The sequence below is a fragment of the Luteibacter sp. UNCMF366Tsu5.1 genome (genome assembly GCF_900119235.1).
Taxonomy (GTDB): Bacteria; Pseudomonadota; Gammaproteobacteria; order Xanthomonadales; family Rhodanobacteraceae; genus Luteibacter; species Luteibacter flocculans.
The window spans coordinates 113,490-226,381 of record NZ_FPIS01000004.1; the positions used below are offsets into that span (position 1 = coordinate 113,490).

Genomic DNA, 112,892 nt, shown 5'->3' on the forward strand with positions numbered 1-112,892 from the left:
CGACGAGGTCGGACGGCGTCAACGGCCGGATCGCGCAATAGCCGCGAATCAGCGCGAGTGCCAGATCGTGTCGCGCGATGTGGCCTTTGTCGATGTCCAGCCAGGCGATCGCATTGCGTTCGATGGCGGTGGCGAGATCGAACAGCGCGAACGTACGGGCGGAAAGACCGAAGTCCAGCACATCGGTGATGGTGGCATCGTCCTCGTCGCCGCTCCAATACAGGTTGGAGACGTGCCAGTCGCCATGTGTCCAGAGTGGCGCTTGCGCCCGCGATGCCTGCGCCGCACGCGCCTGCCACGGCGCAATGGCCGCGTCGATCTCGTGCCGCCAGTCACGATCGGCAAGGTATTGCGCAAGCGCAGGCCGCATCGACCACTGCGCGGCGATCGCGTCGAGTGGATCATCCGACGAAAGCAGTTCCGCACGCGCGACGAGAATATCGGTGCTCCGCTGCGGCGCATCGAACGCGATCGCTGCGTCGTGCAGCCGCGCGAGCATGGCACCGGCTTCGAGCGCATGGCGCTCGCCACCGATCGGCGACCACGAGTACGCCTCGCGATAGACGTCCGTACCACGCGCGGGCTCTTGAGCTTCGTAGACCCACTGGTCGGTACCGATCACCGACTCGCCGTCCGCTCCGCGCAGGATGCGCGGCACAGGTACCCCGCGGGCGCGCACGGCATCGGAGAAACGATGTTCCTCGACCAACGTGCGTTCGTCGCGCACGCTGCGATGGTGTCGCTTGATGAACGCGCGGCCCTCCGTGGCGGTCACCAGCGCGGCAGCCGAAAGAGGCCTCGGGCTGCGCCAGTCGATGGAGCGCAGCGTGCCCAGCGATGGATGGCGCGCCAGCACCGTGACGACCTCGTCCACCGTCAACGGCGGCCAGTCGGGTTCCAGTTGGTCGCCGGCAAGGCCGTGCGCGAGGTGGGCGTCATCGATCATCGCGACAGTGTAGCGATGCGCGAGCGCGCCGACCGCATGTCGACCGTCCTGCGGTCAGTGGCGCAGGCTGCGCACCATGCCTTCGGCCGTCCACGCGCCCAGGCACCCGCCGGCGATACGCGCTACCTGGTCCTCGGGATGGAACTGCATGAGGAAGGTGCAGATCTCGCCGAAACTGGCGCCGGCCAGCGCAAGGTCGAGACATGTCGCCTCGTCCGAGGTCATGCTCGCGAACTGCGGCGACAAGCCATGCCGCCACACGCGCGCACCTACCCCACCTTCGACGATGGCTACCGGAGGCGGCGGCAACGCGTCGGCCAGGGCTCGCCAGATCGCCACGGCATTGCTTTGCGTGGTACGGAAACGCAGGGTCGGTACGAATTCGATCTCGACGCAATCCCAATCGTCGGCCGCGAGGTCGCGGACCGGCATGGCCTCCGCATCCGGACCGGAGAAGGCTTGGCGCAGGTGCCAGTCGAGCCAGGCCAGCTCGCCCACTTCGATGTCGGCCGGATAGGCATCCTCCAGCCAGGCAACGAACGCTTCGCCATAGGCGTCCAGCGTCCACGACGAGGGCGGATGTCGTTCGACATAGCGCGCGGCGTGAGCGTCGAAAGCATCGTCGCCAAGCCACAGCACCGTCTTCGCATAGGTATCGCGCAGGCACGCCACCAGTTGCGACCGGTAGTTGTTTACGTGGACAGCCATCCCACGTACGTCGACCGCGGCCGGCGCGTCTCCCTTTGCCAGGGCTGCGGCGAACGCCTTCTGCCAGTCGCCGAGATTCATGCGGCGCGACGAACGTCAGTGGTGATCGCTCGCGCATGCGCAAGCTCATCCAGCAGCTCATGCAGCGGCGGGATGTGATCGTCGCGCTCGATCATCACGGCCACGTCGCCAAGACGCTCGACGAAGCGCGCATACAACGCCCATACCGGATCGGGCACGGGCGCATCATGGGTATCGACAAGCATGTCGCGTCCCTGACTGTGGCCCGCGAGGTGGATCTGGCGTACGCGATCCAACGGCAGCCAACGAAGCCAGTCGTCCGGATCGAGGCCGTGATTGGTCGCGCTCACATAAATGTTGTTCACATCGAGCAGGAGATAGCAGCCGGTACGCGTACACAGCTCGCCGATGAAGGCGGCCTCCCCCATGCCATCCGCAAAATGCAGATAGGTCGAGGGATTTTCCAGCAGCAACGGACGACCCAGTGCATCCTGTGCGGCATGCACGTTGCTCGCCACGATATCCAGCGCCTGGCGCGTATACGGTAGCGGCAGCAGATCGTGCGAATTGAAACCATCGATGCCGGTCCAGCTCAGGTGATCCGACACCCAGATCGGCTCGATGCGATCGGCGAGGCGACGCAAGCGACGCAGGTAATCGGCATTCACGCGATCGGCGGAACCGATATTCATCGACACGCCATGCAGCGCGACGGGATAGCGCTCGCGAACACGGGTCAGCACGTCCAGCGGGCGGCCACCCTCGACCATGAAGTTTTCCGAGATCGCCTCGACGAAATCCACCGGCTGCTGCGTTTCGATGAACTCGGCGTAGTGCGGCACGCGCAAGCCCAGCCCGAATCCAGACAAAGGTGTTGGCGAGGGATGGGACATGCGGCGCTCCAGAGGAGAGACCCGACCGCCACCGGCGACCGGGCCGCGGTACTTACTTGGCCGGCGGGGTCGTGCTGCCGCCCTGAGCGGTGCATTCCTGCATGGACACGGCCTTGAAGCCCTGGCCCTTGCAATCATTCATGCCCTTGCACTGGTGGTTGCCGGATTTACAGTCGGACGTGCCCTTGCAGCTGTTGATGCCGTAACAATGCACCGTCTTGCCGGCGCCCTGCTCGGCGGCTTGTGCCGGGGCGGAAATCGCAGCGACCGAAACGGCGAAAACGGCGGCGGCAGCGGCGATGCTATGGGTAGCGGTTTGCATGGTCGTTCTCCAGGACGGGATGGATGCCGGGATGGCATGGACGAATTCGCTGCCGTAGTCGCGGAGGTTACAGCGGCATACGTTTTTTTTCAGCGGAGGTCCAGGACGCGGTCCAACGAGACACGCCCGGCGCCGCGCCCCATGAGGTACAGCAGGATCGCCGCCCAGGACAGATGCGTCGGCCAGGCGTCCGGATACACGAAAATCTCGATGATCGTCGTCATGCCCAACAGGACAAGGGCAGACAACCGCGTGGCGAGCCCAAGCACGAGCAGTATCGGCACGAAGGTTTCCACACCCGCCGACAGATGCGCGGCGATCTCCGGCGGCACCAGCGGCAGTCGGTACTCCGTGCGGAACAGCTCATACGTGCCTTCGGTGATCGTAAGAAACCCTTCGACCTTCGTGCGACCGGACTGGAAGAAGATGGCCGCGATGGAAAGGCGTGCGGTCAGGGCGAGCAGGTCGTGTCCGATCAGCCACTCGATTCGTTCGGCAAGCGCGTTCCAGCGACCGCGAAGGATGGGTGCCGTAGCGGCAGGGGTGACGGTCAGCATGGTTGGCTCCCTTGGGAATGAGCAAAGGCACCGGACCGCAGGAGTCCGGGGAGAATGAGATCAAGGCGAGCGCCCGGATGAGCCGAGTTGGCCGCCATCGTCGCTTCGCCCAGCGTCGCGCCGCTGGCGACGGCATCGAGGATGGCGAGGGAGGCGCTGTCGCCCGGCACGACATGCACATGGCCGGCCACACGCACCACGATGGCTTGCTCCGGCTGCCAGTGAAGGTCGGATCCGACCGGCACACCACGCCGACTGGCTTCCCAGATCGTGCGCACAGGCACCGCGGAATCGATCCACCGTGTGGCGGGATGGAGATTCAGGCGCTGGCTCACCAACACGTCCGGCGACAGCTCGGCCAGGCGATCGAGATTCAGCAGGGCTGCATCGGCCGCATCCCTGCTTTCCGAGCAGAGCCGATCCAGCCGGGCGATATCCACGAGATACGGGAGAACGGCAGCCGGCTCGAAGTGTGCGAGAAAGTTGGGAAAGCCCTCGCCGTAAAGTGCGAGCCGTGCATCGCATGGCGGCGCTTTGTCGACGTGAAGCGCCGCCGCTGCACGAAACCAGTCGTGCCCGACCAGGCACACCACGGCGGGGAAGTTGGCCTCCAGCGCATCGAGGCAGGCACGCATCACCGTGTTGCGGTAGATCGCGAAGGCCGGATGCATGGCGGGTGCGAAGTCGGTCAGCTCGGCGTGAAGCGCCTCGACGAAGGCACGCTGAAAATGCGCGAGGGTGGTCATGCCGCCTTCTCCTGCGCTGACAGCATGTCGTTCGCGCGCAGACATTCGCTCATCAGTTCGTCGAATGCCGGTACGTTGCCGTCGCGTTCGATCAGCGTGGGCACAGGCCCCATGCGTTGTAGAACATACCGATATAGCTCCCACACGGGCTCGGCGACCGCTGCGTCGTGCGAATCGACCAGCAGACCGCCGTCGAGCGACGCATCGACGCCATGTCCCGCCAGATGCACTTCCGTGACGGCTTGCAAGGGAAAGGCATCGAGATAGGCACGCGCACTCGTGCCGAGGTTATGCGCGCTGACATGGACGTTGTTGACGTCGAGAAGCAAACCGCATCCCGTGCGCCGAACCAGTTCGGCAAGAAAATCCGTTTCGCTCCACGCATGCCCGTCGATCGCAAGGTAATGCGACGGGTTCTCGATCGATATCCGCCGACCGAGCGCGTCCTGGCTGCGTGCCAGGTTATCTACGACGTGAGCGAGCGCGTCATGGGTGCGCGGAAAAGGAAGCAGGTCGGGGAGGTACGTGCCGCCCCATGCCGACCAGGCCAGGTGTTCCGACACCAGGGCCGGTTGGACACGATCGATCAGCTGGCGTAGCCGCCGCAGGTGTTCAGCATCCGGCGGCGACGCCCCCGCCAGCGAGAGCGACACTCCGTGCAGGGACACGGGGTGTCGCTCCGACAACGCATCCAGCATGGCGGGGGCCGGTCCGCCGTCCGCAAGGTAATTCTCAGGATGCACCTCGAACCACAGGCCCGGCAGGCTGGCATCCAGCGCGTCGCGAACATGCTGCGGTTTGAAGCCGAGACCGGCGGACAGCGGCGACATGAGGGCTCAGCCGACCTTGGTAAGCGAGCCGTGACCGTTCGGCGTGACGATTGATGTGCAGGTGCCGGCCGGGACGTTCTTCCACGCGTTCTTCTGGTAGTCGGCCTTGGCGGTGCCCGCGCAGGTCGTGCCGGGGCCCGCGGCGCAATCGTTCTGTCCGGCCTTGGCGACGCCCCAGCACTTTTCGACGGCGGGCTTCTTCGCGTCCTGATTGTCGGCATGGGCGACGCCGGCCACGAGGGCGGCGAGGGTGAGGGCAAGCGAGGCGGCGTGACGGTTCATACGGTGGCTCCTTCGGGTAACGGACAGTGTCCGGTTAGCCATCAGTTCGCCGCAGCGATGCCACGGGTTACACCTCAAACTTTTTTTCGCGCGCGCTGTAACCTGAGACCCGCCGCGCGCGAATGACGAAGCATGAATTCACGCGTGTCGACATGGCCCCCCGCCGTACCGGTCTGTCCGCCGCGCCGTGCTCCTATCCATCGAGGTGATTGCGATGTCACTCCCCGCACGGCCCGACACGTGTCGACAGACACCCGGCAGATGACCGCGGATACCGCGGACGAGCGCAGGGAGCGGGCCATGTCGGCGACGGAGACCGATCTGCGCGCCTGCTTCGTCGACGGGCTGAATGGCGATGCGGCTCGCTATCGCCGTTTTCTCGACGGCCTCTCGGGCCACTTGCGCGCTTACCTTCGTCGACGCCTGCCCCGCGCGCAGGCCGATGTGGAAGACATCCTGCAGGAGACCTTGCTGGCCGTGCACAATGCCCGCCACACGTATCGACCGGAACAGCCCTTGACTGCGTGGGTACACGCGATCGCACGCTACAAGCTGATGGATTTCTTCCGCGCCCATTCGCGCCGTGAAGCGCTGCACGAACCGTTCGAGGATGACGGCGGCCTGTTCGTGGCCTCCGACGTCGAGCCCGCGGATGCGCGGCGAGACGTCGGCGTGCTGCTCGACGCCCTTCCCGACCGCCATCGCCTGCCCATCCAACTCGTGAAGCTCGAGGGCCTCTCGGTCGCCGAGGCCGCCCTGCGCAGCGGCATGTCCGAATCCGCCGTGAAGGTCGGCGTGCATCGTGGCCTCAAGGCGCTGGCAGCGCGCATCCGGGGGCGCTCATGAAGACCGACGACCTCGTTGCTCTTCTTGCCACCCAGGCCCCGCCCGTGGATCGGCACGCCCCGGCACGCCGCTTCGCGCTGGCCTGGATCGCAGGTTTTGGCGCCGCGCTGCTATTGATGGTGCTGCTGCTGGGCGTGCGCCCGGATATCGCCGACGCCGTGCGCGTGCCCACGTTCTGGTTCCGCCTGGGATACGCCGCCACGATCGCCGCCGCCGCGCTCTGGGTCACCGCGCGGCTGGCCCGGCCCGGCGTGCGCGTGGGCGGCGCCTGGGCGGTACTCGCCGCGCCAGTAGCTGTCGGCTGGCTGGCCATGGGCTGGGTGCTGGCGCATGCCGCGCCGGAGGCGCAGTTGCCCTTGATCCTGGGTCATACGTGGCGTGTCTGTCCCATCCTTATCGCCACGCTCGCCATGCCGGCCTTGATCGCCATGCTATGGGCCGTACGCGGCATGGCCCCAGTACGCCCGCGTCTCGCCGGTGCCGCCGTGGGCTTGCTGGCCGGCGCGACGGGCACCGTGGCCTATTGCCTGCACTGCCCTGAAATGGCGCCGCCGTTCTGGTCGACCTGGTACCTGCTGGGCATGCTGATTCCCGCCGCCATCGGCGCCGCCGTGGGCCCCCGCGCACTGCGTTGGTAGGCGCCCTTAAAAACCGGGCCCTTATTCGGCAAATCGATCAAAACGCTCTCCATTCGATAGCAGAAGGGCCGCTATACCTTCAAACTACCTGCGCGGTCATGAGTCCGGCGACGTATTCCGGGTTGCAGGACCATGGTCGGTCGGCGGATGAAGTGCCTCGTCATCGTCGGCCTAATGTGTCAGGACGCATGAGACGTGGGGGCGCGAACGTGGGGAGACTAAACAGGGATCCGTTAGCTTGGGGGCGCTACGTTGCCGTCGCGGGCGCCTACGCCGCCTGCTACGAGCTGACGCGGTATTTCTCCTTCTCCCACTGGACGCTCACGGCAGGCCTGCGCCTCGCCTGCCTCTTTCTGGTGCCCAAGCGTTTCTGGCCCGCGTTGGCCGTGGGTGAAGCGCTGCCGATCGCCGAGATGGCCGCCCTGCATGCGCGCCAATTCGGCATCACGTGGGCCGTGCTCGCATCGATTCCTCCCATGATCTTTTGCATGCCCATCGTAGGATTGCTGCGTGCACGGTCGTCACTGCGTCGGCCAGACGGGCAGATCAACATGGCGATGCTGATGTTCGCCACGCTTGCATGCGCACTCGTCACCACGCTCGACAACTCCCTGGTGCTGTCCACGGTAGTCATGGCTGACGGTTCGGCAGCGCCCTCCGCCACCGCGCCGATCTTCCTGGCCTGGCTGCTGGGTGCTTACCTGGGTGCGCTCACCATCACCCCGACGATCATGGCGCTGCGCGAACGCGCACTCGCGATGGGGCGCAAGAGGGTCACGTGGCAGGCATGGTGGCGCAGTCCGCTGACCCGCGACACGCTTTTCATCGCCGTGCCGATCCTCGCCTTGCTGCTGGGCGTGGCTTCGCAGGTCGACGGCGGCGCATTGCAGGCTACACGTATCGCCATGGCTGCACCCGTATTGGCGCTGACCTGGCGACACGGTTGGCATGGCAGTGCGCTCGGCGGCATGCTCGCCAGCATCGGCATGGCCTCCACATCGTTCCGACTGCAGGATCCCGCCATGATCCAGGCGCAGACGGTGCTGGCATTTGTGCTGTCCACTTCGCTGCTGTTCGGCGTTCGCGTCGCGCGTCGGATGTCGAAGCGCGCGTTGGCGGAAGCACCTGCGGGCGCCCAGCACCGCTGAGGGAAAACCCCTGCCTGTCTCCCTCCAGCGGCTTTCCGCCCGCGGGGGCCTACTGGGCGCGCGTCGTGCATTCCACCGGGTTCGTGCAATCGCCGCCCACGGCTCTCAGTTGCATCGTGCCATCCGGCTGAGGCGAGACGAACACTTTGACCGAGTTGTCCTGGTAGACCGTTTCACCCGACGTGCTGGCCGATGCCGGCATCGGTTCATCCGGGGTAGCCAATCGTGACGCATCCACACCGACGGGCAGGCCGACCAGCGAATAGGTCGTGCGCGCGAACGCGCCACGCACGTTGCCATTGGCATCGTTGACCTGGATATATCGGGTGCCGCCGCGCTGGAAGACGTAGACGTGATAGTTCGGGCTGCTGCTGACGTCGGTGGCATTGGGCCAGGCCTGGCCGAGGCCGGACAACGCACTTTGTGCCTGCGCCGCGCCGACGCACAGCGAGAGCGTGACGAACGAGGCGAGTAATGGACGGACGTAGGTACGCATGATGGTGAGTCCTCAAGGTGAATAAGGCAGTCTGAACGCACGTTGCGCCAGTTCTGCACCGGTCTTTGGCCGGTGCGGCCACTTTCACGCATCTGCCCCGAAGGAATTGTCGGCCATGCCGAATACGCACATATGTATGCCGCACGGCCGATGGCAGTACCGGCTGCGCCTCGTCAGGCAGCGGGATCGGGCGCCGCGGGGCGCTGGCGAAAGCTCTTCACGGCCCAGCGCAGCAGCAGCACGGCCGACCCAAGATTGAGCATCGCCTCAGGCGGCCAGGTCACCGGATGGGACGGGTGAAAGCTGGTGAATGCCGACCACAAGGCAACGACATTCACCATCGCGCCGCACAGGATGAGCGCGAGGCATATGCGTGGCCAACGCCCCCGCGCCCTATCCGTTACCAACCACACGGCGCTGGCGGCCATGACACAACACGCGATCAGGTTCACGAATAGCAATCCGACGATCATTTGCGCACTCCCTTGAAAATGGTCCCCAACAATCGGTTCGCCGCGGCTTCGGCATAACCGTCGAGGATCCTCTGCACAAGGATGGTCACCTTCAGACCAAAGGCCCCGACGAGAAACGACACCGCGGCCTGCAGGTCCAGATCGGCCTCCGGCATGTAATGCTTTTTGATCGCGGGGGCGAGGAATACCGCAAGCAAGGTGCTGCATACCACGCGAACGATGGCCCGCTTCTGCGAACTGCCCGTGTAGATCGCCACGGGGATGATCGCCCCGCCGATGGCTGCCATGAGCAGCCACAGGTTTTCAATGCCTTCCATGCTCATGGCCGTACCCCTCACGGCTCGATCGCTCGATGTAGAAGAGCCGACCAAGGCACCGCCGACCGGGTGAACGACATCCGCACCATATCGGAAGAGTCGGGCGTGATCATGACTTCACCAGGATAGAGTCGGGCGCAGAAAGCGCCCCCGTTCTGGGGCACCTTGAATCGATAGACGGTCGTCGACTGCTCGACGTCGAGCAGCAATCCGTCAATGCTGCAGTTGGCGGGTTCGCCAAAGTGAAGCGAGATGGCTTGCGCACCAATCTTCGTCTGCACACGTGTGCGCTTGCCGTCTTCGGTGCGCATGACGCCCGACCATTGCCCATCGATGGTCAACGACGACGCCGCAGCCACGCAACTGGTCGCAACGAGGAACGTTGCCATGAGAAGGGAGGAGATTTTCGAGATTGCCGACATGGTGTCACTCCTTGATGGGGAAAGTTGAAAGTGCATCCGTTTCGGTGGGGGAATGGGCGCCAGCCCAAGCGTCGGTGATGCGCGGTCGTGCATGGGAACCGTCAATGTGCAGGATGGGCTGCCAGTCATCGTCATGACGGCAGACGATACGAACACGATGCAATGGTCGCCGGAACCAGAAGATGCCGCGGCGTCCCAGTCGCAGGCGCGCATCCTCACATTGGCGTTTCGGGTTCCAGCGATAGTCGATACAACAGGTGAATTCGACGGACAGCTCGGCCACCCGCGGCATGGATGCCGTTGTCACGCCGTAAGCCATGTGCCCGGCACGCAGTCCACGCTCGGCATCGCAAAGCGAGCGAACCAGCGAACGCATGACGTCGCTCAGCCAGTAGCTGGCCATCAGGCGTCGCCGAGCCAGGCGGGTTTGCGCGGAAACCCGACGTGGTAGCAGATCCACTGCAACACTACCTGGTGCTCGCCGATACGCACGATCGTGAAGCTCTTCTCCAGGCCGACGATGGTTCCCTTGGGTGAACCGGTAAGGCAGCGATTCAATAGCTCTTTCGCTTCCTCTACCTGCTCCTCGGTGCTCATCTGACTCGGATTGTTGCTGCCGACGACGATGCGTTTGACGTATTTGACATCGGAGAGATCGAACATCGTTATTCCATGCTCTGGTCATGGCGCCACGAGGGCGCCATGACCGCCGTGTCGCACACGGCTTGGGGAGGGGGACAAACGAGGTCGCTGAATGCGACCGTGGAGCGTCAGGAACGGTCGATTACGGCGCCGGTGCCGGCGTCGGCGCGGGCAACGGCTTGACGCGGGGCTCGCACGCGGTCTGCATGATGTCCATCACGCGTGCCAGACCTTCAGGCATACCCTTGTCCTCGGCCCTGACATTGATGTTGTACTTGGCCGAGTTATCCGAGCTTCGCGTGTTTTCCATGTGCGACGCCACGGAACCCGCGACGCGGGCATTCATGGAGAACGGACCGACCTTCAGGCCCGTCGTCACGTCGAAATCCAGCTTGGAATCCTTGGATTCGTTCTGGGCGAATGACGACTTCACTTCCATGTCGAAGGTGATGTCCACCGTGGTCACACCAAGGTTCGGCACCTTGACGATCGCCAACAACGGCACCTCCATCGAGACTTCTTCTTCACCGGTGGTACCGTCCGCGTTGATGACCGGACGATTGAACTTGAACGCAGCGGTGCGCGTTTCCTGCGTGCCGTCATCCTTGGGGATGAAGCCCACGGTCTTGATGAAATCAGCCGTCGCCTGGGCCAGCTTCACCTGTGCGTCGCATGCGGCTCCCAGCGGGGCGCCAATCAGATCGCCCATCGGCAGACCCTGGAACTGCTGGGCCATATTGACCAGTTCGGTCATGGTGTCACTCCTTTGCATTGACTAACGACGTGCCGCGCACCATGCACGGCACGGTTCGGCACGCGTTACTCCTCGTACCTGAACGTGCGGAACACACCTTGCGTCTGCGTCAGGTGGTTCATGAGCCGGGCGGCACCCTCGGTCGGTTCGGAACCTTCCACGCGGAGCACGACGTGCACCGATCCGGCCTTGCTGCGACCCGCCTTGATCGTGGTATCGACTTGAACCTGGGGTGTCTTCGTGGGCTCGCCGCCACGTCGCCAACCCCGCTTTCCCTTGTTGGGTGCATCCTCGGATGCCGTTTCCTCTGCACCGTGCACAAGGCTGCCAAGGTCGGCGTCGAAACTGATTTCCACATCCTTGATGCGCAGAAAGTTGCTCGATACAAGGGGAAGCAGTGGCGCGCGGTAGAGATCCTCGTCGCTCTCCGTGGCTCCCGGCTGCATCGATGGCATGCGCATGACGATGCTCTTGGGGCGATTGTCGTCGTCGAAGTAATCGCCAAGGTTCGCGAGCTGGCGTTTCTCGATGCGATCCTGTGCATCGATCACTGCACCCGCCATGGCTTCGATGAGACCCGGCAGCGGAGTCTGCGTCGGCATCGGTCAGCCTTCCCTTGACGGCGTCGGCGCGGGATCGAACGATTCCACGCGACGTAGCCAGCCTTTGAGGAATCGCCCCAGCGACGGGCGAAGCTGTACCAGGTTGCGGTAGTAGTCGCGCCGCCCCTGCTGGAAGTTCAGCTGGACCTGCAAGAGGTCGGCCTTGCGCAATGCTGCGATGGTAAGTTTGCCGATGACACCATCGACCCGCAGGCGCGGCTGTGTGCCCATTTGGTTCAGAACGCGCTGAAGAAGACGCGATGACGCGGCACCGGCGTTCACCTGAAAGTCGCAGACCATGTTCGCAATGGCCTGTGAGGGCATCTCATCGCCACGCACGGCATCCCAGTACAACGCCTTGTAGATCGTCGCCGCCTGCATTTCAGTCAGCCCGCGCAGCGCCTGAAGCGTCGGCGTGATACCGAGCAATTCACGTGCGCAGCTGGCGAATGTGGCGAGCGTAATGCCTCGGTGGGTCGCGCCGCCCGGATCGAGCGGATCGTCCACGTAACCACCTTCGTGCTTGAAGAGGATGGGTGCGAATCGGTGGAAGTCGGCCATGGTTATTCTCTGTCTTGTGGGTTGCGTTGCCGTGGCATCACTATCCGGAAAGCACGCTTTCGCGGATATCGGACCGCGGCTGATTTGCCTTGGTAGGGACAGCCGAGTGGCGTTCGGTCAGTCATCCACCGAGATGAGGCCTTCGCGGATCGCATAGCGCGTGAGCTGTGCGATGCCTCTTAGGCCAAGCTTCTCCATCGCATGTTCGCGATGCGTGCCGACCGTCTTCATGCTCACGTGGAGCGTGTCTGCGATCTCGCGGGTTATCAGACCTTCGGCGTACAGTCGGACCACTTCGCGTTCGCGTGCGGTGAGCGTCTGCCCATCGGATGGCGGCAGACCGTGGCGTGTGCGGAAGCCCTGCACCAGCACGTGGGCCATCTCGTGAGGAACGTAGCAACCGCACCGAAAGACGCGATCGATGGCCTGGACGAGATGAGCGAACGATCCGCGCTTGGTCAGGTAGCCATGGACACCGGCGTCGAACGCCGCCTGTACCGACGGCGCGTCATCTCGAGAGGAAAGGCACAGCAGACGCGTGCGCGGTCGCCGGGCTGCAACGCGTCGAACGACCTCGATACCGTTCAGCCCGCACATGACGTTGTCGAACACGACGAGGTCCGGGTCCTCGCGCAGGATCGCCCGAACGCCTTCCTCGACGTTCGCTGTGCTGGCTACGATCGCGGCATGCGGACGCAGCAGGGCTGCAACGCCCTCGCGGACGATGGCGTGGTCGTCGGCCAGGACGACCCGCAACCGCCCTCCCGGACCGGAGCCCGCGGGAAGAGCGCCGGTGGCCGGCTCGCCTGGAGGGTGTGACAGAATGCGACCGGACAAGCCGGCCTTCGATGATGGGTCTGGCATGTGGAAAGTCCCGTTGGAAGAGACGTGAAGCCTCGTCGGGCAGACGCGCAAACGTCCTTCCGGAAACCTTACGGTTTGAAGTTTTCCAGGTAAGTCAGGAACTTGGAGCCGATCGATAGCGATCGTGCTCGCGAGATGAAAACGCGTACGAAGCACGTTCCCTTTTTTACGCTCGGCGACTGGACGGTCCGGCCGGCCCTCGGATTCATCGAACGGCAGGGCGAACGAACGCCGCTGGAACCCAAGTTGCTGGACGTCCTCGAGTGTCTGGCGGAGCATCCCGGCGACGTCGTCAGCGTCGAAGCCTTACTCGATCGGTGTTGGGCCGGTGCGTTCTACGGGGATAACCCCGTGCACAAAGCGATCGCCCTGCTGCGCAAGGCACTGGGTGACGATGCACGGTCGCCCCGCTACCTCGCCACAGTACGCAAGCGCGGCTATCGTCTCGTCGCGCCGGTCACGCTGGGTGGGTCCGCGGTTCCGCAGGCACCGGGTATACGGCCCTGGCGTGGCGGTTCACCCTACCCCGGCCTGCGTGCCTTCGGACGGGAAGACGCCAGCGTGTTTGTTGGGCGTTCCGGCGCAACGGAGCGAGCGCTTCGCGTGCTCGCGCAAACCCGCACCAAAGGCCCATCGTTTCTGCTGGTGGACGGACCCAGCGGTAGCGGGAAGTCATCACTCGTGCATGCCGGCGTGTTGCCGGTGCTGTTACGCGAGGGCGGTCGACGCGGCCTGCAAGCGCTGGATTGGGCGACGCTCGATGCCCGAGGTCCTGCATCGACGCTGCGCCATCGATTGGCCGACGCGATATCGCGCTGGCAATCCGGTGGCGACCCCCTGTTCCCACCGACGGAACGCCGCGAACTGCGACGGGCGTTGGTCCGCGACACCGCGCAGATCGCGCGTCGCATTGCCTGGCGCGCGGGCGACATCCAAGACGACGTCTTTGTCCTGGTCATCGACAACCTCGAAGAACTCGTAACGCCGGGGGCTCGCCGCGATGTGGCAAGAACTCTGTTCGAAGCCATCGCTCGACTCACGGAAAATGGGCGCATTGTCGTGATCGGGATCAGCCGCAGCGAGGGTCGCCGCCGCGTGCTCGAACGGGCGAGGTGGGCCGGTCTGCCCGATGCCGCGATGACCGTGCATCCGCCGCGCGAGTGGGAATTGGCTCAAATGATTCGCGTGCCGGCCGAGGTTGCCGGACTTCCTTTCGAACAAGAGCCGGCAACGGGATGGCGACTGGACGATGAGTTGATCGGCGCACTGCGGAGGCATCCGTGGCCCCTGCCGGTGCTTCAGCTCACGCTGGCGACGTTGGCCGACCATCCCGACACGACGAGTGCGCTGGACTTTCCCAGCTATCGAACCCTCGGTGGCGTCGATGGCATCGTCACCCGACACGCCGAACAGGTGGTCTCAGGTCTGAACGAGTCAGAACAAGCGACCTTCTTACGGTTACTCAAACAGCTCGCCACGGTGACGGTCGATGGCGACGATGCGCAACTGGCGCACGCACGCTGGGCATCGCTCGATAGCGACGAGCGGCGGCTGGCCCTTCGCCTGGTGGAAGAACGCCTGCTGGTACGTTTCGACACTGACGAAGGCCACTGCGTCGGCTTGGTCCATCCACCGCTGCTGTCGCATTGGCCGCGCTGTGCCCAGTGGATGGACGCGCACCACGACTTCCTGCGCACCCGCGCGCGGATCGCGGTCTTCGCCGACCGGTGGTATCGCGGCGGTCGGCGCGATGAAGACCTTCTGCCGCACGGCCCCCTGCTCGCGGACGCGGTTGCGCTGTGTACAAGCGAATCATCGTTGACACGAAAGCAGCGCTACTTCGTGCGCCGGTCACGCCTGCGCGCACGAGCCCGAGGCAACGTCCTGGCGTGCATGAGCGCAACGATCCTGGCCCTCACGACGTGCGTCATGGCAGCGATGGGCGATGTCGGTCTTGCGCAGGGGCAAGGGGTGGAGCGGCAGGCAAGCAGTCAACAGAACAGCAGCGCCTCGCTCGGACGCGTTCATACTGGGCCTCCGTTGCCGGCCGCGCCGCCGTTATATGTCGACGCGCAGAGTGGTTTCGCCGAATGGAGCATGCCGCACGAACTGCTGAGCTACGCCACCTACCGCAGCGAACGTCGGGCAGCCACCCCGCACGCCCATGGAGCACTGCCGACGCACTTCCATCGAACCGAAAAAGGGGGCAATGATCTCCACGACCTCAAGGGCTCTGCACGTGGCCACATCGACCGGGGTACGGGGTTCACGTATTGGTAGGCGTACCGCGCTACGGAATGCCGTTGCACTGGTCAGCGAGTGACGGGCATAGCCATGGCATCATGGTGCCGTCGTTGGCACCGAACGACAGCACGAGGTAGTCCCCGTCGTCACTGACGCCCCGTCCCGTTTCGGTGAAACCATGCGATGCGTAGCAGGACGTCGCGAGGTGTGTGAAGGGCATCGCGTGTTGCATCGCCTACGTGCGCGGACTCCAACAGGCATCGTGGTGTTTCGCACGCGACGTCACCCACGCTCACCTGCAGGAGCGCGCGATAGGCGCAACGCCTTTACCGCATCGTCGCCGGTTTCGATCTTCCGCACCGCTTTCAATCCGAACAACGGCCGGATGAACCCGACGCGTCGGATCACGAACTCGTGCAGCACGTAGCAACCGGCGATGGTCCCGCCCAGCACGAGCGCAGGCTCCAGCCAGGGGCCGAGCGCCATCGGCTTCAGCCAGAACACCAACAGGATGATCAGGCTCTGGTGCAACATGTACCAGGGATACACCGCCTCCGTGCAATACGGCAGCCACGAGAACGGACGGTCGAGAACCACCTTGCCCCAGCCCAGGATCGCGAGCAGCGCGGACCAGAGGTACAGCGACTGCGCGGCCTGTGAGAGCACGGCCCAGCATTGCTCCGGCACGCGGTACACCCACGAGTCGCTGGCGACCAGTTGGCCGGTCAGCCGAAGCCCGAGGTAGAGCGCGATCGATGCCAGCGCGATACCGAGGGTCACCCGACGCAGCGCCGCGACACGTGACCAAAACCCGGCCTCGCGGGCCAACAGGTAACCGCCGAGGAAGATCGAGGCGTACTTCGCGTGCTGGTACCAGTCGCCGACATAGGCATTGGTACCCGGGAACATCGGCGCGAGGTACAGGATGTAGAAGATCAGCAGTGCCGTAGGCGCCCCGACCAGCAGCCAGACCGGTGCCCGGCAGAAGGCGGCGACCGCGGCACGTACTCGGCCATGACCCAGGAGCGGCATCAGCACGACGAGGCCGAGCGTGTAGGTCCACAGGTAGGGCAGATACCAGAGGTGGTTCCAGGTGATGCCGTACTGCCAGCCGGTGAAGCTGTCTTTCGGCCACGGATGCACGTGCCAATAGCTAAGAAGGAAATGGAAAAAGCCGGGGGTGAGGTGGCCGCTCGCGACGCCTTCGCAGTACGGCTGGATGGGCACCACCACGAACATGCCGAAGATGAGCGGCAGTATCAGCCGCCAGGTCCGCTCGCGAGCGAAGCGGAGCAGACGGCCTTCGGGGGCGGCCAGGGCGATCGCCGCGCCCGAGATCAGGAACAGCAGGCACATACGCCAGCGATTCACGAAGATCATCGGCCACTGCAGCCAGTCGGCTGTGTAGGCACTTTTGATGTGGAAGTCCCAGTCCCCGACGTAGGCCATGCCCGTGTGATAGAGGATGAGGAGAGCGAAGGCGAGCACGCGAAGCGCGTCGATGTCGTGGCGGCGGGTGCGGATCATGGCGAGGCGTCCTTGTGTTGAACCTAAGCCAGCATCGGCTTCGGACAAGGCCTGGGGCCAGCGCCAGGGGGCAGTTGAGCGGCTTTTGGGGACGAATGGTGGGCGGGATGGGATGAACCGGGACAAGGATCGCCACCCGCGACGCTATGATCTCCGCCATGGATCCCTCGCCCACACCCCCTGGCCTCGAACTCGACCGGGCCCGTCGTCGCCGCCGCATCGTGATGATCGCCTTCTGGGTGTTCACCTTCGTCGCCGCCGCCGTGGGCAATACGCTGACCACCCGGATCGACGTAGCGCGCAACGGCCAGGTCTACCCCACGTGGCAGATCGCTACCAACGAATTCACCAGCATCTTCATCTCGCTACTGATGCTGCCGCTTCTCCTCCGTGCCTGCGACCGTTGGCCGCTCCATGCCGATACCTGGCGCCGACGCCTACCGCTCTATGTGCTTGGCAGCGTGGCCTGGTCCATCGTCCACATCGTCGGCATGGATCTGCTTCGCTGGTTCTTCTACGGCGTGTGGGGTTCGCACTACGAGCCGGGGTCGTGGGCCGTGCAAGGGGTCTACGAGTACCTGAAGGATGTACGGACCTTCTTCCTCATCGTCGCCGTCTGCCACACGGTCGAGTGGTTCGGCCGTCGCACCCAGGGGGAGGCGAGTCTCCTCGACGCGCCCGATGAAGGTCCGGCAGTCGAGTCGGTGGAACGTCCCGAACGATTCCTCGTCCGCAAGCTCGGCCGCGACTTCCTCGTCGCGACAGCGGACATCGAATGGGCCCAAGCGGCAGGCAATTACGTGAACCTTCGGGTGCGAGGTCGCGATTACCCGCTGCGCACCACGCTGGCGGCACTGGAGACCAAGCTCGATCCCACGGTGTTTGTGCGAGCCCACCGCAGCTACCTGGTGCAGCTCGGTCACGTCACGTCGATCGAACCGCTCGACGCAGGCGATGCACGCCTGCACATGGCAGACGGTACCGTCCTGCCATGCAGCCGTCGTTACAGGGAAAGCCTTCGCGCAGCCGCGTCGGGCGCCGAACCCGCGCTGGTGCGGGCCTGACGTCTGGCTATCCCCGCGCAAGGACCGCTATAGCGGCCAAGGACCGTGTGAGGACAAAGAGGTCGAGGATTGACCGAAGGGAATCCGGCGCGATCAGGCGGAGGTGCCACGTTCCCGAGGGATGGCGGAGCAGGTGGTGGGCCAGACGCATGCGCAGATATGTTGACCAACCAAGTTGACCAAGCGCCGGATCCTGAAAAGCAAAAGGCCTCGCTTTCGCGAGGCCTTTTACCAGTTTGGCTGGGAGACTAGGATTCGATCGATGTAACGCCTAGACCCGCCACGTAAGCCTGTGTGCGGTTAGACATCTGGGAGGACGTGTCCTCGATAGTTGTCCAAGTCCAGAAGGCTATCAGATGCGCTACGGCAGAACGACCGCGCTCTTGCAAATCATCAAGGGGCGCGCTCGATTTCGCTGACCCGTGCCATGATGTCAAACGACCCCCAAGACTCGGTTGCCAGATCCACACCCATGGGCGGAAACCCTGCCTGGACTATCTTGCGGCCCTGGGTCTGGATGAACTGGACCGCCGGCACCATGTCCGCATCAGAACTGACCAACACCGCCGCATCGTATGCGTTCTGAACGCCAAGCCGGATCAGGTCAGTGACAATGAGGGTATCTACCCCCTTCTCCACGGTCGCCACGATTGGTTTCTCACAGCCCGCATGTGGGCAGTGGCTGATCTCCCGGTGGCAGATCGGGCAGCGAGGCAACGCCTTAGGTTTGCGTTCGCGGATTTCGACGTTGATCCCGGGCTGGCGGTCCAGCCAAGTCGTCGCCCACTTCCGGAACTTCACGCCTTCGTCTGTCGAAGGGTTGAATGACGTGTAGATGTAGCAGCCCTCATAGGACATCCGCACGGGGTCCACTTCCAAGACCTTGCGGCACGCTTCGTCCGCCAAGATCCGTCCCACGTTCTTCCAATCGATCATGAAACGGACATCGGACTTGCCCATGCGCTTGGCTACGCATTGGTTCAAGGTGAGCTGGAAATTCCAGTAGTCGATGAACACTGCGATGCGCATAGCCCCTCCGTGCGAATGTGCCCTGTCTAAAAAGACTTAGGGGGACATGTCTTGCGACACGCCCCCCTAGGGATTCCATAATCCACCGCTTTTTAGAGCCGCTTGGGCTCACGATGGATGGGTTTCAATGCGGCCCATTGTAGGGGCTCATTTCCCAGTGTCAACCTGGGACCTCTACTGAAAATCGGCATGTCTTTCGACCGTCTCACTTTTACCCATCGAAATGACGAGCCTTGGTAGAGGCTGGTTCGGTCGTGAGCGATCCAGGCTTGCCTCTGAGCCTCCCCCTTTAGGGAAGCCCCATCATACTACAGCCTCAGTTGGCCAGGGCTCGACCGGGACTACGTTCATTATGGGGCCTCCCCTCAGATCTGACTTCCTGAATGAGTGGTCATAACCACGGTCCCGTTCTCTGGGTATGGGAAAGCCCCCTGGGCAGCTCTCTACGTTGCAGTTTTTGAACGCCTGCGGACGTCAGCGAACGGCGGCGGACGCCCTGGGACTCAAAACTTGGTCAAGACCAAGTCTGCCCAGACAAACGTATAAGCGTCTGATTTTGCTAGTTTTATTAGCCCGGCCCGGGCGATGGTCGTCCCGGCCCGGGCCGGGAATCAAAACCCCATCAAAAAGTGTCCAACATTTGGACATTGGGAGCCGCCAACATCCCGACGGCTAGGCCCAAAACGGGACGTAGCCCGCCCTGGGGTGGGCCGGATCGGCCGGCCGGATTAGGCCCTGCTTGAGGGCCTGCTTGATGACACCCGAGGTCTGGGCCGCATTTTGGGGGTCGATGCCCAGCCGCTCGCTAAGCGTGGCGTTCTTCATTCGCTGGCCACTCAGGTATTTCAGCGCGGCGTGCTGGTAGCAGGCCCGGACCCGCTCCTCCGCGGTCAGGTCGGCAAATTTGCGGGGGGCAAAGAGCACGGCGCGCACGGCCTCCCCAGCCACCCGGAAATCCGGGGCTGGCAGCTGGTGGAGTTCTACCGCGACCAGGACCTTGTCGATACCGCTTCCCTGCTCCTCACATAGCCTCATCCGTCGCATGAGAGCAGCCAGGGCCTCGTTCCGCGACCGCGGGGGATAGTCCAGGAAGCGGTCGGGCTGGACCAACGGCTGGCCTGGATTCGTAATCTCGATCCGATCGCTGAACATCTCCACCAGGGGTGCGGTGCCGGTGATGGTCATGTCCTGGTGGATCAGGGCATTGGCAATCAGTTCGCGGATGGCAATTGAGGGAAAGAGGGGGCGCTCTTCACGGAAGGCCTTGCCGATATATTCGTTCCGAGGCATCAACCCATCGATGTAATCCACCAACCCGGTGAAGCCCACTGCGTAGCCCCGCTTACCGTCTTGGCGATGGGTCACCGCCGACGCTCGGCCGGTGCCGTCATAGGCCACGAAACGGACCGACTTCCGAGCGATGGAAGCCGGGAAGTCGGCCAGTTGCTTAGCGAAGAGGACGGCGCCCAGATTGGTGATATCCCACCTGCCGCCGACGTCCTTCTGGATCAGGCGATCGGCCTCCAGCCGGTCAAAAATCCCCTCACGGTTATCCGGTAAGCGCTGACTCGTCAACTCAAAGTAGGCCGCATAGTCCAACTTCGATAGGACCTCATCGCCCTCCAGAAAAGGCAGCGCCACATTGGCTTCCCAAGCGAACGTCTGGAGTTTTGCCCAGAGAGCGCGCTGGCGGTCCGGGTAGTCGGACAACTTCGGCGTGGCGCTGCCGATCCGGATGTAAGCCACCCGATCAAACTCGACTGGATTGACCACAGCCGCAGGGATTTCCAGAAGGACAATGCGCACGCCGCGGAAGGTCAGAGGCACGAACTTCACGGCGATGTCTGGACGCAGCCGCTTGGCCAGCCAGAACTCCAGGGGTTCGCCCTGCTCCTTGGTCGAAGACGGATCGAAGGTGGTGCCAACCGGGTGATGGTCGCCGTCCCTGATACCCCAAACCAGATACGCAAACGCCTTATCGCAAAGCCGGGCAGCATTCGCCATCGCTGAAATCCGCTTACCGATCATCTCGCCGTCAGCGTAGTTCTCCTTGAACTCGACCCACTCGGTCTCAGCAGGCAGTTCCAGCAACTCCTGGACCAGCACCAGCGTTCGCTCGTCACTCATTTGGGGTGCCCTCACACTCGCAACGTCGGATTATGAGCCATCTTCCGACGGGACGTGGGGGATAGGATCAGAGCCGTCCCTCGTGGCCGGGCTTCGCCGGCGGGGCTCCCCGGAGCACGCCCTCCAAGCCTTCCGCGCCGCGGACAGCCAGGGCCTCACCGATCTCGCGCGCTTCGGCTTCGAGCTCGTCCAACCGGATTGATGCCATGGAAATGGCCTCGTCGCACAGCCGAGCATGTCCCGGGTTGGTCGCACTCATGCGCAGCGCCTCCCAGCCCTTCAACCGCGCTCGCGTGTCGGACACCCGAACCCACACCGCATCGTGCGCTTGGCGCAGGGATTCCTCAGACGGATTCCCGGAAAGTTGGACTTTTGGCAAAGACATATCGGTGTGCTCCATGCGGATAGATTGAGAGGGCAACCTAAATCGGCAACAGGCTTGCGTCTCATGGAAATGTTGCGGATACGTCTGTGCTTTAGCGGCCAGTTCGCTCGGGCCTTGAGCGGTGTGGACGCGCCGATCCCGTGACGATCAGATCGATCCACTCGGGCCGACCTTGTGGTTCACGCGGTCAGCAAGCGGGTCTGGTTGATGTTGATGCCGGCAGCATGGAGTTCTCGGGCAAGCAGGATCTTCCACCCCTCCCCTTCCACCTTGATATGGAGAACACCGAGGAAATCGGATGGATCTTCGATGTCCGCAATCTTGAGTGCGCAGACCCGTTTCTTCCCCAGCTTTCCGATGAAATAGCCGAGTTCCAGCACCACGTTCTGCCGAGCGCGGGGCAACAGCTGATCTTGCGTAAGACCGCCAACATCATCCGGGGTCATCAACACCACCGCAAATCCAACAGTGCTGGCGATCTCGTCGAACTTTTCGATGATGGTGCGACCCGCATTGGGCTGCTCATGGAGCACGATGGTTTCGACGCCGATCCGCTCCATGAAGAGCACCACCTTGCTCTTTACCTCCTCATTCCGCCCGTGAACCACAAAAACTTTCTGTGGCAACGGTTCCTGTGGATCATCTGGCCGCGTCAGCGGGTGTAGGGCCAGGTCAACACTGCCGGCAATCGATGTGGGACGGCTGGGGACTGCGGCGGCACTCGGCGCGGCGACCGAGAGCGAGGCCCGCAAAAGATCGCCAAAGACACCCATCGGAGGGTCCCCGATGAACTGGGTAGGTGGCTTAGGGGGCGACGGCACCGAGGTGCGCGAAGCTCGGTCGCCCCGGGGAAGGCTGAAGATGGCCAACTGTTCAGGGGTAATGAGCCCGGCCACTTCGAGTGCCGCAGGAAGATCAACGTCTTTGATCGCCCAGTGCGTTCGAGCCAGCTCCCAACCGTCGGTTACGCCGACATGGTGGCCGGCCTGATAGAACGCATCGAGATCCAGAGGGGGAATCCGATCGTCAAACTCGAAGGCGAATCGCATGGTGCTGGCGGACCAGGTCAGATCCTTGATCCAGCCCACGCGTGCGACTTCCCCGGATCCAGATTCATAAGCAAAGACGGTCGGAATGTCACAAAGTTTTTGTGCCGCCTGTTGGGATAGTTTGAACTGATCTATGAGCGCGGGCGGCGTGTATTCCAAATAGCGACTGACTGAAAACTGCGCAGGGCTGATGTCCCACTCGTCCGAAGATGCCGTAACGATCAAGCTATACATGGTTCATCCGTGTAACGTGATGTCCGAATAAAGGCTAGTGCTCGGTTGGAGCCAACGGCCGCTTAGCCACCCCGATGTTCCATGATAGGGCCTTCTGATGGGCCAAATCATCGCCGGTTGCCGGCGCTTCACACGGATCGGCCGTTGAGGCTGGTTACGCTCTGAGAGTCAGGAGCGCTCGTCGGATCCTTTGGGCTTCCTAGGCCGCAGCCCTTCATGCGGCATCATGGCTCGGGCGTTTTCGTCCTCACGCTCGTCCCATGGTGTTGGACCCATCGTTCAACGAACGACCTGGCCCTAGCCTCGCCGCCGACGTAGGCATCGTGCGAGTGTTCAGAACGGCCATCCGGGAAACCGCCCACCCGCCACCGGCCGTCGCCCATCGGACGAACCAGAGCGAATATCGATCCATTCCACGCTGCGAAAGCAGGTGCGCCAGGGGTGCTCGGTGGGATCCACGTCAACGTCATCAGGTCCCCTTACCCTAGGAAATCTCAAACGCTGACATCCGCTGGCTTGGCCGGCGGAGGGCGGTGTTTCCCATTCAGGCCGCATCGCGGCCTGCTGCTCGTCGATGACGATCGGGAGCATCGGCTGCCCGGGCTCCAAGCGGCGGCCGGTGTTGGCGCGCCCTTCTCAAACCCTCACGTTTTCCCATGGGACCATGCGGTGTCATCACTGGAATCCGCTTATGCCTCACGCCCTGCCCCTGGGCCGCCACTGGGCACTCATCCACATCGATGCCGCGCCCGGTCCGGATTCCGCTTGGATCGCCCGTAGCGCCCTCTTCCCAACCGAAGCTGCAGCGCATGCGGTGGACTTACATGGTGATGATCATCTTTCTCGCTGGACTAGCCCATCAAGCACGGGCGGCGGCCCATTACCTGACGTTGATCAACGACACGTCCGACGCGCTTTCTCTCATGGAGATCCGCGCTGTGGGCACTTCCATCTGGGTGTCAATGGACAGCGGATGGGTGCGTGGCGGTCGGTTGGACGAAGCCACGGTGGCATTCCCGGACGGCGGCTGCGTCTGGGACCTGCGTGTGACGGAGGTGGGCCACGCTGACCATCCGCGGCTGGAATGTCTGCCGCCAGGCTCGGCTGCACTTGAGGAAGGCGTTTCAGCGGGCGAGCACGACACCGCTGACTCAGGCTTACTTGCGCTTACCGGACAACGCCGCCTCGACCGCTTTGGCCCAAGAGATCAAGTCTGTGCCACATGCCTGGCACCAGTCACGGATTTGTAGGGCGTCCAGCTTCGATCCGCGCTCGGCCCCGCTGACATAGCTCTGCGTCCGGCCCAGGATTTCGGCCAGTCCCACCTGTGTGAGCCCCGCCCCTTCCCGCATGGATCGCAACACGTCCACGATGACCTGCTGTTCGGTCCGGTAGACCGAACGAACGGGTGCTTGGCGTGGGGCTCGGGTTGCCATGGGCCGGATCCTGGTGCGGGGAGCGGCCAAAACTCTAAAACTATCAAGTCATTATCGTAGTATCGAATACGCATTTATCCACTATTACGTTATTTCGGCGTGATCGACGCTACGCTGCGGCCGCCAGCCACCACACAGGGGTTCACCGATGAAATTTCCGCACGCCGCTCTCGCAGCCCTGGGGCTGATGGCGTCCGTCCTGCCCTGTCATGCCCAAGAATCGGGTTTCAAGGGCTTCTTGAAGCGCACCGCCGGTGCTGTCATGGGCCAGCCAGATGGGACCTCCGGCGCGCCCAATGGCACCGTGAGCTATGGCACCACTTCCACGGACGGACCGGTCTACCGTCCGATTGCGCCCGCCTCCGGTGGTTCGTTCGAGGGCATCTTCAAAGGGTATGCCGGCGCGTCCAATGTCCAGCACTACCCCCGCGTAGCCCTGACCTTTCTCACCTACGGCGCGGCGGAGGCCTGCTGGCGGACTAGGGCCGTCATCTGGACCAGCGCCACCGCGCACGCGGAGGAAACCTTCGACCTGTGTAACGGGGCCCTGACAATGAAGGACGACCTGGGCCGGACGACCCAGCAGGCGGATCCCACGCTGTCGCTGACCCGCGTGATCGATGCCCGCCAATACATGGCCACGAATCGATTTGTCACGGTGGTGGACGAGCGCACCACCGGGCCCAACCCAGCCCGAGTCCCGTTCCGGCTCAACGTAGCCCAAAACGACGGCGGCGCATTCATGCGCCAATACCGGGCAATTGTTGCGCGGGCCATGGTCGTATCCGGCTACAACGGCGGCGATCTCGGCCAGCTGATGTGGGTCGGCGGCTTTGATCCGGCCGGCAACCGCGACCGGCATGTGGATTGATCACAGGGAACCACGACGATGGCACGGAACACCATTTTTATCACCTGGGCACTCGTGGCGCTGCTGTTGTTGATCAGCGGAGCGCCTGTGCTTATCGCCGCCGCACTGGGCGCATTGGCCGGACTTTTGATGGCAGCGATCTTCGGTGGCCGGAAGAAAGACCCGAGCCAGGCCGGTTCCTACCACGCCAGGGGAGAAGTGCCGCTCACCGCAACCTACGCCAGCGACAACATCGCGCTGGATCTGGCTGGGCGTCGGCTCTGGCTCCGGGATACCTCGGGCCAGACGGTCATCGTAGACCTGGACCAGGTCGCAGCGTGGGAGCACACCTGGCGCGATACCACTAATGGATGGGGCAAGGTCTTTCGAATCAAGAATGAAATGGTCTTCCGGCTCCGGCAGTTGGACCAGCCCACGGTGCGCATCCGCTTTCGTCGGCACAACGATGCATTCAACGGAAACGCAAACTTCGCCGAGGCGGAGGCGTGGCAGGCCCGCTTAACGACGCTACTCAATGGATGAAGATGGGTGGTCTGCCATGGCCGTCACAGGGCTGACCTCCATTGCCCCAACGCTAGCTGGCGTGTAGCCAAATAGTTTCCAGTGTCATCTGCTTCCGTGGCTGCCGAACAGTTACCCTAGGTCGAAAGCCGAGGAAAAGGAACGGTGAATGGCAGACGAAAACCACCAGGGTTTTATGGATGAGCAGCCGGACCATTCGTTGTCGGAGCTAAATCGGTTCCTAAGAAGAGCTAAAGATCAGGACGATCGGGCTCTAGTTCTTTCTCTTGGCGCCTTCCTCGAAGATACGCTGGGCCGGCTCCTGATGGCTTATTTCCGGGATTGTAAAGCGACCAAGGATCTCGTTGAGGGCTTCAATGCGCCACTTGGGACATTCAGCGCTCGAATCAAAGCAGGTTACGCCTTTGGCTTACTCACAATCGAGCAATACAAAGATTTAGACCTTCTACGAAAAGTAAGAAATGCGTTTGCCCACGATTGGAAAGGTGTGGACTTGGATCGACCCGATATTAAGGACATGGTGAGAGAGTTGAGCGGATACACCGTGTCTCCAGACGAACGGCCTAGCGATGACACCCGAGAACGCCTCTTGGCAACGCTGTCGACATGTTGCCTGGAACTACAGCTTTTTTTAGTTCGGCTTGTCGAAGGGAGGGTCAACAAAGCCCCTGATGTGAGCCACCGCCTCACGACAATCCCACCGACCGTAGCACCCGGTCGCAGATTTGTTTAAGGCCTCTCCGATTCGCGACATCCAGTAGCAGGCCGGGACAGACGGCGGCAGCATGCGCTCACGACCTTGTCGGCGCCACGCCCAACATCAACAACGCCACATTGCCCATACTTCGCACGGCGATTTCGATGTGGCCTGGAGCCACGCCAGACTTCCAGGGGTGGGCTTGGCCCCCTGTCGGGTCACGAAGGGCATGGACCGCCATCGCAGTCTGAAAGGCTGCCCGCTCCAGTTCCTTGCCCGGCGGATCTCCTGCTCCAGAGTCGCCCGGCAGCGCCAATCGCAACGCAGCAAACGCCTGCGGCAGAAGCGCGGAGAATGCAGCAGGTGTGTCGGCCACCCCGTAAACCAACTGAATTAGGTGACTCGCGGTCTCTTCCAGCAGGTCCCGGGACGAGCCGGGCACCCAAGGGGAATGTGATGACCCGACGCTCATGCGCTGGGCCAATGCCATCAGCGCTTTGGTGCGGGCGTGCCCCGTTTCCCGAAGAGCGCGTTCCCGAGGGATCCCATCCGCGCCTAGGTCCCAACCGGACGCACCAAGGACATCAGAGAGGTTAGCGATGGCATCTGCGCCGCAATAATTAGGCGATCCGATGCGGAACCCTCCGTGACCTCGAACGACGGCGATGAGCCGATCAGCAAACTGCGCACCGGCCTCCAGGTCGTTGGAGATGGACCACACCAGGATCTGCCGCACCCGCTTGGCTTTTCCCACGGGTGTGCCCCGCTGTTTGGGATCGGCGGTCGTTAGCCCGCATTGGTCGGCCGCAAACGTGATGTCGTCGTGCGAGGGATCGCGCCGCTCGACACCCGATGCGGAGTCATCGATCAGTTTGGACAACGCGATGGCAACTGCGTCGTTCAGAGGAATGCGGCCGGCCATCCTGAATCTCCTGAGAGAAAGCCCCGTGCGGACTCATCTATTGAAGTATGACTTCGACGGCCTTGTAGGCTGCGTAGCCGAGTGCCAACGCCTTCTGGGTCTTGGCAGCCACGTCAATGGTCTTTCCTACCGTGGTCCACGTGCGCTTCAGCATGCCAAGCACTTTCTCGCGGATTTCGGGATCGGCGTCGGTCGTCTTATCAGCATCCTCCGCAGCCAGATACCCCAGTTGGCCCGAGGCCGCCAATGCGGCCTCGATGAGCGACTTCACGCCCTTAATGGGGAGCGCATCGAGGGCGGCTTGGAGCAAATCGATATGGCGCTGAACCAGATGCCGCAGGTGATCGGGTATATCCGCTTGGGCTACCAGCGCCTTGAGCTCGGCCACCAGGTTCTCCAACGCCTTTATGCTTTCGGGACTGACGCGCTCCTCCTCATTGGGCAATGCCTCGGCACAGTATTCGAGGCCGTTTCGCACCGGTTCCGAGCATGCACCCTTGATCGAACGAGCTTGCCCACCAATGGCCGTCGGCGCCGAGGCGTTCCGCATGCCCTTCGCCGGCTTGAGGTAGAGGTGCTCCGAGAAATGCGTGGCGCGCATTTGAGCCACCATCGCATCGATTTCTTCATTGATCCAAATGAGGCGCCGGCACACCTCGACGGCAGAGGTTGGCTCGTTAGGAAGGCCGAAAATATTCCCCCAAACCTCTAGGGTCGGTGCGTCATCCTTGGCGGCGGCAATTTTCTCGCTGATCGCGAAGAGCCGCGATGCGCTGTTGATGTGCTTGGGCATGCGATCCAGTCCATGTGCGATGACCCTAGCGTAAGCGTCACGGCCCATGACCGTAAACATTGACCGGCGGATGCACCTGACGTGTCCTTCGGTCTTTCACCAACCCTGCCCGCCTCCGTCGACGCACAATTGCTAAGCATTTTCGGCAGCAAACTGCAAATGCCTCGTCTGTCCCATCGTATTCGACAATTCCGAAAAATTCCGAGCACCCAAAAACTGAACCGCCTCGAAGACTTATCAGGGCCTCCCGTCGACGTCGACTTAAGACCTCGGATTAACGTGGGTAGTTGACGTTCCGCCCGTTTGGACTAGGTGTGGGAGGCATTTTTTTGCCTCTTCATTCCCTGCCACAGGACTTTCGCTCATGACCTGACCGCGCAAACGGCGGACATAAAAAACGAGCCAGGCGCGCTCACGCCTGACCCGTTGATCGCAGTGAACTGACAAGCCGCTGCTGATCTGAACCTAGGGCCGCCATCCCAACCTGTCAAGAGCCCCCCTGCCGGGGGCGCGGGCACCTTTTGCCCACTTATTTTGACGCGTCGCACGGACTGCGACGCCCCAGCACAGGACTGCCCAATGGCCCGTTCCATGACCAAACAGCGCGCCGCGCTGAAACTCATCCTCACCACCCGCCTGACCAGCCGCGAAATCCAGGCCGCTACCGGCTTGTCCAAAAGCGCGGTGTGCCGCTACCGCAAGGCCGCTCACTTCAAGAAGCTGACCTGGGCTACGGTCGAGCCATGGCCGGTCGCGCAGATCGACGCTGTTCTCAACAAGCGCCCCGGCGGCGGCAAGGTCTTGCCCGCGATCGACTACGCCAAGCTGTGCGACGAGCTGGCGGCCAAACGCATGCCGCTGATGGTTTGGTATGTGGACTACCAGCGCCAGGCGTATCCGCACCACCGGTCCTACTCCAGCATCGCCAAAGGGCTTCGTGCGTTTCGGAAGACACTTCCGACCTTCATGCACATGCAGCACAACCCCGGGGAGCGGATCTCGGTCGATTTCTCAGGGCACGTGCCGCACTACATCGACCTGAAGACCGGCAAAAAAGTGAAGGTCGTGATCTTCGTGGGCAGCTGCGATGCCAGTTCGTATTTTTTCGTCAAAGCGATTCACGCGCAGTCCATCCCGGAGTTCTTGCGCGCCCATGCCGACATGCTGGTCTTCTTCGGCGGCGCGCCTGCCGTTTTTGTCCCCGACAACGCCAAGTGCGCCGTCGTGAGACCCGGCACCGACCTCGAACTTCAACGCAGCTACGAGGACCTAGCCAAGCACTATGGCGTAACGATTCTTCCAGCGCGGCCGCACCACCCAAGAGACAAAGCCGTGGTCGAAGCGAGCGTCAAGATCTTCAAGAATCAGATGCTGACCCGGCTTCGGAGTTTCACTTTCTACTCCATCGATGAGATCAATGAGCGCATCGCCGTGCTGTTGGAAGATGCCAACAACCAACCGATGTCCAACGGGATGCCCTCCCGCCGCCAGCGCTTCGAAACCATCGATCAACCCGCACTTCGTCCACTGCCACCCGAGCGCTACGTCTACGCCGACATCAAGCCGAAAATCCGGGTGGACGGCGGCTATCACGTCCTGGTGCTGAAGCACCGTTATTCCGTGCCGCACCGCCTGACCGGTCAATACGTATCGGCCCGCATCACTGACGACGCGGTGGAGCTCTTCCACGAAGGGAAGCAGGTGGCCCACCACCCGCGCAGCCACGCGACGGGGGGACTGACGACCGACCCGAGCCACATGCCCGAGTCACACCGTGCTCAGGCCGACCGCAACCCAGACGGCCTGAAGGCCTGGGCCAAGACCGCAGGCCCGCACATCGCCCGCTTCGTCCAACTTCAGTTCGAGCAGGAGCGCTCGTTCATGGGACTTCGCCCAGCGGATCGGGTGAAAACCCTGGTGGGCAAATACGGCGCTGCCCTCGTGGACCGCGCCCTGGCGGACTGCCCGGATCTCAAAACCGCCAACGTTACCGATCTCCAAAGGAAGCTCTCCGTCATGGCCAAGGAAGGTGCCAAGACCCCCGCACGCCGTTCGAGTAACGCGCGCGGGTCCCACTCCTTCATCAACTAGAGGTTTCCATGCGTGATCATGTTCAAGCGCTCCGCACCCTCCACCTCCAGGGCATGGCCGATGCCCTGGAGGCATGGCAAGCCGATCCCCTCAACGTCGACCGCCCGCTATCGGAGGCATTGGCTTATCTGATTGACGGGCACAGTCAGCGCCAGAACCAGAGCCGAGCGGACACCTTCTTCCGGCAGGCAGGCTTAGCCACGCATTACAGCGCCCACACCTTTCGCGCCAACCCAGCAACTGGCTTGAGCAGCCAACGGATGGATCACCTGCGCGGGCTCAGTTGGATCAAGCGTGGGCAGGCGGTGGTGATCACCGGACCGACGAACGCCGGCAAGACCCACTTGGCCGCCGGACTGGGGCATGAAGCCACGGTCCATGGGTTGCGCTGCGTGTTCGTCCGCACGCCGGCAATGCTGGACCGTTGCCTTGATCCGGACCTCACCATTGCTGCGCGTCGCCGCTACCAGAAGCAGCTGGCCAATGCCCCGCTGCTGATCATGGACGACTTCGCCACCGAATATGCCACGACCGAAAAGACCTACCTGCTCCGCCGGTTGCTCGACGACCGCGCCCGCCGGGGGCTGCCGGTGGTGGTCGCTTCGATCAACGCGGTCGCAGACTGGGATGGCTACTTCGAAGACGAAGCGGCCCGAGAAGGCATCTATTCCCGGCTCATCGATGCGGGCTGCCACCGGGTGGAGCTGAGGCGAAGCGCGCCGCCAAAGACCGCGCATAGGGACCACAAGAGAACGCGATCGCACGTCACGCGTTGCGTGAAGGCCCATAGATCCGTGGCAACGCCCTGACCAGCCCATCGACGATTGACTCAACCGGTGCGAGCGCGCCGGTTTGCCTTTCGTTGTTCACTGCTTTGCGGGGGGACTTTCCGCCCGCTTCAGCTCCGACAAGGGAACCACGACAGCGTGGTTTTCCGCGTAAAGCGCACAATACGCCGGGCCGCACTCGATCAGGCGGTAGGCCCGGTCGGTTTCCCCCTCATGAAGCTTTACGACTGCCCGGTCCTGGAACTGTTCCCTCGCATCGCGAGCGGCGGCTTGCTCACCGACGAGTTGGAAGGGTTTAAGTGAGAGGGCGATGACCAAGCCCATGACCAGGATGACCACGTAGGCGATCAACACCGCCAAGATCACCCTTCGTGCCCGATCGACCGGCTTCCAGGCATCCTCGGTTGGGAACAGCCAGCGGAGGGCCCGGCTTAGCCAGGCTCCGACGGGTCGCCCTGCGCGTCGCAGCCAAGCAGGCGCCGAGGCACGGGAGCCGTGGTGACGAGCCAACTGCCCCATCGAGCGCAGCAGCGCCAAAAGCACAGCGATGACGAGCAAGCCCAGGGTTGGTGCCAGGATGCCCAGCACCGTGTGCCCGATCCAAAAGCCCGATGTCGCACGACTGAAGAGTGCTAAGGCTTGGATCCATGCGGCCACCGCATAGGTCACGCGGGCAGACAGGTCATCGGGGAACAGTGAGGGTTCCAAATGGAAGGAACCCAGGTAGCCGAGGCGGTAAACCCGACCCGTCAAGAAAAACACGCCGGCCATCACGGTTGCCAGGATGGGCCATGCCGCCGCCGGGGGGAGTGCGGACGTCCAGCGGCGTCGCCCTACCCCTTGGGTCGATCGTCTTGCTTGCTGATCTGTGCCATCCACCGCGGGTCTCTCCTTTTAAGCCGTCTGGCGTGCGCCACGGCTGGGGCCACGCGTCGGATTGTATCGGCCGAGATGCCCGTTGCCTGAGGTGGAGGCGCCCTGAAGTCGGGAACGATCTCAGCATTCTCCCGCCGATGGACACCTCCGCTTGCGTGCGGCGGCGTCCCCCTCGCTCTCCGGAACCCTGTTTTTCAGGCGCCGCTGCTGTTGTTGTGTCCACCCTGCGGGAGCACGCCCGTCCCTTCGCGCAGGGAACAAACATCATGATAAGACTCGCACCCTGCCCTGGCGACGCCACCGGAAGCACGAGCGATCAATGACTTATGTGGCGGCGTCCGCGTTGATTGAGAACGCCCGTCCGCTTTGAGGAGAATAAACACCTGTTAGGGACACCCTTAGGTGGACAGCATTCCCTGAAAAGGCCGACGCGCCGAGCAGATCAACGCGGACCTAAAGGTGCCTAGCGCTGCCGGGATAACTCGCTCATGTATGCTGTTAGCCACCCGCGTGATCGCCTAGTCGCGCCCTGTGCGTATCGTCTCTTCCCTGCGATCAAGCAGAAGTCGAGTTCTCACAACGTCGCCTAGAAATGATGCGCTCTAGTTTTCGCTTCGTGCCTCCGTCTGCCGATAACACGGTCCACGTGGCCGCGCCGAATCGGGAGCAGGCAATGAGACGGCTGGCTGAACAGTTCAGGATCCAGTGACGTCGTCGTTCCCCGTGGGCTTAGCAGTTGCGCCACCTTGGGTGAACTGATCATCGAAGTGATTGAGGAACGTCTCGATCAGGTGCCCGTGGTAGTAGCCATAGGTCGTGACTGAGATGTTCTTTCCCTTGGGTCGGATGATGTTGAAACGAAGACGATCTTCGACAACAGACGCCTTGAACCAGGCCTTTTTTGCCCATTGCGGAGCCTTGTGGGTGAACAAGCCGGCACTGGTCTCCTCCCATGTGGTGATCTTTCCTTCCGTGTCGCTCTGCTGAATGCGATCGCGAAACTGCGCCAAGAGATCCGCGGCGTTCTCGGTCAAGAAATAAACAGACATGCGTTAGGGCTCCAATGCCAGGACGAAGGCCGCTTCCTCGGAAGCGACGGACCTCGGCATTAACGCAAGCCTCAGGGCTCCGTGCAACGAACCCGGCATCGGCCAAACGGTGTAAGCGTGCGCCTACACAGGCCATCGAAGAAACCCTACGCGAAGATGCGGCATTGGGTGACAGCGCTACCCCGGTCTGTGTGACGGCTTTTCGGCACCAAATTGGCGATATGCACGCTACCCATCTGCGCCCAGCATTTTCTAAGCCAACGGCTGCATCCTTCGAAAAGGTGACCGCCCAAAGGGCGCTGCAGATATCTACATCTTGATCCGGATTGATGCCCGGGCAAGAGAGTGGGACTCGACCGCGGGTGGTCGTGATACAACAAGACCATGACCACCCGAATCTTTATCAGTTCTTTGATTAGCGGCATGGAGGCGGTGCGCGACGCCGCCCGGCAAGCCGTTCTGGACCTCGGCTTCGAACCCGTTATGGCGGAAGATTTCGAAGCTCAACCGAACACCCCTCAGGTGGCCTGCCTTACCGGTCTGCGCACGGCCGACGCCGTGCTGCTTTTACTCGGCGACCGATATGGCGAGGTTCAACCCTCCGGCAGGTCCGCGACCCATGAAGAGTTCGAAGAAGCGAGGGACCGAAAACCTGTCATCCCACTGCTCATGAAAGCGAATCACCGCGAGCCGTCGCAGTCGGCGTTCATCGAGGAGGTCGGGCGGTGGGAAACGGGCCTATTTCGTAACGAGTTCCAGGCCCCGGAGGAACTGCGCAGCCTAGCCGTCCGGGCGCTTCATCGCTGGCATGCGGGGGCCAGCGCTCCGACAGTTGACGATGAGGCCCTGCTTCAGATCGCCGTGGGAGCTTTGCCTGCTACGACTCGTGGCGGCTTTGTAGACTACAAACGGGCCCTCGTGATTTCCATCGCCGGCGCACCCCGTCAAGCCATTCTCCGGCCACGGCAAATGGAAGAGCCTGCCCTCGCCGAACAGTTTCTACAAGCGGCCCTGTTCGGCGAGCACCGCATCTTTTCGAGCACGCACGGCACGCAAACGAAAATCGTCCACGAACACTTGTTGATCACGCAACCGGACATCAAGGCCAGTGTGAAAGTTGGCGAGGACGGCTCGGTCGTCATCACGCAGCAGCTGGGCGATGGAAAGAACAGCATGATTGTGCTGGAGGAAGATGTCACCGAAGCATTGCTCAAAGGGCTCGGCTACGCTGATCTTATCCTTGAAAAAATCGATGCGACCCAGCGCCTCTCCCGGATCGCTATCGCAGTGCTCATAACGGGCGGAGAGAACGCCAACTGGCGCACACGTCAGGAACATCGAGGCCATGAAGGCAGCTATTCAATGTTTACGGCACAGCTGAGCGCGGCTCACTTGTCTCCACCGGCGCGGCCACGCGCAGCACTACGCTTTGAGCGGCAAGAGATTGCGGAAGACCTGATGATTCGGCTGCGCCGCCAATTCAATTCGGAGCACCGGTAGTCAGCCTTTGAATGAACGTGAAATCTGCCTCATCCCCCTCCCCCAGATTCACCGCCGTCACACCGCCCAACAGAGCCAACATCTGCGCACGAAGAGGATCATCCTCCGAACGTTGGGATTCGAAAGCCTCCTCCAGTGCCCGGAGCAGCGCAATCGAAAAGGCGAGGTTCTGATCGTCATCTTCACCGTCCACATCGAGTAGGCCCGTTGAAATGGCGTCATCGAAGATGTAATCCTGCCAAGTGGACAATGCCGCGCTGATCTCCCCACGCGCTGGTGATGCTTGAAAGTGACGCAGGCAAGCGGCCACGTCCGCGGCCAGCATATCGGGCAGCACATACGTGGTCAGGGCCAGCAGTCGCGCCCATCCGGCTGGAGTTTCGAGTGACTCATCGTGAACACACAGCATTCCCACGACCCACGGGCCAGCCTCTTCCCCGAACACCTGCTTTGCGTTTTCGTAGCTCTTCTGGTCCACGAGCCAATTCCCCCTATTAGTTGGGGTTCAACCTAGTCCGTGAAGCCGGTCTGTCAATGCCCGCCGCCCTATCGGCCACCTACGGTCGCGGTCAGCAAAACTTCGGACCAGAGCCTCACCGTTTGTGTTGGCGCCCCCCTCTCGGCCACCGTGCTCAAACGGAATCACTCGGTTATCCAACAGCATGTTTGATGACGCCGAGGCGCTCCGCATACGAGCCTTTGCGCACGCGCGCCTCGTTCGCTTGAATTACATCGACCTCAACCGTTCCACGGCAAAGGTCATCTCCACGGCCTTCTCAGCGATCAACCGACTCGCTCAGCATAGAAACGGTTAGGAGCCACCGATCCGCAGTCAGCGCCATGCCCTCGTGAGGAACTCAGTCGTTGGGCACGAGCGTGCGAACGTGAGCCATGATGCGACCCGCAAGGTGGAAAATGTCACGTCCCGCTATTTCGTGTTTCTCGGAAAGCGTGAAAACGTCCTCTTGGTGCGCGTGCGCCTTTGTTCCGGGATCGGGATATCGCCCCGCCCACACGACGAAGTGGGTCAGCACCTTCAAAACGGCGCGATCCTTTTCCGACAGGTCTGGGATGAACTCGGCCAACGCGTTCAGATCATGGCTACGAAACGTGCGCTCGCGCACCATAAACTCGTCGACACCCAACCGTATGATCGTCATGCCCTTGAGAGCCACTTCCAGGCTGTAGCCAACGAGCATCAGCGCGACCGCACAATATTGACTGTCGCAAATGCCGCGCACTTCGACGGGCATCGCATCAAAGGATGGCACGGTGCGAATCAGTGTGATGGCGGCCTCGGTAAGCGCCTGTGCCTGTGACAACCACAGCATCGGCGCCTTCAAGTCCTCCGGTGAAGGGGGCTTGGTAGGGTCGGCCTGCCCTCCGTTGATTTCTTGGAGGGTCGCCCAGCGCGTCCATGCGAGGGCCGCATAGCCAGCCGGGTCTTGCTTGAACTTTTCGCGGTTGGGCAACAACACGTCCATCGTGAGAGGTTTCCAAGTCGAGCGACAGGGCAATTTGCCATCCTTGTTCACGGGACCCCATAGAGCCTCGCCCTAAAGCGGCTGCGGGCAGTGTGAACAACGTGCGTTTCAGGCCTTGGAACGCTGAGCTATAACCTTTTCTGCAAATGCCCCCAGGTCCATACACATCCCACCAGCGGCATGCCAGCGCTTCGCCGGGATCGTGGCCTTCACTGCCATCAGCGCTTTCGCCCATTGCCGGATATTGCCTGGCCTAAGCCCATAGTCCAACGTCATAGCCGACACCAGGACTAAGCTCTTGTGCCGATTCAACCTTGGCGGTGAATAGACGATGTTGGGCTCATCCCATTCGAATCCTTGGCCCTTGTAGTCGCTGAAACAAATCAACGTTGCGTCTTTCGGAATGGCTGGCCAGTCCTGCCATCCCACGGCTTCCTGCCCCGTCCTCTGTTCATGGTCCTCAGCATCCGCATACCCCTTCGCGTCCCAATCCCATAGGGTTACCACCACGAAAATCCTGCGATTTCGATAGTCGTCTGGATTGCCGAGAGCAGCCGTCAAAATGTCCTTGGCATCGGTGCTGGCTCTTGGTCGGAACCTTTGCCGTTTCTTCCATTCGAGTTCGCTGGTTTTCAACTCGGACGGTGTGATCGGTCGACTCTCAGACCATTTCTTCTCAAACCACTGCTGCGTATCGCGCACCACGGCAGCGTCGTTGGTGCGCACCGCCAACTCATGCCAGCGGGTGCTCTCCGAACCCTCAGACCCCAAGCCATTGGCCGATGCGTTGGTGCTACCAATCACGACAGCATCGTTCGCGATGTAGGCCTTCGCATGGAGGCGCGTCAACTGCCGAACTTCGACATGGTCCAAGTCCATGAGCCGCCGCACCTCGGCCGGATTGGTCCCCCCGGACTGGAGCTCCAGCAACACCCGAATCGGCCTTACCTTTTCAAGCTTCAGCTCTTCGACGGCTCCCTTCCCCCAAAAAGCAACGGCCAGGTCAAGCGGCCCCCGAGCGTTCCTGACCCATTGCGCTAGATGCTGTTGGTTCTCGATGAGCTGATGATCGCGCTTGCGGTTGGAGGGGGGCATGGTCTTCCGCGGTCCCTGTTCCGAGGGTGATGTCAGAAGTATTCCTTCGCGTTCGTGGCATGTCCATGCGGGGCACCGGGATCAAAATGGCGTCGTGGTGACAGCAGGCGTCGGTTCGGGTCGAGCGCTTCTGTTCCATGGGCCGTGCCCGATGGCTTTCGGCTCCCGCTGGAAACATCTGCCCTCATCACGACACACCTTCTTTTCAGGGCCGCTCCCAAGATTCCCGAGGTTTGCCACTTGGGCTCATATCCGGAGGTGGAGGCGAGGACGCATCCCTGTCGTCCTGTGATCTTCCACCGCTGGCAACCTCGACAGCGTGCTCCTCTTTGGGTATCGCTTCCGTTGGCGCCGCCATCGGGGGCAGAGCCTAATTTCGACGGATGGTGGAATCACGGCATGGGCCTGCGTCGCCGCAGCGTCGAACGCATGGCGGTGACCACCGGCGCCACCCGCAACACTGCCTCATCCCCATGAAGCCGCAGGGCCAGCTCGGCGACCAGTTGCCGGACCGTCTCCCATTTCGCCAGCCGCACGGCCCCATTTCGATCGAGCGTTCGCCCGAGCAGATCGGACACTTGGATGCTGACGGGCATAGCCACCGGCACGCACGGAATGTCTACGCGAAGGTGAACCGGGCGCCCTGCCCTCGCCCCGCCCTCGACGCGGATGGCCGTGCCGGGCGGGCACCAGCGACGCAGGAGCTGCTCGGCCAGCTCCGGATTCGGACACAGGCTCACCCAATCCCCGGTCGCGGTCGCAGGCGGGGCCGGCCGCTGAAGTGATACGGAAGCTCCTCAGCAGCTTCCAGCGCCTCTTCCGCCGGTTCCGGTGGCAACGCCTGTTCGATCAGCGGACGCTGATCCTCATGGGCAACCTCGCGCAGCACCGGCGCAGCACCGGCGTCCAGTTCCCCCAGGTGCGCCAAAGCGAGCTGTAGCCGCACTTGTGATTTTGCCTGCAGCGCCTCCAGGTGCTTCACCCTTCTGATGCTGGCCTCCTCCTTCGCTCGCTCTCGCCGCGCCGCTACGGTGGCCTCCTTCAACCATTTGCGCTCCTGGGCTTCCTCACGTTCCAGCTCCCCGAGCGACGCTGGGGGTTTGGCGCCCATGAGGCCGTGAAAGCGCAGCCGCCACCGATGGTCTCGAAGCCAGCCCTCCACGGCAGCCTGGGCGGCTTCGTGCCGTAGTTTCAGATCGTCGATGTCGCGTTGGGCTTGCCAGTGGGCAAGCGTGGTCCGGCGATACGAGTCCTGAGCCACCTCCAGCCGAGGCACCACACCGAGGAGGACAGCGAGCACCCGCTGAATCCGACGAACGACGGCTAGCAGCTTCACGAAGGTTGGCCTGGTCGTCGGCACAGGCGCAGGAAGCGCGGCGGCAAAGCGGTCGACCAACGCCGCATTTGGCCCGAGGCTGCGACCGCGGGCCTGGGCCTCGCCCACCTCATCGGGGGTTTTGGCTAACTCGGCAAGCACGTCACGCACCAGTGTGGTGGGCGCCCGAGCGGCAACGAGTTCGACGACCGGTTTGTCGAGATCGGCGATCAATGGCGGACGCGTTCGAATCTGTCGGATCGCGTCGCCCTCTTCCGTGAAAAATCCTCGCCGCTCCTTCGCCGCAGCCGCTCGGCTGACTTTCGGCTCTCGCTTCTTATCGATGCCCAAGCGGGCATACGATCGATGGTCACGGTCGGGTGCCAAGCCAGCGTCGGTCAAGTGCTCGTTGGCGATCTGCGCCCATCGCTCATTGAGCATCTCGACCACTGGCCCCGACGTTCTTTTGTAGGCTAGCTCCGTGAACTTCTCACCGAAACCCAATGCGCTCGGAGGATCGCCTTCGCCAGTCCAGCATTGGATCTTTCGAGTTGGGAAATACAGGTGCGCATGAAAGCCCACTCCTTCGTCGCACTTGAGTTCGCCCACGACGTCGCGCCCGTTATCGCGGTGAAGGCCCATGGACACCGGCGTTTGAAGCACGCTGGAGATAAAGCGCGCCATGTCTTCAGCCAAATCCCCGGCCTGAGCATCTGAAAGGCCGAGTGGAATCGGGATTCGGAAGTCACGCGCCAGTTGGGCATCCTTACGTTTTTCCGCGTGTTCCACGCGGTTCCATAGTTCGGCAGGGTCGGTAGCCCAAGGCGGTGCCCCCGGGGGCGCCACGGTCACAGTCCGCACGATCTCGTCGCCAGCCTCGCGCCGACTGTAGTCGTGGATGATCCCGGTCCGACGGTCTACAAGTCGGATGCCAAGGCGGTAAGCCGCGCCGGCCACAGCCGATTGGCCATGGCCGCGCGTATGCGTCGAAAGATGGGGGCGAGCGTGGATCGGCATGCTTCTTCCTTGAAGCGACCGACATTTTGAGCGAAATGTCGGTCGAGTAACCGTGGGTCACAGCGGCTTGTCATGTGAGACCGACGTCCTGCCGATCCCTCGCCCCCACACCGCTAATCAAGCGGAATAAAACGCTGTGTCAAGGGGGCGTGAGACTATTGCCCTTAAGATGGACACAGGCCGTCTCGGAACAAATACTTTCGATTTTCATTTCAGGTAGCGTTTAACCAAGATGGCTCGGCAACGCCACGCCAAGGCTTTACCGGCGATGACGCCGAGGCCCATGAGCAGCAGAAAGGTCACGACGAAAATCCCCTTGCCGCCCCACTCGCCCGGCGGCACGTGATTCGCGACTTTCCACACACCCGGGCCGACGTCGTGAAGCACGAGTGTTCCGCCGCCAGCCCAAAGGGCACTCACAAGCAGAAGCCCCAGGACCAGCCACGACGGAAGGTCTTCCAGGTTCTTCGTTGACCGACTAGGGCGGACGATCTTTGAGCGCCCCTGGCTACGGGAGGGGGCTGGGCGTTTGGGTGTGTTGAATCGATATTTGCGGCGCATGAGAACTCCGGTGGTTGAAGGAGCCCCCAGCATTGCACGCCCCTCGCCGCCGCAAAGTTGGCCCGCGTTTGTGGAAGCGCCGTCCACTTCAGTCGACCGTTCCGGTCGCCTTCGGACGTTGCTCTACATGCCGGCGTCGCCGACATGTGCGCTTGATCGACGCGGCGTGTTGGCACAACACATAAGACGCGCACTTTGCTCTGGGGGTTGGTGACAAATGTGAACGTGGTGCTGGTTCGGCAAAGTGCCAATCGCCAGTCCGCCTCATTGCGGTCAGCCCTCAGGTCGCCCTGTCTTGCGGCGCAGTCGGCCGTAGCACCACGATGATGGCATTTTGGTCAGGGAGGCAACGCACCTCTTCTTGAAAAGCGGGCCAGTGGCCCATTTCGTTCTGACGGACCTTGATCAAAATCATCAGCTCTCGGATCAAGAAGTTCAGATCTTTCAAAGGGCGATCACCAACCGGCCGAAACTCCCGGTCGGCTCGACCGAGGACCAGGTCGTCCACGATGCCACGCTCGCGCGCCAGGGCTTCTTTCAAATGGGCGGCTTCGACGTTCGCCGCAGTGAGCTGGTCACCTAGCCGGGCCACCTCAGCGTCCCGAACGGTCACATCGAAGACCGTCCCGGACACCGGACGAGATGCCGCACCGGGCCGGCCCATGATCCACCTACCCACGCCTCGAATCCATCGGGATAGCCAGCGAAGCGGGCCTCCTCTGCCCTGCCGCGCTCCAGCATCGTCGGGGTCAGGATCGGCTGTGGCCGAGGGCGAGAGCGATGCGGCCAATATGGCCACGATCCAGCCGATCAACAGCAAACCAAACAGGGCATTGACTGCTGCCACCACCTTTCCGACGATGGATTGGGGCGAAAAGTCACCGAAGCCCACGGTGGTAATGTTGATCCAGGTGAAATAGATCGCATCACCGAACCGCTCTGAAAAGGTGCCTTTGAAGCAGTGGCCGCACGCGCGGTCGGTTTCAAAGGCAGTTGTAACAAGAGCGGAGACCAGGCAATAGCCCGTCAGCAAAGGCAACAACCGGACCGCTCGCCAAGCATTGACCCGGAGATCGCGGGCGACTGCCCTACGGTCCTGAACCACAAGAGCAAGGGTCGGTCCGCTAGAGACCTGTTCAATGTTTGGGGGTGTCATGGCAGGTCCTTTGCGGCATCAACGGGGGGTTGTTCTGGCGACCACACGAGGTGGTCGAAGGGCATATCGGCCACTCCGCAAAGAGCTTAAGTCGGATCCATCTGAGAGCGAATCGGACTGTCCTAGCCGCCGGGATCGCGAAACCGTTTACCATCGCTGTCAACCATAGAATCAGGGATGACCATGACCGAGCGAACTACCGCCCTTTCCCAATTTGTGGCCTGGTGCGCGACCCACATCAAGGGCGACGAAAAAGGCGAGGCCCAGATCTTTCTGGATCATTTGTTCCGCGCTTTTGGCCACGAAGGCGTCAAGGAAGCAGGAGCAGCCCTCGAAGAGCGCATCAAAAAGGCCGAGAAGGGGACGAGCTTCGCCGACCTGGTCTGGAAACCCGTCGTCCTCATCGAGATGAAGAAACGAGGGGAAGATCTAAACCGGCATTACCGGCAGGCTTTCGACTATTGGACGCGCCTGGTTCCTGGCCGCCCTCGCTACGTGGTGTTGTGTAACTTCGACGAGTTCTGGGTGTATGACTTTGAAACCCAGATGGACACGCCCGTCGACACGGTGCGCCTGAGCGAACTTCCAGAGCGGTTCGGACCCTTAGCGTTCCTGTTCCCCCACGACAACACACCGATCTTCGGCAACCATCAGGAACAGGTCACCCGTGACGCGGCGGACAAGCTGGTGGAGCTGTTCAAATCCATGACGCAACGGGGTGTGGAGCGCGCACTTGCGCAGCGGTTCACGCTCCAGGCCCTCATGGCACTGTTCGCCGAAGACATCGGGTTACTGGAACCCTACTTTTTCGCGCACCTGCTGCGGGACTGCAACACACCGGCCGACGCATACGACCTGATCGGCCAGCTCTTCGTCGAAATGAACACCCCGGGGGTGACCGGCGGCGGACGCTTCAAGGGCGTGCCCTATTTCAATGGCGGCCTCTTCGCGAGTCCGGCCCGGATCGAACTGACCCCAGGTGAAATAGATCTGCTCCGGCAAGCGTCGGACTTCCACTGGGGGAAGGTTAGACCGGAAATCTTCGGCGCCATCTTCGAGCACAGCATGGATGCCGAGGAGCGGCGAGCCTATGGCGCTCACTACACCAGCCCAGTCGACATCATGAAGGTCGTGGGCCCCACCATTGTTGAGCCTTGGCGCGCGCAGATCGAGGGCGCTACCACGTTGAAGGGCCTGGAACTCCTACTGGCCCGCATCGAAAGTTTCCGGGTGCTCGATCCGGCCTGCGGGTCGGGCAACTTCCTCTACATCGCTTACCGCGAACTCAAGCGCCTAGAAGCCCGCATCTACGAACGGATGGGGGAATACAAGAGTGTGGATGCTGCCCAACGTCCCTTCGGATTCGTCACCGCCCGCAACTTCTATGGCATGGACATCAACCCATTCGCCGTTGAGCTGGCCAAAGTCACGATGATGCTGGCCCACAAGTTGGCCATTGATGAACTCCACATCAGCGAGAACGCGCTACCGCTCGACAACCTCGATAAGAACTTTTACACCGGTGACGCCCTCCTGACGGACGACAATCAGCGCACCCCTTGGCCGGATGTTGATGTCATCGTGGGTAACCCGCCGTTTCTGGGCGCCAAACTGCTCAAACCCAAACTCGGATCCAAATATGTAACGCGCCTACGCCGAGCCTATCCAGAGGTTCCCGGAATGGCCGACCTCTGTGTTTACTGGTTTAGGCGGGCCGCCAACGCGTTGCCCGCCTGCTCGATTGCTGACCCCGTCGCGGGCCGAGCTGGATTGGTCGGCACACAGAACATCCGTAACAACGCCAGCCGCATCGGTGGCCTTGATGCGATCGCCAGAACAGGCACGATCGTAGAGGCTGTGGACAACCAGCCCTGGTCGGGCGAAGCCAACGTCCACGTATCCATCGCCAACTGGGCGCATACCAAGGACCCGGCTCTTCTTCCCAAGGTTCGTAAACTCTGGTTCAAGGCGGCCCCACAGAAAACACAGCGCGCCAAACGTGGCGCCGTTCGGATGGATAAGCAGTTCGAGCTCGATGTGCGGAATACCGTCCATATCAACTCGGCGCTTTCCGACCGAACCGATGTCAGCGCGGCGATGGACCTTTCAGCGGCTTACTCGACCGTGACAAGCCAGGGTGTCACCCCGGGTCACGATGGCTTTGTCATTGATCGGCCGATGCGAGACACGTTGGTTGAGGCCGGCGAAGGGGCGGTGGTCCGTCGTTATCTTATCGGCCGTGAACTCTTGGGTGGCGAGCCGATGGATCGTTACATCATCGATTTTGGTGAGATGACCATCTTGGAGGCCAAGCGCTATCCGAAGGCCTTTGCTCACCTTGAACGCACGGTGCTTCCCGACATGATCGAGAAGGCAAAGAAGTCCGGTGACGAGCAGACTGAACGGGCTACGTCTATTGATTTTTGGTGGCGCCATTGGCGCCCGAGGACCAAGCTGGTGAAAGCCATCCGCGAGCAAAGCAGATTTTTGGTCTGCTCGCGGATCACAAAACGCCCCATCTTCGACTTTGTGACCACCAGCGTCCTTCCCGGTGACGCCCTCCAGGTGTTTGCCCTGGAGGACGACTACAGTTTCGGCATCCTCCAGTCCTCCGCTCACTATCTCTGGTTCCACGCGAAGTGTTCGAACATGAAGTCCGATCCTCGGTATACCTCCGAGTCGGTGTTCGACACCTTTCCCTGGCCTCAAGCGCCGAGCGACGAGGAAATCCTCGACGTAGCGAAGGCCGGGCACCGGCTCCGTGAGCTCCGCCGAAAGGCAACGACCGACGCAGAGGGCGGACTCCGGGCGCTCTACCGGACCCTCGATATCCCGGGGCGCAACCCGTTGCGGGATGCCCACGATCAGCTGGATCGGGCGGTGCTGAAGGCGTATCACTTTGGCCCCGCGCCCGAGGTCTTGGAAGCGATCCTTGCCCTCAATCTCCGCGTAGCGGAACGGATTGCCGCTGGCGAGCGTGTTCAGGAACCGGGTGTGCCAGATGGATACGGGATGGGTGCCGCGCTGCTCTCCACCGATGCCTTGGGGAGCGTGCCTTAGAGAACGTCGCAGGATCGGGAAATGACCAACCCGGGAACGGCTGGGCGGATGGTCTGGCCTGCCTCCGTCACATATCTGAGATCCATGACTTTTTCCGATTCTCACGAGGATCGCAATTTTGATAGATAACCCACATGTGCCCCTTCGACGATCCCCGGCCGGTCCTGACGAAGACTCCGACGATCGATTCGGAGATCGTCTTACCCTGGCCATGGCCGGCATGATTCAGGACTGCCAGGCCGCCGGGGCCGCCCTCCTCCGTGGCGACCTCACCCAGGCCCTGGCCAAGACCCGGGTCGTCGAACAAGTAGCCCGCTTGGCCGACATGGGCGACATAGACGCGCTGGCCGCTGGATTGGAGCACGCCATCCTGGCGGCGGCCGAAGGGCGGTCTACCGGGGTGGGATTGGCTTTTGACCGACTGTCGAGGGCCCTCGACGACCGTCTGGAGCTGGGCTAGGAAAGCAGGTCACCACCCGCGCACGCGCCGCCGCTGGCGGCACAGCAGTTCGCGGTCAGAAAGCCCACCAGGCCGTCCACGGTGCCCAGGACCGCGCTGTAAAAGATGAAACGCCCGCCCCGGATGAAGAGCTCCCCGTTCTACGATCGGCTCGTGGACGTCATGGAGGAACTGATGAACTTCACCTATCTGGTGCGCGGGCGGGCCGACTACTTGCTGGACCGCTACAGCGAGCGCAAGGGCGCAGCGGAAGCGCTGGCCCTGGCTGCGGCCTCCGGCGCCGCCTCCCCCTCTCCCACCAAGGCCTGCCCATGGAAGCGACCATCTATCACAACCCCGACTGTGGCACCTCGCGCAACACCCTGGCGCTGCTTCGGCACCTCGGCATCGAGCCCACGGTGATCGAATACCTGGTCACCCCGCCCGACCGCCACTCTGATCCGGCTGATCGCGGATGCGGGCCTGACTCCACGCCAGGCGGCCCGTGAAAAGGGCACGCCGTTCGCGGATCTTGGCTTGGGTGAGCCTGGGGTGACCGACGATCAGATCCTGGACGCGATGCTGACCCATCCCATCCTGATCAACCGGCCGTTTGTGGTAACCGAACGAGGCACGCGGTTGTGCCGACAGTCGGAGGTGGTCTTGGAGATCACTCTCCCGCTACCGTAGCCGTTCACGAAGGAGGATGGGGAGGTCATAAGCGGAGGGTATGGGTAACCCAACGGTGTAACTCCGCTTCGGAGTTGGCCCGGTCCGATTTGACAGATTTCCGGTTTGCCCTACGGTGAGGTGTCAGAACGGAGACCGGTGATGGAAGAACAGCGTTTCAACCCAACATTCAATCGTTTCGCGAAAATATTCAGCGTGGTCATGCTGGCCATGTTCGTTCTATTGGCGCTGTTGAACGCAAGCCATTAGTAGGCTACTGCCTAGGTCTAACGCTGGCTTGCACAGCAGTGATGAAACTGCGGCCTTTCTTTGCATGGCAATAAGCCTCGCATGCTCCCGGTGAATGCTGGCAATCAGTGAGCCTTGAACCACGAAAAGCACTAGAAAAGATCCCGCCATGACGTAACTTGGCCACTTTCGTTCTGCGTCGCGTCGCTCGAAGATGCGACCGCTGACGATTACAGCCACGACGATGGCCGCGAGGCCGATCAAAAAAACCGACTCCTTCAAAATGGCCGGATACGTTTCCTTGCCGACGAAGAACACGACCAATCCGGCTAGAACAAAACCTCCGCTGAGCCAAAACCAGAAGGCCTCTTTGCGAGCATAAATATTCATCCCCGCGGCGACGGCCGCAATGGACGGAAACGCATAGGACAAATATTCCGATCGCTCGGCGTCGCTCGATGGGAACCCATAGGTATACGCGAACTGTCCAGCGACGAGCACCGTGATGATGAAAAGAAAGAAAATCAACGGCCCCTCTTTTTTCAAGCCGATTATGATCTCCTGCCAGACACCAGGTGTTGCCGGACCGACGGGCACATCTGGAACCGGCTGATCAGTCGGTTCGCCGTCCATCTTCGGACGGTCACTGTGTGCTATTTGGCGCTCATCTTCCATATCTAGAGCCTCACCTTAGGTTAGAGGAGCAATCGGCGCATCACTTGAATATCCAACCATGCCGACCACTTCAACTCAGGAAAGAACGCGGACAACTCTGATGCGGTCCAAGGGCGCATGTAGTCGGCGCTGTGGACATCGTCACCGGGCTCATGACCAACGAGCGCGCGCCGACGCTCTGCGCTCAATGCCGAGCCCTGGAGGGTTTGGATGACCGTCTTACGGAAACTGTGGAACCCGACGATGCCCGCCGCGCGCCGCGGTTTTACCTGGATTTTGGTGAGGTAATAACTGAAGCCTTTCGTGATCGCATTGCCCGCCCCAGCGCGGCTATCGATCCGCATGTCTGGAAACAGCCTCTCTTTGCCCGCGGCCTGTAGTCGCTGGGCTCGCTCCCAAAGACCCAACGCCACCAAGTCCGGATGAATGGGAACAAGGCGCTCACTCGAAGCGGTTTTCAGGCTTTGGCCATCACTGTCAGCCCGGATCAGCACGCATTTGATGCGGTCAATCTGGATGAAGTCGCGCACATGAAGTTGAGCGATCTCGGAGACGCGAGCACCCATGTAGAGGCCCATGACGGGCGCCCAGCGCAAATGATCCCCGCGCATGGTCTTGTAAGTTTCCGGATTGAAGATGCGCTTGAGTGTGGCCTCGTCGAAGGCTTCCCAGGCCTGCCCCTTGGCACGCAGCGCCTGCTTCTCCTTGGCCTTGAGGACGACCAATCCCTTGACGGGATTCTCGCCCTTGGGGACATGCCCCGCTCGGATCAGCGACTCAAACAACTGGGAGGTGTGCGACACGCAGTTGGCGACGTAGCGCTTACTCAGTCCTGATCGCTGGAGGTCATCGGCCCAGGCTGCAGCCATGGGGCGTGTGATCTGGTCCACCGGTGTCGAACCACCCACAGCCTTCATGAAGGACTCCAGGTTTCGCCGGCGCTGTTCCCAGGTGTTTGGCTTTAGGGTCGGCGCTTCGATCTGTGCATAAGTCTCGATGGCCTTGGTCAGCGTCGGCACTGTCGAGGGGGCCTTAGCGGCAATCGCGGGACCGATAGGCGCATGAGCGCCAGTCATCAAGCCCAGGGCTGCGAGAGCCGCGGCATTATCCTCGGCCGTCCCATTCGTGGACATCGAGAAGGCCCCGTCAGGACTACGCTGGATTTCGAAGCCGCTGAGGCTATCAAGATATCGTTGGAAGTCCTTGCCCATCGTGTCCCCATGCTTCCTGCCTTCCGCGAAGGCCTGAGCATACCTCGCACTCAGCAGATACGCCCAGCCACGAGCCAACGACGGATCACGGGTGCGCAGGCTCTGCTTGATGACCTTGAGGCCGACGGTGGCGCGCAGGTCGAGGGGAACGACGAGCCGGAAATGAAAGATGCCGGAGGGATGGCGGACCAAGTGATGGGGTAAGCGCATAGTGGTGTTGTCCACCCATATGTCCAACCGCACGCGAGGCCTAAAAAGACAAAAGCCCCCGATTTCTCGGAGGCTTTTGCGGTTTGGCTGGGAGACTAGGATTCGAACCTAGATAAACGGAGTCAGAGTCCGTTGTCCTACCGTTAGACGATCTCCCAATAAACTTGGGTTCGGTGCGCTCTGACCTTGAAGCACCGAACTGAAGCGCGAGATTAGCGCTTCGAGAACTGCGTAGCGCGACGGGCCTTGTGGAGACCGACCTTCTTACGCTCGACTTCGCGGGCGTCGCGGGTCATGAAACCAGCCTTGCGCAGCGGCGACTTGAGCGCTTCGTCGTACTCGACGAGGGCGCGGGCGATGCCGAGGCGAATGGCGCCGGCCTGACCCGTGATGCCGCCGCCGGCGACCGTCACCATGATATCGAACTTCTCAGTGTTGTCGGTCAGCTCAAGCGGCTGACGAACGATCATACGAGAGGTTTCGCGACCGAAGAACTGGTCGAGCGGCTTGCCGTTGACGACGATGCCACCGGTGCCCTTGCGGAGGAACACGCGGGCGGCGGAGGTCTTGCGGCGGCCGGTACCGTAATTCTGCTGGGTAGCCATGTCGATTCCTTAGATTTCCAGCGCCTGCGGCTGCTGTGCGGTATGCGGGTGCTCGGCGCCGCCGTACACCTTGAGCTTGCGGTACATGGCGCGACCCAGCGGGTTCTTCGGCAGCATGCCCTTGACGGCGATCTCGATCACGCGCTCCGGGTGCGTGGCCAGCAGATCCTTGAGACTCGTGGTCTTCAGGTTACCGACGTAGCCGGTGAAGCGGTGGTACATCTTGTCGTCCAGCTTCGCACCGGTGACTGCCACCTTCTCGGCGTTGATCACGACGATGTAATCGCCGGTATCCACGTGCGGGGTGAACTCGGGCTTGTGCTTGCCGCGGAGACGGCGCGCGACCTCGGTCGACAGGCGACCCAGGGTCTTGTTCGTGGCGTCGATCACGAACCAATCGCGCTTGACGCTCTCCGGCTTGGCGCTGAACGTTTTCATTTCGAAAATACCTGGTTTGCCGCCTTGGTAGGCGGAACACGGAATCGGTGAAAGCAAAGGCGCGAGAGAATAGCGAACTTTTCCCTCATCGCGCAAGCCCACATTGCTGGTGAGCTTTGGGCCGACAATCATAGCACGACGTGAGGGCCTCTTCACAAGCCTGCCCAAACCGTCGGCCATTTACCGCGACAAGCGACCGCAGCACCTTCATCCCGGGTTGGGCGGCGGACATTGTAACGTGTGTCATCCCCGTTCGTCTGGAGTCATGTCATGTCCGTACGCACTCTCAGCCCCTTCGATCGCCTGCTTGCCGGCCTGGAACGGGCCATGGAGGCCGTCGCCGGGTCGCCCGAAGCCATGCGGAAGTCGCCGGGAGACGAGGTGCCGGACGCGCCGCTGAACGACGCCGAGCGTCGCCATGCCGCCGGCCTGATGCGGATCAACCATGTCGGCGAGGTCTGCGCGCAGGCGCTCTATGTAGGCCAGGCCGCCCTCGCCCGCACCGAGGAGACCCGCCAGCACCTGATGCATGCGGCGCAGGAAGAAACCGACCACCTGGCCTGGTGCGCCGAGCGCCTCAAGCAGCTCGATAGCCGCCCCAGCCTGCTGAATCCCCTCTGGTACGCCGGCAGCTATGCCATTGGCGTGGTCGCCGCCGCGGTGGGCGATCCGATCAGCCTGGGTTTCGTGGTGGAAACCGAGCGCCAGGTGGAGGCGCATCTGGCGGATCACATCGAGCGCCTGCCGCCGCAGGACGACCGCTCTCGGGCCATTCTCCGGCAGATGCAGACGGACGAAGTACGCCACGCCGTCGCGGCCCAGGCACGCGGCGGTATCGACCTGCCATGGCCGATTCCTCGGCTGATGAAGGCGGCGTCGGCCGTGATGAAAACCGTCGCCTACCGCATCTAGTCGAGACTCCGAGACGAACGCCTTCCCTAGCGGCAGAAGCCATAGCCACGTCCCTGCAGATGGAAATGCGTGCGGTGCGCGTCGTTGTAATCGGGCCCGAGAAACGCACCGAAGTAGCGGCAGCCTTCGCCTTGCAAGGCATGCAGAAAGCCCAACTCACGCGGGTCGGCCCAGCCCTTCTCCACCGTTACATGACGACCATCGGCAAGCCGCCAACCAGTGACATCCAAGGCATCCGCCCGCGCATGCCTGCTGATCGGCGCCTGATCGCGATGGTAGACGTTACGGCAGGCATAGCTGCCTACGTGGTCGACACCTCGCACCGACGAACCGAATGCGGCTTCAGCCTCCGGTTGCAGCACATGCCGATGAAACAACACCATCGACGCGGCCAATGGACAGGTCAACGTCACCGGTGAAGCAAAACGAGCCGTCCCGATGGCGGACAGGCGCACCGCATCGTTCCATCCACAGCCGTTGCCGTCTTCGCGATCCGGCAACGGCGCAAAGACCGCGCCGCCATCGCGGAGCGCCGCGCGACACTGAGCGGGATCGTCGCTCAGCCGGGCCAGCTTGAAACGTAGGAACATATCCGGCTCGGCGGCGAGGTCGAGCGGCGCCCACGGGTTGTAGCGATCCGGCGGCCGCCAGCCCCGGCTCCAGACCAGGGCGCAGAGGGCAACGAGTAGACAGAACAGCAGCAACGTGCGCATGCAGGCACGCTAGCGGGCGGAACGTGAAGACGTCAAAAGAAGAAGCCCCGCTTTCGCGGGGCTTCAAGTCACATCAGGTTGCGGCCGTGGAAGAGTTCCTCGATCTCCCGGCGGAGCAGCGATTCGATCCGCTGGCGCTCCTTGAAGGAGAGATCGTCGGCCTGCGCCTCGAACAGATAGGTGTCGAGGTCGAAGTCCTTGATGTGCATCTTCGTGTGGAAGATGTTTTCCTGATACACGTTCACGTCGAACATTTCGTACTTCTGGCGAATGTGCTTTGCCAGGTAGTCCTGCACCGAATTGATCTTGTGATCGATGAAGTGCTTCTTGCCCTTCACGTCACGCGTGAAGCCGCGCACGCGGTAGTCGGCAATGACGATGTCCGACTCGAAGCTGTCGATCAGGTAGTTCAGTGCCTTCAGCGGCGAGATCACGCCGCAGGTGGCTACGTCGATGTCCGCGCGGAAGGTCGCGATACCGTTGTGCGGATGCGTTTCCGGATACGTGTGGACCGTGATGTGGCTCTTGTCCATGTGCGCGACGACGGCGCCGGAAATGGTGTCGCGGCCGAGCTTCTCGACCACCGGTTCCTCGGAAATGAGGATGGTGACCGAGGCACCCTGCGGGTCGTAGTCCTGACGAGCGATATTCAGGATGTTCGCACCGATGATCTCCGCCACGTCCGTGAGGATTTGCGTCAGGCGGTCGGCATCGTACTGCTCGTCGATGTATTCGATGTAGTTCTGCCGCTGCTGTTCGGAAACGGCATAGCAGATGTCGTAGATGTTGAAGCTCAGCGCCTTGGTGAGGTTGTTGAAACCCTGCAGGCGAAGGCGGGGAAGCGGTTTGACCACAGCGACTCTCCGAGGCCGGGGGATACGGCCAGCAGCAGACACGGGTTAGCAGCAAGGGTCCCCGCAACGATGAAAACGACGGGCGGAACAGTCTGCCCGGCGTTTGTGTACGGCGTGAGACAGGGGGTCTGGACGCCGAGGGGGTGAAATTATGAGGCAAGATGGCGAGGATTTGAACACGCCGCGTCCGGCTCGCCCAAAGTGGTGGATTTTGGCGCCCGGATGTCTGCAATAATCCCCCGGAGACATGGCGAGTCGGTGACGCCTGACGGAAATCCGTCGGCCGGCGCTGAAGGGGAAGCCATGCCATTGAGGCTCAACGGAATCTGCTGTGGCTCAACTTAAATACATGTTGCAACAGGCATTCGAACGGTCCCAGGCTCCGTCGAGCTTCGCACCGGACCCGGCCTCGATGGGCCGCTTCCTCGATGCCTGCCACCGCCGTCGCTATCCGGGGAAGACGGCGATCATCCGGCCGGGCGACCCGGCCAATACGCTCTATTACGTGGTCGAGGGCTCACTGGCCGTCTGCACGGAGGACGAAGAGGGGCGCGAGCTGATCCTGGCCTACATCAACCGGGGCCAGTTCATCGGCGAAATGGGGCTTTTCGTAGAGCAGGCCCAGCGCGAATCGCTGGTGCGCACGCGCACGGCGGTGGAAATGGCGGAAATCAGCTACGAGCGCCTTTTCCAGCTGCTGGAAGGCCCGCTCGCAGCCGAGTGCCCCAAGCTGCTCTTCGCTATCGGGTCGCAACTGACCCATCGACTCCTGCGCACCTCGCGGCAGGTCAGCCGCATGGCGTTCATGGACGTGACGAACCGGGTCTCGCGCACCCTGCTCGATCTCTGCCAGGAACCGGACGCCATGACCCACCCGGACGGTACGCAGATCCGCATTTCCCGCCAGGAAGTGAGTCGGATCGTGGGCTGCTCGCGCGAAATGGTCGGCCGCGTGCTCAAGCAGCTGGAGGAAGAGCGCATGATCGACGTCTCCGGCAAGACCATCGTGGTGCGCGGCACCCGCTGAGCCGACTTCGGGGCGTCAGGCGCCCCGGAACACCATGTAGACGTCGGCACGCTGGTAGTGCGACCCGGGCCGGACCTGCGGCTGGCGCACGAATCCGGCGCGCTCGTACATGGCCAAGGCACGACGCAGCCGGCTGTTGGATTCGAGGAAAAGCTCCCGCCCGCCACGGGCGCGGTATTCCGCAATGGCCGCGTCCAGCAACTTGCGACCCGCGCCGAGACCGCGGTAATTCTCGTCCACGCCCATCTTGGACAGCTCGTATACGCCCTCCCCCTCGTGGATGAGGGCGCAGGTGCCGACGATCTCGTCGGCATAGCGGGCAAAGAAGATCGCCCCGCCGGGGGCAATGATGGTTCCCTTCGGATCCGCAAACAGCGCCCTGTCCACCTCCTCCACCCGGAAATGGCGTTCGAGCCACTGCTGGTTCAACCGACGGAAATGCTCGCTGAGCGCGGGCTCGAACGGCACGATGTCCACATGCACGCTCGCCAGCGCCTCGCGCTGCCGGAGAATGGCGGGCACCAGGGGCCGCTCGGCGAGCGCTTGTTCGCAGCCGTCGATGGCATCGAGCAGCGCTACGCCCTTCGGACCGAGGGATTCCGCCATGCCGCGGCGAATCGCGAGCCATACCGGCCCGAGCGTCCCCAAGGCGCGGTCGCCCGCTTCGGTCAGGGCGAGCACGCTACGCCGGCCGTCGTGCGGATCGCGCTGGCGCACCACCATGCCGGCGTCCACCAGCCGGTCGGCCAACTGGCTCACCGCCGAGTGGGTTTGGCCGATCGCGAGCGCCATGTCGGTGACGGTCGTGGGCCCCACGTCGCGCAGGTAGCGCAGCACCGGAAACCAACGCGACTCGATACCGGCGCCGCACGCGCGGTAGACCTCGTCGACGGCCTGATAGAAATGGTCGCTCAGGGCCTTGAGGCGGCTGCCGAGCGCCAGCTCGCGCAGGGATGAGAGGTACATCGGGGATCCCGTGGGGACGTGGAGACACTGAACTTAGGGCGGCAGGTTGTCGCACGCAAGCGCTATAAGGCATGAATCCTGTCTTCATGTAGGAAAGCACGGGCGTCATATATGGTCACCGTGGACTAGAAGGAGACACGGCGTGGATTGGACCCAATTCCTCATATTCGCGGGCGTCGGGCTGCTTGCGCAGCTCGTCGACGGCGCGCTGGGCATGGCCTACGGCATCGTCTCGAATTCGGTGCTGCTGGCGCTCGGCCTGCCGCCGGCCGTGGCCAGCGCCACGGTCCACACGGCCGAGGTGTTCACCACGGGCGTCTCCGGTGGCGCGCACGCGCTGTTTGGCAACGTGGACTGGAAGGCCTTCCGGCGCCTGGCCATTCCGGGTGTGGTGGGCGGCGTGCTCGGCGCCTGGTTTCTAGCCAACGTTCCCGGCGACGCCCTGAAACCTTTCGTCTACGCGTATCTGCTGATTCTCGGCGTGGTGGTGCTAGTGCGCGCGGCAGGCCGGGTAGTGTCGCACCACCGCGTGCGCCACAAGGGCATCCTCGGGTTCGTCGCAGGACTGCTCGATGCCATCGGCGGAGGCGGGTGGGGACCGATCGCCACCTCCACGCTGCTCGCGCGCGGCGGCCCGGTGCGCCAGACCATCGGTACCGTCAACGCGGCCGAGTTCGTCGTCACCGTCGCAATCTCCACCACGCTCATCGTGCATATGGGAGTCCAGCATTGGCCCATCGTGCTGGGACTGCTCAGCGGTGGCGTCGTGGCGGCGCCCGTTGCCGCCTGGCTGGTGAAGCACCTGCCGCCGCGTTACGTGATGACCGCCGTGGGCTGTCTCATCGTCGGCATCAGCCTCTACCAGCTTGGCGCCTACCTGCTTCGCCTGCGCCCGTAGGACCGATCGCTCAGAACCAGTGCAGCACCGTCAACTTGTCGCCCAACAGCCTACTGGCCTTCTTGGCGATCTTCGGCGTGGGATTGACGAGGTGCGCTGCCTCCGCTGCCTTCAGCATCGGCAGGTCCGACAGCGAATCACCGTAGGCGATCGCCCAAGGCCGCGGAATGCCCGCTTGCTCCAGCGCGCGCACTTTCATCCCGTCGACGTTGTGCTGCACGAAATGCACACCGAATGGACCACCACGCGTGCGCGACGCCGCGAGTTCATACCCGCGGAGATTGACCTCGTCGAGGATCGCCTCAACCAGGTGGCCGTCGTTGCCCGTTACGATGATCACGCGGTCGCCCTCGTCCACATGCCTACGCAACGCGGCCACCGCGTCGCGGCAGAACACGCCTGGGCGACGCGCGTAGGCACGGCCGAAGGCCGTCACGAGCCGACGATAGGTCGCCTCGCGCCGCCCGAACGTGGCAACGCGGAGGAAAAGCCGGCCGAGAAAGCGATTGCCGCCAGCGCTGCCGATCAGCAACGGCACTAGCGGCACCACGGGAAGCGCCATCAGAAGGCGCCAACGCCCGATGCCCGCGAGCCGTTCACGGAAGAAAAGCTCCAACGTCTGGTGACGGACGATGACCCCGTCGAAGTCGAACAGGACGACGCGTCGCCCGTCCGCGGCGGTGTCGTCGACGCCCGCCGTGCCGATCCCCTGTTCCATGTGCCCTTTACCGATGCCTGTGATGCGCGTGCGGCGTCTGGGCGCCGAAGAGCTTGTGCAGCTCCGCGCCGGGGTCTGCCGCGCGCATGAACGCCTCGCCGACGAGGAAGGTGTGGATACCCGCCTCGCGAAGCTTGCGCACGTCTTCGGTGGTGTGGATGCCGGACTCGGCGACGATCGCCGTTTCCGGACCGACGCGATCCTTGAGCTTCAGCGACGTACCGAGCGAGGTCTCGAACGTACGCAGGTTGCGGTTGTTCACGCCGATGAGCGGCGCCGGCATACCCAGGGCGATCTCGAGCTCTTCTTCGTTGTGCACTTCGACCAGCACATCGAGATCGAGCTCGGCGGCGAGCAGCGAGAGTTCCGTGAGGCGCTCTTCGTCGAAGATAACGTCGCCATCGGGCTCCTTGTTGCCGAACGCCGCCACGATAAGAAGGATGCAGTCGGCGCCGATCACGCGGGCCTCGTACACCTGGTACTCGTCGATGATGAAATCCTTGCGCAGGATCGGCAGCGAACAGGCGTCGCGCGCCTGCTTCACGAAGTCTTCGTGACCCTGGAAGAAATCGGCGTCGGTCAGCACGGAGAGACAGGTGGCCCCGCCCTGCTCGTAGCTGCGCGCGATGGCAGCGGGATCGAAGTCCGGGCGAATCAGCCCTTTGCTTGGGCTGGCCTTCTTGATTTCGGCGATGACGGCCGGGTTGCCGTCGTGCAGACGCGCGTCGATGGCGGCGACGAATCCGCGCGTATCTTCGAGATCGGCGATTCGCGCAGCGAGATCGTCCAGCGTACGCCTGCGGCTGCGCTCGGCAATCTCTTCGAGCTTGCGGTCGAGGATGCGATGAAGGATGTCAGGCATCGGAAGAGTTTCCTAGGGTAAGGCCGGGAGCATGGGGATGCCCCGACGATATCAGGCGCCGAGCCGCTGCGTCGCGGCCACGAACGCTTCCATCTTCGCACGGGCCGCCCCGCTGGCGATGGTCGCCCGTGCGAGTTCGATGCCGGCCTGTATCGTCGGCGTGACATCGGCCGTGTAGAGCGCCGCGCCAGCATTGAGGCAGACGATGTCGTGCGGCACGCCCGGCACCCCGGAAATCGCATCCAGAAGCATCGCCTTCGACTCGGCGGAATCTTCCACGCGCAGATTACGGCTCGATGCCATCGCCAGGCCGAAATCCTCAGGCTCGATCTCGTATTCATGGACGGCGCCATCGCGCAGTTCGCCCACCAGGGTCGCTGCGCCGAGCGAGATCTCGTCCATGCCGTCGCGCCCCCAGACCACCATCGCGTGACGGGCGCCCAAGGCCTGCAGCACACGAACCTGGATGCCGACGAGGTCCGGATGGAACACGCCCATGAGGATGTTCGGCGCGCCGGCCGGGTTGGTCAGCGGACCCAGAATGTTGAAGATCGTGCGCACGCCCATCTCGCGACGCACGGGAGAGACCACCTTCATCGCCGGATGGTGGTTCGGCGCGAACATGAAACCGATATCCGTTTCGTCCATGCAGACCGCGACCTGCGCAGGCAAGAGATCGATGCGCGCGCCCAGCGCTTCCAGAACATCGGCACTGCCGGACTTCGACGACACACTGCGACCGCCGTGCTTCGCCACGCGCGCGCCGGCCGCTGCGGCAACGAACATCGACGCGGTGGAAATATTGAACGACGAAGCGCCATCGCCGCCGGTACCCACGATGTCGAGAAAATGCGGGTGCGGACCGGCGTCGACCTTGGCGGCCAGCTCGCGCATCACGCGCGCGGCGCCGGTGATCTCGCCCACCGTTTCCTTCTTCACGCGCAGGCCGGTGAGGATCGCGGCCGTCATGAGCGGACTGACGTCGCCGCGCATGATCTGGTGCATCAGCTCGATCATCTCGTCGTGGAAGATCTCGCGATGCTCGATCGTACGCTGGAGCGCCTCGGAGGGTGTCATCGGCATGACGCGTGGATCCTTGTTACGCAGCGAGCGGCAGCGGCATGCCGAGGAAATTGCGCAGCAGATCGTGCCCGTGCTGGGTCAGGATCGACTCCGGATGGAACTGCACGCCCTCGATGTCGAGCGTGCGATGGCGCAGGCCCATGATCTCGTCGATAGAGCCGTCCTCGCGTTCCGTCCAGGCGGTCACCTCGAGGCAATCCGGCACGGACTCCTTCTCCACCACCAGCGAGTGGTAACGAGTGGCCTCGAACGGATTCGGAAGGCCGGCGAACACGCCCTGCCCCAGATGCCGGACCGGCGAGGTCTTGCCGTGCATGATCTCGCGCGCGCGGATGACCTTGCCGCCAAACACCTGCCCGATGGCCTGATGCCCGAGGCAGACGCCGAAGATCGGCAGTTCGCCCGCCATCTCGCGGAGAACCGCGATCGAGACGCCCGAATCGTCCGGCGTGCCCGGCCCCGGGGAGATCATGATCCGCGACGGCGCCAGCGCGCGGATGTCCGCGACGGTCAGCGCATCGTTCCGCACCACCTTGACCTCTTGCCCCAGCTCGCCCAGGTACTGCACGAGGTTGAAGGTGAACGAGTCGTAGTTGTCGATCATGAGCAACATAGAGAACCTAAACGTTTGTTTTCATTACCGCGACGCAGAGGGGAGTTTTCGATCCGCACCCTCATGCATATCCCCGCCGGACGACCGTGGACGGCACGCATGACGGGTGGCCGGTCATTGTACGGCACATCGCCTGGCTGACCGGGGTGGCTTCCCGCTGTGCCGTGCACACCTTCATGGATGGCTGGTCGCCGGGGTGATCCCTATCTTGGCAGGCTCGCTCGCTTTAGAAGCGTATGGACTGTCGATCCCCCCCCTGGCATCGATAAGGCTGACCGGCGAGTCCACGTGTTGCTCTCAGCGCGGGCCATGCTTGCCTGAAGCAATGACAGACGTAATGCTTGTTGCCCCCCAGACGTTCGGTACGCCCCATGCCCTCACTCGGCGCGATCACCTTTCTTGTCCACGACTACGACGAGGCGATTCGTTTCTTCGTCGAAGCACTCGGGTTCGACCTTGTGGAAGACTCGCCGCAAGGCGGCGACAAGCGCTGGGTGACCGTGGCACCGCACGGCTCGCGGGGTACGTGCCTGCTCTTGGCACGCGCGGTAACGGACGAGCAGCGCACACACGTCGGCAAGCAGGGTGGTGGGCGTGTGTTCCTTTTTCTCCACACGGAAGACTTCGCCGCGGACCGCGCTCGCATGCTGGCGCACGGCGTTCGCTTTCGCGAAGAGCCACGCCACGAACCCTACGGCACAGTGGTCGTGTTCGAGGATCTCTATGGCAATGCCTGGGATCTGATCCAACCGCGCGACGCCGCGCCAGCCGCGCACTGAAGAACTCTCCGCCCTTCCCCCGTCAGGAGCTCTCCATGGAATATCGTCAACTCGGTCGTTCCGGCCTCAAAGTGCCCGCTCTCAGTCTCGGTACCGGCACGTTCGGTGGCGCAGGCGAATTCTTCGAACGCTGGGGTTCCACCCAGGTCGCCGAAGCAAAGCGCATCGTCGATCTGTGCCTGGAACACGGGCTTACCCTGTTCGATACCGCGGACATCTACTCGCGCGGGCTGGCCGAAGAGGTGCTCGGTGAAGCACTTAAAGGGCGACGCGAGCATGCATTGATTGCGACGAAGGCCACCTTTCCCATGGGCGATGGTCCCAACGAAAAAGGCTCGTCACGCTATCACCTGGTCCGGGCCTGCGAAGCGAGCCTGCGTCGCCTGCAGACGGATCACATCGATCTGTACTTCATGCATGGCTTCGATGCGCTAACGCCAGTGGAAGAGACCCTGCGGGCGCTCGATGACCTCATCTCGAGCGGCAAGATCGGCTATATCGGCGCCTCCAACTTTTCCGGCTGGCAGCTCATGAAATCGCTGGCGGTATCGGAGCGCTACGGGCTGGGGCGCTACGTGGCCTACCAGGGCTATTACTCGCTGATTGGCCGCGATTACGAATGGGAACTCATGCCCCTGGCGCTCGACCAGGGCGTGGGAACCATGGTCTGGAGCGCACTCGGCTGGGGCCGGCTGACAGGCAAGATCCGCCGCGGAAAGCCGGCCGATGCGGGCCGCATCGCCTCCGGCGGTGCCGTGGGTGGGCCGCCGGTTGACGACGAGAAGCTGTACGACATCGTGGACGTGCTCGACGAGATCGCCCAGGCGCGAGGCAAGTCCATTGCCCAAGTCGCGTTGAACTGGGTGCTCAGCCGCCCCTCGGTATCGAACGTGGTGATCGGCGCACGCGATGAAACCCAGCTACTGCAAAACCTGGGCGCCGTGGGCTGGACGCTCACCAGCGAGGAGGTCGGCCGCCTGGATGCCGCCAGCCAGACCACGCCTATCTACCCCTACTGGCACCAGAAGGGCTTCGACGAGCGCAATCCGAAACCCACCACGTGGTGAACCCGACCGGGGCGATCAGGACGACGCGACCTTCTTCTCGGCGTGTTCGTCCTCGTCGTGGTCGTGTTGCTTGGGTTTGATGGTCATCAATTCCAGCGGCTTGCCGTCATCCAGCCGTACGGACCAGCCCTTCTGCAACTCGGCGAGCGCGTCCAACTGCGGGCAGATCTGGGAGGCGCGTTCGTCCAGGGCCTTGGACCGTTTGTCCATCTCGCGGTCCATCGCCTTGTCCAACGACCGGCCCTTCTCCTCCAGTGCGGCCACCTTCGCCGAATCGCCCGACAGCGCCGCAGTCACCGCACTGGACGTCACCGAGCCCACCAGTTCACCCACGCTGTCGGACACCGAACCCGCGACGTTCTCGGCCATCCGATCGGCGGACCAATGGCCCGCACCGATCCCCTCGTCGATCTTGCGCAACGCTTCGGCCTGCTGACGTTTGAGTTTTTCGAGCAGGCGCGAACGCTGGTCGCCATCGGCGAAAGCCATGGTCACGCTGGTCATGGCGGAGAAACCGATGCTGGTTCCCTCCCGCGCGATAGCTGCGATCTGCGGTACCAGGCGACGTACGCCCTCTTCATAACGGCGCAGCGACTCGGCGTCGCCACGCGACACTGCCACGTCCTTGCCGTCTACACGCACCGCACCATCATGGACGAATATCTTGGACGGCACCCCATCGATGCGGTGAAAGGAGAGCCCCGCCGGTGTCACGTCCACGTCGTAGGGCGTGGAATAGTCGTACTTGCAGCTATCGGTACTGAAGCTCGCGTTCTTCGCCTGCGCGGGTAACACGGCGAAGGTCAAGGCAAGAGCGGCGGTGCCGGCAATGAGCGCGTGGCGCATGATCTTTCTCCCCAGGGACGATTGTCACGGGTGGGATGCCGCCCGTAGACCCAGGGTTTAAGCCGATCCAGCGACGAATGCATGGCCGTTTCGTCACCCCGTGACTTCCGGCAGGGTCAGGACGAGAGGCCCCGCTCGCGGGCGTATTCCGACAGGCGACTGTCGTGATCGATTCCAAGCTTGCGCATCGCGTCGCGCTTCTGCCGACTGACGGTCTTGACGCTACGACTCAGGCGATCGGCAATCTGCGTAATCGACATACCGCTGACGTATAGCCGAACCACCTCGATCTCGCGCGCCGACAATCGCGCCGTGTCGGCCGTGCTTTGCACACCGGCCTGATCGAATTGCCGGCGGATCGTTTCACTGAGATAGGCACGCCCGGCTGCCGCATGACGCACCGCCACCGCCACCTCCTTGAGCGGAGCGCGTTTGTCGCAAAGACCGAGCGCACCGCGCGCGCGCATCGCCTGCAGAACCGCAGCATTGTTGACCATCGTCAGCACGACGACGGGGAGGCGCGGATAACGGCGCCGGATGAGATCGATGAGCGAAAGACCATCGCCGTGTCGGCCGCCGGGCATCGAAAAATCGGTCACGATCACGTCGCACGGGCGGGACGCGAGCAGATCGACGAGTTGGTCTCCATTGGCCGCCTCGCCCACCACCTCGATGTCACCTGCCGCCTCTAGCGCCGCACGGGTGCCCATCAGGACTACGGGATGGTCGTCGGCAATGATCGTGCGCAGAAGCATGTCTTTCCTCGCCGGCGGAATGATGCGCCCGCCATCCATGAGATGTGTTACTCGTCGTGCAACGCGGAGATTACAGTAAACATTCGTACGTGGTAGAAGATGCGCCACGGCATCGTTGAGAACATTACGCATCTCAACCGTTGCGATTGCTTCGCTGATCACGCTTGCAACGCCCCGTGCCGTGCGCGCGGCAATTGCGGGGTGCATTGCGTTACCGGCTCGGTAAAGTCCGCTCGCCCTGTCAGCGCACCGCTCGATCTCGCTGAGGTTTCGGGCGGCAGCCGACGTAGCGCCGATCATGTTCACCACGGCATTCGTGTGCACCGAAGGCACACCGAAGACGCCGACGCCTCACACGAGGCCGCGGGCTCCGGACACGAATGTGTCGCTCATGCGAAGCACTCGTCGTTACATCGCGGCGTGCGCCGATGCCTGAAGCGCGTACGATCTGCTGCCGGAAGGGGCTTCCTCACGGAAGACAAGGCGATCGTCCACTTCGGATCGCTATGCAACGGCACGCCTGGCTCGTCGCGTAGCGTTCGAACCGTCGTCAAGCCATCGCCGAGGAATGTCGACGAACGCGCAGCGGCCCCGTGCAGGTGGCGTATCGGTGCTTAGGCTGCACAGGCCTCAGGCCCCGAACCGAGCCATGTCAAATGATCGCGTGCAACGCGACGCGGCCTTTCGATGAGAAACGTCTCACAAATATGGATGCATTTTTCAGACTTCTCCGATATCGCGGCGCGTTGCGCGCCGCCATCCTGTCATGCATGCGCCGTGATGGCGTCGACCAGAGCACGCCATGCTTCCACAAACCATCGACTATCACATCGCTCAGCTAGACAGCACGTGGGGCATCTTTCGCGAAGGCATGCAGATCGCCGTCCGCGCCGATCCGGCGGACGCCATCGCCTTCGCGAATTTCTTTGCAGACCGCGAGACTTTGATGGCGCCGTGCCCGGTGCGCGTGTCCGCCGACATGAACCTGCACCAGGCGTTGCTGGACCTGCGTCAGGTCGCGTGAGCCATCAGCGCCCCGCGGCGCTGCCGAGGTTCGTCATGTCCAAGTGCAGCAGGCGGAGCCTTGCAATGTGACGACCCACCATGGCGCGGTCGCCCGAGGTCGACTCCAGCCGGAGGAATGCGTCTAGCAGTCGACGCTCCATCTGCTCCAGCGTACGAATGTAGGTCACGTCAGGATCGTGCGAGAGCTTGACCGAGGCCTCCATGATCGTTCGGCGCACGCCGCTCATCGGGCCGCCCGCCGTCGCGGGTCGCATGCCGGCAGCGCTCACCTGGCCCTGAAGCTCCTTCGCGATGGCAGTGAGCGCATCGGCGGATTCATCCAGGATGGCCTTGAGGCCCGGTTCGCGGACGCCGCGGGCGGCTTGCAGGTACAGGTCACGGTCCGCAATCACGCGCCTGATGAGGCCGTTTACCACTCGGGTCGAAGTGCGTTCCATGAGCCAGACCTTAGTCCGGCGGCACTTAGCCGGTCCTAAACGCAGGCAAATTCGGTCAGCGGGCGGTCATTCGCCCGGCTCCAGAAGCTGTAGGGGCCGGCCCGATGCATCGTGCAAACCCGACTGCAGGTCGAACAGCTGGCGGACCGACGGGCATAGCGCTTGGATCCGCGGCTTGAGCGCCGTCTCCACGCGAGCGACAACGCGCGCCTGCCCTCCGGTGGACACTGATGCGACGCGGTCGCGCAACGCGGCCGCGCCCTGAAGGTCCCCATTCATGGCGAGCTGCATCGCCTCGCTGCCCACGTCCTGGGTCAGTAACGGCCCCACATCCGACACAATTTCTTGCGCGTAGGCGCGCATCGCATCTTCCTGCCAATCGCGAGTGCTTTGACTGGTGGCGATGCGCCGCTTGATCTCCGCCACGCGGCTGTTCAGCACGCGATCCAGATCGCCGCTGGCGACGGCGCCGGGGGCCGCGGTGGCTGCCTCGTCGCGCACCGCGCGCGCCGCCAGATCGATACCGTCACTCGCGATGGCCTTGGCCTTGGGGACCAGGGCGCGAACGTTGCGCTCGAACAGAGCGACGCGATCCTGTTCGTCCGGTCGCAACGCCAAAGGTCGCCCGTCGACCTCCAGTGCGCCATCGTCCATGCGAATGCGGCGCGGCGCGACCTCCGCCCTCTCGAACACGAGCGCATCGGGCTGAACGGTAAGATCGTAGGTGCTCGCCACTCGGCAGGTGGTCGACAGATCCTGGGCCGCCGCGCCACCCACGGCACAGCAGGCAATGGCAAACACAAGCAGGCGTGCGGTCATCGTGCGTCCCCGAAAAGGCCTTCGATAGCGGGCCGGCCGCGAACAGCGGCTGAACACTACAGGGTCGGTTGCGCGAACTGCTGCCGCGCACCGACGCTGCCGAGAACCCAGGCGAGCCAACCGAGGATGGGAACAGAGACGGTTTTCAGGAGCAGACCCACCAGCAGGATCGTCCGATGCTTCTGACCAAAGGCAAGCATGTCCGGAGGCAGACCCGGCTGGCCCAGCACCACGCCGAGCTGTTGCCACTGGTCGAATGCTCCCCAGGCCGTATATGCCGACCAGACCAGCAGCACCAGAGCCACCACGCGCATCGCGCGGCGCCCCCACTCCCGCCAGCGCAGCGTACCCAGTGACACCGCGATCACCACGAAGGCGGCGAGCGAATAGGCGAGCGACCAGGCCATGGCGATCCGCGGATCGCCCGCGCCCTGGGCGATGGCCTCTTCGCTCACCGAACCGAGCGCGCCGGCCAGCACGACCGACGCGTACGTGTTGATCACGAAACCCGCCGCGGCCAGCAGCATGACCAGCCAGACCACGATGCGCCAAGCGGCGAAAGGCCGGGGGCGCTTGGCCCCCTTGGCTGCCGGGAACAGCATCAGGCGCCCGCTTTCTTGAGGTCGGCAAGGTCCGCAAGAACCTGACCCGAGTTCTTCTCCGGGTCGACGTCCTTGTAGATCTTGACGATCTTGCCGGAGGGGTCGATCAGGAACGTCTCGCGACGGGCGTACTTCTGGCCCGTGGGCGTCGTCGTGAGCACGGCGTATTTCGTCGCCACGGCGCTGTCGGCATCGGAGAGCAGCGGGAACGGCACGTGGTACTTCTCGGCGAATTCCTTGTGCGACTTGACGTCGTCCAGGCTCACGCCCAGCACCACGGCACCGGCCTTGTGCAGCTTGGCGGTGTCGTCGCGATAGGTGCAGACCTCGGTGGTGCAGCCGGCGGTGAAGTCCTTCGGGTAGAAGTACAGCACCAGCCACTGGCCCTTGTGCGTTTCCAGGGTGTGCCAGTCGCCCTTCTGATCCTGCAGGCGGAAATCGGGCGCCTTGTCGCCCACGGCGGGCGCCGCGGCCCAGGCAGAAGCGGTGACGAGGCACAACGCGAGGAGAGTAAGGAGGCGACGCATGGGGAACCTCGGGGACGGGTGGGATGGCGTGAGTGTACCCGCCGCGTCCCGTGGTTGCCCCAGTCCCTGAGATTCGCAAGAAACTGGGGGCGCCGTGACGGCGCCCCCAATCAATTACTTCCCGAGCTTCTCGATTTCGAACTTGCTCACGTCCACACCGAGATTGATGCCCCGACCCGTGCCCGTAACGGCCAGCGAGACTTCTCCCTTGGTCATGGCAGCGCTCTCAGCGCTCTTCACGACGCCCGCATTGGCGCCGGCGCTCGCGTATTCGCCATAGATCTCGCTGATGCCCTTGACGTTGGTGAACTCGCCCTTGCCGCCTTCGATGCTGAACTTGCCGGCGGTGAGACCACCGCCACGGACGTGGATCAACACGTTAGCGGTCTGGCCGTTGTCGCAATGCACAGTACCTCGGCCGTCTGCCTTCTTGTAGATCGCCGCCCAACCCGTGGTGCTGAAGGTCATGTGGCATTTGGTCGCCGCCTCGGCCGCCTGGGCCGGCTGGGCGCCGACGAAACCTGCCGCCGCCAGAGCCAGAGCGGCCATACCCGTGATGCGCTTGATCATGTGTGTTTCTCCGTTGGAAAGGTGGCAGGAAACTGCGAGAGGGATTCTCCACTCACGAATGTGAAGAAACACGGAGTGCCCGAGGGTGCATTCAGCCGGCACACGGATTGGTCGATAGGTCGTGAATCGGGGCTACCGGCCTGTGTCGTAGGCCTACTATCGTCCCAAGCCCGTTACCGAGGACCCCACCATGCCCAAGCACATCCTGGTCGGCTACGACGGCTCCGAGACCGCCCGCCGCGCGTATCTCCTCGCGCTGGACCTGGCCGCCTGCGCCGGTGCGGCGGTACATGTGGTCTCGGTCATGCAGTGGGAGAACGGCGCCGACACCTCCGCCCTCATGATGGCAGGCGTGGGCGAGGACCGGCTCAACGGCCTGCGCGAAGAGGTGGAAGCCTTGCAACCCGATCCGGGCGTCCCGGTCGAGGTGGCGCTCGTGCATGGCAGCCCGGGCGACGCGCTGCTCTCCTACGTGGCTCAACACGGTGTGGACCACATCGTGATCGGCCACACGGAACGGGGCGCCCTGGCCCGCTGGCTGGTCGGCTCGACCTCGACGGACGTCCTCGCCAAGGCCCACGTGCCTGTGACCGTGGTGCGTTAGAAGCCCGGCTTTGTCACAATCCCGTCATTGCCCGCCGGGGGCGACACGACAAAGCGATCGAGGAACACTCGCAGTGAGCTACGCCGCCACCTTGCCATGGACGCTTGAAAAACTGGACCTCTCGCGGATCGACGTCGAGAAGGTCAGGCACAACGAAGACCTCTTTTTTCTCCTTTGCAGTTCGTCCTTCGTCGAAAGCGGCTCGGACCTGTACACGCACAACCTCGTCGACCACTTCGCTGGCGACGACGAACTGCAGGGTTGGCTGCGCGACCATTGGGAGCACGAGGAACTGCAGCACGGCCGCGCGCTCGCTGCCTATGTGCAACACGTCTGGCCCGAGTTCGATTGGGATGCCGGCTTCAAGAGCTTCTTCGCGCACTACGGGTCGGTATGCACGTCGGAGGAACTGGAGCCGAATCGCGGCCTCGAGCTCGCTGCGCGCTGCGTGGTGGAGACCGGCACCGCCAGCCTCTATCGCGCGCTCAACGATGTCACCGACGAGCCCGTGCTGCGCGAACTGACCAACTACATCAAGAGCGATGAGGTGCGGCATTACAAGCACTTCTATCAGCACTTTCGCATCTATCGCGAGCGGGACGGCATTGGCCGCATGAGCACGCTCCGCACGCTCATGAAGCGCCTGCGCGAAATCAAGAACGAGGACAGCGACATCGCGCTGCGCCACGTCTTCAACGTGCGTTATCCCGAGCAGGCGCAGGACGACGTGGCCTTCCGCCGCGTGACCTCAAAGGCCGAAGGTCTGTTGAAGCGCCATATCCCCGCCGAAATGACGGTCAAGATGCTGCTGCGGCCGCTGGACCTGCCGCCGCGGTTGAACGCTATGCTGGAATGGCCACTGACCCGGATCACCGAGAAGCTATTTCTGCATTGATCGGTGCGGCGCACGCCGCACCGTCACCCTTGCTACTTCTTCTTCGGCAATGGCGCCCATTTCTCCGGGTCGAAACCGCCTGTCTCGAACACGAGCGTGGTTTCACCGCGGCTGACCGTCACGACGTCGATGGTCAGCCGTTTCGTTTTCGCCAGATCCTTCAGGAAGGCCGCGTCATTGCGAAACAGCAGCGCCGGCTCGCCGGTCGGCGGGCGGAACGCCTTGATCGTCTTCGGCTTGCCGTCGAAGGTGGCCTTGAGCGAGCAATCGCCCTGGCAGACAAAGCCCTTCCCGGTCGTTGCATAGAGAAACACGCTCTGCCCCCATGCCGTGTGCCTGCGCAGGATCAGGCGCACCGTCTGGTCGCCGTTGGGGCGGGTCGACTGGATCGTGGCGGTACTCTGCGTGCCGCCCTGCATCGGCGAGGTCTGGTAGAGCCACAGCGCCGCGAGCCGGGTCTTTTCGCTGGCCGCCTTGTAGTTGGCCTCCAGTTCGTCGAGGGTCTTCTTCACCTCGGCGGCCGCAGGCGTATCGGGGTATTTGTCGACGATCTCGTGACCCAACTGCACGGCAGGACCATCGTTGTGCAGTTTCAGGAGCTGCTGATAGGTCTCGAGTTTCTTGGCTGCCTCGTTCGCCGGGTTGTCGGCCGCGGGCGCCTGCGCCGCTTGCTGGTCCTGCGGTGACGAACAGGCGGATACCAGGGCGAGGCTGGCCAGAAGAATCGCGATACGGCGCATGATCTTGCGCTCCCAGAGCGGAAAACCCTAGCTTCGCCGATAGGGCAGCGCGGATCAATTTGCGAACAACCGCGCTGCCGACGACGCGGCGTAAAATCCGCGCTTGCCCCAAGGATCGCCTATGTCGCCCACCTCCCCCGACGCGACCTCGCTGTTCCGCCATCGCGCCTTCGTACAGTTCTGGTTCGCAAAAAACGCGTCGAGCTTCGGCTTTCAGATGATGTCCGTAGCGGTAGGCTGGCAGATCTACGAGTTGACCCATCGCGCCCTCGACCTCGGCCTCATCGGCCTCGTGCAATTCGTGCCGTCGGTACTTCTGGCCCTGCCTGCGGGGCACGTGGCAGACCAGTTCGACCGGCGCCGCATCGTTACCGTTTGCCAGGCCATCGAGTGGGTCGCCATCGCCCTGCTCGCGGTGTTCAGCCTATCCGGGCGCCTCAACGAGACTGGCATCCTCTGCCTGGTCTTCGTCGTGAGCCTGGCAAAAACCTTCGAGTTCCCAGCCCTGCAATCCATGCTTCCTGCCCTGGTGCCGATCCAGATACTGCCGCGCGCCATGGCAGCCAACGCCGCCGCGGGCCAGGCGGCGATGATCGCTGGGCCCGCTCTGGGCGGCCTGCTCTATGTGGCCGGCGCCGGAACGGTCTACGGCGTGTCGGCAGGGCTATACCTCGTGGCGCTGGTGCTGATGTCGCGGCTGGCGTACGACCACCTGCCGCCACGCCGCGAACCGGCCACGTTGAAGACGCTATTTGCCGGCGTCCATTTCATCCGCCACCGCCCTGCCGTCCTCGGCGTGATCTCGCTCGATCTGTTCGCCGTGCTGCTCGGCGGCGCCACGGCGCTCCTGCCGATCTTCGCCAAGGACATCCTGCACACCGGGCCGTGGGGTCTCGGCGTCCTGCGCGCCGCGCCCGCCGTGGGCGCGTTGCTGATGTCGTTGTGGCTGGCCCGGCATGCACTGGAACGTCGCGTCGGGCCGATCATGTTCGCCTCGGTGGCCGGCTTCGGCGCCGCGACGCTGGTGTTTGCCCTGTCCACGAACCTTTGGTTGTCGGTGGGCGCCTTGTTCGCCCTGGGCGCCTTCGACATGGTCAGCATGGTGATTCGCGGCGCGCTCGTGCAGTTGGAAACCCCGGACGACATGCGCGGCCGCGTCAGCGCGGTCAACGCCATCTTCATCAACACCTCGAACCAGCTTGGCGAGTTCGAATCCGGGCTGCTCGCCGCGGCCGTTGGCGCGGTGAACGCCACCCTGGTCGGCGGCATCGGCACCCTGGTGGTCGTGGCACTCTGGATGTGGTGGTTCCCCTCCCTGCGTCGCCGCCAGGGCCTGGTATCGGCTCCCGAACCGGTCGAGGGCGCCAGCGGCACGATCTGACACGGCGCCACAAACGTGTTATTAGGTGGACGTCTATACCGCCAAAGGGGAAGTCAGCTACCATGAAGCGCCTGCTTGCCGCCGCCCTCGTCGCCTTCGTCGCGACCGCCCATGCCGCCCATGACGGCCCCGCCAGCCTCGATGCGGCGCTTGCTCAGGGCAAGCGCGAGCACAAGCCGGTGTTGATCGATTTCCAGGCTGTGTGGTGTTACTCCTGCTACTACATGGCGAGCCACGTGCTGAACGGCAAGGAGTGGGACGACCTCAACACCAAGATCGTGTTCTACGAAGCCGACGCCGACAAGCCCGCCGATCAGGCCTGGATGAAGAAACTCAACGTCCACTTCCTTCCGACCTATGTCGCGATCGGACCGGACGGTGAAGAACTCGGCCGCATTCTCGCCGAGCGACCGCGCGAAACGTTCTATCCCGAAGTGGCTGCCCTCCTCTCCGGCGACGCGCGGCTATCGAAGCAGAAGGCCGACGCGGCGAAGGGCTCCATGGCGGCCGTGGCGGACGTGCTCGACACCTATCAGCAGCGCTACGAAGGCAAGGAAGGCATGGCCTGGTTCGACACGCTGCCGCCAATGGTGCGCAACGTATCGGACAAGGACAAGCGCGTGGCACTGGCAAAGCAGCGGCTTCTGTTGCTGCAGGCCAATGGTGCAAAAGACGACAAGGGCATCATCGATGCTGCGGCGAAGGTGCTCGCGGGCAATATCGGGTGCGAACGCCCGTATGTGCTCGATGACCTCATCTCCGCAAGCGCGTCGCAACCGGCGGATGCGCGCAAGGCCTTGCTCCAGCCGCAGAAGGCACCCTACGAGCAGTTCCTCGACACGCAGGTGTTCACGGCATCGCCCGCATGCGCCGATCAACGCAGCGCTGTGCTGACAGCAGCGGACCTCGACGCGGCACTCGACGACCACGCCGCGGAACAGGCCGTGCTGCGCAAGGCGATCGATCTTAGCCGCGACCGGTTGCATGGCGACTTGCGCAGCGATCGCAACCTGGCCGACAACCTGCGCGTGTACCTCGTGCGCGCCAAGGCGGGCGACGAACTCGACACGCTGGAGAAGCAGTTGATCGCCGCCTATCCGGACGACTATGTCTACAACTATCGCTATGGTCGTCGACTTGTCGAAGCGGGCAAGGCCGCCGAGGGGCTTCCGTATCTCGAAGCCGCTGCGAAGAAGGCCTATGGCGCGAACGAGATCACTGTGGCGAGCTTCCGGGTAAAGGCCCTGCGTGCGCTCCATCGCGATGACGAGGCACGCAAGCTGGTCGCAAAGACCGTCGCCGCCCAGGGCAAGGCCTTTCCGGAACAGACGAAGAAGCTGCAGGATGCGTTGAACTCCTGACCGCTCGTGGGGCCGTCCGCGATGGGCGGCCCCAGGCCAGTGCGGATGCGCCGCGTCCATGGTGCGCGGCCGGGACACACTGCTACGCTGTTCCAGTCCCCCGCTCCGGAGTTGTCATGATCGTCGTTCACCACCTGAACAACTCGCGCTCGCAGCGCGTGCTCTGGTTGCTGGAAGAACTCGGCCTGCCCTACGAAATCGTGCGCTATCAGCGCGATCCGAAGACGATGCTGGCGCCCAAGGCGCTGCGCGAGGTCCATCCGCTCGGCAAGTCGCCTGTCGTCGTGGATGGCGACGTGACCGTGGCCGAGTCGGGCGCGATCGTCACCTACCTGCTCGATCGCTATGGCGAGGGTCGCCTGCGTCCCGCAGCAGGAACGGCCGATGCGCGACGCTTCGATTATTTCATGCACTACGCAGAGGGCTCCGCCATGCCGCCGCTGCTCCTGAAGCTCGTGTTCCTGCGCATGGAGTCCGCCCCCGTTCCGTTCTTCGCCAAGCCCATTGCACGCATGCTGGCGCGTGGTGCGCAGAAGAGCTTCGTCGATCCCCAGCTCACCCTGCATCTCGATTACATGGAGAGCGAAATCGGCAAGACGGGCTGGTTCGCGGGAGATGCATTTACCGCGGCGGACATCCAGATGAGCTTCCCGCTCGAAGCGGCCGTCAGCCGCGGCGGTCTCGACGCGACGCGCCCCGGGCTGCTCGGTTTCCTCGAACGTATCCATGCGAGGCCCGCCTATCGGGCGGCACTGGAACGCGCTGGCGACTACGATCTGGTTGCCAAGCCGGCACGCTGAACCCCTGCTCAATCCGCCGCCCGCCTTTTACACCGTCCTCACGGGGCCGACCGCAAAGTCGTTACGACCGCAAACGTGTAGGGAGCCTTCCAATGAGCAGAAATCGCGAATTCGCCCGCCAGGTCGAGAGCGCCGTGAACGGGGTGTCCGGCCGCGTTCGCCACTATGCCGATGAGGCATCGAGCGTCGGTAACGATCTGCTCGAACGGAGCCGTCGGGTCACCGGAAAGCTTGCCAAGCGCACGAACGGCAACGGCCAGCGCATCCGCTATATGGCCGAGGACGTCGCCGACGAGGCCACGTACCAGTACCGCAAGCTGCGCAAGCAGGTGCGTCGCAACCCCGGCGTCGCCATCGGTATCGCGGCCGCCGCCATCGGTACCTTCCTGCTGATTCGCCATGCGCTGCGCGACGACGATTGATCGATAGCGGCAACGATTAATGAGGGCCTGCGGCGGTGCAGGCGAAGGCCGGGAGCAATCCCGGCCTTTTTTTGTTGTGGGAGCCGCCATGGCGGCGAGAAGCCATGAGAACCGGTGGGAGCCACCCTGGTGGCGAAAAGCCAACGGAGCGGTGTTGTGGGAGCCGCCATGGCGGCGAGAAGCCACCAGAGCGGCGACGCGGGAAACCAGCGAGGAACATTGAGGCAAGCCTTCCCTCGCCGCCTTGGCGGCTCCTACAAGAGCGCCTCAGTGTTGGTCTACTCGCAAATCGCGAAGCACCTCTATCGATCGTGCCGCGTCGGCGTTCAGGGCACCGGATGCTGTTCGACCACCTTGTCCACGTGCCAGCGCACAGCCGTCGCATCCGGCACACCCTTCGGATGGACCTCGGTGATCTTCAGCAGGTATTCGTTGCCCGGCTTCCAATCGAAGTCTTCGAGCGGCACGGCGGTCGTCTGCCATGGCTCGTTGGGCTGTTCGCGGTATTGCAGGCACTCTGCTTTGATGGCGCCATTCGTGCACGGCGCCTTGGCGCCTGCGATGTAGAGGAGCCGGGAACGGGAGCCGTGGTCGCTGGGCGACGTGGCACAACCCGTCAGCAGGGCGGCGATGACGGCAAAGGCAAATGGGCGCATGGGTTGGGTCCGCGATCGGTGAACGGGTAAGGGATACCAGCCGGTCCATGGACGGTGTGTGATGCGGAAACGACGAGGGCCGGTCGCCCGGCCCTCGTCTTCCCACATCTCCCGGCCGTCAGACCGTCATGGGATTGGGCTTGTCGACGTCGAGCTTGTATTCCTTGATGGCGCGGCTGACGTCCTTGGCATTGACCTTGCCGTCCTTCGCCAGCGCGGCAAGGGCCGCATGTGCGATCCAGTAGCGGTCCACTTCGAAGTGCCCGCGCAGGTTCGCACGCGTATCGCTGCGACCGAAGCCGTCCGTACCCAGCACCGTATAGCGCATGCCGTCAGGCATGAACGCGCGGATCTGGTCGGCGAACTCGCGCACGTAGTCGGTGGCGGCAACGGCCGGACCCTGGCGATCGGCCAGCAGCCCCGTCACATACGGCACGCGCTGCGTCGCTTCTGGATGCAGGCGGTTCCAGCGCTCGGCATCGAAGCCTTCGCGACGCACTTCCGAGAAGCTCGGCACCGACCAGATATCGGAGGTGACGCCGAAGTCCTTCTCCAGCAGCTCCGCGGCCGCGATGACCTCGCGAAGAATGGTGCCCGAGCCCATGAGCTGTACGCGTGGCTCGTTCTTCTTGGCCTTGCCACCGTCCTTGAACAGGTACATGCCCTTGACGATGCCTTCCTCACTGCCCTTCGGCAGATCGGGGTGGGCATAGTTCTCGTTCATGACCGTGATGTAGTAGTAGACGTCTTCCTGCTCCTGCATCATCCGGCGCGTGCCGTCCTGCAGGATCACCGCCAATTCGTAGGAGAAGGTGGGATCGTAGGACACGACGTTCGGGATCGCACCGGAGAGCAGGTGCGAATGGCCGTCCTCATGCTGCAGGCCTTCACCGTTCAGCGTGGTGCGACCCGACGTGCCGCCGATTAGGAAGCCGCGCGCGCGCATGTCGCCCGCCGCCCAGCAGAGGTCGCCGATGCGCTGGAAGCCGAACATCGAGTAATAGATGAAGAACGGCAGCATCGGCACGTTGCTGACGCTGTAGCTGGTAGCCGCCGCGAGCCACGCGCTCATGCCGCCCGCCTCGCTGATGCCTTCCTGCAGCACCTGGCCCTTCTGGTCCTCGCGGTAGTAGAGCAGCTGGTCGGCGTCCTGCGGACGATACTTCTGGCCGAACGGCGCGTAGATGCCGATCTGGCGGAACATGCCTTCCATACCGAACGTGCGCGCTTCGTCGGCCACGATCGGGACGAGGCGCGGACCGAGTTCCTTGTCACGCAGCATGAGGTTCATGCCGCGAACGAGGGCCATGGTCGTGGAGATCTCGCGATCGCCGGTGCCCTTGGTGATCTGGTCGAACGCGTCGAGCGCCGGCGCCTTGAACGACTGGTCCGCCTTGCGGCGACGCTGCGGCAGCGAACCGCCGAGCGCACGGCGACGCTCCAGCATGTACTGCACTTCGTCCGAGTCCTTGCCCGGGTGGTAGTACGGCACTTCGTCCAGCTTGTCGTCCGGCACCGGGATATTGAAGCGATCGCGGAAGGCGCGAACGGCCTCGGTATCCATCTTCTTCTGGTTGTGCGCGGGGTTCTGCGATTCGCCTGCCGCGCCCATGCCGTAGCCCTTTACCGTCTTGGCGAGGATCACCGTCGGCATGCCGGTGGTGTTCACTGCCGCGTGGTACGCCGCGTACACCTTGTGCGGGTCGTGGCCGCCACGGTTCAGGCGCCAGATGTCGTCGTCGGACATGTTCGCGACCAGCGTTGCCGTCTCCGGATACTTGCCGAAGAACTTCTCGCGCGTGTACGCGCCACCGAAGGCTTTGCACGCCTGGTATTCGCCGTCGACGGTTTCCATCATGAGCTGGCGCAGCTTGCCGGTCGTGTCACGGGCAAGGAGCGGATCCCAGTAGCTGCCCCAGACGACCTTGATCGCATTCCAGCCGGCGCCACGGAACACGCCTTCCAGTTCCTGGATGATCTTGCCGTTGCCACGCACCGGACCGTCGAGACGCTGCAGGTTGCAGTTGATGACGAAGATGAGGTTGTCGAGGCCTTCGCGACCCGCCAGCGAGATCGCGCCGAGCGACTCCGGCTCGTCCGACTCGCCGTCGCCCATGAAGCACCAGATCTTGCGATCGGTCTTCGGCATGAGGCCGCGATGTTCCAGGTACTTCCAGAACTGGGCCTGATAGATCGCCTGGATCGGACCAAGACCCATGGACACCGTCGGTACCTGCCAGTAATCCGGCATCAGGTAGGGATGCGGGTAGGACGACAGGCCACGGCCCTTGCCGGCCACTTCCATGCGGAACAGGTCGAGCTGGTCTTCGCTGATGCGGCCTTCAAGGAAGGAGCGCGCATACACGCCGGGTGCCGAGTGGCCCTGATGGAAGACCAGGTCGCCCGGGTGGTCGGCGCTCGGAGCGCGCCAGAAATGATTGAAGCCCACGTCGTACAGCGTGGCCGATGAGGCGAAGCTGGAGATGTGACCGCCGAGGTCGCCCGGCTTGCGGTTGGCGCGCACCACCGTGGCGAGCGCATTCCAGCGGATCAGCGAGCGGATGCGCCATTCGAGAGCGGCGTCGCCCGGGCTGCGCGCTTCCATGTGCGGCGGGATGGTGTTGACGTACTCGGTCGTCGGGTCGAACGGCAGGTAGCCACCGGCGCGACGGGTGGAGTCGACCATCCGTTCCAGCAGGAAATGCGCGCGCTCGGTGCCATCGTGGTTGATGACGGCGTTGAGCGATTCGACCCACTCGCGGGTTTCGGTGGGGTCGAGGTCCTGGTTCAGGATGTCGTCGAACTGGTCCATGGATGCTCCGCTCGCGCATGACGCGCGCTCATGGGGACTGAAGAAGGCCGCTGGGGTGGCGGGAAAACCTTTCCATGATAACCCAAGGTTCGCGGATACGCGGCCGTATGGGCGCTTGGATCGAGGCAAATGGGATATATGGCGAGCCTGCCGGCTGTCGCCGGATCGCCAGCAGGCTGGCTCCCACCAACAAGCTGGCTTCCACCCGACCAGTCGACTCCCACCCGGAGGCCGGGCTCCTTCTGGAGCAGGCTATCCGCAACGGGGGCCCGCCGGCTTCGCCGGATCGCCAGCAGGCTGGCTCTCACCGACAAACCGGTTCCCAGCCGAGAAGTCGACCCCCATCCGGCAAGCTGGCTGCCACCGGGTTGTGCTCTGGTGGGAGCCAGCCTGCTGGCGATGGTCGTGCCGCGACTCAGTCGTTTACGACCGTACGCGGCTTGCCGGCACGGATCTGCGCCTCTACACACGCCACGGAGGTCATGTTGACCACGCGGCGCACCGTGGCCTGCGGGGTCAGGATGTGGGCCGGTTTCGCCACGCCCATGAGGATCGGCCCGATGACCACGCCGTCGCACAGTACGCGGACCATGTTGTAGGCCGTATTGGCCGCGTCCAGGTTCGGGAAGACGAAGACATTGGCCTTGCCCTCCAACCGCGAGTTCGGAAAGATCCGCTCGCGCAGTTCCGGCGTCAGGGCCACATCGGCCTGCATCTCACCTTCCACTTCGAGCCGCGGCGCGCGCTCGCGGATCAGGTTCAATGCGGCGCGCATCTTGCGCGAGTTGCGCGTCTCTCGGCTACCGAAGTTGGAATTGGACAGCAGCGCGATCTTCGGCTGGATGCCGAACAGCTTGAGGCGAATCGACGCCTGCAGGGTCGCCTCGGCGATCTGCTCCGCGCTCGGGTCTTCCTGCACGTACGTGTCGAGGAAGAAGAACGTGCCCTTCTCGGTCGCCACCGCGGCCATGGCGGACGCTTCGGCGATGCCTTCGTCCAAACCGATGATGTCGCAGATGTAATCGAGCTTGCTCTGGTAGGTGCCGACGAGGCCGCAGATCATCGCGTCCGCCTCACCCCGCTCCACCATCAGCGCGGCGATCACAGTCGGGCGCGAGCGCACCACCGCCTTGGCGGATGCGGGCGTCACCCCGCGGCGTTCCATGATCGAGTGGTAGAGGCGCCAATAGGCCTCGAAACGAGGATCGGAGTGGATGTTGCACATTTCGAAATCGACGCCAGGCTTGAGGCGCAGTCCGGCGCGCGCGATGCGCTTCTCGATGACGTCCGGACGGCCCACGAGGATCGGCCGGGCCAGACCCTCGTCCACCACCGTCTGCACGGCGCGCAGCACGGTTTCTTCCTCGCCCTCGGCGTAGACCACCCGCTTCGGATCGGCCTTGGCGCGATCGAACACCGGCTTCATCAGCAGGCCGGTGCGGAACACGAAGCTGGTGAGCTTCTCGACGTAGGCAGGGAAATCGGTGATCGGACGCTCGGCGACACCGGAGCCCATCGCCGCCTGCGCAATGGCCGGCGGAAGCTGGATCAGCAGGCGCGGATCGAACGGCTGCGGGATCAGGTAATCCGCGCCGAAGCTCGGCGGCTTGCCGCCATAGGCGCGGGCGCTCACGTCGGACGATTCGCGCCGTGCCAGCTCCGCGATCGCCTGCACGCAGGCCACCTTCATGGCCTCGTTGATGACCGTGGCGCCAACGTCGAGCGCGCCGCGGAACAGATACGGGAAGCACAGCGCGTTATTGACCTGGTTCGGGTAGTCCGAGCGCCCGGTGGCCATGATGCAATCGGGACGCACGGCCTTGGCGTCTTCCGGCAGGATCTCCGGATTGGGATTGGCCAGCGCGAAGATGATGGGGCGGTCCGCCATCGTAGCGACCATTTCCGGCTTCAGGATGCCGCCGGCCGAAAGGCCGAGGAAGATGTCCGCGCCTTCGACGATCTCGGCCAGCGTGCGCTTGTCGGTATCGCGTGCGTAGCGCTGCTTGTCCGGATCGAGGTCGGTGCGGCCGGTGTGTAGCACGCCGTCGCGATCGAACGCGAGGATGTTTTCCTTCCGCATGCCCAGGGTCACGAGCATGTCGACACAGGAAATGCCCGCGGCGCCCATGCCGGTGGTGGCGAGCTTCACGTCTTCGATCTTCTTGCCCGTGACCAGCAGCGCATTGATGACTGCAGCACCGACGATGATCGCAGTGCCATGCTGGTCGTCGTGGAAGACGGGAATCTTCATCCGCTCGCGCAGCTTGCGCTCGACGATGAAGCACTCCGGCGCCTTGATGTCCTCGAGGTTGATGCCGCCGAAGGTCGGCTCCAGGCTGGCGATGATGTCGACCAGCTTGTCCGGGTCGGTCTCGTCGATCTCGATGTCGAAGACGTCGATGCCGGCGAATTTCTGGAACAGCACGCCCTTGCCTTCCATCACCGGCTTACCGGCGAGCGCGCCGATATTGCCGAGGCCCAGCACGGCCGTACCGTTGGAAATGACCGCCACGAGATTCGAGCGCGCGGTCAGTTCGGCAGCGGCTCGCGGGTCTGCCACGATCGCGTCGCACGCAGCGGCGACGCCGGGCGAATACGCAAGCGACAGATCCCGCTGAGTGAGCAGCGACGTGGTCGGCGTGACCTTGATCTTGCCCGGGCGCGGAAGGCGGTGATATTCGAGAGCGGCTTGCCTCAGTTCCTCGGAAATGGCCATGGGATCCTGTGCGATTCGGCGAAAGGGAAAGGCTTGACGCGGCCTGGGCCGGCGATTGACCCGGCATGTTAGCACCGCGTCCTGCGCTCCCAGCCCCTTCTACTGTGTTGCATTGCGACAAGCTGTGATACCGATTTCGACCTATCGCGCGCAGGCATGGCTGTACTCCGCGAGCGTGCAGAACGCCAGCGAGCGACCATGCGGTCGGGTATGCCGTGAGATCGAATCCGCCCCGTGCGGATCAAAGACCGAGGGAGATTTCCTCGGCTTCCACGCCCGCCATGTGGATGTGGTTGACGAAGAGGGAGAAGGCCAGCTTTCCCGCCAGGCCATGCACGTGCTGCATCCAGGGTGGGAGATAACGCGGCACGGCCACGTCGCCCGTCTGGAAATGCGGTTCGAGGCTCATTACGTCGTGCAGGGCAAGCTTTCCCGCGAAAAGATTGCGCAACAGATCCAGCCGGCGCTGCCGCAGTGCCCAACGGAAAAACGTATGCACGGCGAGCAGGCCGCTCAGGTACACATTGTCCTTCGCGAAGGCGGACCCACCCGTCAACGGTACGCCTCGGAATACGCGCTGCGCGGAGTGGAAGCTGTCCGCCACGTTCTGTCCGCAGGCGCGGAAGTAGCGGAACACCTCCACGAAGTCGGCGCCGTTCAAGGCCATGTCGATGGCGAGAATGCGCAGACTGATGCGCTTCAGCCGGGAAATGTCGATGGCGCCGGACATGAGCTCGGCAAAGACGGCCAACCCTTCCTGCGTCGCAGTAACGCGCGGCGAGGTACGGGCCAGCGAAGCGAGCACGGGTTGCTCGCGTCCGTTGAGCGCGGTGAGCGAGTGGACGAACGCCTCGTGCGCCAGCAGCTGGTGACGGTCGTACTCCGTGAAACGCACGCCGCCACGCAGCCGGATGCGGGTCGCACCCGCTGCGGCCTTCGCGGTCAGCTCGGGATCGACTTCTACCGAAATCATGCCGGGAGCGAAAAAGGCATCCAGTCGTTCGGCCATGTCCTGGCGCAGTTCCTCGGCAGGAATGGTCCCCGTCGCATCCTCGGTGTCGAGGTCGGCGCCCAGTTCGTCAGCCAGATCGACGAAGTAGCGGGCGGCATCGAGATTGCTGCGATTGCTGCCGGGGATGGCGTCGCCGGGTTTGCCGTAGAGCGCGATCGAGGCGGTGGTTACACCGTCGGTGCCTGCGGCATGCAGCATGTCGGTCGCAATCCGCCAGGACTCGGCCGTGCGGCGCAGGTATTCGGCGATCGGATGGTCCTCTTCCGCCTCCGCCTCGATGGCGTCCAGTTCGGTACGGGTGTCGTCCAGCACCGGGGGGCGGTAGCGAATATCGGGGATCGAGAGGCGTCCGGCGCCGAATTCCTCGATCAGGCGCCCTTCCACCGACGCCGGCCAGGACACGGTGGGCAGGATGCGAATGGACCGGACGGCCGCGAGAAGACGCTGATCCAGCGCCGCGTAGCGCCGCATCTCGGGCGAGAGGGAAGACGAAGCGGCGGGGGCATGCATGGCGGCGGATTATAGCCCTGGGAAAGCCGCTTCGACCCGGGCGACGGCCACGAAGGAGCCGCCAGGGACGACGTCAACGCGAGGAAATGTATTTCTCGCGGCGGATGTGCTGCACGGAAAGGCCGTGATCCTTCAGCGCGGCAAACGCGGCATCCACCATGTTCGGGTTGCCGCAGAGGTAGGCGATATCGTCGCTGCCACTGGGTTCCAGCTCGGCGAGCATGTCCTGCACGTAACCCAGCCGATCGTGCGGGCGCGGGTTCGGACGCGCACCGCGTGACAAGCAGGGATGGAAGACGAACCCCTCGTTAGCACGTGCGAACGCTTCGAATTCCTCGCCATACAACAGCTCGCCCTCGTTGCGGGCACCGTAAAGAAGCACGAAACGGCATCCGCGGCTGGCGATGAGCTTCTCGATCTGCGGCAGCATGGCCCGGTACGGCGTGACGCCCGTGCCCGTGGCAATGAGGATGTAGCGCTGATTGGTGTCCCCGTCCATGAGGCAGAAGCGCCCGTACGGCCCGCTCGCATCCACCGTGTCGCCGTGTTCCAGACCGCTAAGCAGCTTCGTGGCGGCACCGCCGTCCACGTAGCTCACCGCGATCTCGATCCGCTGGACGGGACCACTGCCATCGCCCACCGTACCCACGGAGTAGCTCCGCTTGGTGGGTTTGCCGTCGTCGTAGTTGAAGTGCACCTGGAGGAACTGCCCCGGCACGAACGCCAGCGGCTGGCCATCCACCCGTTCGAAAGCGAGGTGGCGCACCGCCGGGGCGAGCATGAAGCTGTCGACGAGGCGGAGCGGGAACTGTTCTGCCATGGAAAGTCTCTGTTGACGCCGCGGAACAAAGTCGTGCAGCAAAGGCCGGTATAATAGGCGGCTTGTCATCCCGGCGCAGCCCATGACCACTCCTGCTTTACACGTCAACGATTTACGCAAGACCTACGGCAACGGCGTGGAGGCCCTGAAGGGCGTCTCCCTGACCGTCCAGCCGGGCGATTTCTTCGCCCTGCTCGGCCCCAACGGCGCCGGCAAGTCGACCCTGATCGGCATCCTGTCCTCTCTCGTGAACGCCTCCTCGGGCGACGCGGAGATCTTCGGGGTGTCCATTCATAAGCACCGCAGCGAGGCCATGCGGCTGATCGGCCTGGTGCCGCAGGAAATCAACTTCAACCAGTTCGAGAAGCCCTTCGACATCTGCGTGAACCAGGCAGGCTTCTACGGCATCGGCCGTGCCGAGGCCTCGGAGCGCGCGGAGAAGTACCTGAAGGAGCTGCGCCTGTGGGAAAAGGCGCATCACCAGGCACGCATGCTCTCCGGCGGCATGAAGCGCCGCCTGATGATCGCGCGCGCCATGATGAACGAGCCGAAGCTGCTGATCCTCGACGAGCCCACCGCGGGCGTGGACATCGAAATCCGCCGCTCCATGTGGCAGTTCGTCAGCGGCATCAACGCTGCGGGCACCACGGTGATCCTCACCACGCATTATCTGGAGGAAGCCGAGCAGCTCTGCCGCAACATCGCGATCATCGACCAGGGCCGCATCGTCAAGAACACCACGATGAAGAGCCTGCTCGCCACGCTCGACGTCGAAACCTTCGTGCTCGACGTCTCGGATGTGCCGGCATCGCTGCCGGAGCTTCCGGGCGTGGTCCTGCGCAAGATCGACGATCGCACCATCGAGGCGGAAATGTCGCGCGCACACGATCTCAACTCCCTGTTCGCGGCCCTGTCGGCGAACGGCGTCACCGTCACCTCGATGCGCAACAAGGCCAACCGCCTCGAGGAACTGTTCGTCAGACTGGTCGAGCACGGCCGGGAGAATGCGGCATGAGCAGCTCCACCAACCTCGTCGCGCTCGGTACGATCGTCCGCCGCGAAATCATGCGCATCCTGCGCATCTGGACGCAGACGCTGATTCCGCCCGCGATCACGATGACGCTGTACTTCGTCATCTTCGGCAAGCTCATCGGCAGCCGCATCGGTGAGATGCATGGCTTCACCTACATGCAGTACATCGTGCCCGGCCTGGTCATGATGAGCATCATCACGAACAGCTACGGCAACATTTCGTCCTCGTTCTTCGGTGCCAAGTTCGGCCGTTTCGTCGAGGAGATGCTGGTCTCTCCGATGCCCAACTGGGTGATCCTGCTCGGTTACGTGTTGGGTGCGGTCACGCGTGGCGTCATCGTCGGCGCGCTGGTACTGCTCATCGCGCTGTTTTTCACCGACCTGCACGTGGCCCATCCGATCATCACATTCCTGTCGGTGCTCCTCGGCGCCACCGTGTTCTCGCTGGCCGGTTTCGTGAACGCCGTGTTCGCCAAGAAATTCGACGACATCGCCCTCGTGCCGACCTTCGTGCTCACGCCGCTGACCTATCTGGGTGGCGTGTTCTACTCGGTGGATCTGCTCGGCGAGCCGTGGCGCAGCATCTCGATGGTAAATCCCATCCTGTACATGGTGAACGCGTTTCGCTTCGGCGTGCTCGGCGTAAGCGACGTACCCATCGTCACCGCGTTCGTGGTCATGCTGGTGTTCGTCGTCGGCTTGTCGGCTGTCGCCCTGCGCCTGCTGTCCCGCGGCGTGGGCCTGCGTTCGTAACGGACGATGCGGGTCAACAAATACATCAGTGAAGCCGGCCTCTGCTCGCGTCGCGAGGCCGACGACCTGCTCGTCGCGGGCCGCGTCACCATCAACGACGAAGTCGTCGGCATGGGTGCGAAGGCGCTGGAAGGCGACGTCGTCAAGGTCGATGGCGAAGTCGTCGTCGCGCGCACGCTCATCGCCAGCCCGGCGAAGAGCCGCGGCGTGTACATCGCGCTCAACAAACCGGTGGGCATTACCTGCACCACGGACACCACCGTCGACGGCAACATCGTCGACTTCGTGGACCATCCGCAGCGGATCTTCCCGATCGGACGCCTGGACAAGGATTCCGAGGGGCTGATCCTGCTCACCAGCAACGGGGACATCGTCAACGAGATTCTCCGCGCCGAGAACCACCACGAGAAGGAATACCTCGTGGCGGTGAACAAGCCGGTGACGGATGAATTCCTGAAAAGCATGGCCAAGGGCGTGATGATTCACGGCCAGATGACCAAGCCATGCCGCACGCGAAAGATCGCAAAGTTCGGCTTCGCTATCGTGCTGACCCAGGGACTCAATCGACAGATCCGCCTGATGGCCGCAGCCTTTGGCTATCGCGTGATGCAACTGCGCCGGGTTCGCATCATCAACGTAAAACTCGGCCATCTGAAGCCCGGGCAATGGCGGAACCTTACCGAGGCGGAGCTGCAAGGGCTTCTTCCCGGCCGGACGCAGTGGTAGTGCCACGGATGCGCCGCCATCGGGGCATGGCCGATCTCCTGTTCTGATCGCGCCGAGGCTGGTCTGCACATCGCATTCCACGCCAGTCCCCGTCAAACCGCGGGCTCGTGCGATCATGTCGCATGACCGACTTCCAGCAACTGTCCCTCTCCCCCGCTCTCCTCGCCGCCGTCGAGGGCATCGGCTATGCCTCGATGACCGCGATCCAGCGCGAGTCGTTGCCGCCCATTCTCGAAGGGCGCGACGTCATTGCCCAGGCGCGCACCGGCAGCGGCAAGACGGCCGCGTTCGGGCTTGGGCTGCTCCAACGCATCGACGTCGCGGAAGTCCGCCTGCAGGCGCTCGTGCTCTGCCCGACCCGTGAACTGGCGGATCAGGTGAGCAAGGCCATTCGCCGCCTGGCCGTGAACATCCCGAACGTGAAGCTGCTGACACTATGCGGCGGCATGCCGCTGGGACCGCAGCTCGCGTCACTCGAGCACGATCCGCATATCGTGGTCGGGACGCCGGGGCGTATTCAGGAGCATCTGAAACGCGGCAGCCTGCACGGCGGCGGCATCAAGGTGCTGGTGCTGGATGAGGCCGACCGCATGCTCGACATGGGCTTCGAAGAAGCCATGGACGACATCGTCAAGCGCATTTCCAAGCACCACCAGACGTTGCTTTTCTCCGCCACGTACCCCGATGCGATCCGTGCCGTCAGTGGGCGCATGCAGCAGAACCCCGTGACCATCACGGTCGAGCAAAGCCACGACGAAAGCAGTATCGAGCAGCGCGTCGTGGAGGCGGAGCCCACCGTCAAGGCCGACGTGCTCGCACGCATCCTCACGCATGAGAAGCCCGAGGCGGCGCTGGTGTTCTGCAACATGCGCAAGGACACCGAAAGCGTGGCCGCGGAATTGGACCGCCGTGGTTTTTCCGCGCTGGCCCTGCATGGCGATCTCGATCAACGCGATCGCGACGAGGTCCTGGTGCGCTTCGCCAACCGCAGCTGCACCGTGCTCGTGGCGACCGACGTTGCGGCGCGCGGTCTGGACATCGCCGACCTCCCGCTGGTGGTGAGCTACGACGTGGCCCATGACGCCGACACCCATACCCATCGCGTCGGCCGTACCGGCCGTGCAGGGGCGACGGGTCTTGCGATCGTGCTCGCCGGTTCCCGCGACCTCAATAAACTGCGCGCGATCGAGGAGCGCCTTGGAGCGCCTCTGGCGCGTTACCCGGCCAAGCCGGCGGGCGACGGCCGCAAGGTGTTGAATCTTGCCCCGATGAAGACCCTGGTGATCGACGGCGGCCGAAAGGACAAGATGCGCCCCGGCGACATCCTGGGCGCATTGACCGGCGAGGCGGGGCTCGAAGGCAAGGACATCGGCAAGATCGACGTCTACGCAACGCGTGCCTACGTCGCCATCCGTCGCGATCTCGCCAACAAGGCACTGGAGCGTTTGCGCGCCGGCAAGATCAAGGGCCGCAATTTCCGTGTACGTCCACTGGGCTGATTGCGCGACCGCGTGACGGCACGGGCTGTAGAACCGACGCGCCACGCGTTGCCATCGCCGAACTTACGGCCTCTTCTGCCTCAGGTACCCCGCGGCTTCGCGCGATGCGTCGCCGCTGCGGTCCATGGGTCGTCGGGCCACGGGTGCCGAGGGTAGCGGCCCTTCAGCTCTTTCTTGACCTCCGGATACGTACGGTCCCAGAACCCCGCGAGATCCTGCGTGACCTGAATGGGTCTTCCGGCGGGCGACAGCAGGTGCAACATGACCGGCACCCGCCCGTCAGCAACGCGCGGCGTGTCGGCAAGGCCGAACAATTCCTGCAGCTTCACCGCAAGCACAGGAGGCGCACCGGGATCGTCGGCGCGCGTGCCGTAGTCGAGGCGCCGGGTCATGCCACTGGGTACCTTCAGCTCATCGGGTGCATGTGCGTCCAGCGCACGTCGCTGCTCGTAGTCGAGCATCGATGCGAGCGCCTGTGACAGCTCGGCCGCCTGCAACGCATCGAGGCGGCGCTTGCCACTCAGATGCGGCGCCAACCAGCGCCCCAGATCGCGCAGCAACGCTTCGTCGCCAACATCCGGCAAGCCCAGTTCGGGACGCCAGGTGCGCAGTGCGTCGATGCGACCACGCAAGCGCAGGGCCTGCTCGGTCCACGGCAGCGATGACAGGCCCCGCGCGCGGATCGCCGCGAGCAGGGCGGCCGTCGCATCCTCATTCGTGAGCTGGACGGGTCGCCGGGACATCAGCAGCGCGTCGAACCGACGCTCCTCGAAGCCTTCCGCAATCTGTCGCTCCTCGTCCCAACGCAGGATGCGGCTTACCACGAAGCGCTCGCCGTGGTCGCGTTCGAGCACGGCGGAATCGAACGGCGCCGCGGCAAACACGAGGCTGTCGCGCGCCTCCAGGCGAAGATCGAGCACCACGAGCCAGGGCTCGCCATGCAGTGCGCTGTTCTCGTGCAAACGCGCGCCTCGTCCGTTGGCGAGTTGATAGCGCGTCGCTTGGGCTTCGTCACGACGGGCCACGCGATCCGGAAAGGCGTGCACGAGCAGATCGCCGATGGCGTGGCTGTCCGGTACGCCGCTAGCCGCCGTGCGTATGCCTAGGCGGCGTCGCCAGCCCGCCGAGGCTTTCTCGATCGCTGCCAGCGCGCCGAAGTCGGCCGAACCCGCACGGGCGGCACGCGCCCCGCCATCGCGCCACAGATGCAGCGCGGCGACACGTTGACGAAAGTCATCGGTCCGTCCTTGCTCTCCGCGCAGCGGCGAGCGCGCCTCGACCAAGGCGAGGAGATCGGCCACCAGCGCGCGGTGCGTCGTCGGTGCACGCAGAGCCGCCGCCGCCAGGCGCGGCGTGGCGCCCAGCGCCAGCATGTCGCGGCCCAATGCTGTGATGGCGTCGGTCTCGTCGAGCGCCCCCAGTCGACGTAACAACTCACGGGCCTGGCCCATCGCACCGGCGGGGGGACGATCGAGCCACGGCAGATCGTCGCTGCCCCAGCCCGCCAGTTCGAGCGCAAGTCCCGACAGTTCGCTGTGCTCGATTTCCGCCGTGCGCGAAGGCTCCAGGCGACGACTCTGCGGCCAGAGGCGATACGCGACGCCTTCCGCCACGCGCCCCGCACGTCCGGCACGCTGGTCGGCCGACGCCTGGGAAATGGTCACCGTATCCAATCGGGCAAAACCGGTGTTCGGATCGAAGCGCGGTTCGCGCGCGAGCCCGCTGTCGATCACGGCGCGAATGCCCGGCAAGGTCACGCTCGACTCGGCGACATTGGTGGCGAGTACGACGCGGCGTACACCCGCATCCGCGGGGGTGAGCGCCAGTTGCTGTTCGGCGAGGCTCAATTCGCCGTGCAATGCAACCACTTCCACGTCGTTCGCCACGCGTTCGAGCATGCTGCGCAGTCGTTCGATCTCGCGGCGTCCAGGGAGAAACGCGAGCACGTCGCCATCGGTTTCACGCAACGCCTGTACCACGGTGCGCGACATGTGCTGCTCAGTTGTTTCCTGCGCGCGAGCGGGTGGGTATTCCAAACGAACGGGGTAGCTGCGACCAGGACTGCTGAGGCGCGGCGCATCCAGCCATTGCGCGATGCGCTCGCCATCGAGCGTGGCCGACATGACCAGCAGACGAAGGTCGGGCCGGAGGCTGGCCTGTACGTCGAGCGCCAGCGCCGCACCGAGATCGCCCGCAAGATGCCGCTCGTGGAATTCGTCGAAAAGGATCGCGCCTACGCCTTCGAGCGTCGGGTCATCCTGGATCATTCGCCCGAGGATGCCTTCCGTCACCACTTCGATGCGCGTGCGCGGCCCCACCCGCGACTCGAAGCGGATGCGATAGCCGACGGTCTCGCCGACCTCCTCGCCAAGCTGCCGCGCCATGAACGAAGCGGCGGCACGCGCCGCGATACGGCGCGGTTCCAGCATGACGATGCGCATGCCTGCCAGCCAAGGCGCATGCAGCAGCGCGAGCGGCACCTGGGTGGTCTTGCCGGCGCCTGGCGGCGCCTCCAGAACCAGGCGCGGGCGGTCGGCCAACGACGCCACAATGTCGGGCAGCAACGATGAAATGGGAAAGACGGGGTCCATGCGCGGCTATGTTACGCAAGGCCGCGCAGGGACGCCCGTCGAACGCGGAGCGGCAAGGCTGTTGTCCTAACCTCCGACCACGATCTCCTCGTTCGCGGACTTTGCGCCTTCCGCCCCAGGCTCGAACGGTCGCAACGAGCGGAATGCACGTCGGTAGTCGTCGGACACGCGCTTGGCGTCCTCGCCATTGGTGATGACCTTCGGCGTGATGAGCACGAGCAGTTCGGTGCGCGAGCGCTGGTCCGTGCGGTCTCGGAACAGCGCTCCCAGTAGCGGTATGCGCGACAACCCGGGCACACCATTCTGTTCCTGCGTGTCGAGTTCGCGAATCAATCCACCCAGCAGCACGGTCTGCCCGCTTTGCACGGCGACCTGCGTGGTCAACTTGCGTTTGACGATCGGCAGATTCTGTCCCGCCGCCGCCGTATCGGGACGACTCACTTCCTGGGAGACATCGAGGTAGACCAGACCACCCGGATTGACCCGCGGTCGCACGTCGAGAATGACGCCGGTGTCCTTGTACTCCACCTGCCCCACCGAGCCATTTCCGCCAAGCGCCGTGTTCACATAAGTCTGCGTCACCGGGATCTGATCGCCCACCTGGATACGCGCCTTGCGATTGTTGACGACGACCAGCGACGGCGCGGAGAGGATCTTGGTGTTGGTATCGCGTTCCATGGCACGGAGCGCGACTTGCAGTTCCTTGTTGACGAACGAGTAGAAGAAGGTGTCAGGCCGCGTAGAGATGGCCGGCGCCGAGCCCAACGCCCATTGCTGCTTGTTCCCTGGCTGCGCCACCTCGCCACCGCCGCCGGCCAGGCCTTCCAGGTACCACTGCACGCCGAAGCGGAAGGAATCGCGCAATGCCACTTCGAGGATTCGGGTTTCGATCTGGACCTGAAGAGGCACCGCGTCGAGACGTTCGATGGCATCGCGAATTTCCGCCCACTGCGAGGGCCGCGCGCGCACCATGAGCTGGTTGTTCGCATCGATCGCGGTGATGCGGAGGTCGCCCTGCCCCTGCCCGCCGCTGGAAGACGACGGCGTGCTGGTCGGTGCCTGGAAGAAGTCGGACGACTCTTCTGGCAAATCGCCGCCTCCCGACAGTTCGTTCGTATCGCCGCCGGTGCCGAGGTCGCTGCCGAGCGACGCCGGCGTGAGCCCAGGGGCCAAACGCGGTGCCGTATCACCTGCGACGGAGCCACCAAACACGTTTCCGACGTATCTCGCGACATCCGATGCGAGGAGGTGACGCACCTCATAGACGAACAGGCGCGGCTCGTTGCCACCGCCGCGGTCGATGCGCGCCACCCAGTCCCCCACCTGATCGAGATGTTCCGCGCGCTTTGCGATCACCACGATGGCATTCGTCCGTTGGATCGGAATGAAACGAAACATCCCGGCCATCGGGGTACCGCTTTTCTCGCCGAACATCGATTCCAGCGCAGGCAGAAGCTCGCCCACCGTGGCGTTCTTCAGGCTGAATACACCGACGGACATGCCACTCACCCAGTCGACGTCGAAGGTGTCCACGGTCTCCTGGTAGTTTTCGAGCTCGTCTCGCGTGCCCGCCACGACAAGGAGATTGCGCGCCGGATCGGTCAGGAGAATCGCACCCGGCGTGACGAACGGTTCGAGCAGCTTGGCCATCGTCGGCGCCGCGACGTGCTGGAGCGGGAACAACCGCGCACCCATACCCGCGGCCGGCCGCGCCGCTTTGAGCTTCGGCGCGAGATGACCCGCCACCGCGCGGCTGGCGGGCAGGATGCTGTAGCGTCCCTGGTCGCGGATGAGCGCGTTTCCTGTCCACGAAAGCAGAGTTTCAAGAATAGGCAGCGCCTCATCGCGCCGCACCGGTTTCGCCGTGGAAAACGAGATCGATCCCGAGACGCCGGGCGCCACCGAATAGTTGACATCGAGCAGGTCGCCAAGGACGGCCTTCACGACTGCCTCGATGGGCTGGTTTTCGAAGTTGAGCGTCACCGAGCCCTCGCCCTTCGCTTCGTGCCGGGGCGTGTCGACCATGCGGGGGCGAATGAAGCGCCCGCTGCCGCGGTAGACGTCTTCGCCTGGGCCGGTGTCGCGCTTGGCGTCGAAGTCCACTTTGGGCGCATCTCCCGCGAGCGGGAGGGAACCGGGGGCCGACCTTTCGACACCGACGAGCGCTTCGCGCTCCAACGCGCCGGGATCGGGCTTTGCCTTATTCGGGGCGCAAGCCACCGTCAACATGGCCGTGGCGACGGCCATGCCGAGCATTCCGCGTTTCATGTGTCCTACCTCCTTCCCTGGGGGCGCGATAGCGCCCGCTACTGCGAATCCAATGCCTGCTGTTGTCGCTGCTGCTGTTCCATGCGGCGCTTTTGCACGGCCTGCTTCAGCGCCTCAATACGTGCACGTTGCAATGCGTCGTCGTCCTGCCGGGGCGGGGCTTGGCGCGTGGCGGCGGGCGCGGGGCTCGGCAGGGCCGGGCCCGTCATGCCGCTTCCGCCCTGGCGCTGAATGGTCATGCCGCCAGGCTGCATGCGCGGCGGTGCCGCAGGCGCGGCCGGAGGCATGCCAGGCTGCTGACCCTTCGTGGGGGCATCCGGCGCAGCAACCTTCAAGGTGAGCTCGCGGCGTTCGCCACCGTTCTCGAAGAACGCGCTGCGTGCCGAAAGCGATGCCAGTACCCAATGGCTGTCGGCGAGTGAGGCACCCTCCTTCACTCGCACCGTGGTGTCCTTGCTCCGGTCGCGCAGCAAGGCCATGCGCAGGCCCGGCGTCACGATGATGCCGGTGAGCTCGAGGTCGCCGATGTTGCCCGATGCGTCGCCGGCATCTGCCACTGCCGCGGGTTTGCGATCGGTCATGAACAGTGGGCGGCCCCACACTTCGGCAAAGCGCGCCAAGGGCGACGTTGGCGGCAACTGCACCGGTCGCACGGCTGGCAAAGGCTCCGGCGTGCCCGGTGCATCCCAATGCACGCCGCGACCGACGCCAAGCAGCAGGGAGACAACGAGCGCGGCAAGCAGCGCGGCTCCGACCGCGAGGATCGGTGTGAGGCGACGTTGTCCTGCGGCGTTCACGAGGCCACCTTCGTTGCGCGCGGCGCGTGGATGTAACCGGATACGGTGAACTGCACTTCCATCGGGGCGGACGTTCCGGCGCGCGCGGCGACCGGATTCCGATAGATGCTGAAATCCTCGATGAAGAGATACGGCGTCGCTTCCTCGATGTCGTGCAGCACAGCCGTCATCGGTTCCATCTGGCAGCGCAGGCTGATGTTGACGGTGACCTTGCGATACGGCTCGCCCGCCTTCTCCTGGCTCGGCACCGGCATCTTCTGCACGACGTCGCATGCGCCGCCGTCGTGATGCGCGGCGGCCACATCGACGATGCGCTGCATGAGACCCGCCGCTGCCGCGTTGGTGTCGTCGCCGGGCAGAAAGGCGTCACTGCGTGTCTGGCCTTGCTCGAGCGATGCGAGGCGCTTTTCGAGTTGCGGACGTTCGGCAATGGCCGCAGCGAAGCGTCGCTGTGTATCGCGCAGATCGGCCATCTCGTCGGCGATCGCCAGCTGCGGCGCCACGAACCACCAGTGAATCAACGCGAAGTAGCCGATGACGAACGCCACCACCAGCAGCAGAACGGCGGCGAGGCGGGATTCAGCGGGTTTCATTCGCACGAGGGCTCTCCTGCTTGGGCTCCGCCTGCATGGCGTTGTCCGGCTTGGACGGCTCCGGCTTGACGCTCTCCGGCTTCGGCACCGATGCCTTCGCCTGCATGTAGAAGCGTTCCTTGCCCGAGGTGGGATCGGTCTGGATCGTGCCCTGGAAGCTCGGATCGCCGATGGTCTTCGCACCTTTCAATGCGTCGATGAGGCGAGCCGCCTGCGGGCTCTGCCCCTGGAACCCGAGCTGGCCGCTGCCGTTGAGCGTGAAGCGTTCGAGCCAGGTGTCGTCGGGGAGGCGCCGGGTCAGTTCTTCCAGCACCGGCAGCACCGACGGCGATTCAGCCTTCTTGCGCGCGAGGAAACCGGACGCACCGGCACTCTCCGTCAAGCGCTGACGTAGCGCCGAGACGCGCTGTGCGTCAGCACGCAGGGATTCGACGCTGGCACGCATGTCTTCCAGTGCCGCGCTGCGATTGTGCAGCCACGTGGCCATCGCGGCGAACACGAGCAGCACAATGACGACGGCAAGCGCGGCGTTGAGACGTCGGCGGCGATCGACGCGGCGCGGAGCACGTGCAGGAGGCAGCAGATCGAGCCCGGCCAGCGCATGACCATCGGCCACGTCCACCCGATCGGGCTGGACGCCTAACGCTGCGAGTTCGTCCAGCAGCGGGTCCAACGTCGAACGCGGCGTTGCCGCCAGCTCGGCCACGAAGCGACCTTCGGGCGCAGGCTCGTCCAGTTCGCGCACACCATAGTGGATGTCCTCCGCACGGAACGGGGTCTGGCGGTCAAGATCGAAGCCGACCACCTGGCGGAGGTTGTCGCGCGCGGCCACCGGAAGGACCAGGCGGCGGCGAAGCACCTGCGTGGCCGGAAGCACGAGCGCGATGCGACGGTCCGCGGGATCGGCTTCCGCAAGCGCGTGCGCCATGACGCCCGAGCGATGTTCCACGGCATCGGTATGTGCGGCTTCGACGACGGGTGACGCCTCACCCGCACGCCGCAACTGCCAGCGATCGGTCAGCCGCTCGACCGCATACCAACGTTCCCCACCGGCGAAGGCCAGGCGCCAGCGCACGGGCACGAACGTCGAGAGCTCAGCGCCCCACCAGCGCAGGAACCCGGGCAGCGGGCTGCCACGCCACGCCCGACGCAGGCGGTCGAGCTGAAGCTGCGAGGCGTCCTGCAATGTCGTCATTCAACGTCTCCTTCGCGCCAACGCAATACCGCGTAGGGCTGATTTCCGGATCTTATCCCACGGAGTCGGACGGTCGATGTAAGGGAACTCCGGGTTCCGTCGTCAAGGATCGCCTCCGCTCGTATCGTGTGCGTGACACCGTTACCACCCGCGATCGCCGCACCGTTGGCCTGGCCGCGGCTCGCGAGAATCGCATCGGCTCCGGCCTGGCCCAGGCCGGGAATGGCCGCGAGCGCGAGCGGCTGTGCGTGTTCGGTGTTGGGCCGCTCGCGACCGGACCAGATGGTCAGTGCCGGCGCCACGGCAGCCCAAAGGGAGGATGTCATCCCAAGCACCATGCGTGCTTCCTCGACCGTGGCGAAAGGACCATTGCGTGGGCCATACGGCAAGCTCGCGGCCTCGTATTGCGGCTTCTTCGCGCCATTGGGCGATGCCGCGTCGCCCGGTCGGCGCCAGTCCTGAACGGCCGCCGAGAGTGCCTTGGCCTTGTCGTCGGTCGCGCCCGCCGCCTTGAACAGGCCCGCGAGTACATCACCGGAGGCGGCATTGAGATCGACCTTGCCGTCTTCGTCGACGATGGTGATGGTGACCTGCGCATCCTCAAAGGCGAAGACATAGGGCCTGCCGTCCGCGATCCAGCGGGACGCGATGTCGGTACTCTGCAGGCCTTCGATCGCGCGCATCACTCCGGCTTCCGCCGCGTAATGCGCACGCGTCTGTGCGAACTGGTAGCGGGCCTGCAAGCCCTCGGTCCGCGCCAGCGCAGCGAAGCCGCCGAGCATGATCGCCAGCAACGTGCAGCCCCACAGCACGATAAGGAGCGCGACGCCCCGTTCGCGACGCCCACTCATCGCATCACCTGCCCGCGCGGCACGCGACCGAACGTGGAGAAACCATTGCGTGACGCCGAAGGATCGATGCGCAGCGGCGCCACCAGCGTTGGAAACGCCACGTTGCCGTCGACATCCAGCGTGAGGCGAACGAGCGAAGGCGTTCGCCGTCCGTCGCCCCACGTGTCCTGCCAGTCGCCCGGCCGATTCTGCTCGTCCACGCCGCGGTAGGCGAACGCGCCCTTGCGGATACCGCGCATGAGGACCTCGGGTTCGCCGATCGGCTGCGGGTCGGTGCCGTCCGGCGGCAGCAGCGCCAGGCTGACTTCCAGCCGATAGGCGCCGTGGTCGTCGTCCACGAGCGACACGGTCTGCAATTGCGGACCCAGCTTCGACAAATAACCGGGCATGGGGGCCACGAAACGAAGCGTCTTCTCGGTGCCACCGAAGACGATGGGGTCGCCGTCGTCGTTCTGGCCGAAGGGAATGATGAGCGCCTGCGCGAGTTCGGAGCGGAGAAAATTCTGCGCGGAGCGGATCTCGTCCATCCGCTCGATGGCCTGATTGCCGCTGCGTACGATGCGCGTGGCCGTGCTGATGCCGGAGTACACACCCAGCAGCACGATCGTCAGCAGCGCGAGCGCCGCGAGCACTTCCATGAGGCTGAAACCTGCCGCACGCCTCATGGTCCGTTGCCTCCGCCCGAGCCCGCCAGGCGCAGCGTGGAAAACCGTGCATGCCGCTCGCTGCCGTCGGCGCCCCAGATCACGTCGAGGTCGATCCGGTACATGCCCGTCGGGGAACCGTCGCCGACGGCAGGCTTTTCGTCGGCCGGCTGAAAGCGGCTCACGACCATGCGCCAGCGATAGGTATCGTCGAAGCGCCCTTCACTGCCGCCCTCGCGCACGGGCTCCATCACGAACGCACCATCGAGCAGCGAGCGAGCGCGCAAGGCGGCCTGAGTGCGCTCGTTGGCGCGCGCGGTGAGGCTCAGCGAACTGCCCGCCACCTGCATGAGCGCGGCGAACGCGATCGCCAGCACGGCAATGGCGGCGATGACTTCCAGCAGGCTGAAACCGCGTTGTCGAACGGCATGCTTCATCGCGTATCGACCACGCTGACGGCACCCGTGAGCCAGCCGACGTTGACGTGCCATTCGCGCTGGCCGCGCTTCAACGTGATCCGCCCGCCGGTCGAGCTGCCGTCGGGGAAGAAGCGAATGCGTCCCGTCGTGGCGTTGGCCTGGTCTTCGCGCGCACTGGTGATCGACACACGCATGTCCTTTGGTAGCCGCACCTCGTCCTTTCCAGGTGCCTTGTACGTCGCCGCAGCGGTATCGACTTCGAGCGCCAGATCCTTGCCGCGAACGATCGCCTGCGCGCGCGTCCAACGTAGCGCGGCGGCGAGTTCGCCACTGGCGGCGTTGACGCGCGCGCTGGCGAGTCCCTGCGTCACCGGTATCGAGACAGCCGCAGCGGCGATCCCGATCAGAAGGATCACGGCCAGCATCTCGAACAGCGTGAATCCGCGCGCGCGCATGGCCGTGAATCCGTCGATGCCTGGCTTACTGCCAGTTGCCTACGTCGGCCGAGTAGCCGTCACCGCCGGCCTTGCCATCCTGACCATAGAACACGAGGTCGAAGCTGCCGTGCTCGCCCGGGTAGCGGTAGCCGAACGGATGGCCCCACGGATCCTTGAGATCCGACTCCTTCGCGTACGGGCCCTGCCAGTTGCTCGCGTCGGCCGGCTTGGTGGTGAGGTCTTCCAGCGCGTGCGGCGGCGTGCCGTTGTCCAGCGCGTAGTTCTCGATCTTCTGGCTCAGCGTCGTGAGCTGGGCCTTGCCGGCGCCGTACTTGCCCTTGTCGACGTTCTTGCCGACCTGGGTGACCACGATGGCGCCGATGATGCCGATCAGCACGATCACGGCGAGCATTTCCAGCAGGGTGAAGCCGCGGGCATGACTGTGGCGGAGGGAACGGTTCGCGCGCATGGGGAAGCTCCTTGGAACGGTTTGATCAGTTGATGTTGCTGGTGAGGCTGAGCAGCGGCAAAAGAATCGCCGCCATGATGAAAGCGACCATGACGGTCATCACAATGGTGAGCGTGGGAACGAGCGCGGCGAGCAACCGGTCGATGGAGCGCTTGGCTTCGACATCGAAGGTATCGGCCACCTTGAGCAGCATGGTGTCCAGCGCGCCGGCCTCCTCGCCCACCTGGATCATCTGCAGAGCAAGCCGCGGGAAACGCTCGGTCTGGCTCAGCGCTGAGCCGAGACCCGTGCCGCCCTTCACGCGCTCCGCCGCCTGCTCGAGCGCAAGGTCGAGCGCGCGATTGCCGGTGACCTGCCGAGCGATCGCCAACGAGGAGAGCAACGGCACGCCGTTCTTCAGCAGGGTGCCGAGCGTGCGCGCGATGCGTGCAGTCTCCACCTTGAGCAGGAGAGGGCCCGACACGCGCATGGTAAGAAGTCGGGCGTGGAAGGCGAGACGATGGTCCGGATCACGCAGGCGCACGCGTACGAGAACCACCGCTACCGCGAGCACGGCTGCCATGGCCCACCACCAGTCGCCGATCGCCGTACCCAGGGCGAGCACCACGGTGGTGATGAACGGGATGGGCACCTGCATGTCGGCGAAGATCGGCACGAACTGAGGCACCACGTAAGCGAGCAGCAGCACCAGCGAACCCAGCACGCCCACCATGAGGAAGGCGGGATAGATCAACGCATTGATGATGCTGCCGCGCAGCGCCTGTGCGCGTTCGAGGTAATCGGCGAGGCGGCGCAGCGTTTCGTCCAGCGAGCCGCCAGCTTCGCCTGCGCGAACCAGACTCACGTAGAGCCGCGGGAAGACGCCGTTTTCTTCGTCCAGTGCGGTGGAAAGCGTGGTGCCGCCACGCACGCGGTCGCGGATGCGCTCCACCATATTCTTCGCACGCTCGCCCTCGGGCAGATCGAGCAGGATGCCCAGCGCACGGTCGAGCGGTTGCCCTGCACCAAGCAGCGTGGCGAGCTGATGCGTGAACTGCGCGAGCTGGTCGCCGGTGAAGGGGCCTTTGCGGAACAGCGCCGCGATGCCGCCACCGCTGGCTTCGCCATCCGCGGGTGCCGCTTCGATGGGCGTGTGTCCCTGATCCTGCAGACGTGCGACGACGTCTTCGACGGAAGACGCCTCCATCCGCCCGGAAAGGGCCTCACCGGCGGCGCTGATGGCTCGGTAGCGGAACTGGCTCATGGGTGGGAACCTACGATTCCTGTGTGACGCGCAGGACTTCCTCGATGGTGGTGACACCCGCCACCGCCTTCGCCAGGCCATCTTCGTACATCGTGCGCATGCCCTCGGCGCGTGCCTGCCGCTCGATCTCGCCGGCATCCGCACGCTGCATCACCAGACGACGCAAGGGATCGCTCATGACCAGAAATTCCATGATGGCGCGACGGCCGCGATAGCCGGTGGGATTCGCAGCGCTGCTGCCGGGCTTCCACAACCGGATGGGGCGTTCGTCGGTGTACTTGTGCAGCTCGAACTGCTCGATCACCTCGGGCAGCGCCTCGTAGGGCACCGCGGTCTCAGGATCGAGGCGGCGCACGAGGCGCTGCGCGAGGATGCCGTTCACGGTGGAACCCAGCAGGTAGTCCTCCACACCCATGTCGAGCAGGCGCGTGATGCCGCCCGACGCGCTGTTCGTATGCAGCGTAGAGAGCACCAGGTGGCCGGTGAGCGCCGACTGGATGGCGATGCGGCACGTTTCCAGATCGCGCATCTCGCCGATCATGATCACGTCCGGATCCTGGCGAACGATGGATCGCAGCGCACCGGCAAAGTCGAGGCCGATCTGCGGCTTGACCTGAATCTGGTTGATGCCCTCGATCTGGTATTCGACCGGGTCTTCGACGGTGATGATCTTCACGTCCGGCGTGTTGATCTGCGACAGCGCCGTATACAGCGTGGTGGTCTTGCCCGAGCCGGTCGGGCCCGTGACCAGCAGGATGCCGTGCGGCCGGTCCAGCACATCGACGAAGCGGTCGCGGAAGTGATCGGTAAAGCCCAGCGATTCGAAATCGAACACGACCGATTCGCGATCCAGGATACGCATCACCACCGACTCGCCGAAGCTGGTAGGCACCGTGGACACACGTAGATCCAGCTCCTTGCCCTGAACGCGCAACTGGATGCGGCCGTCCTGCGGCAGGCGGCGCTCGGCGATGTTGAGGCGGGCCATGATCTTCACGCGCGAGATCACCGCGGCCGTGGAACTGGAAGGCGGGGCTTCCACCTCGTGCAGCACGCCGTCGATGCGGTAGCGAACCTTGAGGCGATTCTCGAACGGTTCGATGTGCACGTCCGACGCGCGCTGTTCCACCGCACGTTGAAGAATGAGATTGACCAGGCGGATGACGGGCGCCTCGGAGGCGAGGTCGCGCAGGTGTTCCACGTCGTCTTCGACCGCGGCGTTACCGTCCAGGCTTTCCACGATGCTGCCCATGGCGGACCGGCCCTGGCCGTAATAACGCTCGATCAGATCGTCGATCTCCGAACGCAGCCCCACGCGAAGCTGAACCTCGCGCCCGGTCGCCAGACGCACGGCCTGCAACGGATAGGGATCGGCCGGATCGGCCACCAGCAGCGCGAGGCCGTCATCGCCCTCGCGAACCGGTACCACGTGGTACTGCTTGAGGAAGCGCGGCGACAGTTCGACCTCGGCCGGCGGCAGTTCGGGGGCGTCCTTCGCAGCCAGCAGCGGCAGGCCGAGGAGGTCGGCCCAGGCGTCGGCCAAGTCGCGTTCGGACACGAGGCCAAGGCGCGCCATCAGCGCGGTCAAGGTGCCTTCGGGGGTCTCGTCATGCAGGCGGCGCGCCCGCGCGAGGTCGGTGTCCTTGAGTCGGCCGTGCGCGACAAGATGCGCGCAGACCTGTGCCTCTCCGGGTTCCCCGGCAAGCATGTCCCTGTGCTCGGTCATCGCAGACATGCCATCTCCACACGGTCCGTTGAATGCGTCGTTCCGTCCGGCCGTTCCTGACCGTACGGGCCGCTATTGGTAGCACATACCGTGCGTCCCAGGCGACCGCGGCGCGTGCATTTCGCGATGTGGCGCAACAAGCGAAAGCCGGCGTCTCCGCCGGCTTTCAACGACTTGCAAACGACTTGTAGGGCAAGGCCCTGGCGCTTACCAGCCGACGCCTACACCCACGCCACCCGAACTCTCACCGCCGCTGATCGCCGCACCGAAGGTGAGACTGGCGTTGGATGAGATGCTGCGCGAGTAGCCGACCGACAGGGCTCCCTGCCCCTTGTACCCGCCGACACCCACGCCTAGCCGGTTGTCCCCGCTGACTCCCTGGGTGCTGAACGCCATCTGCGACATGGCCGCGCCCATCGCGCCCACCTTGTTCAGGCGGTCGTTGAGGTTGCTGAACCGACGATCGACCGTGCGCTTGTACTCGTCGAAGGCCCCACCGCTGACCACATCCCCAAACTTCTGGTCGGTATAGGCCTTGGCGCTGCTGAGCGTGGCCGCGTCGCCCTGGTCCGCGTAGGACTTGGCCGTGGTCAATGCCTGATCCACCTGGCCGACGTTGGCCGCGTCCGTGGGCGCCGTGCCCGCGGCGACGTTCGTGATCGGCGCACCGCCGCCGTCGATCGCCGCCGGGGAGATCGGCAACGCCGCCGCCACCGGAGCGCCAACGGCTGTCGGCGCCGCCGCAGGGGCTGCCATCGCGGCGGCCATCTCCTGCGGCACGGCCGCCTGCGTGGTCACGGACTCCGCGGCCACGGACGGGGTCGTTGCAGCGATGGACGGTGCGGCGACGCTATTGCGACGCACCACCGTACCGCCACCCGAGGTCGAGCCACCCGACCCATTCGACTCCAGCTTGTTCACGCGGGAATCGAGCGAAGAGAGCGCGCCGTCCAGCGCACCGACCGCGTCACCGACCGTCCCGTACGAGCTGCCCTGGACACGGTAGACCGGTCCGACGAAGCCCGTCGCCCCCATCGACGCACCGCCGCCCAGCGCCATCGCGACGGCATTGCCCGCCGTAGACGACGACCCGGCGAAGGCGCCCGACAGCGCGCTGTTCAACTGCCCGAGGTTTACCGCGTCGGTCGTCTGGGTACCGGCGGCCACGTTGGTGATCTGGCGGTTATTGCCCGCGCTGCCCACCGACACCGTGTTCGCCCGGGTCGCGAGCGAGCCGTTGCCCAAGGCCACCGAGTTCGCTGCCAGCGCCCGCGCGCTGTCGCCAATGGCGGTGGCGCCGGCCGCACCCGCAGTCGCGAACGCGCCGATCGCCGTGCTGGACTCCTTGCTTGCCGTGGCGAAGGCACCGTTGGCGGTGGCGAGGTCGCCCGTGGCGCTGCTGCCGGCGCCGGTGGCCAGTGCCATCGACCCGGTGGCACTCGCGTCATCGGAGCCGTCGCCCGCGCCGGTAGCCGACACGTAGTGACGCGCGCTGCTCACGCTGTCGGACAACTGCGTGAGCTGATCGACATTGGCGGCATCGGTACCCTGCTCACCCGCAGCCACGTTGGTGATCTGCCGCTCGCTGCCGCGGGCGCCCACCGAGACGGCGCCGTCGCGATCCGCATTCGCGTTGGCACCGAGGGCCACGCTGTTGGCGCCGGTGGCGATCGAGTTATTGCCGATGGCGACACTGGCCGCCCCCCGGGCCGTGGAGAAATCGCCGACGGCGACGCTGCTTGCACCGGATGCCCAGCTATTGATGCCGAGTGCCGTGGCGTTGGCGCCGGGTGCATAGGAGAAGTAACCCAGCGCCGTGCTGCCGACGCCCTCCGCGCCCGCGATGGCACCCAGTGCCGTGGCGTAGTCGGCGGTGGCCTGCGCGCCCGCACCGAAGGCCGCCGCGCTGTCGCCCGTCGCTCCCGTATAGACGAGACCGACGCCTGCGATGTTGCTCGGACCGCCCACGGCGACCGAACCGGCGCCCGAGGCGGTGGTCGAGGTACCCACGGCGGTCGAATAATCGCCGGTAGCGTTGGCGACCGCGCCGAGCGCTGTGGACTGCGCGCCACTGGCGTAGGCGCCCACACCGAGCGAGGTGGCTGCAAAGCCGCCCGACTGCGCGCTCGCGCCGACCGCGGTTCCACCGACGCCCGCGCTGGTCGCGCCGGTGTCGACCGGATTGCCGGAACCGTCGGAGATCAGCGGATTACCGTCCTCATCCACAGCGTTGCCGCCGACGGCGACGCTGCCTGCGCCCGAGGCCTGCGCACCCGCACCGTAGGCCGCGCTGTTCTGCCCACCTGCGACGGCACCGTAGCCGGTCGCCGTGGCCTGCTGTCCGGTGGCCACCGCGCCACTGCCGAATGCGCTGGCACCCGGCGCACCCGCGAACGCGCCCGAACCCGCCGCCGTGGCGAAATCGCCCGCGGCGACGGCATCGTCGCTGCCGTCCGCCAGTCCGTTTGCCTTGAAGTAATGGCTGGCATCGCTTACGCCGCCGGCCAGCGCGTCGAGCTGGCTCTTGTTCACCGCATCGGTGGCTTCCGTACCGGCGGCCACGTTGGTGATCTGCCGCTCGCTGCCGACATCGCCGACCGAGACGGTATTCGCCCGCTCGGCGTACGAACCGGCGCCCAGGGCGACGGAGTTCGCTCCGCCGGCAATCGCCGATTCACCCACGGCTGTGCTGCTGACGCCATCCGCCCAGGCGTTCCAGCCGAGCGCGGTTGCGTAATCGGCGGTCGCCCAGGCACCCGTACCGAACGCCGACGAGGCATAGCCCGTCGCTTGGGCCGGCACCAGCCCGAAGAACGTGCTGCCGCCCACCGCCACGCTTTCGTCGCCCAGCGCCTGTGCGCTTTCACCGACCGCGACACTGCTTGCGCCGGTCGCGGCGCTCTGCGTGCCGACCGCGGTGGAGAGATCGCCAATCGCATTGGCGACCGCACCGACCGCCGTGGCCTGCGCACCGCTGGCATAGGCACCGACGCCGAAGGCCGAGGAAGCAAAACCTCCGGACTGTGCACTCGCACCCACTGCGGTACCGCCGAGCCCGGCACTCGTAGCCGCCGTGTCGACCGGCACACCGCCGTTCGTGATGAGCGGATCGCCGTCTTCATTCACCGCCACGCCGCCGACCGCAACGCTGCCCGGACCGTTGGCCTGTGCACCCGCGCCGTACGCTGCACTGTTCTGTCCCGTCGCGACACTGCCGTAACCGGTGGCCGTCGCATTCGTGCCGGTGGCGACCGCACCGCTGCCGTACGCACTCGCACCATCCGCACCGGCGTACGCACCCGAGCCCGACGCCGTGGCGTACTGCCCGCTCGCCTGCGCATCGTCGCTGCCGTCACCGGCACCGGTCGCCTTGAAGTAACGCGTCGCATCGCTCACCGATGCATCGAGCTGACCCTTGTTCACCGCATCGGTGGCTTCCGTACCCGCCGCCACATTGGTGATCTGCCGCTCGCTGCCGGCGTCGCCGACCGACACCGTGTTGTCGCGGTCGGTGTAAGAGTTCGCACCCAGCGCCACCGAGTTCTCGCCGATCGCCCACGCATTCGCACCGAGTGCCGTGCCGTTATTGCCCAGCGCCCAGCTGTTCGCACCGATCGCGACCGCGTTGGCGCTCTCGATACCGAACAGCCCGAAGCCGGTTTCGGCATAGTTGCCGATCGCCACGCTGCCGGTACCCGATGCACTCGCACCGCCGCCCACCGCGACCGCGCCACTGCTGTAAGCCGCCGAGCCGTAGCCCGTCGCCACCGACAGATCGCCATCGGCGAACGCCTGCGAACCGTTCGCTACCGCACCGGCTCCGGAGGCCTGCGCCAGGAAACCCGACGCCGTCGATTGCTCGCCTTGCGCAAACGCTGCCGTGCCCAGCGCCGTGGCGTACTGACCTTCCGCCTGCGCACTCGCACCCACCGCCGTCGCCGCAAGACCCGACGCCGTCGCCGGACCGACCGCTTCGCCCGTGGCCGTGTACGTGATCAACGGCTTGCCGTCCGAGTCCAACGCCTGGCCGCCGATCGCCGTCGTGCCGTTGGCCGTGGCCTGCGCGCCCGATCCGTACGCTGCACTGTTCTGGCCCGACGCGACTGCACCGTAACCGGTCGAGGTCGCGAACTGCTGCGTCGCTACCGCGCCCGATCCGAACGCGCTGGCGCCTGTCGCACCGGCATAGGCGCCGGAACCGGATGCCGTGGCATACGCGCCGTTCGCTTGCGCGTCGTCGCTGCCGTCGCCTGCGCCGTTCGCCTTGTAGTAATGCGTGGCATCGCTGACGTCGTCAGCGAGCTGGTTGACCTGTGTCGATACGCCATCGACGCGGGTGGACAGTGTATCCACGCGCTTCGACACGCCCGTGACCGACGACGACACCTTATCGAGTTGTCGCTTGTTGACTGCGTCCGTGTCCTGCGTGCCGTCCGCGACGTGCACGAGTTGGCGATCCTCGTTGACCTTGCCGATCGATACCGTGTTGGCGCGATCGGCAATCGAACCGTCGCCTAGCGCAACGGAGTTCTTTGCCGTGGCTCGGGAGTCCGTACCGAAAGCCGAGCTGGCGGAGCCGCTCGCAACGGCGGACTCGCCGAGCGCGATGCTGCCGATGCCGCTGGCGCGCGATGCCTGACCGAGCGCGGTCGACCACGCACCGCTGGCCTGCGCGTCCTGACCGAGCGCAATGCTGTAGTTACCGCTGCTGATCGCTGCCGTGCCCACTGCCGTGCTGTAGTCGCCAGCGGCCTTGCTCGCCGTGCCGCAGGCGAAGGCGTCGTCACCCTTGGCGACCGGCGCCTTGCCCTGGATACCGAGAAGATAGCCGCCGCAGACGTTGCCGGCGTGCGCAGGTGCACTGCCCAGCGCCAGCGCCATGCCGGCGGCCAGCGGAAGCGCAGCCATGCTGGCGCGCAGACGTCGGGAGGCCCCGCCCTTCCCCTTGGCCCTGGCCAGTTCCGAGGCCACGACCAGAATGCCTAGAGATGTGTTCCAGACCTTGCTGTAGATGGTGTTCACGTCAACCTTCCTCCCAGATGTCCGCATGTGAGCGATCGATGCGCGGGCGCGCGACGCGCGGCCCTTCGCCAGTCCGTCGCGACCGCGGCGGACGATGTGTCCCCTGGCTGGCGGCTTGCGCCGTCCTGCCATCGTGTGTGCAACCTGTGTTTCGCTTTCCCGCGATGCGGGTTCCCCCCGAACAACGAGGCCCCGGCGAACCGGGGCCTCGTCTACGTCAGAGCGTGTAGGCTCCGAGGACACTCACCCCGGAGTACGCCTTGACGCCCTTCACGGTCAGCGTCCAGGTACCGGCAGCAGGCTTGCTGGCGGTAAACGGTTCGCTGTTGCCCGGACGGTTCGGCTGATCCTTCACCTTGCCGCTCGGATCGGTGACCGAGATCGAGACGTCGCCCGAACCACCGAACGTGCGCAACGTGAGGGTCTTGGCGTTGGCCGGCACCGTGAGCTGGTAGACCGTGCTCGCGCCTGCCGCGCCCTTCTGGTTGCCCAGCGCCACGTTGTTGCTGAGCACGATGCCCGGAGGTGCCGCGGGCGGGCCCCACTCGTCGTACTGCGCCTGGGTTTCCGTATCGGACAAGCACGCGTTGAGGCTGCTCGCCTGGCTCGCCGTCACCAGACCGTCAGTGGCGAGTTGGGTCGCATAAGCGCGGACCGCCGAGCGGTAGGTGCCCACGTCGGCCGCGGCACCAGCGAGAACTTCCGCGTTGGCGATCACGTTCGCACCGATGATGACGCCGCCGGGCACGAGGGTCGGAATACCCGTGTCGCAGGTCAGCAGCTTCTGCGTGCCACGGTTGAGACCCCAACCGATGTCCTGGAACAGCGCGGGCGTGAGATCGACGTCGATCTGTCCCTGCAGGTCCTGGTTGATGGCGTATTCCATGATCGCGTTCGGCGTCAGGCGCGTGTCGTAATGCGAGAACGACGAGCCCTGCGCGAGCGTGGTCGGCGCGTACAACTGCACGTTGCCCTGGGCGTCCGCACCGGCGAGACCGGTACCCTGACCCACCGCACCGGTGAGGCCGGAGAGGTTGGCCTTGAGCTTGTTGCCGTCCACCTGGCTGACCGCAATGACCGGAATGTTCACCGGCGAAGCGGGCGTGCCTCCCGGCGTGATCGCACCGGCCTGGTTGTTGGCAATGAGCACGGCGCTGGCGCCGGCAGCCTGAGCGTTGAGCGTCTTGACGGTGAAGTCGCAGGTGCCGCGATCGATGAGCGCGATCTTGCCGGCGAGCGCCGAACCGTTGGTGATCGCGTTGCAACCGTCGTTCGGCTGCGCCTGCACGACGCTACCGGTGAAGTTGGACGACGTCGCCGTAGGACCGAAAGCCGCCTGTGCATAGCCGTAGTCGCCAGCGGCGGCGGCCGGGGCCGTGACACGGAAGACATTGGGCGTACCGAGGGCGAGCGGCGCTTCCGCCTTCACCGTCGCACCGGTGAACACGAGCTTGCCGTCGTCCAGCGCCGCCGTGACGCGCTGCGCATTGGTGAGGTCGTACCACTTCTTCATCTGCGTATCGTTGTAGACGAAGGTGGAGTAGATATCCGGACGCGCGACGCCATCGTCGCCGACGTACGGCGAACCGGTGGTCAGGCTGTTGAAGCCCGAGAAGCCGAGACCGTGGGCCATCTCGTGCAGCACGACGTTGAGGAAGTTGATCGAGCCTGCGGGCGTCTTGCCGTCGAGGCCGAAGTACCACTTCGAACCTTCCAGGCAGCCCGTGGAACCGAGCGCACCGTTGAACTGGCTCTGGATGTCCGCTTCGCCCGGCGCGCCGTCCTCGTGGGTCAGCGCATCGAACAGCGCGGAGTGGTACCACGTATTGCGCACGGCACCGGCCGGCAGCGTGCTGCTGTCGTCGAAGTAGAAGATGTAGGTGGTACCGGAGGAACCGAGCACGCCGGACGTCGCATCGCAGCTCAGCGGCTCGAACGTGGCGTTGTTGACGATGGTGACGTCGCTCTGCAGGACGGCGCCCCAGATATCGGCGGCGAACTGGTAGACGTTCAACGCCTGCTTGCCGACGGTGGTGCCAGGGTTGCCGCCAACCGGCGTGGCGGGCGTCTGATCGTCGAGACCCTGGCCGGTACCGACATCCTGGTTGACGATCTTGATCTCGGCGGCGCTGGTGGCCAGCGAGCCGAACAGGCCTGCGGTAGCAAGCGCGGTGAACAGGAGGCTGCGGCGGATCATCGGGTCACCTCCGGTGCCTTCGGAGCGGCCTGCACACCATGGTCGTCATGGTGAACGACGAGCTTGCCGTCGGCGGTACGCTCCGCCACGACGCTGCTCATCAGTTCCTGCGGCACGCGCACCGCCTTGGCACGCACGCCGTTGCCGAGGCTCACCGTGCGGAACGTGGCGCGGGCGTCGGCCGCAGTGCGCGGCGCCGACAGGGCGGAGGCCTTGTCGGAACGAACCTGAAAAGCCTTCGACAGTGCGTCGCGCTCAGCGGCGGTCGGCTCGCGGAGGCGGCCGGTCGACGGATCGATGGCGACCTGGACGCCCTGGACCACCACGGTCTGCGGCTGCGATGCCTGCGGCGTGTCCGCGGCCTGCGCCGCGCCCGCCATCGTGAACATGCCCGTCAGCACGAGACCCAAGGCCTGTGCCAGTGTTCGTGAAGTCATTACCAGTACCTCCCTAGTGCGGCGCCGGGACCCCTCCCTGCACGCCCACCGGCGAAGACCCCCTCGCCGGCGTAAACACTTGAGGATTCGACGTTCCCCTCAACGCCAACCCTGCCCACCGCCGCGCCGCGCGCGGCGGCGACGATTCATGACGTGGTGGGACTCGGTGGCGACCCGGCAACGCTGCCGGAGTGGCTGGCGACGGAACGGTGACCTGTCGTCGAACGGTTTACCATTTGCACTACCCCTGCCCGTGGTACTGCCAGCGACGGCCTTCGCAGACCGTCTTCCTGTTAGGTGCCCTGAGGACATCCCCTGCAACGAAGGCCGGTTCCCCCCGACCCTTCCTGTCGCTTCCGCACGTCACATTTTTGACGGCGGTCGCTGGAACGTAGCAGCAGGAAAATACGAACGTCAATCTTTTGACGCGTGAAAACGTATCGGCCAAACGCACAGGGCGAAAAGCCGTAGGAAACTCGCTTTGGACGTCTATTTGTTCAACAATTCATGAGCTTGCGCACGAATAACGTGCAGCAGGCTTCGTCACCCCTCGGCTTCAAAGCGAAAGAAAACATGGACTTGATCGACATCGGCGCCAACCTCACCCACGAATCCTTTCGCCAGGATCTTGACGACGTCCTGCAAAGGGCGAGCGCCCACGGGGTCGGCCGCATGGTGGTGACGGGTGCATCGCACGAAGGCAGCGAGCATGCGCTCGCGCTTACTCGCGCCCACCCCGGACGCCTGTTCGCCACGGCTGGCGTCCATCCGCACCACGCCGTGGAGTACGACGACGCGACCCACGAGCGCCTTCGCGAGCTGTCGAGCGCGCCGGAAGTTCGTGCGATCGGGGAAACCGGCCTGGACTACAACCGCAATTATTCGCCGCGCGACATTCAGCGCGAGGTCTTCGAACGGCAGCTCACCATCGCGGTCGAGACAGGCAAACCCCTGTTCCTCCATCAACGCGACGCACACAACGACTTCCTCGCAATCCTGAAGCGCTATCGCGACCGCGTGCCTGCCGCGGTGGTGCACTGCTTCACCGACAATGCGGATGCACTGCGGGACTACCTCGCGCTCGACTGCCACATCGGCATCACCGGATGGATTTGCGACGAACGTCGCGGTCTCCATCTGCGCGAGCTGGTGAAGGCCATCCCCGCCCATCGGCTGATGCTGGAAACCGATGCGCCGTACCTGTTGCCACGCACGATCCGCCCCATGCCGAAGGACCGTCGTAACGAACCGATGTACCTGGCACACATTCGCGACGAGGTGGCACGCGACCGCGGCGAAACGCCGAACGCGTTGACGGAAGCGACGACGCGAACGGCGGAAGCGTTCTTCGGTCTCTGAGGCTGCGTCTATTCCGAATGCAGGCCTGTGAGCGCCGCTTCGGCGAGATCGACCTCGCGAATCAACGTGCGCAGCGTTTCGTCGTTGATCGTATGACTGCGACGCAGGTGATAGAGCTCGTGTCGCTCCGCGTGCAGTGCGGCCAGTCGCATCGTGCGCTCCGTGCCCGCTTCCGCGCGCGCCTTCTCGGGTATGTCACCTTCCTCGCCTGCCGCTTCGAGGCGTTGCTGGTAATCCGCCATCACGCGGGCGGCGACGTGCGATGCGAGTGCGATGGCGTTCTCGTCGCCACTCTCTTCCACGCGTTTCTGCTCTTCGCCGATGCCGCGCAGCGCCGCTTCTGCGGCCAGCGCACGCGCCTTGCGCTCTTCGCGCACGCGCGGATCTTCACCGGGTAGCTTCAACCCGCGCACGAGCAGGGGCAGTCCCACCGCACCGAAGACCAGCGTGCAGAGGATGACGCCCGAGGCAAGGAAGATCATCAACTCGCGCGCGGGAAAGGGACTGTCGCCCTTCATCAGCGGCAACGACAGCACGCCCGCCATGGTGATGGCGCCGCGAACGCCGGCCAGTGCCGAGGTCCAGACCAGACGCGTACCGACCTTCGGACGCTTTTCGCCGCGGTGCAGCGCACGCATGAGCATGAAACGCAGCGACACCCAGACCCACGCGAAACGCAACAGCACGAGCACCAGCGTGATGGCGAGCACGTAGGCAAACAGATGCCAGACCTGACCACCGCCAGCCTGAGCGACGTCGAGCTTCGCGTGCCCGACGATGCCCGGCAGCTGCATTCCGAGCAGCAGGAAGATCAGCCCGTTGAAGGTGAACTCGACCATCGCCCACACGGCGGCCGTCTGCACGCGCGTGGCGACGTAACCGCCCTTGCGAACGTCCGTGTAGTTCATCGACATGCCTGCCGCCACGGCCGCGAGAATACCGGACACACCGAAGTGCTCGGCCAGCAGGTACGCCGCGAATGGCAGAAGAAGCAATAGGCTCACCTGGCTCGCAGGATCGACCTCGCTGCTCCAGCGAATCAGGCGACGGCGCAGTGCGCCGAAGGCCAGTCCGACAAAAGCGCCGGCAGCGACCCCGCCCAATGCCATCACGGCGAAGTTGCCGGCCGCATCCATGAGCGAGAACGTTCCGGTCAGCGCGGCTGCCACGGCGAACTGCAGGGCGACGAGGCCGGACGCGTCGTTCAACAATGCTTCGCCGGAAAGAATGTGCATGAGCCGCGGCGGCATGGGCGAGCCGCCGGTGATCGACGTGACTGCTACCGCATCCGTCGGCGACAACACGGCCGCGAGCGCGAAGGCCACGGCGAGCGGAACGGTCGGAATCATCCAGTGAACGAAGTAGCCAACCCCGACGATGGTGAAGAACACCAACCCGATCGCCAGCGCGAGAATCGGCCCGCGCAGCAGGAAGAATTCACGCTTCGGAATGCGCCAGCCGTCCGCGAACAGCAGCGGCGGAATGAATAAAAGAAAGAACAGGTCCGGATCGAATTCGACATGCATGCCGAACGGTCGCGCGAGCAAGGCGCCCAGCGCGATCTGCAGCAACGGCAGCGGCAGCTTTACGGGGAGCACGCGGACCGCGGCACCCGATAGCGCAACGATCAGAAGAAGGACGAGAACGGTGATGACGAGATCCATTGCGTGACGCTATCGGGCGTGCCGCAGCGAGGCAACCGGGCAGCCCGTCACGAGCGCAATAAATTGCGCTTCGGGCGCAATTACCTGCTTAGGACTTATTCCTATTGTCGCGTTACGTAACAGGGGTTTACGTTGATTTCACACCGCCTTAGCCAGCGCCCGAGGGGGCGCTGCTGCGCCAGTGCTGGCTACGGCGATTTTCACGCCAGGGACGACGTCCTTGCTCAACGTTCCAGGGGAGATGTCCATGCTGCACGTTCCGTTGTCGGTACCCCCTTCAGGAGTGGACGGCCGCCCGCGTCCGTCATGAGCCGGCGCGATCGGCCGCCTTGGCGGTAGCCGGTCGCAATGCTGCTCGTATCACGGTAACCCGCCCGCCGTCGTGACGGCGGAACACCCGCGTGCCGCGCGGGTGCGGGTTGCTTCGACCCCGTTTTCGTCACGTGTTCCTTCAGGAGGGTAGATTCCATGCAGTCCGTCATTCACTCGTCAGCGACACCGCGCCGCCGACTCGCACTGGCCGTCGCCTTCGCCATCGGTGCGGGCGCCGCAGGTGGCGCGCTCGCCCAGAGCAACGCCAGCGGCTCGATCTTCGGCTCGGCCACGCCCGGCGACACCGTGCATATCGAGAACACCGCGACCGGCTTGCGCCGCGACATCACCGTCGACGCCAGTGGTCGCTATCGCGCGAATTCGCTGCCGATCGGCAGCTACGACGTGTCCCTGATGCACAACGGCGCTGTGGTCGACACGCACAAGGGCGTGCAGACGCAGATCAGCCAGGGTACCGACGTGTCGTTCAACGCGCCCAGCGGTGGCGACGCGACCACCCTTGGCAGCGTGCAGGTCACGGCCAACAGCCTTCCCAGCATCGACGTCAGCTCGGTCGACTCGCGCACGGTGCTGAGCGCCGATCAGCTCTCCAAGCTACCGATCGCCCGCACGTCGATCAGCTCCATCGCCTTGCTCGCCCCGGGCACCACATCGGCCGCACGCGGCTACGGCAACGCCCTGTCGTTCGGTGGTTCGTCCGCCTCCGAGAACGCGTACTACATCAACGGCTTCCAGGTCACCAACCCGCTGACCGGCGTGAGCTCGCGCCAGCTTCCCTATGACGCCATCGACCAGGAGCAGGTGCTCATCGGCGGCTACGGTGCGGAGTACGGTCGTTCCACCGGCGGCGTGATCAACGTGGTCACCAAGCGCGGTTCGAACGAATGGAAGGGCGACGTGCAGGTGCTGTGGTCGCCATCGGAGCTGGCCCAGGAACCGCGCAACGTCTACCTGCGCAACGGCACGCTGTACCAGCGCGGCAACCAGTACGCGCAGCGCGACCAGGAAAACCTGCAGTACTCCGGCTCGCTCGGCGGTGCACTGGTGAAGGACAAGCTGTTCATCTTCGCCGCGGCAGACTGGATTCGTCAGACCGGCAACTACACCGGCCCCAACTCGGTCAGCGACGACGAGAGGGATACCGCGAAGACCAAGCGCTGGCTCACCAAGCTCGACTGGAACATCACGGACAACAACATCCTTGAACTGACGGGCATCGGCGATACCGAAACCACGGATTCCTCGATCTTCGCGTACAACTACAACACCGGCCGCGGCGACTACCTGGGCCACCAGTACACCAAGAACTACAACGGCACCCAGACCAACGGCACGCCCGGCGGCAACACCTACATCGCCCATTACACCGGCTACATCACCGACGACCTGACGGTGAACGCGATGTACGGTCGCGCCAACTCCGACCACCAGCAGACCGTAAACGGCGCCTCGGGCGTGGCCTGCCCGTCCATCACCGATTCACGCGTCGAGTTCGTGAACAACAAGCAGACCGGCTGTACCGTCGGCTCGACCACCACTCTCCTGCCCGGCTCCAAGGACAGCACGAAGGGCTGGAGCGCGAACATCGAGTACCGCATCGGCGACCACGATCTCCGCGCCGGCGTAGACAACTACGTGCTGCGTGCGACCTGGGGTTCCAGTCCGGTCGGCGGCACGGCGTATACGTATAACGACGTCGGCGACGGCAGCGTCATCCAGCAACGTCTGATCAACCTGGGCCTCAGTCCCACCCTGTATAACCCGGCCGACTTCCCGAACGGCTATTACGTGGAGTCCTCCGCGCTCAGCACCGGCACGTCCGCTCGCACGAACCAGCGCTCGCAGTTCGCCGAGGACAACTGGCAGATCACCGATCGCTGGCATGCGTACATCGGCCTGCGCAACGAACAGTTCTCCAACTACAACGGTGAAGGCGAGGCGTACGCACGCGCGCGTCACCAGCTCGACCCGCGCCTCGGCGTGTCCTGGGACGTCTACGGCGACAGCTCGTTGAAGATCTACGCCAACGCGGGCCGGTACCACCTCGGTCTGCCGACCTCTGTGGCCGTGCGCGGCGCCGGTCCGTCGACCTTCCCGTCGCAGTACTTCAGCTTCACCGGCATCGACCCCACCACGGGTATCCCGACCGGTCTCGGTCAGGGCGCGTACTCGGGCACCTACTACCTCAACGGCGCCAACGGCACGCCGCCCGACGCGAAGACGGTGTCGGCCAAGGATCTGCACTCTTACTACCAGGACGAGTACATCCTCGGCTTCGACAAGCAGCTGGATAGCAACTGGGTGGTCGGCGCGAAGGCCATGTATCGCAAGCTGCGCAGCCTCATCGACGACACCTGCGACTCGGCACCGCTGCAGGCCTGGGGCGATCGCAACGGACTCAGCGACGAGGTGGCCGCCGGCATCAAGCAAAGCACGGGTTGCTGGCTGTTCAATCCGGGTCGCGCGAATACGTTCGTGCTCTCGCCGTCCGCGGGCCAGTACCTCGACGTGCCGCTCTCCGCAGCGGACATCGGCGAACCGAAGCCGAAGCGCTCGTACTACATGCTCGATCTGTACGCCGAGCACCAGTTCAGCGACAAGTGGTACGGCAAGATCGACTACACCTACTCGCGCAGCTACGGCAACTCGGAAGGCCAGCTCGATTCGAACATCGTGCAGGCCGACGTCTCCACGACCGAGAGCTGGGACTTCCCGCAGATCATGGAGAACACGAACGGCGATCTGCCCAACGACCACAAGCACCAGCTTCGCGTCTACGGCACCTATGCGCCGACCGACGAGTGGCAGTTCTCCACGGTCAGCCGCGTGACGTCCGGCGCGCCGGTGAGCTGCCTCGGCATCCGTCCGCTGTCCGCTGGCGGTGATCCGTACGGCTACGGTGCCAACTACTTCTGGTGCAACGGCGAGCCATCGCCGCGTGGGTCGCGCGGTCGCACGCCCTGGACGTACACGATGGACGTCAGCGCCGCCTGGAAGCCGATGTTCGCCGATCACAAGCTCACGTTCTCGGTGGACGTCTTCAACCTGCTCGGCAAGCAGCAGGTGACGCAGTACTTCGAAACGGGCGAGACCGCGAACGGCCTCGCCAATCCGAACTACAAGCGCGCTCGCTCGTTCCAGGACCCGCGTTACGTCCGCCTCGGCGCACGTTACGACTTCACGCTCTGACCTAGAAGAAGAAAGCAGCACTCCCCAGATTGGCCGCCCGCTCCCACGGGCGGCCTTTTTTTGTCGGGTAGAAAGGCCACTGCTGAAACATGCGGCCAATGTGTCTATTTCATGCTTTTGATGAAGCTTTTTTCATCTTCGCTTTAATCGTTTGCGCATCTTCTTACGTCCACTGGTGCCGTGTGTCCGCCGCCCATGGATTTCGCCTTGCGATGCATTCGCATGACCCATGCGGGTGCGGCAAGCGCAAGACATCGAAGAACTTGCGTTCATGCAACTCGCATTGAGTGAGGTTGTCGGCCGGGCGTAGCTTTCGCTCGCTTGTTGCCATTGTGTTAACGGCGACCGGCGGCGCATCGATGCGGAGGAGATCGACGCCAAGAAGGGGCCCGGATGGCCATCGCCTGATCACTCTGTTTCGCCCTCGAGAGGGACGGCGGAACGGCTTGCAGCATTTGGCCATTGGCCGGGGAGAAGACATGTATTCGCGTCATTCGTCACAGCGCACGCCGAGGCGTTCGCTTTCACTTGCCATCGCACTCGGCCTCGGCCTCGTTGCGACCGCAGCGCTCGCGCAAAGCACCGTCGGTGCCGTCTACGGCACGGCCGATGCCGGCGCGGAGGTCACCGCCACCAATACGGGTAACGGCCTGAGCCGCTCCACGACCGTCGGCAGCGACGGACGCTTCAACATTTCGTCGCTGCCGCCCGGCGACTACAAGATCACCTCTACCAAGGGTGGACAGAACGCTACCCGCAACATCCAGATCGTGGCGGGCCAGGGCTTCAACCTGAATCTTGCCGCGCCTGCCACAGCGTCCGCTGCCGAGGACCTGACCACCGTGTCGGTGACGGCGAATGCCCTGCCGCCGATCGACATCACGTCGAGCCAAACCAACACGGTGATGACCGCGGAGCAGATCAAGCAGTTGCCGCTTGCCCGCAACCAGACGGCCGTGGCGCTGCTGGCACCCGGTGCAACGCGTGGCGACAGCGCCTTCGGCAACCTCGCATCGTTCAGCGGTGCGTCGGTCGCTGAGAACAGCTATTACGTCAACGGTTTCAACGTCACCAACTTCTTCCAGAGCCTGACCTACTCGCAGGTGCCGTTCGAGGCGATCGACCAGGAAGAGATCCAGGACGGTGGCTACGGCGCGGAATACGGCAACTCGACCGGCGGCGTGATCTCGGTCAATACCAAGCGCGGTACGAACGAGTGGAAGGGCGGCGTCGACTACACCTGGAATCCGTACCAGTTCCAGGCGAGCCAGCCGAATGTGTACCTGCAGAACGGCGCGCTGCTCCAGAACGACCGTCACAACAGCAACTACGTGATCGGCAACAACGGAACCGGTAACGCGACCGATTTCGGCCAGCGCTGGAACGCCTGGCTGGGCGGCCCGCTGATCAAGGACAAGCTGTTCATGTTCGCTCTCGTCGGCGGCACGCGCACGGCGGACGAGCACTACGGCGACACCACGGGCGGTGGCAACTTCGACAAGACCACCATCAAGGACCCCCGTTACCTCGTCAAGCTGGACTGGAACATCAACGAGAGCAACATTCTCGAATACACCGGCTTCAGCGATTCCAGCACCGAACAGCAGAGCGTCTACGGCTACAGCTACGACGACAATGGCCAGCCGCATCGGGGCGACTACCTCGGTCAGGTCTATGACAAGACCGGCGGCATGAACAACATCCTGAAGTACACCAGCTACATCACGGACGACTTCACGGTGTCCGCCCAGTACGGCAAGAGCACGAACAAGCGCATCGAGCGCGCCACCACGGCCGACGGCACCGTCGAGCAGTACGACGGCAACATCTTCGATGCCGTGAATTCGCCGGGTTGCCCCATCATCATCGACGCACGCACGCCGGTCTCCAACGGTGCGGCGGGCTACCCGCACTGCTCCTTCACCAGCGGCACGCTGAGCACACCGAACGGTGAAGACAAGCGCAACGCAGGTCGCATCGACTTCGAGTACCACATCGGCGATCACGAACTGAAGGCCGGCTGGGCGCGCGACCACTTCACTACCGACACCGGCACCGCCTACGAAGGCGGCGCGACCTACACCTACCAGTCGATTCCCGCGAGCATCCTGGGTCACGACCCCGGTTTGGACCCGAGCGACAGCGTGGTGCGTCAGGCGGTGTTTGCGACCGGCGCCAAGGTCGGCATC

At 64.1% G+C, this 112,892-nt stretch carries 109 protein-coding genes, 1 tRNA gene and 2 pseudogenes (2 of these 112 cut by a window edge); 35 read left to right on the forward strand and 77 right to left on the reverse strand.

Annotated elements, in window-relative coordinates; genetic code table 11:
* The 8 genes from BT115_RS16785 to BT115_RS16820 all read right to left on the reverse strand — a co-directional run.
* On the reverse strand, nt 1-946 hold the 5' portion of the coding sequence (locus BT115_RS16785; protein WP_072323791.1) for a phosphotransferase enzyme family protein. Its footprint begins 191 nt before the window's first position; the window shows 946 of its 1,137 coding nt (coding positions 1-946); the start codon lies at nt 944-946; its stop codon lies beyond the left edge, outside the window.
* A 54-nt stretch (nt 947-1,000) separates the two neighbouring features.
* Nucleotides 1,001-1,735, reverse strand: a complete 735-nt coding sequence (locus BT115_RS16790; protein ID WP_072323792.1) for an HvfC/BufC N-terminal domain-containing protein — start codon at nt 1,733-1,735, stop codon at nt 1,001-1,003.
* Nucleotides 1,732-2,568 carry an MNIO family bufferin maturase gene (locus BT115_RS16795; protein WP_072323793.1) on the reverse strand — a complete coding sequence of 279 codons (837 nt, stop codon included), beginning with the start codon at nt 2,566-2,568 and terminating at the stop codon, nt 1,732-1,734. Before BT115_RS16795 ends, BT115_RS16790 begins: the two co-directional genes overlap by 4 nt.
* 52 nt (nt 2,569-2,620) lie before the next feature.
* Nucleotides 2,621-2,890, reverse strand: a complete 270-nt coding sequence (locus BT115_RS16800) for a BufA2 family periplasmic bufferin-type metallophore (RefSeq protein ID WP_072323794.1) — start codon at nt 2,888-2,890, stop codon at nt 2,621-2,623.
* An 89-nt stretch (nt 2,891-2,979) separates the two neighbouring features.
* The gene (locus BT115_RS16805) at nt 2,980-3,447 is read right to left on the reverse strand and encodes a DoxX family protein (RefSeq protein WP_072323795.1); all 468 of its coding nucleotides are present in this window, start codon (nt 3,445-3,447) and stop codon (nt 2,980-2,982) included.
* Nucleotides 3,441-4,193 carry an HvfC/BufC N-terminal domain-containing protein gene (locus BT115_RS16810; RefSeq protein WP_072323796.1) on the reverse strand — a complete coding sequence of 251 codons (753 nt, stop codon included), beginning with the start codon at nt 4,191-4,193 and terminating at the stop codon, nt 3,441-3,443. Before BT115_RS16810 ends, BT115_RS16805 begins: the two co-directional genes overlap by 7 nt.
* Complete coding sequence (locus BT115_RS16815; protein WP_072323797.1) at nt 4,190-5,023, reverse strand: MNIO family bufferin maturase; 834 nt, start codon at nt 5,021-5,023, stop codon at nt 4,190-4,192. The genes BT115_RS16810 and BT115_RS16815 overlap by 4 nt, the downstream gene beginning before the upstream one ends.
* 6 nt (nt 5,024-5,029) lie before the next feature.
* A complete protein-coding gene (locus BT115_RS16820) occupies nt 5,030-5,305 on the reverse strand; it encodes a BufA1 family periplasmic bufferin-type metallophore (RefSeq protein ID WP_072323798.1) in 276 nt (91 codons plus the stop codon).
* A gap of 240 nt (nt 5,306-5,545) precedes the next feature.
* On the opposite strand from BT115_RS16820, the gene BT115_RS16825 reads away from it, so the two are divergent.
* The 3 genes from BT115_RS16825 to BT115_RS16835 all read left to right on the forward strand — a co-directional run bounded on the left by BT115_RS16825 (nt 5,546) and on the right by BT115_RS16835 (nt 7,937).
* The gene (locus BT115_RS16825) at nt 5,546-6,151 is read left to right on the forward strand and encodes a sigma-70 family RNA polymerase sigma factor (RefSeq protein WP_218184779.1); all 606 of its coding nucleotides are present in this window, start codon (nt 5,546-5,548) and stop codon (nt 6,149-6,151) included.
* Nucleotides 6,148-6,789 (forward strand): DUF1109 domain-containing protein, encoded by a 642-nt coding sequence (locus BT115_RS16830; RefSeq protein ID WP_072323800.1) that lies wholly within the window; start codon nt 6,148-6,150, stop codon nt 6,787-6,789. Before BT115_RS16825 ends, BT115_RS16830 begins: the two co-directional genes overlap by 4 nt.
* 209 nt (nt 6,790-6,998) lie before the next feature.
* The gene (locus tag BT115_RS16835) at nt 6,999-7,937 is read left to right on the forward strand and encodes an MASE1 domain-containing protein (protein WP_177257439.1); all 939 of its coding nucleotides are present in this window, start codon (nt 6,999-7,001) and stop codon (nt 7,935-7,937) included.
* Between the two features lie 49 nt (nt 7,938-7,986).
* On the opposite strand, the gene BT115_RS16840 is transcribed toward BT115_RS16835, so the two are convergent.
* The 10 genes from BT115_RS16840 to BT115_RS18310 form a co-directional block, all read right to left on the reverse strand.
* On the reverse strand, nt 7,987-8,433 hold the full coding sequence (locus BT115_RS16840; protein WP_072323802.1) for a hypothetical protein: 447 nt from the start codon (nt 8,431-8,433) through the stop codon (nt 7,987-7,989).
* A 173-nt stretch (nt 8,434-8,606) separates the two neighbouring features.
* Nucleotides 8,607-8,906, reverse strand: a complete 300-nt coding sequence (locus BT115_RS16845; protein ID WP_072323803.1) for a hypothetical protein — start codon at nt 8,904-8,906, stop codon at nt 8,607-8,609.
* Nucleotides 8,903-9,229 (reverse strand): hypothetical protein, encoded by a 327-nt coding sequence (locus BT115_RS16850; RefSeq protein WP_072323804.1) that lies wholly within the window; start codon nt 9,227-9,229, stop codon nt 8,903-8,905. Before BT115_RS16850 ends, BT115_RS16845 begins: the two co-directional genes overlap by 4 nt.
* Nucleotides 9,230-9,240: 11 nt before the next feature.
* Nucleotides 9,241-9,645, reverse strand: coding sequence for a hypothetical protein (locus BT115_RS16855; RefSeq protein ID WP_072323805.1), 405 nt, complete (start codon nt 9,643-9,645; stop codon nt 9,241-9,243).
* 4 nt (nt 9,646-9,649) lie between these two features.
* Entirely contained in the window at nt 9,650-10,048 is a 399-nt protein-coding gene (locus tag BT115_RS16860) for a hypothetical protein (RefSeq protein ID WP_072323806.1), read from the reverse strand.
* Nucleotides 10,048-10,308, reverse strand: coding sequence for a hypothetical protein (locus tag BT115_RS16865; protein WP_072323807.1), 261 nt, complete (start codon nt 10,306-10,308; stop codon nt 10,048-10,050). Before BT115_RS16865 ends, BT115_RS16860 begins: the two co-directional genes overlap by 1 nt.
* Before the next feature lie 121 nt (nt 10,309-10,429).
* Nucleotides 10,430-11,041 (reverse strand): DUF2589 domain-containing protein, encoded by a 612-nt coding sequence (locus BT115_RS16870; RefSeq protein ID WP_072323808.1) that lies wholly within the window; start codon nt 11,039-11,041, stop codon nt 10,430-10,432.
* A gap of 65 nt (nt 11,042-11,106) precedes the next feature.
* The gene (locus tag BT115_RS16875; protein ID WP_072323809.1) at nt 11,107-11,643 is read right to left on the reverse strand and encodes a DUF2589 domain-containing protein; all 537 of its coding nucleotides are present in this window, start codon (nt 11,641-11,643) and stop codon (nt 11,107-11,109) included.
* A 3-nt stretch (nt 11,644-11,646) separates the two neighbouring features.
* Complete coding sequence (locus BT115_RS16880; RefSeq protein WP_072323810.1) at nt 11,647-12,204, reverse strand: glycoside hydrolase family 108 protein; 558 nt, start codon at nt 12,202-12,204, stop codon at nt 11,647-11,649.
* 117 nt (nt 12,205-12,321) lie between these two features.
* A complete protein-coding gene (locus BT115_RS18310; RefSeq protein ID WP_177257440.1) occupies nt 12,322-13,068 on the reverse strand; it encodes a response regulator transcription factor in 747 nt (248 codons plus the stop codon).
* Between the two features lie 135 nt (nt 13,069-13,203).
* On the opposite strand from BT115_RS18310, the gene BT115_RS16890 reads away from it, so the two are divergent.
* On the forward strand, nt 13,204-15,348 hold the full coding sequence (locus tag BT115_RS16890; RefSeq protein ID WP_143144614.1) for an nSTAND1 domain-containing NTPase: 2,145 nt from the start codon (nt 13,204-13,206) through the stop codon (nt 15,346-15,348).
* Nucleotides 15,349-15,358: 10 nt separating this feature from the next.
* Here the strand turns inward: BT115_RS16890 and BT115_RS18695 are convergent, their stop codons facing one another.
* Both BT115_RS18695 and BT115_RS16900 read right to left on the reverse strand, forming a co-directional pair.
* Nucleotides 15,359-15,532 (reverse strand): hypothetical protein, encoded by a 174-nt coding sequence (locus BT115_RS18695; protein ID WP_177257441.1) that lies wholly within the window; start codon nt 15,530-15,532, stop codon nt 15,359-15,361.
* A gap of 62 nt (nt 15,533-15,594) precedes the next feature.
* On the reverse strand, nt 15,595-16,839 hold the full coding sequence (locus BT115_RS16900; protein WP_072323814.1) for an acyltransferase family protein: 1,245 nt from the start codon (nt 16,837-16,839) through the stop codon (nt 15,595-15,597).
* Between the two features lie 224 nt (nt 16,840-17,063).
* Between BT115_RS16900 and BT115_RS16905 the strand changes: the two genes are divergently transcribed.
* Complete coding sequence (locus BT115_RS16905) at nt 17,064-17,903, forward strand: LytTR family DNA-binding domain-containing protein (protein WP_083527565.1); 840 nt, start codon at nt 17,064-17,066, stop codon at nt 17,901-17,903.
* Nucleotides 17,904-18,296: 393 nt separating this feature from the next.
* On the opposite strand, the gene BT115_RS16910 is transcribed toward BT115_RS16905, so the two are convergent.
* The 4 genes from BT115_RS16910 to BT115_RS16925 all read right to left on the reverse strand — a co-directional run bounded on the left by BT115_RS16910 (nt 18,297) and on the right by BT115_RS16925 (nt 22,727).
* Nucleotides 18,297-18,932, reverse strand: coding sequence for an NYN domain-containing protein (locus tag BT115_RS16910; protein ID WP_072323815.1), 636 nt, complete (start codon nt 18,930-18,932; stop codon nt 18,297-18,299).
* A 672-nt stretch (nt 18,933-19,604) separates the two neighbouring features.
* On the reverse strand, nt 19,605-21,059 hold the full coding sequence (locus BT115_RS16915) for an ATP-binding protein (protein WP_072323816.1): 1,455 nt from the start codon (nt 21,057-21,059) through the stop codon (nt 19,605-19,607).
* 67 nt (nt 21,060-21,126) lie between these two features.
* Nucleotides 21,127-21,459, reverse strand: coding sequence for a hypothetical protein (locus BT115_RS16920; RefSeq protein WP_143144616.1), 333 nt, complete (start codon nt 21,457-21,459; stop codon nt 21,127-21,129).
* Between the two features lie 164 nt (nt 21,460-21,623).
* The gene (locus tag BT115_RS16925) at nt 21,624-22,727 is read right to left on the reverse strand and encodes a TIR domain-containing protein (RefSeq protein WP_072323818.1); all 1,104 of its coding nucleotides are present in this window, start codon (nt 22,725-22,727) and stop codon (nt 21,624-21,626) included.
* A gap of 824 nt (nt 22,728-23,551) precedes the next feature.
* Here BT115_RS16925 and BT115_RS18700 point away from each other — a divergent pair.
* Complete coding sequence (locus BT115_RS18700) at nt 23,552-23,977, forward strand: hypothetical protein (protein ID WP_177257437.1); 426 nt, start codon at nt 23,552-23,554, stop codon at nt 23,975-23,977.
* On the opposite strand, the gene BT115_RS16930 is transcribed toward BT115_RS18700, so the two are convergent.
* Nucleotides 23,885-24,163: a helix-turn-helix domain-containing protein gene (locus tag BT115_RS16930; RefSeq protein WP_072323819.1), complete on the reverse strand. Its 279-nt coding sequence runs from the start codon at nt 24,161-24,163 to the stop codon at nt 23,885-23,887. The two genes, BT115_RS18700 and BT115_RS16930, sit on opposite strands and share 93 nt — an antisense overlap.
* Nucleotides 24,164-24,311: 148 nt before the next feature.
* Here BT115_RS16930 and BT115_RS16935 point away from each other — a divergent pair, with 148 nt between their 5' ends.
* The 3 genes from BT115_RS16935 to BT115_RS16945 all read left to right on the forward strand — a co-directional run bounded on the left by BT115_RS16935 (nt 24,312) and on the right by BT115_RS16945 (nt 26,289).
* Nucleotides 24,312-25,034 (forward strand): hypothetical protein, encoded by a 723-nt coding sequence (locus tag BT115_RS16935; protein ID WP_072323820.1) that lies wholly within the window; start codon nt 24,312-24,314, stop codon nt 25,032-25,034.
* An 18-nt stretch (nt 25,035-25,052) separates the two neighbouring features.
* Complete coding sequence (locus BT115_RS16940; RefSeq protein ID WP_072323821.1) at nt 25,053-25,556, forward strand: hypothetical protein; 504 nt, start codon at nt 25,053-25,055, stop codon at nt 25,554-25,556.
* Nucleotides 25,557-25,704: 148 nt separating this feature from the next.
* Nucleotides 25,705-26,289: an MltR family transcriptional regulator gene (locus tag BT115_RS16945; protein ID WP_072323822.1), complete on the forward strand. Its 585-nt coding sequence runs from the start codon at nt 25,705-25,707 to the stop codon at nt 26,287-26,289.
* 58 nt (nt 26,290-26,347) lie between these two features.
* Here the strand turns inward: BT115_RS16945 and BT115_RS16950 are convergent, their stop codons facing one another.
* Complete coding sequence (locus BT115_RS16950; RefSeq protein WP_072323823.1) at nt 26,348-27,175, reverse strand: hypothetical protein; 828 nt, start codon at nt 27,173-27,175, stop codon at nt 26,348-26,350.
* 37 nt (nt 27,176-27,212) lie between these two features.
* On the reverse strand, nt 27,213-27,968 hold the full coding sequence (locus BT115_RS16955; RefSeq protein ID WP_072323824.1) for a hypothetical protein: 756 nt from the start codon (nt 27,966-27,968) through the stop codon (nt 27,213-27,215).
* A gap of 579 nt (nt 27,969-28,547) precedes the next feature.
* Here BT115_RS16955 and istA point away from each other — a divergent pair.
* Together istA and BT115_RS16965 are read left to right on the forward strand one after the other, a co-directional pair.
* Entirely contained in the window at nt 28,548-30,059 is a 1,512-nt protein-coding gene (gene istA / locus BT115_RS16960; RefSeq protein WP_072323825.1) for an IS21 family transposase, read from the forward strand.
* 8 nt (nt 30,060-30,067) lie between these two features.
* Nucleotides 30,068-30,868 (forward strand): ATP-binding protein, encoded by an 801-nt coding sequence (locus tag BT115_RS16965; RefSeq protein WP_072323826.1) that lies wholly within the window; start codon nt 30,068-30,070, stop codon nt 30,866-30,868.
* Nucleotides 30,869-30,925: 57 nt separating this feature from the next.
* Here BT115_RS16965 and BT115_RS16970 read toward each other — a convergent pair whose 3' ends face one another.
* Both BT115_RS16970 and BT115_RS16975 read right to left on the reverse strand, forming a co-directional pair.
* On the reverse strand, nt 30,926-31,618 hold the full coding sequence (locus BT115_RS16970; RefSeq protein ID WP_072323827.1) for a hypothetical protein: 693 nt from the start codon (nt 31,616-31,618) through the stop codon (nt 30,926-30,928).
* Nucleotides 31,619-32,418: 800 nt separating this feature from the next.
* Entirely contained in the window at nt 32,419-32,772 is a 354-nt protein-coding gene (locus BT115_RS16975) for a hypothetical protein (protein WP_072323828.1), read from the reverse strand.
* A gap of 384 nt (nt 32,773-33,156) precedes the next feature.
* Here BT115_RS16975 and BT115_RS16980 point away from each other — a divergent pair, with 384 nt between their 5' ends.
* Complete coding sequence (locus BT115_RS16980; protein ID WP_072323829.1) at nt 33,157-34,272, forward strand: DUF4062 domain-containing protein; 1,116 nt, start codon at nt 33,157-33,159, stop codon at nt 34,270-34,272.
* On the opposite strand, the gene BT115_RS16985 is transcribed toward BT115_RS16980, so the two are convergent.
* The 7 genes from BT115_RS16985 to BT115_RS17015 form a co-directional block, all read right to left on the reverse strand.
* Nucleotides 34,253-34,750, reverse strand: a complete 498-nt coding sequence (locus tag BT115_RS16985; protein WP_072323830.1) for a hypothetical protein — start codon at nt 34,748-34,750, stop codon at nt 34,253-34,255. The genes BT115_RS16980 and BT115_RS16985 overlap by 20 nt on opposite strands.
* A 379-nt stretch (nt 34,751-35,129) precedes the next feature.
* The gene (locus BT115_RS16990) at nt 35,130-35,756 is read right to left on the reverse strand and encodes a hypothetical protein (RefSeq protein WP_072323831.1); all 627 of its coding nucleotides are present in this window, start codon (nt 35,754-35,756) and stop codon (nt 35,130-35,132) included.
* 108 nt (nt 35,757-35,864) lie between these two features.
* A complete protein-coding gene (locus BT115_RS16995; RefSeq protein WP_072323832.1) occupies nt 35,865-36,851 on the reverse strand; it encodes a phospholipase D-like domain-containing protein in 987 nt (328 codons plus the stop codon).
* A 392-nt stretch (nt 36,852-37,243) separates the two neighbouring features.
* Nucleotides 37,244-37,429 (reverse strand): hypothetical protein, encoded by a 186-nt coding sequence (locus tag BT115_RS18520; RefSeq protein WP_143144617.1) that lies wholly within the window; start codon nt 37,427-37,429, stop codon nt 37,244-37,246.
* A gap of 158 nt (nt 37,430-37,587) precedes the next feature.
* On the reverse strand, nt 37,588-39,183 hold the full coding sequence (locus BT115_RS17005; protein ID WP_072323834.1) for a MobA/MobL family protein: 1,596 nt from the start codon (nt 39,181-39,183) through the stop codon (nt 37,588-37,590).
* Nucleotides 39,184-39,390: 207 nt separating this feature from the next.
* Nucleotides 39,391-39,744: a hypothetical protein gene (locus BT115_RS18525; RefSeq protein WP_143144618.1), complete on the reverse strand. Its 354-nt coding sequence runs from the start codon at nt 39,742-39,744 to the stop codon at nt 39,391-39,393.
* Nucleotides 39,745-40,024: 280 nt separating this feature from the next.
* Nucleotides 40,025-40,900: a potassium channel family protein gene (locus BT115_RS17015; RefSeq protein WP_072323836.1), complete on the reverse strand. Its 876-nt coding sequence runs from the start codon at nt 40,898-40,900 to the stop codon at nt 40,025-40,027.
* A gap of 183 nt (nt 40,901-41,083) precedes the next feature.
* Between BT115_RS17015 and BT115_RS17020 the strand changes: the two genes are divergently transcribed.
* The 4 genes and pseudogenes from BT115_RS17020 (at nt 41,084) to arsC (ending at nt 45,089) form a co-directional block, all read left to right on the forward strand.
* Entirely contained in the window at nt 41,084-43,960 is a 2,877-nt protein-coding gene (locus BT115_RS17020; protein WP_072324023.1) for a DNA methyltransferase, read from the forward strand.
* Nucleotides 43,961-44,171: 211 nt separating this feature from the next.
* Entirely contained in the window at nt 44,172-44,420 is a 249-nt protein-coding gene (locus BT115_RS17025; RefSeq protein ID WP_072323837.1) for a hypothetical protein, read from the forward strand.
* Between the two features lie 120 nt (nt 44,421-44,540).
* Nucleotides 44,541-44,822: pseudogene (locus tag BT115_RS19005) on the forward strand (hypothetical protein); the annotation flags it as partial.
* Nucleotides 44,732-45,089 (forward strand): annotated as a pseudogene (gene arsC / locus BT115_RS17030) (arsenate reductase (glutaredoxin)). The pseudogenes BT115_RS19005 and arsC, both read left to right, overlap by 91 nt.
* 219 nt (nt 45,090-45,308) lie before the next feature.
* On the opposite strand, the gene BT115_RS17035 reads toward arsC, so the two are convergent.
* The 5 genes from BT115_RS17035 to rplM all read right to left on the reverse strand — a co-directional run bounded on the left by BT115_RS17035 (nt 45,309) and on the right by rplM (nt 48,456).
* Nucleotides 45,309-45,992, reverse strand: coding sequence for a hypothetical protein (locus BT115_RS17035; RefSeq protein WP_072323838.1), 684 nt, complete (start codon nt 45,990-45,992; stop codon nt 45,309-45,311).
* A gap of 20 nt (nt 45,993-46,012) precedes the next feature.
* Nucleotides 46,013-47,428: a site-specific integrase gene (locus BT115_RS17040; RefSeq protein WP_143144619.1), complete on the reverse strand. Its 1,416-nt coding sequence runs from the start codon at nt 47,426-47,428 to the stop codon at nt 46,013-46,015.
* Between the two features lie 69 nt (nt 47,429-47,497).
* Nucleotides 47,498-47,571 (reverse strand) — tRNA-Gln (locus tag BT115_RS17045).
* Between the two features lie 54 nt (nt 47,572-47,625).
* Nucleotides 47,626-48,018 (reverse strand): 30S ribosomal protein S9, encoded by a 393-nt coding sequence (gene rpsI / locus BT115_RS17050; protein ID WP_072323840.1) that lies wholly within the window; start codon nt 48,016-48,018, stop codon nt 47,626-47,628.
* A 9-nt stretch (nt 48,019-48,027) separates the two neighbouring features.
* Entirely contained in the window at nt 48,028-48,456 is a 429-nt protein-coding gene (gene rplM, locus BT115_RS17055) for a 50S ribosomal protein L13 (protein WP_072323841.1), read from the reverse strand.
* 270 nt (nt 48,457-48,726) lie between these two features.
* On the opposite strand from rplM, the gene coq7 reads away from it, so the two are divergent.
* Nucleotides 48,727-49,368, forward strand: a complete 642-nt coding sequence (coq7, locus tag BT115_RS17060) for a 2-polyprenyl-3-methyl-6-methoxy-1,4-benzoquinone monooxygenase (protein ID WP_072323842.1) — start codon at nt 48,727-48,729, stop codon at nt 49,366-49,368.
* A 26-nt stretch (nt 49,369-49,394) separates the two neighbouring features.
* Here the strand turns inward: coq7 and BT115_RS17065 are convergent, their stop codons facing one another.
* Together BT115_RS17065 and speD are read right to left on the reverse strand one after the other, a co-directional pair.
* Complete coding sequence (locus tag BT115_RS17065; RefSeq protein ID WP_072323843.1) at nt 49,395-50,081, reverse strand: extensin-like domain-containing protein; 687 nt, start codon at nt 50,079-50,081, stop codon at nt 49,395-49,397.
* Between the two features lie 68 nt (nt 50,082-50,149).
* On the reverse strand, nt 50,150-50,935 hold the full coding sequence (gene speD, locus BT115_RS17070) for an adenosylmethionine decarboxylase (protein ID WP_036109987.1): 786 nt from the start codon (nt 50,933-50,935) through the stop codon (nt 50,150-50,152).
* Between the two features lie 349 nt (nt 50,936-51,284).
* Between speD and crp the strand changes: the two genes are divergently transcribed.
* The gene (crp, locus tag BT115_RS17075; protein WP_177257449.1) at nt 51,285-51,962 is read left to right on the forward strand and encodes a cAMP-activated global transcriptional regulator CRP; all 678 of its coding nucleotides are present in this window, start codon (nt 51,285-51,287) and stop codon (nt 51,960-51,962) included.
* Nucleotides 51,963-51,977: 15 nt separating this feature from the next.
* Here the strand turns inward: crp and BT115_RS17080 are convergent, their stop codons facing one another.
* On the reverse strand, nt 51,978-52,928 hold the full coding sequence (locus BT115_RS17080) for a bifunctional helix-turn-helix transcriptional regulator/GNAT family N-acetyltransferase (RefSeq protein WP_072323845.1): 951 nt from the start codon (nt 52,926-52,928) through the stop codon (nt 51,978-51,980).
* A gap of 142 nt (nt 52,929-53,070) precedes the next feature.
* On the opposite strand from BT115_RS17080, the gene BT115_RS17085 reads away from it, so the two are divergent.
* On the forward strand, nt 53,071-53,826 hold the full coding sequence (locus BT115_RS17085) for a sulfite exporter TauE/SafE family protein (RefSeq protein WP_072323846.1): 756 nt from the start codon (nt 53,071-53,073) through the stop codon (nt 53,824-53,826).
* Between the two features lie 10 nt (nt 53,827-53,836).
* On the opposite strand, the gene BT115_RS17090 is transcribed toward BT115_RS17085, so the two are convergent.
* The 4 genes from BT115_RS17090 to BT115_RS17105 are packed head-to-tail and all read right to left on the reverse strand — an operon-like array spanning nt 53,837 to nt 57,102.
* A complete protein-coding gene (locus tag BT115_RS17090) occupies nt 53,837-54,544 on the reverse strand; it encodes a haloacid dehalogenase-like hydrolase (protein WP_072323847.1) in 708 nt (235 codons plus the stop codon).
* A gap of 7 nt (nt 54,545-54,551) precedes the next feature.
* Entirely contained in the window at nt 54,552-55,406 is an 855-nt protein-coding gene (gene trpC, locus BT115_RS17095) for an indole-3-glycerol phosphate synthase TrpC (RefSeq protein ID WP_072323848.1), read from the reverse strand.
* 51 nt (nt 55,407-55,457) lie between these two features.
* Complete coding sequence (gene trpD, locus BT115_RS17100; protein WP_072323849.1) at nt 55,458-56,489, reverse strand: anthranilate phosphoribosyltransferase; 1,032 nt, start codon at nt 56,487-56,489, stop codon at nt 55,458-55,460.
* Between the two features lie 16 nt (nt 56,490-56,505).
* Nucleotides 56,506-57,102 (reverse strand): anthranilate synthase component II, encoded by a 597-nt coding sequence (locus tag BT115_RS17105; RefSeq protein WP_072323850.1) that lies wholly within the window; start codon nt 57,100-57,102, stop codon nt 56,506-56,508.
* A gap of 371 nt (nt 57,103-57,473) precedes the next feature.
* On the opposite strand from BT115_RS17105, the gene BT115_RS17110 reads away from it, so the two are divergent.
* Entirely contained in the window at nt 57,474-57,881 is a 408-nt protein-coding gene (locus BT115_RS17110) for a VOC family protein (RefSeq protein ID WP_072323851.1), read from the forward strand.
* A gap of 35 nt (nt 57,882-57,916) precedes the next feature.
* Nucleotides 57,917-58,948 (forward strand): aldo/keto reductase, encoded by a 1,032-nt coding sequence (locus tag BT115_RS17115; RefSeq protein ID WP_072323852.1) that lies wholly within the window; start codon nt 57,917-57,919, stop codon nt 58,946-58,948.
* 15 nt (nt 58,949-58,963) lie between these two features.
* On the opposite strand, the gene BT115_RS17120 is transcribed toward BT115_RS17115, so the two are convergent.
* Entirely contained in the window at nt 58,964-59,794 is an 831-nt protein-coding gene (locus BT115_RS17120) for a DUF2884 family protein (protein ID WP_072323853.1), read from the reverse strand.
* 116 nt (nt 59,795-59,910) lie between these two features.
* Nucleotides 59,911-60,849: a response regulator gene (locus tag BT115_RS17125; RefSeq protein WP_255369471.1), complete on the reverse strand. Its 939-nt coding sequence runs from the start codon at nt 60,847-60,849 to the stop codon at nt 59,911-59,913.
* Nucleotides 60,850-61,351: 502 nt separating this feature from the next.
* Here BT115_RS17125 and BT115_RS17130 point away from each other — a divergent pair.
* Nucleotides 61,352-61,573: a hypothetical protein gene (locus BT115_RS17130; RefSeq protein WP_072323854.1), complete on the forward strand. Its 222-nt coding sequence runs from the start codon at nt 61,352-61,354 to the stop codon at nt 61,571-61,573.
* Between the two features lie 4 nt (nt 61,574-61,577).
* Here the strand turns inward: BT115_RS17130 and BT115_RS17135 are convergent, their stop codons facing one another.
* The 5 genes from BT115_RS17135 to BT115_RS17155 form a co-directional block, all read right to left on the reverse strand.
* The gene (locus tag BT115_RS17135) at nt 61,578-62,012 is read right to left on the reverse strand and encodes a PA2169 family four-helix-bundle protein (protein ID WP_083527549.1); all 435 of its coding nucleotides are present in this window, start codon (nt 62,010-62,012) and stop codon (nt 61,578-61,580) included.
* A gap of 66 nt (nt 62,013-62,078) precedes the next feature.
* A complete protein-coding gene (locus tag BT115_RS17140; protein ID WP_072323856.1) occupies nt 62,079-62,831 on the reverse strand; it encodes a DUF2884 family protein in 753 nt (250 codons plus the stop codon).
* Nucleotides 62,832-62,887: 56 nt separating this feature from the next.
* The gene (locus BT115_RS17145) at nt 62,888-63,433 is read right to left on the reverse strand and encodes a hypothetical protein (protein ID WP_072323857.1); all 546 of its coding nucleotides are present in this window, start codon (nt 63,431-63,433) and stop codon (nt 62,888-62,890) included.
* On the reverse strand, nt 63,433-63,960 hold the full coding sequence (locus tag BT115_RS17150) for a peroxiredoxin (protein WP_072323858.1): 528 nt from the start codon (nt 63,958-63,960) through the stop codon (nt 63,433-63,435). The genes BT115_RS17145 and BT115_RS17150 overlap by 1 nt, the downstream gene beginning before the upstream one ends.
* Before the next feature lie 114 nt (nt 63,961-64,074).
* Nucleotides 64,075-64,530: a hypothetical protein gene (locus tag BT115_RS17155; RefSeq protein ID WP_072323859.1), complete on the reverse strand. Its 456-nt coding sequence runs from the start codon at nt 64,528-64,530 to the stop codon at nt 64,075-64,077.
* A 190-nt stretch (nt 64,531-64,720) separates the two neighbouring features.
* Between BT115_RS17155 and BT115_RS17160 the strand changes: the two genes are divergently transcribed.
* On the forward strand, nt 64,721-65,134 hold the full coding sequence (locus BT115_RS17160) for a universal stress protein (protein WP_072323860.1): 414 nt from the start codon (nt 64,721-64,723) through the stop codon (nt 65,132-65,134).
* A gap of 73 nt (nt 65,135-65,207) precedes the next feature.
* Nucleotides 65,208-66,029: a ferritin-like domain-containing protein gene (locus tag BT115_RS17165; protein ID WP_072323861.1), complete on the forward strand. Its 822-nt coding sequence runs from the start codon at nt 65,208-65,210 to the stop codon at nt 66,027-66,029.
* A 32-nt stretch (nt 66,030-66,061) separates the two neighbouring features.
* On the opposite strand, the gene BT115_RS17170 is transcribed toward BT115_RS17165, so the two are convergent.
* The gene (locus BT115_RS17170; protein ID WP_072323862.1) at nt 66,062-66,769 is read right to left on the reverse strand and encodes a hypothetical protein; all 708 of its coding nucleotides are present in this window, start codon (nt 66,767-66,769) and stop codon (nt 66,062-66,064) included.
* A gap of 121 nt (nt 66,770-66,890) precedes the next feature.
* Between BT115_RS17170 and BT115_RS17175 the strand changes: the two genes are divergently transcribed.
* The 4 genes from BT115_RS17175 (at nt 66,891) to BT115_RS17190 (ending at nt 70,733) form a co-directional block, all read left to right on the forward strand.
* Nucleotides 66,891-68,150 (forward strand): MFS transporter, encoded by a 1,260-nt coding sequence (locus BT115_RS17175; protein WP_072323863.1) that lies wholly within the window; start codon nt 66,891-66,893, stop codon nt 68,148-68,150.
* Nucleotides 68,151-68,212: 62 nt separating this feature from the next.
* The gene (locus BT115_RS17180; RefSeq protein WP_072323864.1) at nt 68,213-69,511 is read left to right on the forward strand and encodes a thioredoxin family protein; all 1,299 of its coding nucleotides are present in this window, start codon (nt 68,213-68,215) and stop codon (nt 69,509-69,511) included.
* 116 nt (nt 69,512-69,627) lie between these two features.
* Nucleotides 69,628-70,311: a glutathione S-transferase gene (locus BT115_RS17185; protein WP_072323865.1), complete on the forward strand. Its 684-nt coding sequence runs from the start codon at nt 69,628-69,630 to the stop codon at nt 70,309-70,311.
* Nucleotides 70,312-70,403: 92 nt separating this feature from the next.
* Nucleotides 70,404-70,733, forward strand: coding sequence for a hypothetical protein (locus tag BT115_RS17190; protein ID WP_072323866.1), 330 nt, complete (start codon nt 70,404-70,406; stop codon nt 70,731-70,733).
* 326 nt (nt 70,734-71,059) lie between these two features.
* On the opposite strand, the gene BT115_RS17195 is transcribed toward BT115_RS17190, so the two are convergent.
* From BT115_RS17195 to BT115_RS17215, 5 genes are all read right to left on the reverse strand, one after another.
* Complete coding sequence (locus BT115_RS17195; RefSeq protein ID WP_072323867.1) at nt 71,060-71,389, reverse strand: DUF4377 domain-containing protein; 330 nt, start codon at nt 71,387-71,389, stop codon at nt 71,060-71,062.
* Between the two features lie 118 nt (nt 71,390-71,507).
* On the reverse strand, nt 71,508-74,201 hold the full coding sequence (aceE, locus tag BT115_RS17200) for a pyruvate dehydrogenase (acetyl-transferring), homodimeric type (RefSeq protein WP_072323868.1): 2,694 nt from the start codon (nt 74,199-74,201) through the stop codon (nt 71,508-71,510).
* 415 nt (nt 74,202-74,616) lie between these two features.
* Nucleotides 74,617-76,917 carry an NADP-dependent malic enzyme gene (locus BT115_RS17205; protein ID WP_072323869.1) on the reverse strand — a complete coding sequence of 767 codons (2,301 nt, stop codon included), beginning with the start codon at nt 76,915-76,917 and terminating at the stop codon, nt 74,617-74,619.
* A gap of 241 nt (nt 76,918-77,158) precedes the next feature.
* Entirely contained in the window at nt 77,159-78,439 is a 1,281-nt protein-coding gene (locus BT115_RS17210; RefSeq protein WP_072323870.1) for a flavohemoglobin expression-modulating QEGLA motif protein, read from the reverse strand.
* 73 nt (nt 78,440-78,512) lie between these two features.
* A complete protein-coding gene (locus tag BT115_RS17215; RefSeq protein ID WP_072323871.1) occupies nt 78,513-79,259 on the reverse strand; it encodes an FAD-binding oxidoreductase in 747 nt (248 codons plus the stop codon).
* Nucleotides 79,260-79,341: 82 nt separating this feature from the next.
* Between BT115_RS17215 and BT115_RS17220 the strand changes: the two genes are divergently transcribed.
* The 4 genes from BT115_RS17220 (at nt 79,342) to dbpA (ending at nt 83,269) form a co-directional block, all read left to right on the forward strand.
* The gene (locus BT115_RS17220; protein WP_072323872.1) at nt 79,342-80,274 is read left to right on the forward strand and encodes an ABC transporter ATP-binding protein; all 933 of its coding nucleotides are present in this window, start codon (nt 79,342-79,344) and stop codon (nt 80,272-80,274) included.
* Nucleotides 80,271-81,044 (forward strand): ABC transporter permease, encoded by a 774-nt coding sequence (locus BT115_RS17225; protein WP_072323873.1) that lies wholly within the window; start codon nt 80,271-80,273, stop codon nt 81,042-81,044. Before BT115_RS17220 ends, BT115_RS17225 begins: the two co-directional genes overlap by 4 nt.
* 6 nt (nt 81,045-81,050) lie before the next feature.
* Nucleotides 81,051-81,770, forward strand: coding sequence for a pseudouridine synthase (locus BT115_RS17230; RefSeq protein ID WP_072323874.1), 720 nt, complete (start codon nt 81,051-81,053; stop codon nt 81,768-81,770).
* A 122-nt stretch (nt 81,771-81,892) separates the two neighbouring features.
* Nucleotides 81,893-83,269, forward strand: a complete 1,377-nt coding sequence (dbpA, locus tag BT115_RS17235; RefSeq protein ID WP_072323875.1) for an ATP-dependent RNA helicase DbpA — start codon at nt 81,893-81,895, stop codon at nt 83,267-83,269.
* Nucleotides 83,270-83,349: 80 nt separating this feature from the next.
* Here the strand turns inward: dbpA and hrpB are convergent, their stop codons facing one another.
* From hrpB to BT115_RS17310, 15 genes are all read right to left on the reverse strand, one after another.
* Nucleotides 83,350-85,860: an ATP-dependent helicase HrpB gene (gene hrpB / locus BT115_RS17240; protein ID WP_072323876.1), complete on the reverse strand. Its 2,511-nt coding sequence runs from the start codon at nt 85,858-85,860 to the stop codon at nt 83,350-83,352.
* Nucleotides 85,861-85,926: 66 nt separating this feature from the next.
* Nucleotides 85,927-88,128 (reverse strand): type II secretion system secretin GspD, encoded by a 2,202-nt coding sequence (gspD, locus tag BT115_RS17245; protein ID WP_177257442.1) that lies wholly within the window; start codon nt 88,126-88,128, stop codon nt 85,927-85,929.
* A 38-nt stretch (nt 88,129-88,166) separates the two neighbouring features.
* Nucleotides 88,167-88,925, reverse strand: coding sequence for a hypothetical protein (locus BT115_RS17250; RefSeq protein ID WP_072323877.1), 759 nt, complete (start codon nt 88,923-88,925; stop codon nt 88,167-88,169).
* Nucleotides 88,922-89,518 (reverse strand): type II secretion system protein GspM, encoded by a 597-nt coding sequence (gene gspM, locus BT115_RS17255; RefSeq protein ID WP_072323878.1) that lies wholly within the window; start codon nt 89,516-89,518, stop codon nt 88,922-88,924. Before gspM ends, BT115_RS17250 begins: the two co-directional genes overlap by 4 nt.
* Nucleotides 89,505-90,713: a type II secretion system protein GspL gene (locus BT115_RS17260; RefSeq protein WP_072323879.1), complete on the reverse strand. Its 1,209-nt coding sequence runs from the start codon at nt 90,711-90,713 to the stop codon at nt 89,505-89,507. Before BT115_RS17260 ends, gspM begins: the two co-directional genes overlap by 14 nt.
* A complete protein-coding gene (locus BT115_RS17265; protein WP_072323880.1) occupies nt 90,710-91,564 on the reverse strand; it encodes a general secretion pathway protein GspK in 855 nt (284 codons plus the stop codon). Before BT115_RS17265 ends, BT115_RS17260 begins: the two co-directional genes overlap by 4 nt.
* Nucleotides 91,561-92,229, reverse strand: coding sequence for a prepilin-type N-terminal cleavage/methylation domain-containing protein (locus tag BT115_RS17270; protein WP_072323881.1), 669 nt, complete (start codon nt 92,227-92,229; stop codon nt 91,561-91,563). The genes BT115_RS17265 and BT115_RS17270 overlap by 4 nt, the downstream gene beginning before the upstream one ends.
* Complete coding sequence (locus tag BT115_RS17275) at nt 92,226-92,645, reverse strand: prepilin-type N-terminal cleavage/methylation domain-containing protein (protein ID WP_072323882.1); 420 nt, start codon at nt 92,643-92,645, stop codon at nt 92,226-92,228. The genes BT115_RS17270 and BT115_RS17275 overlap by 4 nt, the downstream gene beginning before the upstream one ends.
* Complete coding sequence (locus BT115_RS17280; protein ID WP_072323883.1) at nt 92,642-93,082, reverse strand: GspH/FimT family pseudopilin; 441 nt, start codon at nt 93,080-93,082, stop codon at nt 92,642-92,644. The genes BT115_RS17275 and BT115_RS17280 overlap by 4 nt, the downstream gene beginning before the upstream one ends.
* 25 nt (nt 93,083-93,107) lie before the next feature.
* Nucleotides 93,108-93,533 carry a type II secretion system major pseudopilin GspG gene (gspG, locus tag BT115_RS17285; RefSeq protein ID WP_072323884.1) on the reverse strand — a complete coding sequence of 142 codons (426 nt, stop codon included), beginning with the start codon at nt 93,531-93,533 and terminating at the stop codon, nt 93,108-93,110.
* Between the two features lie 25 nt (nt 93,534-93,558).
* Complete coding sequence (gene gspF, locus BT115_RS17290; RefSeq protein WP_072323885.1) at nt 93,559-94,776, reverse strand: type II secretion system inner membrane protein GspF; 1,218 nt, start codon at nt 94,774-94,776, stop codon at nt 93,559-93,561.
* A gap of 10 nt (nt 94,777-94,786) precedes the next feature.
* Nucleotides 94,787-96,502 carry a type II secretion system ATPase GspE gene (gene gspE, locus BT115_RS17295; RefSeq protein WP_255369472.1) on the reverse strand — a complete coding sequence of 572 codons (1,716 nt, stop codon included), beginning with the start codon at nt 96,500-96,502 and terminating at the stop codon, nt 94,787-94,789.
* 207 nt (nt 96,503-96,709) lie between these two features.
* Nucleotides 96,710-101,524, reverse strand: coding sequence for an ESPR-type extended signal peptide-containing protein (locus BT115_RS18705; RefSeq protein ID WP_072323887.1), 4,815 nt, complete (start codon nt 101,522-101,524; stop codon nt 96,710-96,712).
* A 217-nt stretch (nt 101,525-101,741) separates the two neighbouring features.
* Nucleotides 101,742-103,721 (reverse strand): PA domain-containing protein, encoded by a 1,980-nt coding sequence (locus BT115_RS17305; RefSeq protein WP_072323888.1) that lies wholly within the window; start codon nt 103,719-103,721, stop codon nt 101,742-101,744.
* A complete protein-coding gene (locus BT115_RS17310; protein WP_143144620.1) occupies nt 103,718-104,158 on the reverse strand; it encodes a post-PEP-CTERM-1 domain-containing protein in 441 nt (146 codons plus the stop codon). The genes BT115_RS17305 and BT115_RS17310 overlap by 4 nt, the downstream gene beginning before the upstream one ends.
* Nucleotides 104,159-104,731: 573 nt before the next feature.
* Here BT115_RS17310 and BT115_RS17315 point away from each other — a divergent pair.
* On the forward strand, nt 104,732-105,517 hold the full coding sequence (locus tag BT115_RS17315; RefSeq protein WP_072324028.1) for a TatD family hydrolase: 786 nt from the start codon (nt 104,732-104,734) through the stop codon (nt 105,515-105,517).
* Nucleotides 105,518-105,525: 8 nt separating this feature from the next.
* Here the strand turns inward: BT115_RS17315 and BT115_RS17320 are convergent, their stop codons facing one another.
* Nucleotides 105,526-107,181 carry a Na+/H+ antiporter gene (locus tag BT115_RS17320; protein ID WP_072323890.1) on the reverse strand — a complete coding sequence of 552 codons (1,656 nt, stop codon included), beginning with the start codon at nt 107,179-107,181 and terminating at the stop codon, nt 105,526-105,528.
* 468 nt (nt 107,182-107,649) lie between these two features.
* Between BT115_RS17320 and BT115_RS17325 the strand changes: the two genes are divergently transcribed.
* Both BT115_RS17325 and BT115_RS17330 read left to right on the forward strand, forming a co-directional pair.
* Nucleotides 107,650-110,703, forward strand: coding sequence for a TonB-dependent receptor (locus BT115_RS17325; RefSeq protein ID WP_072323891.1), 3,054 nt, complete (start codon nt 107,650-107,652; stop codon nt 110,701-110,703).
* A gap of 479 nt (nt 110,704-111,182) precedes the next feature.
* Nucleotides 111,183-112,892 carry the 5' portion of a TonB-dependent receptor gene (locus BT115_RS17330; protein ID WP_072323892.1) on the forward strand. Its footprint extends 1,401 nt past the window's final position, so 1,710 of the gene's 3,111 nt are visible here — the first part of the coding sequence; the start codon lies at nt 111,183-111,185; its stop codon lies beyond the right edge, outside the window.

Bases quoted from the DNA above. Each gene is read 5' to 3' on its own strand.
- BT115_RS16790 (WP_072323792.1), bottom strand. From the start codon at position 1,735: ATGAATCTCGGCGACTGGCAGAAGGCGTTCGCCGCAGCCCTGGCAAAG.
- BT115_RS16795 (WP_072323793.1), bottom strand. From the start codon at position 2,568: ATGTCCCATCCCTCGCCAACACCTTTGTCTGGATTCGGGCTGGGCTTG.
- BT115_RS16800 (WP_072323794.1), bottom strand. From the start codon at position 2,890: ATGCAAACCGCTACCCATAGCATCGCCGCTGCCGCCGCCGTTTTCGCC.
- BT115_RS16805 (WP_072323795.1), bottom strand. From the start codon at position 3,447: ATGCTGACCGTCACCCCTGCCGCTACGGCACCCATCCTTCGCGGTCGC.
- BT115_RS16810 (WP_072323796.1), bottom strand. From the start codon at position 4,193: ATGACCACCCTCGCGCATTTTCAGCGTGCCTTCGTCGAGGCGCTTCAC.
- BT115_RS16815 (WP_072323797.1), bottom strand. From the start codon at position 5,023: ATGTCGCCGCTGTCCGCCGGTCTCGGCTTCAAACCGCAGCATGTTCGC.
- BT115_RS16820 (WP_072323798.1), bottom strand. From the start codon at position 5,305: ATGAACCGTCACGCCGCCTCGCTTGCCCTCACCCTCGCCGCCCTCGTG.
- BT115_RS16830 (WP_072323800.1), top strand. From the start codon at position 6,148: ATGAAGACCGACGACCTCGTTGCTCTTCTTGCCACCCAGGCCCCGCCC.
- BT115_RS16840 (WP_072323802.1), bottom strand. From the start codon at position 8,433: ATGCGTACCTACGTCCGTCCATTACTCGCCTCGTTCGTCACGCTCTCG.
- BT115_RS16845 (WP_072323803.1), bottom strand. From the start codon at position 8,906: ATGATCGTCGGATTGCTATTCGTGAACCTGATCGCGTGTTGTGTCATG.
- BT115_RS16850 (WP_072323804.1), bottom strand. From the start codon at position 9,229: ATGAGCATGGAAGGCATTGAAAACCTGTGGCTGCTCATGGCAGCCATC.
- BT115_RS16855 (WP_072323805.1), bottom strand. From the start codon at position 9,645: ATGTCGGCAATCTCGAAAATCTCCTCCCTTCTCATGGCAACGTTCCTC.
- BT115_RS16860 (WP_072323806.1), bottom strand. From the start codon at position 10,048: ATGGCCAGCTACTGGCTGAGCGACGTCATGCGTTCGCTGGTTCGCTCG.
- BT115_RS16865 (WP_072323807.1), bottom strand. From the start codon at position 10,308: ATGTTCGATCTCTCCGATGTCAAATACGTCAAACGCATCGTCGTCGGC.
- BT115_RS16870 (WP_072323808.1), bottom strand. From the start codon at position 11,041: ATGACCGAACTGGTCAATATGGCCCAGCAGTTCCAGGGTCTGCCGATG.
- BT115_RS16875 (WP_072323809.1), bottom strand. From the start codon at position 11,643: ATGCCGACGCAGACTCCGCTGCCGGGTCTCATCGAAGCCATGGCGGGT.
- BT115_RS16880 (WP_072323810.1), bottom strand. From the start codon at position 12,204: ATGGCCGACTTCCACCGATTCGCACCCATCCTCTTCAAGCACGAAGGT.
- BT115_RS18310 (WP_177257440.1), bottom strand. From the start codon at position 13,068: ATGCCAGACCCATCATCGAAGGCCGGCTTGTCCGGTCGCATTCTGTCA.
- BT115_RS16890 (WP_143144614.1), top strand. From the start codon at position 13,204: ATGAAAACGCGTACGAAGCACGTTCCCTTTTTTACGCTCGGCGACTGG.
- BT115_RS18695 (WP_177257441.1), bottom strand. From the start codon at position 15,532: ATGCCCTTCACACACCTCGCGACGTCCTGCTACGCATCGCATGGTTTC.
- BT115_RS16900 (WP_072323814.1), bottom strand. From the start codon at position 16,839: ATGATCCGCACCCGCCGCCACGACATCGACGCGCTTCGCGTGCTCGCC.
- BT115_RS16905 (WP_083527565.1), top strand. From the start codon at position 17,064: ATGATCGCCTTCTGGGTGTTCACCTTCGTCGCCGCCGCCGTGGGCAAT.
- BT115_RS16910 (WP_072323815.1), bottom strand. From the start codon at position 18,932: ATGCGCATCGCAGTGTTCATCGACTACTGGAATTTCCAGCTCACCTTG.
- BT115_RS16915 (WP_072323816.1), bottom strand. From the start codon at position 21,059: ATGAGTGACGAGCGAACGCTGGTGCTGGTCCAGGAGTTGCTGGAACTG.
- BT115_RS16920 (WP_143144616.1), bottom strand. From the start codon at position 21,459: ATGGAGCACACCGATATGTCTTTGCCAAAAGTCCAACTTTCCGGGAAT.
- BT115_RS16925 (WP_072323818.1), bottom strand. From the start codon at position 22,727: ATGTATAGCTTGATCGTTACGGCATCTTCGGACGAGTGGGACATCAGC.
- BT115_RS18700 (WP_177257437.1), top strand. From the start codon at position 23,552: ATGGTGATGATCATCTTTCTCGCTGGACTAGCCCATCAAGCACGGGCG.
- BT115_RS16930 (WP_072323819.1), bottom strand. From the start codon at position 24,163: ATGGCAACCCGAGCCCCACGCCAAGCACCCGTTCGTTCGGTCTACCGG.
- BT115_RS16935 (WP_072323820.1), top strand. From the start codon at position 24,312: ATGAAATTTCCGCACGCCGCTCTCGCAGCCCTGGGGCTGATGGCGTCC.
- BT115_RS16940 (WP_072323821.1), top strand. From the start codon at position 25,053: ATGGCACGGAACACCATTTTTATCACCTGGGCACTCGTGGCGCTGCTG.
- BT115_RS16945 (WP_072323822.1), top strand. From the start codon at position 25,705: ATGGCAGACGAAAACCACCAGGGTTTTATGGATGAGCAGCCGGACCAT.
- BT115_RS16950 (WP_072323823.1), bottom strand. From the start codon at position 27,175: ATGGCCGGCCGCATTCCTCTGAACGACGCAGTTGCCATCGCGTTGTCC.
- BT115_RS16955 (WP_072323824.1), bottom strand. From the start codon at position 27,968: ATGCCCAAGCACATCAACAGCGCATCGCGGCTCTTCGCGATCAGCGAG.
- istA (WP_072323825.1), top strand. From the start codon at position 28,548: ATGGCCCGTTCCATGACCAAACAGCGCGCCGCGCTGAAACTCATCCTC.
- BT115_RS16965 (WP_072323826.1), top strand. From the start codon at position 30,068: ATGCGTGATCATGTTCAAGCGCTCCGCACCCTCCACCTCCAGGGCATG.
- BT115_RS16970 (WP_072323827.1), bottom strand. From the start codon at position 31,618: ATGGCCGGCGTGTTTTTCTTGACGGGTCGGGTTTACCGCCTCGGCTAC.
- BT115_RS16975 (WP_072323828.1), bottom strand. From the start codon at position 32,772: ATGTCTGTTTATTTCTTGACCGAGAACGCCGCGGATCTCTTGGCGCAG.
- BT115_RS16980 (WP_072323829.1), top strand. From the start codon at position 33,157: ATGACCACCCGAATCTTTATCAGTTCTTTGATTAGCGGCATGGAGGCG.
- BT115_RS16990 (WP_072323831.1), bottom strand. From the start codon at position 35,756: ATGGACGTGTTGTTGCCCAACCGCGAAAAGTTCAAGCAAGACCCGGCT.
- BT115_RS16995 (WP_072323832.1), bottom strand. From the start codon at position 36,851: ATGCCCCCCTCCAACCGCAAGCGCGATCATCAGCTCATCGAGAACCAA.
- BT115_RS17005 (WP_072323834.1), bottom strand. From the start codon at position 39,183: ATGCCGATCCACGCTCGCCCCCATCTTTCGACGCATACGCGCGGCCAT.
- BT115_RS18525 (WP_143144618.1), bottom strand. From the start codon at position 39,744: ATGCGCCGCAAATATCGATTCAACACACCCAAACGCCCAGCCCCCTCC.
- BT115_RS17015 (WP_072323836.1), bottom strand. From the start codon at position 40,900: ATGACACCCCCAAACATTGAACAGGTCTCTAGCGGACCGACCCTTGCT.
- BT115_RS17020 (WP_072324023.1), top strand. From the start codon at position 41,084: ATGACCGAGCGAACTACCGCCCTTTCCCAATTTGTGGCCTGGTGCGCG.
- BT115_RS17025 (WP_072323837.1), top strand. From the start codon at position 44,172: ATGGCCGGCATGATTCAGGACTGCCAGGCCGCCGGGGCCGCCCTCCTC.
- BT115_RS17035 (WP_072323838.1), bottom strand. From the start codon at position 45,992: ATGGAAGATGAGCGCCAAATAGCACACAGTGACCGTCCGAAGATGGAC.
- rpsI (WP_072323840.1), bottom strand. From the start codon at position 48,018: ATGGCTACCCAGCAGAATTACGGTACCGGCCGCCGCAAGACCTCCGCC.
- rplM (WP_072323841.1), bottom strand. From the start codon at position 48,456: ATGAAAACGTTCAGCGCCAAGCCGGAGAGCGTCAAGCGCGATTGGTTC.
- coq7 (WP_072323842.1), top strand. From the start codon at position 48,727: ATGTCCGTACGCACTCTCAGCCCCTTCGATCGCCTGCTTGCCGGCCTG.
- BT115_RS17065 (WP_072323843.1), bottom strand. From the start codon at position 50,081: ATGCGCACGTTGCTGCTGTTCTGTCTACTCGTTGCCCTCTGCGCCCTG.
- crp (WP_177257449.1), top strand. From the start codon at position 51,285: ATGTTGCAACAGGCATTCGAACGGTCCCAGGCTCCGTCGAGCTTCGCA.
- BT115_RS17080 (WP_072323845.1), bottom strand. From the start codon at position 52,928: ATGTACCTCTCATCCCTGCGCGAGCTGGCGCTCGGCAGCCGCCTCAAG.
- BT115_RS17090 (WP_072323847.1), bottom strand. From the start codon at position 54,544: ATGGAACAGGGGATCGGCACGGCGGGCGTCGACGACACCGCCGCGGAC.
- trpC (WP_072323848.1), bottom strand. From the start codon at position 55,406: ATGCCTGACATCCTTCATCGCATCCTCGACCGCAAGCTCGAAGAGATT.
- trpD (WP_072323849.1), bottom strand. From the start codon at position 56,489: ATGCCGATGACACCCTCCGAGGCGCTCCAGCGTACGATCGAGCATCGC.
- BT115_RS17105 (WP_072323850.1), bottom strand. From the start codon at position 57,102: ATGTTGCTCATGATCGACAACTACGACTCGTTCACCTTCAACCTCGTG.
- BT115_RS17110 (WP_072323851.1), top strand. From the start codon at position 57,474: ATGCCCTCACTCGGCGCGATCACCTTTCTTGTCCACGACTACGACGAG.
- BT115_RS17115 (WP_072323852.1), top strand. From the start codon at position 57,917: ATGGAATATCGTCAACTCGGTCGTTCCGGCCTCAAAGTGCCCGCTCTC.
- BT115_RS17120 (WP_072323853.1), bottom strand. From the start codon at position 59,794: ATGCGCCACGCGCTCATTGCCGGCACCGCCGCTCTTGCCTTGACCTTC.
- BT115_RS17125 (WP_255369471.1), bottom strand. From the start codon at position 60,849: ATGATCGGCGCTACGTCGGCTGCCGCCCGAAACCTCAGCGAGATCGAG.
- BT115_RS17130 (WP_072323854.1), top strand. From the start codon at position 61,352: ATGCTTCCACAAACCATCGACTATCACATCGCTCAGCTAGACAGCACG.
- BT115_RS17135 (WP_083527549.1), bottom strand. From the start codon at position 62,012: ATGGAACGCACTTCGACCCGAGTGGTAAACGGCCTCATCAGGCGCGTG.
- BT115_RS17140 (WP_072323856.1), bottom strand. From the start codon at position 62,831: ATGACCGCACGCCTGCTTGTGTTTGCCATTGCCTGCTGTGCCGTGGGT.
- BT115_RS17145 (WP_072323857.1), bottom strand. From the start codon at position 63,433: ATGCTGTTCCCGGCAGCCAAGGGGGCCAAGCGCCCCCGGCCTTTCGCC.
- BT115_RS17150 (WP_072323858.1), bottom strand. From the start codon at position 63,960: ATGCGTCGCCTCCTTACTCTCCTCGCGTTGTGCCTCGTCACCGCTTCT.
- BT115_RS17155 (WP_072323859.1), bottom strand. From the start codon at position 64,530: ATGATCAAGCGCATCACGGGTATGGCCGCTCTGGCTCTGGCGGCGGCA.
- BT115_RS17160 (WP_072323860.1), top strand. From the start codon at position 64,721: ATGCCCAAGCACATCCTGGTCGGCTACGACGGCTCCGAGACCGCCCGC.
- BT115_RS17170 (WP_072323862.1), bottom strand. From the start codon at position 66,769: ATGCGCCGTATCGCGATTCTTCTGGCCAGCCTCGCCCTGGTATCCGCC.
- BT115_RS17175 (WP_072323863.1), top strand. From the start codon at position 66,891: ATGTCGCCCACCTCCCCCGACGCGACCTCGCTGTTCCGCCATCGCGCC.
- BT115_RS17180 (WP_072323864.1), top strand. From the start codon at position 68,213: ATGAAGCGCCTGCTTGCCGCCGCCCTCGTCGCCTTCGTCGCGACCGCC.
- BT115_RS17185 (WP_072323865.1), top strand. From the start codon at position 69,628: ATGATCGTCGTTCACCACCTGAACAACTCGCGCTCGCAGCGCGTGCTC.
- BT115_RS17190 (WP_072323866.1), top strand. From the start codon at position 70,404: ATGAGCAGAAATCGCGAATTCGCCCGCCAGGTCGAGAGCGCCGTGAAC.
- BT115_RS17195 (WP_072323867.1), bottom strand. From the start codon at position 71,389: ATGCGCCCATTTGCCTTTGCCGTCATCGCCGCCCTGCTGACGGGTTGT.
- aceE (WP_072323868.1), bottom strand. From the start codon at position 74,201: ATGGACCAGTTCGACGACATCCTGAACCAGGACCTCGACCCCACCGAA.
- BT115_RS17205 (WP_072323869.1), bottom strand. From the start codon at position 76,917: ATGGCCATTTCCGAGGAACTGAGGCAAGCCGCTCTCGAATATCACCGC.
- BT115_RS17210 (WP_072323870.1), bottom strand. From the start codon at position 78,439: ATGCATGCCCCCGCCGCTTCGTCTTCCCTCTCGCCCGAGATGCGGCGC.
- BT115_RS17215 (WP_072323871.1), bottom strand. From the start codon at position 79,259: ATGGCAGAACAGTTCCCGCTCCGCCTCGTCGACAGCTTCATGCTCGCC.
- BT115_RS17220 (WP_072323872.1), top strand. From the start codon at position 79,342: ATGACCACTCCTGCTTTACACGTCAACGATTTACGCAAGACCTACGGC.
- BT115_RS17225 (WP_072323873.1), top strand. From the start codon at position 80,271: ATGAGCAGCTCCACCAACCTCGTCGCGCTCGGTACGATCGTCCGCCGC.
- BT115_RS17230 (WP_072323874.1), top strand. From the start codon at position 81,051: ATGCGGGTCAACAAATACATCAGTGAAGCCGGCCTCTGCTCGCGTCGC.
- dbpA (WP_072323875.1), top strand. From the start codon at position 81,893: ATGACCGACTTCCAGCAACTGTCCCTCTCCCCCGCTCTCCTCGCCGCC.
- hrpB (WP_072323876.1), bottom strand. From the start codon at position 85,860: ATGGACCCCGTCTTTCCCATTTCATCGTTGCTGCCCGACATTGTGGCG.
- gspD (WP_177257442.1), bottom strand. From the start codon at position 88,128: ATGAAACGCGGAATGCTCGGCATGGCCGTCGCCACGGCCATGTTGACG.
- gspM (WP_072323878.1), bottom strand. From the start codon at position 89,518: ATGAAACCCGCTGAATCCCGCCTCGCCGCCGTTCTGCTGCTGGTGGTG.
- BT115_RS17260 (WP_072323879.1), bottom strand. From the start codon at position 90,713: ATGACGACATTGCAGGACGCCTCGCAGCTTCAGCTCGACCGCCTGCGT.
- BT115_RS17265 (WP_072323880.1), bottom strand. From the start codon at position 91,564: ATGAGTGGGCGTCGCGAACGGGGCGTCGCGCTCCTTATCGTGCTGTGG.
- BT115_RS17270 (WP_072323881.1), bottom strand. From the start codon at position 92,229: ATGAGGCGTGCGGCAGGTTTCAGCCTCATGGAAGTGCTCGCGGCGCTC.
- BT115_RS17275 (WP_072323882.1), bottom strand. From the start codon at position 92,645: ATGAAGCATGCCGTTCGACAACGCGGTTTCAGCCTGCTGGAAGTCATC.
- BT115_RS17280 (WP_072323883.1), bottom strand. From the start codon at position 93,082: ATGCGCGCGCGCGGATTCACGCTGTTCGAGATGCTGGCCGTGATCCTT.
- gspG (WP_072323884.1), bottom strand. From the start codon at position 93,533: ATGCGCGCGAACCGTTCCCTCCGCCACAGTCATGCCCGCGGCTTCACC.
- gspF (WP_072323885.1), bottom strand. From the start codon at position 94,776: ATGAGCCAGTTCCGCTACCGAGCCATCAGCGCCGCCGGTGAGGCCCTT.
- gspE (WP_255369472.1), bottom strand. From the start codon at position 96,502: ATGACCGAGCACAGGGACATGCTTGCCGGGGAACCCGGAGAGGCACAG.
- BT115_RS17305 (WP_072323888.1), bottom strand. From the start codon at position 103,721: ATGATCCGCCGCAGCCTCCTGTTCACCGCGCTTGCTACCGCAGGCCTG.
- BT115_RS17310 (WP_143144620.1), bottom strand. From the start codon at position 104,158: ATGACTTCACGAACACTGGCACAGGCCTTGGGTCTCGTGCTGACGGGC.
- BT115_RS17315 (WP_072324028.1), top strand. From the start codon at position 104,732: ATGGACTTGATCGACATCGGCGCCAACCTCACCCACGAATCCTTTCGC.
- BT115_RS17320 (WP_072323890.1), bottom strand. From the start codon at position 107,181: ATGGATCTCGTCATCACCGTTCTCGTCCTTCTTCTGATCGTTGCGCTA.
- BT115_RS17325 (WP_072323891.1), top strand. From the start codon at position 107,650: ATGCAGTCCGTCATTCACTCGTCAGCGACACCGCGCCGCCGACTCGCA.